Raw genomic sequence first — 115,343 nt, forward strand, 5'->3', positions numbered from 1 at the left:
TTTTTGCGTTTAGTGCAGCAGCTAATGCGACAGCAGTTGTATCAGAACCGCCTCGTCCAAGCGTTGTAATTTCAAAATCTTCACTGACTCCTTGGAAACCAGCTACAATAACAATGGTGCCTTTAGTAAGATAAGACTGAATTCGATCTGTATTAATTTTAGTAATCCGTGCACTACTATGTACAGATTCTGTCGTAATACCAGCTTGCCATCCTGTTAATGAAATCGCGTTATACCCTTTTGCTTGTAGTGCCATCGTTAATAATGAAATAGTTACTTGCTCTCCTGTCGATAGAAGCATATCCATTTCGCGTTTACTTGGATTTTCTGTAATTGCGTTAGCGAGTGCGACAAGTTCATCCGTGCTTTTTCCCATTGCTGAAACGACAGAGACAACGCTATGACCTCGTTCATATTCTTCAATAATTAAATTTGCTACATGTTGAATGCGCTCGACGCTTCCGACAGAAGTGCCACCAAATTTTTGAACAATTGTTTCCATTACAAATTCCTTCTTTCGTCTATTTTTAAGAATAGATTAGGAAATATATAAATCCCAATACTCCTGTAGTTACCAGAAAGACAAACAAAAAACACCATCTCAAATAAGTGAGGATGGTGCTGTTACAGGAAAAGGGAAACAGAAAACGGAGCTAATAAAAAAACCGCCAAAAAAGGAATATCATAAAAAATGATATCTCTTTTTTGTAGATAGCTCTTCATACGTACACGTCTGTACATATGACAGTTCTGTTTCTATTCGAAAACAGCCCCAATTGATAAATGCAGAGAAACTTATCAATTTCGGCAATACTTCCTTTCATCTAAGTTCATAGACATCTCTGTGTCTCCATTAGAATACTCATAAGTATCGCAACCTCTATCTCACGTTTTAGGCGAGAGTGTTTGATTTATGAAGTTGTTGGTAACATTTGTTTTATAATAATTTAAATTTTTCGGGGAATCAAGTGTTTTATATATATTTTAAAAATTCTTTCTTTTTTCTGAGGAAGTTTGTGAAAAATGTAGCAAAATAAATTCATTGCATGTACATTAAACTTATAGTGCATAGGAGGTGGGAGAATGAAAAGGAAACAGCCTATTTATGTTGCGACAAAAATGAACACGACGATGGGAAAATTATGGGAATATACGCAAGAACCAGATATACATACAGAGTGGGATGCTCGCTTTACTGAAATTTCGTATTTAGAGAAAAAAGAAGGAGAACCACAGAAGTTTTTGTATAAAACAAAGATTGGATTTGGGCTTGAAATAGCTGGAGAAGGGGAATCAATAGGTGAAATAAGAAAAGAAACTGGTGAAAGAATTTCTTCTTTAAAATTTTGGACGGATAATACATTATCTCTTATTCAAATAGGACGTGGTTATTGGAAGTATAAGCCGAATAAAGAATACATCCATTTTGAGACACAATATGATTATGATACAAGATTTGGTCGTATAGGAAATGTGATAGATTCCTATATTTTTCGTCCGTTATTAGGTTGGGCGACTGCTTGGAGTTTTGATGCCTTAAAATTATGGTTAGAAAAGGGGCTTCATCCTAGGTTACTAATTAGAAGAACAATGACGTATTGGCTCGTATGTTTTTTATTTGCTTTTGTATGGATATATCAAGGGATAGTGCCAAAACTACTTTTTACTCATTTAGAAGAAGTAAAGATGCTTTCTATATTAATCGGTTCAAATGAAAATAGTGTATATATACTTAAAATAATTGGGGTGTTAGAAATAATTTTCGGTGTTGTATGGCTGTTGCCAATAACAAAACGAAAATTATTTATACTGCATATTATTGTATTACTAGTTTTAACATTAGCGGCAGGATTTACGAATATTGCAAGCTTTACAGGGCCGTTTAATCCGATTACATTAAATGTTCTTCTAATGGGGTTATCAATTGTCGGTTATATAAATAGTTTCGATTTATCAAGAGCGAAAAATTGCAATAGGGCGAGAAAGGGATAAGTGTATGGCTAATATATATGAACGATTATTAGGGGATACCTATAAAAATCTTCATCCTGAATTGCAGAAGCGTTATGCGATTACAGAAGAGAATAGTTTTACAGGTGAAGGAAAGATGGATGAAATTTACGGTGGCTCTTTTTTCGTGAAATTTATATTAAAAATTGCATCGAAGTTTCGAATGTTTTTCTCGGAACGAGGAGAGGAAATTCCCTTTACGATACAAAACATAGCTGAGCGAGATGAATATGGACAAGAATTAGTAAGGTGGAACCGTACTTTTTATTTTCATAATAAGAAAAGATATTTTAACGCAGTTATGCAATTGGATGGAAACGAAAATGAAATTGTAGATTATTTTGGCGAACCACATTTACTCGTTTCTACACTGCATTTTCATATCGATGAGTTAGGGGCAATGCATATTTCTTCAAAGAAACAATGGTTTTATATGTTTGGAAGAAAAATGCCGTTACCAAAATTTTTGTATGGTGAAGCAAAAATTGTTGAAAGTTATGATGCAACACTACAGTGTTTTCGAATTCATGTACAAGTACGAAACCCGTTAATTGGCTCGCTTTTTTCATATAAGGGAACATTTGTGGAAAGGAAATAAACGATATGAAAAATATAATATTTGGGCTTGCTTGTTATGTTGTTTTTCTAATATATGAGTGGTCGAATATAAATCCTGTTGAAGCAATTATATTATTATCTGTTTTATTATTTATACCAATGTCACTTTGTATTAGTGATAAAAGAAAAAGAGATGGATCGTATTTATTATTTTATAAATTCGTATCGTTTTTATATCCAATCGCAGCAATTTGTGCAATGCTAGCTTTCGTCACAAATTACAATGTATTTGCGCTAGTTTGGTTTGTATATACAGGAATTGTTGCGTTATTTGGTGTAAGTAGATTGCTAGAAAGAGGATGGAAGCCGTTAGAAGAGATCGCCATAGATAGTGCGTTTATTTATTTGTTTTTAGGTGGTTTTTGGTTTTTTGCTTCAGTAGCAAAACTTTCAATTATGCATTTTAGCTCTGACATTGTTTTACTCACAGCAGCGCATTTTCATTATTCGGCGTTTCTATTGCCATTATCAGCTGGTTTAATAGGGAGAAAAAGAGAAAAGAGAAGTAAAGTATATGATGCTATTATGTTTATCATCATGATTTCACCTATGACAGTTGCAATAGGAATTACATACTCGAGAATATTTGAATTTTTTGCAGTGCTCCTATATTTATGTGCGATTTATGGATATGGATTTTACGTTTGGAGAGCAAAATTTAATGCTATCAGTGCAAAGATTCTTTTAATCGTTTCGTCTAGTACACTCATGGTTACAATTATGTTCTCACTTATATACTCATACGGGAATTTGAAGCATGTAATGACGATTACAATTGCTCAAATGGTTTGGATTCACGGTGTTGTCAACGGAATTGGAGTAGCGTTACCGGCATTTGTCGGCTGGATGATCGAAAAGAGTGTTCCGAATTATAAATACTATGGGAAACCAATGAGTAAATTAAGAGGAAATGTGGCAATTGGTGAGGCTTTTTTATATAGCGGCAATTTAGTAGGCAGTAAGGAATACAACGGTTTAGTTGATCAAATAACTGATTTTCATAGTGAGTCATTTGACGTGACGAAGGTACCTTTAAGTATTATTCGTTTTTATGAAAATACAACAGAGTATGAGTTGCAATCAAATATTAAATGGGCTCGTTGGTTCCGCCTATTTGCATTTTGTTATGAGAAAATGAGCAAGCATGTAGGACAAATACATTTAGGAATGGGCGACAAGTGGGAAACGATGCATGGCTCTATCATTGGTGTAATGGATGAGGAAGATGGAAGAGAGAATGTAAGGGCTTGGCTAAGGAAAAATGAAGCAGGTGAATCTATTTTTGTAGCTCTTTATTCAAAGCATACAGATAAGGATGAGACATATATGAATATCGCCTTGCCTTTACCTTATTCGAATATGACTGGTATTTTGAGGCTATGTAATGATAATCATGATTTAATCATTACTAGTAAGTTAAGAGAAAATGGCCAGGGAGATGAGGGGATTTATTTACATACTCGGTTCTTAACAATCCGTTTACCGTTAGCAGAGACTTTCATCATTACAGAGGGTAAGGATAAAATGTTAACAGCTCATCATAGCATGTGGCTATTTGGACTTGAATTTTTACATATTCATTATAAGATTGAAAAAATTGCACAGAAGTAAGAAAGGCTTGGATGGGTTTCCAAGCTTTTTTATGTATGGGTAATTGTCATAGAAATTTGTTTATTTAGCTCATTATCCCAAACACGTTGAATTTCAAAAGTGCCTGTTTCAAAAAATAATGGGAATCTTTCTTTAAACCAAGTTTGCATAGGTAGCTTTAGTGCTGTATCGATTGGTATCCATAAGAAAGAATAAGCCCTAAAGAAATTAGGACTTATTCTTCATTAAATACAAATGTTTGTTTCATTTTTTTACCTTCATTTACCGGATGGCCGTTATAAGAGAAATTCTTTTCTTCCCAAGTGATCACAACTTTAAAATTATGACTATTAAAGTCTAATGGGAATACCATGTAGTCAAAGCTTGTATGACTTTTAGAAATATTTTCATTAGGTGTAGTAGGTTTAAAGGTAGCCTTAGAGGTAGGATTGTTATCAAGTATTTCCACGGATACGTTTGATACATCATGACCGATGTTTTTTACGAGTAAACTATACGTATCAAATACACCTTGTTTCGGCTGGATTGCTTGCTTGTTTGAGTTATGAGATTTATCAATTTCGACATACCATTGTTTAGACTTTGATGCAATCGGTAGTGATTGAAATGTGTAAGCACTAGCTTGCATTGGTAGTGCTAAACATATAAGCGTAAAGAGAGTTAATATTTTTCGTTTCATTTTTTGAGAGCTCCCATTCTTTAATGGATTTACTTGTTATTATCTTCTTTTTACGAGTGAATATACCATATAATGTAAAGTGGTTATTGTGAGTAGTGAATTAATATCTTATTCACTATTCTTATAGCTGGCATAATTACGTATGTAGTAAGAAAGAATAAATTTATTTTTTCTATACTTAGATTGCCGCCCTTTTTAAAAGGGCTATTTTTACGTTTTAATAAAAAGAATATCCTAAGAGTTCCGTATAAATTATTTATTTTAATGTAGTTAAATGTGCTTATATATGTGAAATTAGAGAAGGAAGCTGTGTAGAGATGTTTCTACACAGCTTTTTAGGATATGAAAAAATTTCCAAAATATGTTAAAATAATATTGTCATACAACAAGGGGGATTTGTTTTATGGAAAATGGACATCTTGCTAAAGTAGACTTAACGAAAAAAATTGAATCAAAATCTAAGTACAACAAGAAACTCGAAAAATATCAAAGGCGCTTATTAGCATTACAACAAATTTTGAAAGAAGAAAAAATCGCGGTTATGCTTGTTATGGAAGGATGGGATGCGGCTGGTAAAGGTGGGGCAATTAAGCGGGTGACGGAACATCTTGATCCACGTGGGTTCCAAGTAAATCCAATTGGAGCACCTGCACCTCATGAAAAACGTTACCATTATTTGCAACGTTTCTGGCGCAAAATTCCACAGTACGGGCAAATCACCATTTTTGATCGCTCATGGTACGGTCGTGTGTTAGTTGAGCGTGTTGAAGGATTTGCTACAAAGGAAGAGTGGATGAGAGCATATGATGAGATTAATGATTTTGAAAAACTACTAACAGATGACCATTACATAATAGGGAAGTTCTTCTACCATATAAGTAAAGAGGAACAGTTAAAGAGATTTAAAGATAGAGAGAAAAATCCTTTGAAAAGATGGAAAATTACAGACGAAGATTGGCGTAATCGTGAAAAATGGGATGAATATGTTGAAGCAATGGAAGACATGTTTGAAAAAACAAGTAAGCCAAATGCGAAGTGGCATATTATTGAAAGTAACGATAAATTGTATGCCCGTGTGAAAACGTTAAAAATCATTATTTCATTCATTGAGGATTATTTCTTAGAACATGGTATAGAATTGCCTTCTTATTATTATGAAATGAAAGAGGATATTGAAGTTTTGCAAGATGTAGGTGTTAAAGAGTAAAAAAGAAAATGGTCCTGTGAATTGGTGAAACCAAATTATGGGGCTTTTTTATTTAGAAACATTTTACAATTAACAGAATAAGGTATATAATCAATAATCATATTAACATTGTTAATATAATTATTGATTATATACTATGTGGGGGTTTTACTTTGAAGGGAAGAGATGTTGTTTTAGGTTTACTAATGGAAAAGGAATTGTCTGGTTACGATATTAAAATTGTGTTTGAAGACGTATTTACTCATTTTTTTGATGGAAGTTTTGGAATGATTTATCCAACGTTACGACAATTGGAGAATGAAGGGAAAATAAAAAAAGAGGTTGTCATGCAAGAGGGAAAACCGAATAAGAAAATGTACTTTATTACAGATGAGGGGCGTGAAGAATTTTATCAATACATGCAGACACCTGTAGAGAAGGATGTTTTACGTTCGGATTTTTTAATGAGAATGTATTTTGGTAACTATAGTGATGATGTAACAATAAAAAAATGGATTAAAGATGAAATTGAAAGAAAAGAAGCGTACATTGCAGATCTTCGATTGAAATATGAAAAGTGGAGAGTAGGTATTACTTTCGTCGAAGAAATTTCACTAGATGTAGGTATTGCATCGTATAGTGCACAAGTGGAGACTTTGAAGAAAAAATTAGAAGAGTTAGAGGCGAAAGAAAACAATAAAACAGAAGAATGAAAAACGCGTTCACAATAAATAAAGGGGTATATAAAGATGGAGCAATCAAAGGGTATTAAGATTGTCTTTTTAATGTGTCTAGGTATCTTTCTTTGTATGATTGATACGACAATTATGAATATAGCTTTACCGGCAATACAATCGAGTGTAAATACTTCGTTAGAAAAGATGTCTTGGGTATTAAATGTTTATACAATGACGATTGCAGTACTTGCCATTCCGTTAGGGCGGATAGCTGATATCTTTGGAAAAGCAAAGATGTATATTCTTGGTCTGGTGATTTTTGGTGCTGGATTGGTACTTTGCGCTTTTGCTAATACAGGTGATTTTCTTATTTTTTCTCGTTTTATACAAAGTATTGGGGCAGCGATTTTATTTCCAACAAGTATGGTAATTGGTGTATCAGCTATGCCATTAGCTAAGAGGCATGTTGCGCTTGCGATTTTAGGAGTAACACAAGGATTGTCAGCTGCTATGGGACCAGTAATAGGTGGAATTATTACGCAAAATTTAGGATGGAGATGGGTGTTCTTCGTTAATGTTCCGGTTTGTATAATAGGAATCGTGTTATGTTGCATCATGCTACAAATAAAAAATGAAGAACGTATTATTTCAAAAATAGATTGGATAGGACTACTATTAAGTAGCACAGCAATTTTTTCATTTACTCTCATATTAGTAAAAGGTAATACATGGGGATGGCAAAGTAATATTGCTTTGTCTTGTTATGCAATTAGCACTATTTCTCTTATTCTATTTGTTTTAGTAGAACGAAAGATTCATAATCCAATGGTGAATTTAAAGTTATTTCAAGATCGAATGTTTGTCGGAGCGTCTATCGTTGTTATATTAAGTAATTTATTTTTAATTGGAGTTACTGTATTGCTTCCAACGTTCTTGACGAAACTACAAGGTCGAACGGAAATTGAAGCGGCTTTTTTAGTGACACCTATTTCAGCAATGATATTTTTTGTCTCACCAGTTGCAGCAACTTTAATTAAAAAACTCGGAAAAGTAACTATTATTTTGTCAGGATTTCTTATTATGGGGCTTTCCTACTATTGGTTGCAAATGATTGATGTTCATTCAACAAATATAGAAATTATTATTCCATGTATGATATTAGGTGTTGGATATGGTTTAGTAGTGGGGCCAATTACAGTTTTAAGTGCGTCTTCGTTTGAAGGAGAATTGTTAACTGCTTCTCAAAGTGTTGTATCAATGTTACGACAAGTCGGAATTGTATTGGCAGTCGCAATATTTGTCTCTAACTTAACTCACAATTTAACTGTAAATAAAGAAAAAGTATATCGTTATGCAGAAGAAAAGGTGCGTACTATTCATGTGAATAGTACTGAGCAAACTGAAATTTTACAAATGACTAAAGAGAAAATAGAGAATCAAAGTTTAGAGTCGAATATAAATAAGAAACAAAATGCAATGACAATGGGATTAAGTAAAGAGAAAAAGGAAGAATTGATTCGCGACAAGACGGATGAAATATTAAGAAAAGTTCCAGTAGAATATAGAGATGTAAAAAGAGAAGAAGTTATGAGGCAAGTGACAAAAGAAGTTGAAAAACAAGAGGAAAGTATAAAGAAAGAGGTACTCACATTTTCAAATGATGTGAATCATTATGCCAAGAATCAGATGGCTATGAGTTTTACAGATTTATATAAAGCAAGTGTGCCAATTATTTTAATTTGTGCTTTCGTAAGTTTGTTGTTTTGGGAAGGGAAAGCTTTGAGTAAAAAGAGAAGGGGAAGATTAGTAGAAGAAGCGTAAAGAAAAACAGGCTATAGCAGCCTGTTTTTTTCATTGTTTTCTCCTTGCATATTGTGAATAGTAGTATTTTTAATATAGCATGGGATAAGTCGAGTATGATTAGAAAGTTTTTTAGAATGAAAGGGATGAATGGAAAATGCCATTGAATATGTAACGTTATACATAGTACATTAACAAGAGGGATTAATTTTAAAAGGAGGATGGGGAATTGCTAGATAAGGCAGGGGCTTTAATAGATAATCATGTGTACACAGAAGAAGAGCAACAAAAACTATACAAACGAACGTTAATAATCGTCAGCATTTCACAAATGTTTGGCGGTGCAGGACTAGCTGCTGGTATTACAGTGGGAGCACTTCTTGCGCAGCAAATGCTTGGAACAGATGCATTTGCAGGATTACCAACTGCTATGTTTACATTAGGATCGGCATTAGCAGCTTTCATAGTAGGGAAGCTTTCGCAACGATATGGACGCCGGATAGGTCTTGCAACAGGGTTTATAGTAGGCGGATTTGGAGCAATTGGTGTTGTAATGGCAGCTTTAACGAACAGCATTATTCTTTTACTTATTTCTTTACTCATATATGGTGCCGGTACAGCCACGAATCTACAAGCTCGTTATGCAGGTACAGATTTAGCAGATAAGAAGCAGAGAGCAACGGCTGTTAGTATTACGATGGTAATGACGACTTTCGGTGCAGTTGCAGGACCAAATTTAGTAGGGGTAATGGGAAGTTTTGCTCATTCAATTGGAGTTCCTAAACTTGCAGGTCCGTTCATACTATCGGCAGCAGCATTTATACTGGCGGGTCTAGTTCTTTTTGTTATGCTTCGTCCAGATCCTTTGATTATTGCTAACATAATAGAAAGATATAAACAGGAACATACATATAAAGGACAACCAATAACAGAAGAAGCGAAAGAAAATAAACGAGGTATTACAGTTGGAGCAATCGTAATGATACTTACGCAAATAGTGATGGTTGCGATTATGACGATGACGCCAGTTCATATGGGACACCACGGTCACGGTTTAAGTGCAGTAGGACTTGTGATAGGTTTTCATGTAGGTGCAATGTATCTTCCATCTCTCGTTACAGGAATGTTAATTGATAAAATTGGCCGAACTACAATGAGCATAGCTGGTGGAGTGATTTTACTTGCAGCGGGTGTCATAGCTGCGATAGCGCCAAGTGATTCTTTATTATTATTAATCGTTGCTCTGTCTTTACTTGGGCTAGGATGGAACCTCGGATTGATAAGTGGTACAGCACAAATCGTTGATTCCACAACACCGTCTACACGTGCTAAAACACAAGGGAAAATAGATGTTTTTATTGCGCTAGCTGGAGCTTCTGGTGGAGCAATGTCAGGTATGGTAGTAGCGAATTCAAGTTATGCGGCATTGTCATTGGCTGGAGGCGTGTTAGCGTTATTACTTATTCCTGTTGTGATATGGTCTCGAAAAGGGGCAAGAAATTAAATGAAAAAGAGGTTCTAGTTACTGACTAGAGCCTCTTTTTATACACTTAAATTAAATTCCACTCTACAATAAGCCCTAAATGCGTAAGCCCGCCACCAAATCCGTATAGTAAAAGTGTGTCTCCGTTATTTAATTTCCCTTCTTTTATAGCTAAATTTAAAGCGAGTGGAATGGTGACTGAAGAGGTATTCCCCATATATTCCACGCTCGTTAATGTTTTTTGTATTGGAATTTGAGATTTTTCGCAAATAGATTCGATCATTCGTAAGTTAGCGCTGTGGGGTATGAACCAGTCTATATCATCTACTTGCATATTTACGGTATGTAATAAATTTTTTATGCCTTTTGGTACTGTGCGTGTTGCCCATTTATATACTTCTCTTCCATTTTGAACGATTTTTTCATTTGTTTGCAGTGGTGTGCCATTCATAGTAGTAGATAAGTTTGTTCTATATAGATGAATGCCGCCATCACCGTTTGTTCCCATGTGAGCAGCGATAAAGCTTTGGGTGTTTTCATCTCTTTCTAATAAAATAGCTCCAGCACCATCACCGAATAAAATACAGGTCGTTCTATCGGTATAATCAGTAACTTTAGATAATGTCTCTGTCGCTACGACAAGTACTTTTTCATGTGATCCAGAAGTGATTAAGCTATTACCGACGTGTAGTCCATATGTAAAACCAGCACAAGTTGCATTTAAATCAAAAGCTAGTGTATGAGGTATGTTGAAGTATTGTTGTATTTGGCAAGCAACACTAGGGAAAACGTAATCAGCAGTAGTAGTAGCGACAATGATACAGTCGACATCTTCTAAGTTTTTCTTATATGTTGTACATAAATTTTCAATTGCTTTAATGGCTAAGTTTGAGGAGTATTCTTCGTCGCTAGCGATTCTTCTTTCCTTCATTCCTGTTCTTTGTACAATCCATTCATCATTCGTATGGACCATCTTTTCTAAATCGTTATTAGACAATATTTGATCTGGAACATAAGTACCAATTGCAGTAATACGAGATTTAGAATGCATAGGAACATCTCCTAACTTTTATTTTTATAACCTGATACTAATATTAGGTTATAAAAATGTCAATAAAGATTTTTGTTGTATTAAAACGATAATACTTAACTTACTATGAAGGAATTTGGCGAGTGCTGTAAAAATAATATACGAGAAGTTTCTAAAATTGATAATGAAGGGAGTTAAGCTCCTTGAAAAGGATTTTACACATGTTTCCTGTTGTCATCATTTGTAGCTTTATTCTTATTATTTTTCCTGAGAAATCTTATGCTTGTGATTGTATTAAAGTATCAACAGAAGCTGCATTTCAAAAAAACGATGTAGTGTTTGAGGGAAAAGTAATTGAGGTTGGAAGGAAAGAAGAGGTTGGAACTGAAGTGTTATTTGAAGTGAAGAAAATTTGGAAAGGGACAACTTCTTCGCAAATTATCGTATATACAAAGGGTGGTGATTGTATGTTTCGCTTTGTAGAAGGAGGAGAGTACTTAGTATTTTCTACTCAAAGAGGATCAGAAAAACAATTACACACAAATAGTTGTAGTGGAACGAAGAGATTGGATGAGGCAGGGGCAGACAAAGCGGCTTTAAGTCAAATTGCAAAAGAGTCTGTTCCGACGAAGAAAGTGGATTTAAAAGGTGAGATGGTGAGCGGTTTAAATTGGCGGCAAGTTGCTATTATTTCCATTGGTTTGTTATTGATGATTGTTTTTGTTATTTTTATTGTGAGAAAAACTCGCAAAAAATGACGATTAAAGTAAAAATATAAAGATTTTCTTTAGTGTGATATAGGTTGTTAAACCTTGTGAAAGCGAATTACTTATGCTACACTTTATGTAACTTAAAATGAACGGAGGGGCTTCCTTTGATCTTAATCAGATTACGTCTCAATACTTTGTGCCAATAATTGAATAGCGCTCAAAGGCTCTGTCTGTGTACAGAGTGAACGGGATTGGTCTGCCTATTTTAAAGGAACCCTTTATTAAACTTATATGTGAAAAAGAGGGAGGGACGAATACGCCCTCTTTTTGTTTTGCCTTTATAAATAGAATGGGATTGTATAAGTGAACACTTACTGTGGATACGTATACAATCTTGGGACTTTTTGACTATAAAATAGGATGAAAGCATAGCTTTCTTCTATTTCTTTGGTGAACCCTTATCCGTTTACGAAAACACAGGCAGCGACCTGTGTTTTTTATTTTACGTAATCGAAATGGAGGAATAAATATATGGAAGAAGTATTACAAAGAGCAGTTTTAGTTGGAGTAAATGTAGGTAATGAAGATGATTTTGCATATTCGATGGAAGAGTTAACAAATCTTGCGGAAGCTTGTGATGTAGAGGTAATTGGGCAAGTAACGCAAAATTTACAACGAGTAAATCCATCGCATTATATCGGAAAAGGAAAGATTGAAGAAGTTGCAGCGTATGTACAAGAAATAGATGCGAATATGGTTATCTTTAATGATGAGTTATCTCCTTCACAAATTCGAAATTTAGAAGAGGATTTAGATTGTAAGGTAATTGATCGTACCATTTTAATTTTAGATATTTTTGCGCAACGTGCGAAAACGAAAGAAGCACAGCTACAAGTAGAAGTAGCACACCTTCAGTATATGATGCCTCGTTTAATCGGTCTTCGTGAATCGTTAGGGAGACAGAGCGGCGGCGTTGGTACGAAAAATAAAGGTGTCGGTGAAAAGAAGTTAGAGTTAGACCGTCGTAAAATTGAAGAACAAATTTCAGTTTTGAATAAAGATTTAGAAGCGCTCGTTGCCCAGCGTCAAACGCAGCGAAAGCAGCGTAAGAAAAATGAAATACCTGTTGTAGCATTAGTAGGTTATACGAATGCAGGAAAGTCAACGACGATGAATGCAATGCTTGAAATTTATAATGGTACAGAAGAAAAACAAGTATTTGAAAAAGATATGTTATTCGCGACGTTAGAAACATCTGTACGAAATATTGATTTGCCAGATAATAAATCATTTTTATTAACAGATACAGTTGGATTTGTAAGTAAATTACCACATCATCTTGTGAAGGCGTTCCGTTCAACATTAGAAGAAGTAGCGGAAGCAGACCTACTTATTCACGTTGTAGATTACGCAAATCCAAATTATGAACAATTAATTGATATTACAAATGAAACGTTAAAGAAAATTGGAGTAGAAAATATTCCAACGATTTATGCTTATAATAAATCAGATATGGTAGATGTTGAAATTCCGAAAGTGCAAGAAGATCGCGTTTATTTATCAGCGAAAAAACATGTTGGAATTGAAGAACTTGTAGAAATGATTCGCTCACACATCTATAAAGAATATACGAAGTGTGAAATGTTAATTCCATATGATCAAGGACAGGTAGTTTCGTATTTCAATAATCATGCACACGTTTTATCTACGAGTTACGAAAACGAAGGTACCAAATTACAAATAGAATGTAAGACGAGTGATTACGAGAAGTATAAGCATTTTGCAATTTAATGTAAGAGGCAACCCAGTATGTGATTGGGTTGTCTTTTTTTGTACTGTTTTACCGCTGAAAGTTACAAGGATGCAAGCCAATGACGGGAGTTAAGTTATATTTCTGGAAAAAGAAATGAAAGCAGTATAGAATAGAAATGTTTCAAAAGTCAGAATTTATTACACCTACTGTAATAAATATATATTTTGTACAGAAAGGGGAGATTCACATATGCAGGCAGTTTCACACAAAAAAACTGTAGAAACACCGACAATATATCGAATTTTATTTGCGATTAGCTTTGGGCATTTTTTAAATGATTCGATGCAAGCAGTTGTGCCGGCGTTGTTTCCTATTTTGGAAAAAACGATGAATTTATCCTATATGCAAGTAGGGTGGATTGCGTTTGCATTAAATATGACGTCATCGATTATGCAACCGGTGTTTGGTATGTATTCAGATAAGAAGCCGTCACCATTTTTATTACCACTCGGCATGTTTTCAAGTATGCTTGGAATGATTGGACTCGCGTTTGCACCAAACTTTATTATTGTTATTATTTCTGTTTTATTTATTGGTTTAGGTTCCGCGGTCTTTCATCCAGAAGGCGCTCGTGTTGCGTATATGGCGGCAGGTGCAAAACGAGGGTTAGCGCAAGCAATTTATCAAGTTGGGGGAAACACGGGGAATTCTTTAGCTCCTATTTTTACAGCACTAATTTTCGTTCCACTCGGTCAAATTGGTTCATTAGGTTTTACAGCATTTGCAGCAGTAGGAATTGTATTATTAATTTTCGTATCGAATTGGTACAAAAATGAATTAGCAACCGGTGCTGTAAGAAGGAAGAAGAGGGCTGCACTTGAGGCGGAAAATGCAATTGTAAGTACACACATTAAATTCGTTATTATACTTCTTGTTTTTCTTACTTTTGTACGCTCTTGGTATGGTGCTGGTATCGGGAATTTCTATCAATTTTACTTAATAGAGCATTATGGTTTATCTATAAAAAATGCCCAGTATTTCGTATTCGCATTTATGATTGCTGGTGTGTTAGGAACTTTCTTCGGAGGACCATTAGCAGATCGATTTGGTAAGAAAAATATCATTGTATTTTCAATGTTAGGTTCAGCGCCACTTGCACTGTTATTACCACATGTCTCACTTGTGTGGGTCGTACCGTTATTTTTATGTATCGGTTTTATTAGTTCAAGTAGTTTTAGTGTAATTGTTGTATATGCACAAGAGCTTGTACCTGGAAAAGTGGGAATGGTGTCAGGATTAATCGTAGGTCTTGCGTTTGGACTTGGAGCATTAGGTGCTGTAGTTCTTGGGAAATTAGCAGATATATATAGCCTGCAATTTATTATGCTATTATGTAGTTGTCTACCATTAATTGGACTCACTTCATGGTTACTGCCAAGTGATAAGAAAACGATAGAATAGGAGATGCGCTATGAAATTGTGTGAAAACGTTACGGAATTAATAGGAGATACACCTGTCGTCCGATTATCTAAATTTATTCCGGAAGACGCAGCAGATGTGTATGTGAAACTAGAAATGTTTAATCCATCGCGCAGTGTGAAAGACCGTGCTGCTTATAATTTACTTCATGTTGCAGAAGAAAATGGTCTCATCAAACCAGGAGATACAATTATTGAACCGACAAGCGGGAATACAGGGATTGGTTTAGCGATGAATGCAGCAGCTAAAGGGTATAAAGCGATTTTAATTATGCCAGATAATATGTCAAAAGAGCGTATTAATTTATTGAAAGTATACGGAGCAGAAGTAGTTTTAACACCAGCAGAACAAAGAATGCCAGGAGCAATTGCGAAGGCGTTAGAACTGCAAAAACAAATACCGAATAGTTTTATCCCGCAACAATTTGAAAATCCAGCTAATCCGAATATTCACCGTTATACGACTGCACTTGAAATTTACGAACAAATGGATGGAGAGCTTGATGTTTTTGTTGCAACGGCAGGAACAGGCGGAACGATTACAGGGACTGGTGAAACGTTAAAAGAGAAATTGCCAAACTTATATATTGCAGTAGTGGAACCGAAAGGATCTCCCGTTTTATCCGGTGGTGTACCAGGTCCTCATAAACTAGTAGGAACAAGCCCAGGATTTATTCCGAAAAACTTAAATACAGAAGTGTATAACGAAATTATTCAAATTGCAGATGAAGAGGCTTTAACGACAATGAGAAACTTAGCTAGACAAGAAGGATTATTAGTTGGGCCATCTTCTGGAGCATCTGTTTACGCTGCAATCATGATAGCGAAACGCCTAGGCGTTGGTAAAAAAGTTTTATGTATTGCGCCTGATACAGGTGAACGTTATTTGAGCATGGGGTTATTTGAATAAAAAGGATAGAAACACCTTAATAGTGAATAGCTGCTATTAAGGTGTTTGTTTTATGGAATGAAGAGGGGGAGAAGAACAATGAAACTATTAAAACCAATCCATGAATATAGTGAGCATATTACGGCGTATAGACAAGCGTTTTTACACTCAGGGGAACAACCACATGGAAGTAGTTCTTTACAAAACTTTGATTCTCTTGATGAATGGTTTGAAAAAGTTAGTAAACAAGAACTAGGAGAAAATTTACTAGCTAATCGAGTGCCATCTAGTCAGTTTTTAAGTTTTGAAAAAGGGAAACTTATAGGTTTTGTGAATATTAGACATAGATTAAATCCAGAATTATTACGGGAAAGCGGTCATATTGGATATAGTGTCCATCCGAATAAACGTCGCCACGGTTACGCTACGAAACAACTACAACTTGCATTAGCTGAAGCGCAAAAATTAGGATTGCAGAAAGTATTAATAACTTGCGATAAATCCAATATCGGTTCTGCTAAAACGATTCAAAAGGTTGGAGGTGTGTTAGAAAATGAAGTAGTTTCTTCTCGTACTGGTGAAGTTATTCAGCGCTATTGGATAGAAATATGATTAAGTAGGAATTTGAAAAGGTAATGCAAGCTGTAATATCGAAATAGATAAATGAAATATAGGGGATTATTGCAATTTTAGGGGGAAATGAAATGGGATTAAAAGAGAAAGCGATAGAGATGTCAGAGATTTATAGGAAAAATCCGAAAGTAGAAGCTATTATTTTAGCGGGTTCAGTAGCTAGAAAGCTTGAAGATGAACATTCAGATATAGAATTACATATTTTATGGTCAACACCGCCGGAAGATGAGGATCGTAGGGCCCCTATTTATCATATTGATGGGAAAATATTATCGTATCATCCGTATGAGGAAGAAGAATGGTCGGAAACGTATTTAACGAAAGAGGGAATTAAATTAGAGATTAGTAACTTTTTAACAGAGACAGTAGAGAAAGTGATTTCGGATGTGGTGGATCAATATGATATAAGTTATGAAAAACAATGTGTTGTATCATCCATTCATGATGGTGTTAGTTTGTATGGAGAAGGGAAAGTGAATGAATTAAAAGAAAAAGTAGCGGCATATCCAGATGAACTAGCAAAACGGATGATTTCAGAAAATCTATGGTTAAGTAATCGTTGGCACAATCGAAAGGCGCTTTTAAAACGGAAAGATTGGCTTATGCTTTATGACGTTATTTGCGAAGTACAAAGGAACGTATTCGGTGTTTTATTTGGTTTGAATAAAATGTACGTACATCATCCAGCGTTTAAATGGATGCCTAATAATGTGGAACGAATGACTATTAAACCTGAAAAATTATATGAACGTATGGCGGACACATTAATAGGGAATCCAGAAAAAAGTGTGCAGGAGTTAGAGTTGCTAATAGAAGAAGTGTTGCAACAAGTTCATACATACGCGCCAGGAGTAAATGTGGATGAGCAAGAAAAATCTATTTTTTATTTTGTGAAATAGAAAATAGTAATAAGGGGGGAAGTTATGGGTTTTTTTAATAGGTTTTTTAAAAAAGTTGAAAAAGTAAATGAGCAAGAAGCTACTCTTCATGAATTAAGTGAAGAATTGTATGTTGAATCACCGGTAGAGGAAGCGACTAGTTACTGGGTATCAATGGCACAAAATATAATTGTTAATGCTGTAAAAGCGGCTGACAATGATGTGGAACGTGCCTTCGTGTTATTGAATTTGAAGAAAGGTGAGGCTTCATTTGATATTTTTTATCAAATAAATGGGCAATTGTATTTCTGGGATCAGCTAGAAAATGAGACGATAAGAAATAGAATTCAGAACGAGTTGTTACCGCAAGCTCCAGAAGTTTCAAATGCAGTAAATGAGCAATTTCGTGGAGCTGATCACCCTATAATTTCGTTCGCACAATTGCAGTTTGAATGGGAAACGAAAGCCTGGTTCTCACATATAATTTGGGAAGATAGCCTTGCTGCTCAATTGCCCAAAACTCAAATTCTAAATGAATGGTTTCGTGTAATTAAAGAAGAAACGAAAAATAGACCACTGGATAGTGATGCGAAATTTTCTTGGTATCCATCAAACTCTTAAAAAATGAATACAGAGAGACAGGTTATGTTTCTAGATGATTTGTATTATTGAATAAGTATCAATAATACGTAATTCTTTTTCTATTGCCTGTTAGAATTCGTTATGTACTAAGCTACTTGTTTTCTAAACTAAAACTTATATTTTGAATTTTTAAATAGATTGTAATACATAAAAATTCAAAATATAAGTTGACACTATTTTTAATGTGTGATAAAAATGATAGTAATCAATTCGGAAAATAATATTTGGGCAATGAAAGGGTATAGTAGTGAATATCTCCCTATTTCAGAGAGCTGATGGTTGGTGTGAATCAGTATATAGATTATTCATGAAGTTCGTCCTGGAGCATCTTTCATAAATCTCGCATTATGAGGAAATGAAAGACGGTAGTTTATACCGTTATCAAATAAAGTGGTGAAGATTTTTTCACAACTAGGGTGGTACCGCGATATTTATCGTCCCTACGTATTTACGTAGGGACGTTTTTTATTTAGGTCCTAACTTTGGTGTGTCTTCATAACTAGGGTGGTACCGCGATATTTTATCGTCCCTACGTTTTTGCGTAGGGGCGTTTTTATTTAGGTGGTTTCTTAGTGTTCTTCACAACTAGGGTGGTACCGCGATATTTTTGTCGTCCCTACGTATTTACGTAGGGACGTTTTTTTATTAGGGAGGAAGTGAACGTATTAGAAAAGAGTATTGATAGAACAATATAAATACCGAATTGTAACAAAGAAAAAGAGATAGAGAGGAGATTAACAAATGAATTCACAGCAATGGACATCGAAATTAGGTTTCGTATTAGCTGCAGCAGGTTCGGCAATTGGTCTTGGGGCGATTTGGAAATTCCCATATATGGCCGGCATTGGAGGAGGCGGAGCGTTCTTCCTAATTTTCATCGGTTTCACATTATTAATTGGTTTACCGCTATTATTAGCTGAATTTGTTATTGGAAGAAGTACACAAAAAGAGGCTGTCGATGCATATAGAGAGATTGCTCCTAAAACGTTATGGCCTTGGTTAGGTAAATTAGGAATTGTAACATGTTTCATATTACTTTCTTTCTACAGTGTTGTAGGAGGCTGGATTTTATTATATTTATGGAATGCAATTACAGGTAGACTATGGGAAGGAAATGGAGCATACGAAGCTACGTTTGGTGAAATCATTTCCAATCCATATTTAGCAGTTGGATCACAGCTATTATTCATCCTTATTACTATTTTCATCGTAAGTAAAGGTGTACAAAATGGTGTTGAAAAAGTAAATAAATATTTCATGCCAGCATTATTCGTTTTATTCTTTGTATTAATCGTTCGTGCACTTACATTAGATGGTGCTGGAGAAGGCGTTCGTTTCTTCTTACAACCTGATTTCTCACATGTAACATCAGAAGTTATATTATACGCAATGGGGCAATCGTTCTTCTCATTATCTGTCGGGGTAGCCGTTATGGTAACGTATAGCTCATACTTACCGAAAGAAGAAAGCTTACCACATTCAGCATTTTCTATCGTAGCCTTAACTCTTGTTATTACATTACTTGCAGGACTTGCAATTTTCCCAGTTGTGTTCGCATTTGGAATGGAACCATCTCAAGGGCCGGGACTATTATTTATCGTTTTGCCAGCTATTTTCAGTAAAATGGCGTTCGGAAAATTATTCTTCATTGTTTTCTTATTACTATTCTTCTTCGCTACGATTACATCAGCAATTTCGATGTTAGAAATTAGTGTTGCATCGTTAACATCAAAAGGTAAAGGGAAACGTGAAAAAATGGCCTTAATCGTAGGGTTATTAATCTTCGTTGTTGGGGTACCATCAGCATTATCATTCGGTATATTAAGTGATCTGAAGATTTTCGGAAAGACAGTCTTTGATTTAGCGGACTATGCAGTAAGTAACGTTTTAATGCCACTTGGTGTATTATTAGTTTCTATCTTTGTTCCTTTAAAAATGAAGAAAGATGTATTAATGAAAGAGCTAGGTGTAAGTAAAAATAAAGGTTATAAACTATTCGTATTATGGTTATTCTTACTTCGTTATATCGCACCAATTGCGATTATTATCGTATTCTTAAATGTACTTGGCATTATATAAAAAGAAAGATAGCGTATCATACATAGATACGCTACCTTTTTATTTTGCTCTTTTTTGCAATTCATTTACTGTTACGAACTGATAGCCCTTCTTAGATAAAGAATCTAAAATACCTTCAATCGTTTTAAAATTTTCATTAGACTCATCATACATAGAATGCAGTAAAATGATAGAACCTGGTTTTACATTTTTATTAACATATTCAATTTTATCAGCTGCAGATTTATAAAAAGTATCGGGCTCAAGATCCCATATAATCGTTTCGATATTATTTTTATTTAAATAATAGGGTAGTCCAATTAATTTTTTTCCGTTAGGGGGCCTAAAATTAATTTCGTCTGTAAATCCTGTTTGGCGGATTAATGAATTCGTTTTTTCTATTTCATCTTTAATAAAAGAAGGTGTTTTGAAAACCATTCTATTATGAGAATATGTATGGTTTCCAAGTTGGTGCCCAGATTGCGCGATAGCTTCTCCTAACGATAAATTTTGCTCTAATTCATTTCCAATTAAAAAGAAAGTAGCTTTAGCGTTGTATTTATCTAGTAGCGGTAATATTTGTTTTACATTGTTAGTAGGGCCATCATCAAAAGTTAAAGCAATCACTTTTTCATTTGTTTCTACGCGCTGTGTTAAATCTCCAAATAATTGAAAGCTTCTTGCGTTCATCAATTTGTATGTTCCGAATAATGCCGTGATAATAAAGAATAGTGTAACGATTGTAATGATAATTTTTTTCTTCATAATGTAACCTCACAATGATTTTTAATTCAGTTAAAAAGTATTATATCAAACTAAGTAATTTCGTGCTTTAAGAAGGGTGTGGATGCAAGGAGAAGGAATTTATCATATAATAAAATGCAAAAGGTATATTAGGAGGTGTTTATATGGCGATTATAATTCAATTGCCAGACACTGCAACGTCTCATGCAAAGCCAAGTATGGAAATGGCGATACTTTGCGTGAGGTAGACAAGTAATATACAATCGCCTATATGAGCTCGTATCATTTTTTATATTTGGCTTTGCACCTTATTGAAATGGACCATAAAAAATAAGGGGCGAGCAGAAATGAAATACGTAAAAGCTAATGCTGTTTTACCAGAGAGTTTAATTACTGAAATTCAAAAGTATATACAAGGTGAAACAATTTACATTCCGAAACAAGAAACGAAACATTATAAATGGGGTACACGATCTGGCGGAAGAAAACAACTAGATGAAAGAAATAAAGCAATTAAAGAAGCGTTTAAAAGTGGGATTGCTATTCATCAACTTGCAGAAGAATATTTTCTTTCTGGGGAAACGATTAAAAAGATTGTGTATTCTAAATAAGAAGAAAAGAGTCTGATTCATATATTACTTTGAATCAGACTCTTTTTGTTTTATATGTATTGGATATATGAGGTGTGAACGGGCATGATAATAGAAAAAATGTGCCGTTTTTTTATTAAATGGTATACAGAGCACTTGAAAAGTAGAAAGGTGAACATATATGAATCATATTGGACAAATAACGATAGAGCTTTTAGTTGGTTTTTTTGTTCTATTAATTGCTACAAAAATATTAGGGAAAACACAAATATCTCAGCTAACGCCATTTGATTTTATTTCTGCAATCGTCCTAGGTGAGCTCGTTGGAAATTCAATATATGATCCTAAAATTAAAGTATGGTCTATTTTATATTCAGTATTTGTTTGGGTAATTTTAATTTATACTATAGAAGTGATAACACAAAAAGTAAGAGGAACAAGAAGGTTTTTTGAAGGGTATCCTTCAATTATTATTCGTAACGGAAAGATTGATCGTGAACAATTAAGTGTAAATCATTTGGATATAAACCAATTACAACAAATGCTTAGGCAACAAAAAGATATATTTTCAATCCGAGAAGTTGAATATATGATATTGGAACCGAACGGAAACATAAGCGTTCTGAAAAAAAGTAAATACGAATCTCCTACTATAAATGATTTAAGTTTAAAACATAAGCCTGTATACTTACCAATTTCATTAATTAGTGATGGAAAAGTAGTTAAGGATAATTTGAGGGAAGCGGGATTTGATGAAGGATGGCTTTATAAACAAATAAAGCAAAAAGGAATTACTAAATTTGAAGACGTATTATATGCGGAATGGAAAACAGATGATGGCTTCTTTTGTCAGGAAATGCAGCGGTAGAGAATAAGTGATATATGTAATGTTTGTTTCTAAGTTATCTTTTACATATCAAAAAACGTAATCATTGTATACAATAAAACTAGATCAACAATTTGTATGGAGTGATAAAGATGGAAGCGTTTATTAGAAGTGATCAATATAATTTTATAAAATCACAAGCTTATATTTTAGCAAACGGGCATGCAACGGCAAATGATAGAGGTGTAATTCAAGCGTTAAAATCGCTTGCGATTGAAAAGATAATACATGTATTTGAGAATTTAACGGATGAACAGAAAGAGTTAATTGATACGGTATTAACAGTTCAAAATAGAGAAGATGCAGAATCATTTTTAATGAAAATAAATCCGTATGTAATTCCGTTTCAAGAAGTTACAGCACAAACATTAAAAAAATTATTTCCTAAAGCGAAAAAGTTAAAACTTCCTGATATGGAAGAAATGGATATGAAAGAAATATCTTATTTAAGCTGGATTGATAAGGGGTCAAGCAGGAAATTTATTATAGCGAAAAATGATAAAAATAAATTTGTTGGTCTGCAAGGAACGTTCCAAAGTTTAAATAAAAAAAGCATTTGTTCGTTATGTCATGGACATGAAGAAGTAGGAATGTTTTTAGTTGAAATTAAAGGCGATGTACCAGGAACTTTCGTTAAAAAGGGAAACTACATTTGCAAAGATGGTGTAGCTTGCAATCAGAATATGAAATCGCTAGATAAATTGAACGATTTTATTGAACGCTTGAAGAAATAACGAGAAAACCTCTAGTATTTAAACTGGAGGTTTTTATTTTTTGAAGAAGTAAAATAAGCTTTCTTTGTAAATGTAGATTTATAATGAAATTTGATAAAAATATCTATTATGATACAGTTGCTTATATGCAAGGAGGTAAAACATGGATTACCTTTTATCGAAAGAAAAAGTGAAGCGATGGCCCAAAGATATGATAGCGGCGGGGCGTTGTCATACAGTTGGCCTGAAATCGGATGGCACGGTAGTAGCGGTGGGCCGGAATAAAGAAGGGGAATGTAATGTAAGTGGCTGGCGAGATATTGAAGCAGTCGCAGTGGGCAATGTTCATATGGCAACGAACACGGGTAATGCTCATACAATCGGTCTTACATGTGACAGTACTGCGGTAGCAGTGGGTTGGAATAAGCATGAACAATGTGATGTAAACGATTGGCATAATATTGTAGCGGTTGCGGCAGGGTGGCGTCGTACTATTGGCCTGAAATCGGATGGCACGGTAGTAGCGGTGGGCCGAAATAAAGAAGGAGAATGCAATGTAAGCAGTTGGCAAGGTATTGTGGCAGTCACAGCAGGTGACTGGCACACAGTCGGTCTTAAATTGGACGGCACATTGACGACTGTGGGGAATAATCGATATGGTCAATGCAATGTAAGTAGCTGGCGAGGTATTGTAGCGGTCAAGGCTGGGTATCTTCATACTGTTGGTCTTAAACGAGACGGTACGGTGACAGCAGTGGGGAATGATAAACATAACCAGTGTGATGTAAGTGGCTGGCGAGATATTGTAGCAATAGCGGCTGGTACGAATCATACAATCGGACTTAAATCAAACGGTACCGTGGTGGCAGTGGGTTGGAATGAGTATGGTCAATGTAACGTAAGTGATTGGAGAGATATTGTAGCGATAGCGGCTGGTTGTGCACATACAGTCGGACTAAAATCAGACGGCACGGTGATCGCGGTAGGTAATAATGAATTTGGCCAATGCGATGTAGGTAGCTGGCGCGACATTCGGTTGCCTGGCAAATAGTCAATTTACAATAAATCATTAGTAATATTATTCTATTTTAGGAGTAATTATGGAATAGGATATGTAGAAAATAATTAAACTTAAATCTGCTGAATAAGAATCTCTTTTGAAAAGGGATTCTTATTATTTTTCATAAAATGAGGGTATAAATGGAATTTTTGAACAAATTTTATTTCAAAATTACAGTAGAAGATATAAATTAAAAAGTATAGAGGAGATAAAGGAATGCTTAAAAGGTTTTTACTTTCTTTACCGGATGTTTTACTTATATGTATCGTTCTCTACATAATGTACACAAATTCTTTTAGTTTTGGACAGATGCTAGTAATTTCCATTGCAATCGGAATTATTGGTGGTCTTGCTATTAGAATTTGTAAGGATGTATTCACGTATATAAGATGGACAATTAAACAAAGAAAAAATTGAATATGTTTAATAGTTATTAGGAGGGAATGAAATGACTAAGAAAAAGAATAGAGTGAAAAACGAGATAGTACTTTGGTCACTAACAGCAATTGTTCTATTAATTGTATGGTACTTTTATCAAAAATAAAAACGCATCGTACTCAAAAAGCACGATGCGTTTTTATTATTTTTTTTGCCAATTTTCTTTTATAAAGTCTTCACGACCAGATTCCTTTTGCTCAGTAGCATATTTCTCTGGATTCTTTTTATAGAAATGTTGGTGGTATTCCTCTGCTTCGTAAAAAGGTGCAGCAGGACGAATTTCAGTCACGATTGGATCTTTAAACATACCGCTTTCTGCAAGAGCTTGTTTTGATTTTTCAGCAAGCCCTTTTTGTGTTTCGTTATGATAAAAAATAGCGGTACGATAAGATGGACCACGGTCAAAAAATTGTCCGCCATCATCAGTTGGATCGATTTGTGGCCAATATAAGTCTAGTAATTTCTGATAAGGAAAAATAGAAGGATCGAATGTAATTTGAACAACTTCTAAATGTCCAGATGTTCCAGCTTTTACTTGTTCATATGTTGGGTTTTCTACATGACCTCCTGCATAGCCAGAAAGTACTTTATGAATACCAGGAAGTTCATCAAATGGTTTTACCATGCACCAAAAGCAACCGCCTGCGAAGGTTGCGAGTTCGTATGTTTTTTCGGACATTGCTGTAATCCTCCTAAATGTATATGTTTTATATAGTATTATATAAATTGTTTTATTGCGCAATAAAAAAGATTTGAAAATATATGTTTTTTATAAACAAGATCCTCCGCTCACATCAATTAATTGTCCAGTAACCCAGCGGCTGTCTGGAGAAGCAAGGAATGCAGCAGTATCGGCAATGTCTTCTACTTCACCTAAGTGATTGAAAGCGGAAATAGTAGTAGCGTACTGCTTCATCATCGGGTCGCTCAAGAGTTCTGCATTCATATCTGTTTTAATAAATCCTGGAAGTATTGCATTCACCGTTATTCCTCGTGCTCCAAGCTGTTTTGCTAGCGTAAAAGTCATTGTATTAATAGCGCCTTTCGTCATACTATATGCAACAAAATCAGGTAAAGAAATGCGGGTGGCAGCGGATGAAATATTAATAATTCGGCTATTGTCACGTAAACGTGGCAGTGCTTGTTGAATGATAAAGAATGGTGCTTTTGCATTTACTGAAAACATTCTATCAAAAAATTGTTCAGTCGTTTCTTCAATAAAAGCACCAGGACCAATGCCAGCATTGTTTATTAAAATATCAAATTGTGTTTCACCAGTGCGCATTTGTAATTCAGTATCTAAAGCGTTATAAAGGTTTTCTACACCGTGTAAGGATTCTAAATTTGCGCCGATAGAAAAAGCTTGGCCACCATCTGATCGAATTTCATGAACAGTTTCTTCAGCGTCATCTTTTCGATTACCGTAATGAACAGCAACCAATGCACCGTCATTTGCTAAACGTTTAGCGATTGCTCGTCCAATTCCTCGGCTTGCTCCTGTAACTAACGCTACTTTCCCTTTTAACATAGTTTCCTCATCTCCTCATAAACTTTATAAGTTTTTCTTTATGTAGTAATGCAAACATACTTAAGTAATATATGAGTGTATGTAAGTAATGCATTCCAATTTTGATTTGAGAAAAAATAAATAGAATGAATTTTGATTTTTTTGAAAAAACATGTTGACAAGGAAAAGAACAACGTCCTATAATACGTGTAACAAATAAAAGTCAATTAAGAATTTTCTAACTTTATATGTTGTATATGCAAAGAAGAGGAAAGTAGATGATTATGATCGTTTCAGAGAGCTACTCCAAGGCTGTGAGGGTAGTAACAATCGAATCATTGAAGATCACCTCGGAGCATCGCTTGCGAAAGGGAAACTGAGTAGAGGGCGGCGGCATCGTCTCCGGTAAAAGGACGGAGGTCTGATTGGACCTACAAAGCTTATATTTCGTGAGAAGTATAAGGAAGCTGAGTGGTAACGCGAAACTCTCGCCTCAGCAATCAAAGCTACTAAATTGTAGTAGTTGATTGCTGAGGCGAGAGTTTTTATTTTTAAAAATAGAAGAAGAGAATGCGTAGAAGAGGAGAGTAAATGATAAAGATTGTTTCAGAGAGCTGCCCCGAGGCTGTGAGGGTGGTAACAATTCACTCATTGAAAATCACCTTGGAGCACTACTTTTGAAAACTAGTAAAAAGTAGCGGGGTTGTTCCCGATAGAAAAACAAAAGTCTAATTGGACTTGCAGAGCTTATATTTCGTGAGAAGTATAAGGAAGCTGAGTGGTACCACGATTCCCTCGTCTCAGCAATGGATTGCTACAAGTATGTAAGTAATCGATTGTTGAGACGAGTATATTTTTAAGGTTTATATACTGAATATTCTGTTAAAAATACTCATCTCAGCAATCGATGTAGAAATAGATTGCAAAAAATAGAGAAAAAAAGAGGAGCGATGTGAGATGGGAAACCAGTACATTTACATGAATGGGGAATTTGTAGAAAAAGAAAAGGCAGTTGTTTCAGTATATGATCACGGTTTTTTATACGGAGACGGTGTATTTGAAGGGATTCGTAGTTACGGAGGAAATGTATTTTGTTTAAAAGAACATGTGAAACGATTGTATGAATCAGCGAAATCTATTTTACTAACAATTCCAATGACGGTAGAAGAAATGGAAGAAGCAGTTTTACATACACTCCAAAAAAACGAATATACTGATGCTTACATTCGCTTAATTGTCTCAAGAGGAAAAGGTGACTTAGGGCTCGATCCGAGAAGTTGTGTGAAGCCGAGCCTAATTATCATTGCAGAACAATTAAAGTTATTCCCACAAGAATTTTATGATAATGGGCTAAGCGTTGTATCGGTTGCATCAAGACGTAATACGCCAGATGCGTTAGATCCACGTATTAAGTCAATGAATTATTTAAATAACGTACTTGTAAAAATTGAAGCAGCACAAGCAGGAGTGTTAGAGGCTTTTATGTTAAATCAACAAGGATATGTTTGTGAAGGTTCTGGTGATAATGTTTTCGTTGTGAAAGATGGAAAAGTATTAACCCCGCCATCCTATTTAGGAGCATTAGAAGGTATTACGAGAAATAGTGTTATCGAGCTATGTGAGCGACTGAGTATTCCGTGTGAGGAAAGACCATTCACTCGCCATGATGTATATGTAGCGGATGAAGTATTTTTAACAGGAACAGCAGCGGAGTTAATTCCAGTTGTAAAAGTTGATTCCAGAGAAATTGGAGATGGGAAACCAGGAAGTGTAACGAAACAATTGACCGAAGAATTTAAAAAATTAACGAGAGAAAGAGGAGTACGTGTTCCCGGGCTGACGGAAAGCTTAGCGTAAATAAGGAGATGAGTTAATGGAAATGAAGCAGCAGTATACAGCGTATGAGAAATTACAGTATGAAGAAATGACAGGCGCTGGGCACGTGATTCAATGTTTGAAGAAATTGGGTGTAACGACCGTTTTCGGCTATCCAGGCGGAGCGATTTTACCAGTATACGATGCGTTATACGAAAGTGGTTTGAAACATGTTTTAACTCGTCATGAACAAGCTGCCATTCATGCGGCTGAAGGATATGCGAGAGCTTCTGGAAAGGTTGGGGTAGTCTTTGCTACCTCTGGCCCAGGGGCGACAAATTTAGTTACGGGTTTAGCAGACGCTTATATGGATTCGATTCCTTTAGTTGTCATTACCGGGCAAGTTGCAACGCCTTTAATTGGTAAAGATGGATTTCAAGAAGCGGATGTTGTCGGAATTACAGTACCTGTTACGAAGCATAATTACCAGGTTCGTGATGTGAATCATGTATCACGAATTGTGCAAGAAGCTTTTTATATCGCCAAAAGCGGGCGCCCGGGACCAGTATTAATTGATATTCCAAAAGATGTTCAAAATGCAAAAGTCACCAGTTTCTTTAATGAAGAAGTTGATATTCCGGGGTACAAACCAGAACTTGTACCAGACAGCATGAAACTTAGAGAGGTGGCTAAAGCAATTTCAAAATCTAAGCGTCCACTTCTTTATATTGGAGGAGGTGTCATTCATTCAGGTGGATCCGATGAACTCTTCGAATTCGCAAGGGAGAACCGTATTCCAGTCGTTTCAACTTTAATGGGACTTGGTGCATATCCACCGGATGATCCATTGTTTCTAGGGATGCTTGGTATGCATGGGACATACGCTGCTAATATGGCGGTAACAGAATGTGATTTACTACTTGCATTAGGTGTTCGCTTCGATGATCGTGTAACAGGAAAATTAGAACTTTTTTCTCCGCACTCGAAAAAAGTACATATTGATATTGATTCTTCTGAGTTTCATAAAAATGTAACTGTAGAACATCCGATTGTTGGTGATGTAAAAAAAGCGTTACACATGCTGTTACATATGTCTATTTATACACAAACAGACGAATGGCTTCAGAAAGTAAAGACATGGAAAGAAGAATATCCACTTTCTTATAAGCAAAAAGAATCTGAGTTAAAACCACAGCATGTGATCAACTTAGTAAGTGAATTAACGAATGGTGAAGCGATTGTCACAACAGAAGTAGGTCAGCATCAAATGTGGGCTGCTCACTTCTATAAAGCAAGAAAACCTCGGACGTTCCTTACCTCTGGAGGATTAGGAACAATGGGGTTTGGTTTTCCAGCGGCAATTGGTGCTCAGCTAGCTAAAAAAGAAGAACTTGTCATTTGTATTGCAGGTGACGCTTCTTTTCAAATGAACATTCAAGAACTACAAACAATTGCTGAAAATAACATCCCTGTAAAAGTATTTATCATAAATAACAAATTTTTAGGGATGGTAAGGCAATGGCAAGAAATGTTTTATGAAAATCGTTTATCAGAATCAAAAATTGGATCACCAGATTTTGTGAAAGTAGCAGAAGCTTATGGAGTAAAGGGATTAAGAGCAACAAATTCAACCGAGGCAAAACAAGTGATGTTAGAAGCATTTGCTCATGAAGGTCCTGTCGTAGTTGATTTTTGTGTAGAAGAAGGTGAAAACGTATTTCCGATGGTTCCGCCAAACAAAGGGAATAACGAAATGATTATGAAGAGGTGGGAAGAATGAGTCATACTTTTTCACTCGTTATTCATAACGAGCCAAGCGTCTTATTACGTATAAGTGGGATTTTTGCTCGGCGTGGTTATTATATTTCTTCTTTACATTTAAAAGAAAGAGATACTAGTGGTGTTTCTGAAATGAAACTCACAGCAGTTTGTACTGAAAATGAAGCGACATTACTTGTTAGTCAGTTGAAAAAATTAATTGATGTTCTGCAAGTAAATAAATTATAAGGAGTGTATGGAATATGAAAACATATTATGAAAAAGATGCAAATGTAGAGTTATTACAAGGAAAAACTGTTGCAGTAGTTGGTTATGGATCACAAGGTCATGCGCAAGCACAAAATTTACGTGATTCTGGTGTAGAGGTTGTAGTTGGTGTTCGTCCTGGTAAGTCGTATGAAGTAGCGAAAGCGGATGGATTTGAAGTAATGTCTGTTTCAGAAGCGGTTCGAACCGCACAAGTTGTACAAATGTTATTGCCAGATGAACAGCAAGCTCATGTGTATAAAGCAGAGGTAGAAGAGAATCTTCGTGAAGGACAAATGTTACTTTTCTCACATGGATTTAACATTCACTTCGGACAAATTAATCCGCCAAGTTACGTAGATGTAGCGATGGTCGCACCAAAAAGTCCAGGACATCTCGTTCGCCGTGTATTCCAAGAAGGAAATGGTGTTCCGGCATTAGTCGCAGTACATCAAGATGCTACGGGCACGGCATTAAGCGTAGCACTTGCGTATGCAAAAGGTGTAGGTTGTACACGTGCAGGTGTAATTGAAACGACATTCCAAGAAGAAACAGAAACAGATTTATTCGGAGAGCAAGCTGTACTTTGTGGCGGGGTAACTGCACTTGTGAAAGCTGGTTTTGAAACATTAACAGAAGGCGGATATCGTCCTGAAATTGCATACTTTGAATGTTTGCATGAATTAAAGCTAATTGTTGACTTAATGTACGAAGGTGGATTAACGACTATGCGCCATTCTATTTCAGATACGGCAGAGTTTGGAGATTATGTAACAGGATCGAGAATTGTTACAGATGAAACGAAGAAGGAAATGAAGCGTGTTCTTACAGAAATTCAGCAAGGTGAATTTGCGAAGAAATGGATTTTAGAAAATCAAGCAGGGCGTCCGACGTATAATGCAATGAAAAAAGCAGAGCAAAATCATCAATTAGAAAAAGTAGGAGCAGAGCTTCGTGAAATGATGAGCTGGATTCATGCACCGAAAGAATTAGTAAAGAAATAGAGTAAGAGAGTATAAATGAAAAATATGTAAGAGGGGATTTGACAAGATGAGAAGTGACATGATTAAAAAAGGTTTTGATAAAGCGCCGCACCGTAGTTTATTAAAAGCAACTGGTTTGAAAGATGAAGATTTTGATAAACCTTTCATAGCAATTTGTAATTCTTTTATTGAAATTATTCCAGGGCATAAACACTTGAACGAGTTTGGGAAACTTGTAAAAGAAGCCGTTCGCGCGGCAGGTATGGTACCATTCGAATTCAATACAATTGGAGTTGACGATGGTATTGCGATGGGACATATCGGTATGCGTTATTCTCTGCCGAGTCGTGAAATTATTGCAGATTCAGTAGAAACGGTTGTAAATGCACACTGGTTTGACGGCATGATTTGTATCCCAAACTGTGACAAAATTACACCAGGTATGATGATGGCTGCACTTCGTATTAACATTCCGACTGTGTTTGTTTCAGGCGGTCCGATGGCGGCTGGAAAAACGTCAAAAGGAGAAGTTGTTGATTTAAGCTCTGTTTTTGAAGGGGTAGGAGCTTATCAATCTGGGAAAATTTCAGAAGAAGAATTAAAAGATATTGAAGATCATGGCTGTCCATCTTGTGGCTCTTGTTCGGGTATGTTTACCGCGAACTCTATGAATTGTTTATGTGAAGTGTTAGGTTTAGCTCTTCCTGGTAACGGGAGTATTTTAGCAATTGATCCAAGACGCGAAGAGTTAATTAAACAAGCAGCAGAGAAATTGAAAATTTTAATTGAAAGAGATATTAAGCCGCGTGATATTGTAACAGAAGAAGCAATTGACGATGCTTTTGCACTTGATATGGCGATGGGTGGATCAACGAATACAGTATTACATACGCTAGCACTCGCACAAGAGGCAGGACTAGATTATGATATGAATCGTATTGATGCAGTTTCAAGACGTGTACCCCATTTATGTAAAGTAAGTCCAGCCTCAAATTGGCATATGGAAGATATTGATCGTGCGGGCGGGATTAGTGCAATTTTGAAAGAGATGAGCCGGAAAGAAGGAGTACTTCATCTTGATCGAATAACTGCTACTGGGCAAACATTAAGAGAAAATATTGCTGAGGCAGAGATTAAAGATAAGGAAGTTATTCACTCTCTCGAAAACCCTCATAGTGAGGAAGGAGGATTGCGTATATTAAAAGGCAACCTTGCGAAAGATGGAGCAGTTATTAAAAGCGGTGCAACAGAGGTAAAGCGTTTTGAAGGACCTTGTGTTATTTTTAATTCACAAGATGAGGCACTTGCTGGCATTATGCTTGGGAAAGTGAAAAAAGGAGATGTAGTTGTCATTCGTTATGAAGGACCAAGAGGTGGCCCTGGTATGCCAGAAATGTTAGCACCAACATCAGCAATTGCTGGAATGGGATTAGGTGCTGAGGTTGCATTATTAACGGATGGACGTTTTTCTGGAGCTTCACGTGGAATTTCAGTAGGACATATTTCACCAGAAGCAGCAGCGGGCGGGATGATTGCACTTCTTGAACAAGGGGATATTGTATGTATTGATGTTGAAGAACGCTTGCTAGAAGTAAGGGTGAGTGATGAGGAATTAGAAAAGCGTAAAAAAGAATGGAAACGACCAGAACCGAAAGTGAAAACTGGCTGGCTTGGACGTTATGCACAAATGGTAACATCGGCGAATACAGGGGCTGTTCTGAAAATCCCGAATTTTGATTGAGCCAATTTAAAAGAGATAAGGATGATATATAATGGTGCAAAAGATAAAGGAGAGAGTGAAAATTGAAGATATCTTAATGGCCCATAATTGCATGAAAGATATCGTTATTAAAACACCGTTACAACGTGATACAGTTTTATCTGAGAAATATGATTGTGACGTTTATGTAAAACGAGAAGACTTACAATTAATTCGCTCTTTCAAAATTCGTGGTGCGTACAATTTAATTCAAAGCTTACCGAAAGAAAAATTACAAAACGGTGTTGTTTGCGCAAGTGCTGGTAATCATGCGCAAGGAGTTGCTTATACGTGTAATTTATTGAAGATTACGTCAAAAATATTTATGCCCACAACAACACCGAAACAAAAAGTATCACAAGTACAATTTTTCGGTGGTGATTTCGCAGAGATTGTATTAGTTGGTGATACATTCGATAGCTCTTTCCAAGAAGCACAGCGCTATTGTGAAGAAAATAAGATGACATTTGTTCATCCGTTTGATGATCCGTATGTCGTTGCAGGTCAAGGGACAGTGGCAGTTGAAATTATGCATGATATGGAGAAACCGGTTGATTATATCTTTACAGCAATCGGCGGTGGTGGATTAGCATCAGGTGTTGGTACATATGTAAAAGGTGTTAGTCCTACTACAAAGGTTATTGGTGTAGAACCGATGGGAGCTGCATCTATGAAAGAGGCTTTTCTTCAAAATGATAATGTCGCATTAGAGAAAATAGATAGTTTTGTTGATGGGGCAGCGGTTAAAAAGGTAGGAAAGTTAACTTTTGAAACTTGTAGAGATGTAATTGATGACATTGTTTTAGTACCAGAGGGGAAAGTTTGTACGACGATTTTAGAACTGTATAAGAAAAATGCGATTGTAGCTGAACCGGCTGGTGCACTCTCTATTGCAGCACTTGATCTATACAAGGATGAAATAAAGGGTAAAACAGTTGTATGTACGCTAAGTGGTGGAAATAATGATATTGATAGAATGCAAGAAATGAAAGAACGTTCTCTCATTTACGAAGGGTTAAAGCATTATTTCATCATTGAATTTCCACAGCGTTCAGGTGCGCTAAGAGAATTTCTTGATAAAGGATTAGGACCAGAAGATGACATTACGCGCTTTGAGTATATTAAGAAACATAATAAAGAAAATGGTCCAGCATTAGTCGGCGTAGAATTAAAACATAAAGAAGATTATGAGCAATTAATTACTCGCTTTAAAGAAAATAATATTCAATTTATGGAGCTTAATAAAAAACCTGTTTTGTTTGATTTGCTTATTTAATAGAAGGAAAGAGTTAGAATGTAAATAAAAAAGATAGATACAAGCGAGGGAATATAGTGCTTGTTCTATCTTTTTTATAGTTAAACTAGGTACTCATTAAATTCAAGAAGAATAAAGCTAGCTAACCAAAAAAATATCGCAATGCGAATAATTACATACATTGTAAATTCAAAGGGAGTAAGATTTCTCTCTCGCTTTATTTTTTTAAATAGTCTCACAGAATAAAAGGAACATAAAAGTAGGATTGCTATAGACATTTTATAAACGTTCTCTAACAAACTTACATTTTCTAATAAGTCTTTCAGCATGTTTATCACCTATTCTGTAAAGTATATTACAGAGAAATAGATCTTGAGCTGTCTAGTTTCGTTTGTTTTTTATTTTCCCTGTATCATCAATTTCTACATCAGTTGAAATTGTTTGTAAATATTGAAGAGCTTTTTTCTTTTCTCCCTCATTTACAGGGGAAACTTGGTTGTTGCGAATGATATAAGGATTGAATGACATTTGGACATCCTTTCCTTTAAAAGTTAAAGTTAATACGCCAGTTTCAGCGCTTTTCCCATTCACATAACTCGGGAATAAAAAGTTACCTAATGAGTAAGCGATAGGAACTTTATTATAATACTCAAACCCTTGTAACCAATGTGGATGGCTTCCGACAATTGCGTTAGCTCCTGCTTCAACCATTTTAGGTACATATTGCTTTTGGTATTCTACCGGACGATTTGATTTTTCAACGCCCCAATGCATATAGACGATTAAATAGTCTGCATCTTTCTTTTGTTCTTTAATTGTTTTTGTTACAAGATTTAAATCATAGCCATTCGCAACGCCAGGTTTATTCTCATCAGCTACCCAATTAGAATCAGGCATAAATCGAACGAAGGAAAGAAATTTGAACTTTTTCCCTTTTACGGTCATTTCTCGTGCTGTATATGCATCTTTCGCATTTTTTCCGGCTCCAATGTAAGGGAACTTTAATTTTTCTACGTGAGAAATCGTATCTAATAATCCATCTTGCCCATAATCAAGTGTGTGGTTATTTCCAATATTTACGATGTCATATCCAGTATTTTTAATAGCTTGTAGTGTAGATGGATCACTTTTAATCCAAAACAGTTGCCCAGGGCTTTCTTTTCTTTCGTTGTAAATGCCGACTCTAAATTCACAAAAGAAATATCAGCTTTTTTTATTTCTTCTTTTACATGTTGGAATGGGTAATCAGCCCCGTTTTTTTCGATTATAGGACGCAATTGCCAATCAAACATTGTATCACCAGAGAAGGTGAGTGTGATTTCTTGGTCTTCTATTTTCTTTTCGCTTTTTGAAGCGGTTTTACTAGATTTGTTTTGTAAATCGGGTTTGTCTTTTGCTTTTGAAATAAAAGAGTAATTGATTAATAAAACAATCGGTGTAATGAAAAAGGCTATTAACAAAAATCGTTTTAGTAAAGTTTTCATATATACCTTCCCTTTTAATATTATCCCGCAATTAAATTAACACTGAATCTATTAAAGGTAATTAAAGTTACAAAAAATAGCGGGTTATGTAGTGGAAAACATTTGTTAATATTCTCAATATTAAGTTAACATATAGATAACCTGTAAATCAATGTATAAACCAAAATATAGAAATAAAGAATTCGAAGGGTGAAGAATGAGAAATGGTTATATTAGGAGCAGTTGTAAATGGGATTTGTATTATATTTGGTACTTTACTTGGTAAATTATTTAGTAGGATTCCAGAAAGTATGAAAGGGACGATAATGCACGCAATCGGTTTAGCGGTTACTGTGCTTGGGCTTCAAATGGCATTAAAAAGTGAAAACTTTCTTGTTGTCATACTGAGTTTAGTGATTGGTACGGTAATTGGAGAATGGTTACAATTAGAAGAAAAGTTAAAACATTTAGGGGATTGGCTAGAAAATAAAGTTGGATCGAAAGGAAAAGGTAGCATATCAGAAGGTTTTGTAACAGCTACTTTAATTTTTGCAATTGGCGCGATGGGGATACTTGGTGCACTTGACAGTGGGATTCGCGGAAATCATGATATTTTATTTACAAAGGCGATTATCGATGGATTTATTTCTATTATATTAACGACAACTCTAGGAATTGGCGTAGTATTTTCGGCGATTCCAGTTGTTTTATATGAAGGTGGTATTGCAGTTTTTGCAACACAAATTAATAGTTTTGTCCCAAAAGAATTAATGAACCAATTTATAGTGGAGATGACGGCTACGGGCGGCATTATGATATCTGCTATTGGATTGAACTTGCTTAGTATTATTAAAATCAAGGTGGCAAATTTACTTCCAGGTATATTGGTAGTGGGTGTAATTGTTTCAATTATTTATGGTTACGGTTTAATGGATTATTAACCAACTTCATTTAGTGGGAGTTGGTTTTATTATGAAAAAAATGTGGGATTGTAGTGATTTTCACTAGAAAATAGCGGGTTTTGTAGTAAATCTTACATATAAAGCAAATTACTAAACTTTTTACAAGAAAGGGTGTAGAATGGGTATCTAAAGAAAGAAGGTGTGAAAATGGCCAGCTGGAAACGGAATTTAATGATTTGTTGGCTAGGTTGTTTTACCACTGCAGCCGGTATGAGTTTAGTAATTCCTTTCTTATCTTTTTATATTGAGGAATTAGGAGTAACTGGCACTTCAAGCATTGCACAGTGGTCGGGACTTGCATTTGGTGTAACATTTTTAATGGGTGCGATCGTATCACCAATATGGGGGAAGCTTGGTGATATACATGGACGGAAATTGATGCTTATTCGTGCTAGCCTTGGTATGGCGATTATTATGACGCTTATGGGATTTGTAACGGATGTGTATCAACTAGTCGCACTAAGATTTTTAATGGGAGCAGTATCTGGTTTCCTTTCAACAGCGATGACATTTATTGCAGCAGAAACTCCGAAAGAACATTCAGGTTGGGCGATTTCCACAATTTCAACTGGTGGTGTGAGCGGTTCGTTACTTGGGCCGTTACTTGGAGGTTATTTGTCTGAGTTAATTGGAATGCGTCATGTCTTTCTTGTTACAGGAGCTTTTTTATTCCTTTCCTTTCTCATCGTTTTTTTCTTCCTGCATGAAGAAAATCACTCTGCTCAAGCAAAAAAAACACAGCCGAAAAAAGTATGGACGATGGTCCCAGCGAAGCATTTAATTATTAGTTTATTTGTAACAACATTTATTATTCAACTTGCTAATATGTCAGTTCAACCCATTGTTACATTGTACGTGAAAAATTTAGTAGGTCCTCATACTGCACATATTGAAACAATTGCGGGAGCAGTTATGTCAGCGACAGGATTAGCAGTTATTTTGGCAGCACCAAGACTAGGAAGATTATCAGATCATATCGGTCCTCAAAAAACGTTAGTTGTAGCGTTATTTGCAGCAGGAATTATTTTTATCCCGCAAGCATTTGTAACCTCAGCTTGGCAACTATTAATTCTTCGATTTTTATTAGGTATCGCCCAAGCAGGATTATTGCCTTCCGTACAAACTCTACTAAAACAACATACACCAACCCATGTTACGGGACGAATATTTGGATATAATCAGTCGTTTCAGTTTTTAGGAAATATGATTGGTCCAGTGCTCGGGGGACAAATTGCAGCGCATGCAGGCTTCCAATATGTTTTCCTCTCTACATCATCACTATTATTTATTGCGTGTATTTGGGTTTATTTTCATAATAAGAACGAAGAAGTATCAGAGAAACAACGTTTGGAAGTTAGTTAACTAAGTGAATGAAAAAGAAAAAGGATGAAGCAACATGTGCTTCATCCTTTTTCTTTAAAATCGAAGACAGAGATAACTTAATGTACCAAGCTCATAACTACGGTGAATGACTTCACCGCTATTCTCGCCACTTCCCATTGCAATAAACAAAGGAACAAAATGCTCTGCTCTTGGTACTGCTAATTGTGCATGAGGAGCATTATTCTCCCAATTAAACAATGCATCTTTATCGTTATTCTGCATATGTTTAATAATCCAATCATCAAATTCAATTGCCCATTTTTCAGGAGTAGTTTGATTCCATTTCAGTGCTCGTAAATTATGAACGGTAACGCCACTACCGATTACTAAAATATCTTCTTGTCCGAGTCCTTTAAGTGCTTCTCCAATTTCAAATTGTTCTTTTGCAGAAAGGAATGGATTTACTGATATTTGCACGACAGGAATATTTGCTTCTGGATACATGCGGTCCAGGAGTGTCCATGAACCATGATCTAAACCTCTCGTCATATTATGATTGACTGGAATACCTTTGTTTCTAAATTTTGTTTCTAACATAGATGCAATGCTAGAAGAGCCTTTCGCACGATATTTGATTTCGTATAACTCAGGGGGGAAACCTCCAAAATCATAAATTGTTTCATACTCGTTATCTGATGAGGAAATCGTTAATACTTCACTTTCCCAGTGAGCAGTGAAAATAACAATTGCTTTCGGTTTATATGTTTCTCCAAGTGTTTTTAAAAATCGTGTATAGTCTGTATCTTGAATAGCGAGCATAGGCGAACCATGTGCTAAAAATAGTGATGGCATCATAATAGTAGAAACCTCCTAAAAATTATATAATTACTTTATGTAAGTAACTATATAATTTTATTTTTGATTCGTCAAGAGATTAGTTTGAAAGCAAGTCTGAAAAATACATCATTTGTCATAATGAAAGCAATTACATATAATATAAAATAAGAAAAGTGAATGGATATTCATTTTTCTTAAAGGTATACATAATAAATTTGGGGGCTGACGAAATGAATGTACAGGAAAGTTTCGTTACGGCATTGGATGGATCGGAAATTTATTTGCGTAAATGGTTACCAGAAGGAGATCCGAAAGGAATTATTCAGATTGCACATGGCATGACAGAGCATGCAGGGGTGTATACAGAATTTGTAGATGCTTTATTGGAAGCAGGTTATGGTGTTTATGCGCATGATCATAAAGGACATGGGAAAACAGTAAAAAAAGAAGAAGATTATGGTCATTTTGAACCGAATATAGGGTGGAATCAAGTTGTATCGGATGTTATCTTTGTTTCAGAAAGGATAAAAGAAGAGCAGTCAAGTCCTTTGTTTTTACTTGGACATAGTATGGGTTCTTTTTTATCAAGACGTGCTGTACAACTTAGAGGCGAATTATATGATGGATTTCTGATTTCAGGAACAGGTGGAAATCCAGGGCTTTTGGGAGCTATTGGTCATAAAGTAGCAACAATCGAAATGAAATTGCGCGGGGCAAAAACGAAAAGTCCAATGTTAAACTTTTTATCTTTCGGAAACTTCAATTCGAACTTTAAGCCAAATCGTACAAAATTTGATTGGTTATCTTCAGATAATAATCAAGTTGATAAATATATTGCGGATCCGTTATGTGGTTTCATTTGTACGACGAGTTTTTACCGAGAATTATTTTCTGGTGTATTAGAAGTAAATAAACTAGAAGAATACAAGAAGACGCCAAAGAATCTTCCAATATATATATTCTCTGGTGATCGTGATCCTGTTGGCGATATGGGGAAAGGTGTAAAAGAAGTATATGAAAACTATAAAAAATGTGGTGTGAAAGACGTGACACTACGTTTATATGAAAATGGTAGACATGAAATGTTTCATGAAGTAAATAAGGATGAAGTATTTAAAGATTTAATTTCGTGGTTAGATGCGCATAATAAATGAGAAAGATAATCCCAAACTGTTTGTAGTTTGGGATTATCTATTATACAGAAATAGGGGCAATAAATTCTTAAATTCACTTTACTTAATAAAAAATAAATCTTATTCTATATAATTAAACAGATAGCAAGCTCTGTGTAAGTAAGGAGATGAATGTATGAGATTTGGAATTATCGGTCCATCAGAAGATGAAATTACGCCTTTTATTGAAGAAATGTCTAATAAGGAAATAACGAATCTTGCGATGTTAACATTTCACAGTGGGAAATATGAGAATGTAGAAGTTGTTGCCTTATATTGTGGTGTATGTAAAGTTAATGCAGCTATTGCAACTCAAATATTAATCGATAAATTCAATGTAACGCATATTATTGTCACAGGTGTTGCAGGAGCAATCGACAAAGTATTGAAAATTGGAGATACAGTAATTTCAACAGAAATAGCATATCATGATGTTGATGAAGGGATATTAACTGAATATCATCCTTGGATGGAAAGTGTATATTTTAGAACGGATAGAAACCTGCTTGAATTAAGCAGAGAAGTGGTTGAGAACAATCAATTCGCTCAAAATGTTTATTTTGGAAAAGTTGTTACTGGAGAAGCGTTTATTAGTGAGAGTGGTCGTACAGAAATAATCTCTAAATACAATCCACTTTGTGTAGATATGGAAACTGCAAGTATAGCCCACGTCTGCTATGCAAATACGATTCCGTTTTTAGCAGTGAGATCAATAACAGATACAGAAGAAGCTTCTGGCATAGAAGTGTTCGAAGATAATTGTGTATCTGCTTCGCATAATTCAATTTATTTTGTTAAAAAGTTACTAGAGTCGTTAAAAAAATAAAGAAATATTGTATGAGAGGAAACCTCACTTTTCTGAAGTGAGGTTTTTTGTAGTAACGAAGTAATAGTGAATAAAACTAATTTTAAAAGTAACTTAAAATCAAACTTTTTATAAAGCAACAGATGCCTGTTCATAATAGTAGTATAATAGTGAATGAGGTGTTAATAGAATGGAAGATAGAACGTTAGGTTTATTACTAGATGTTGTTGGGGAATTATTTTCAGATGAAATTTCAATTGCTGTTTCGAATACGAAAGAATATATTTATTATCGGCCAAGTAAACGAATTGATTTAAAGATTAGTGTCGGGGATCCTATAAAGGAAGGAACGATTGCTCACAAAGCGATGGTGATGAATCAAAAAACATCTGAGTTTATGAATCGGGATGTTTTTGGTATTCCTTATCATGGAATGGCTGTACCATTTTCAAACAATGGAAAGCTTGAAGGGTGCGTAACGGCAATTTATCCAGCTTTAACGGATGGAAAGTCAGTCGTTACTTTAAAAACAACAGATGGCTGGATTCCAGTTCCTTTTTCAAAGGTTATGTATTTAGAAGCTAAAGATAAAAAGACGTATGTGAATTCAGAAGAGTTATCAGGAACACATAAATACTCTCTGCAAGAATTCGAATACTTGCTTCCTAAAGATTCATTTATTAGATGTCACCGTTCGTTTATTGTAAATGTTAATCATATTAAAGCGATTTATCCTGATACCCATTCTACTTTTGTACTTTCGATGGATAATGGTGAGAGAGTACCAGTTAGTCAATCATACGCTAGTTATTTCCGTAAGCTTCTAGGATTCTAAATTTTTCTGCTTTAGAACCTAAATTTGCTGTTCTGTCTGAATTTTCGGCATTGTATACTAAAATCCCTATTTTGATAGTGTTAATGTGTAAAATAATTATGAATATTCAATAAGAGAGGGATTACATATGGAGAATAATTTAGATAGAATCAGAGATCAGCGTCTAAAAAATCGGGTAGTTACACCTGAAGAAGCAGCTTCCTGGATTCAAAGTGGAATGACTTTAGGCTTAAGTGGGTTTACACGTGCAGGTGATGTAAAAGCAGTCCCATTTGCGCTTGTAAACCGAGTTAAGAATGATGAATCTTTTAAAGTAAATGTTTATACTGGGGCTTCTTTAGGCTCGGATGTAGACAAATTATTTGCTGAGGCAGGAATTTTAGGGAAAAGATTACCTTTCCAAGCTGACGCGACTATGCGAAAAGGAATTAATAATGGAGACTTTTTATTTGTGGATCAACACTTGTCTCATACAGCAGAGTTACTCCGTGCTGACGTTTTGGATATAGATTTCGCTATTTTGGAAGCGGTTGCGATTACAGAGGACGGAATGATTATTCCAACCACTTCAATTGGAAATTCCTTAGCGTTTTCCTTAAATGCTAAGTCTATTATTATTGAAATGAATATGGCTCAATCCGCGCAATTAGAGGGGCTACATGATCTATATGAACCAGGTAAACAAGGGGAGAGGCTTCCAATTCCGCTTGTGAAAACAGATGACCGAATTGGAACAATCGGTATTCCAATTGATCCTGAAAAAGTAAAGGGAATTGTGTTTACGAATCAATTGGATTCGCCATCGACAATTGTTCCTCCGGATGAAGAAACTGTTATTATGGCACAGCATTTAATAGAATTCCTTCGAGAAGAAGTCAAAGTAGGCCGATTAACAAATCGTTTAGCGCCGTTACAATCAGGAATTGGTTCAGTGGCTAACGCCGTATTGCATGGAATGTTAGATTCAGAATTTGAAGATTTAGAAGTATATTCCGAGGTTTTACAAGATGCAGTTTTTGATCTTATGGATGCTGGAAAAGTCAATTTTGCTTCTTGTTGTTCTATCACGCTTTCTGAAGAGAAAATGCAACAAGTATTTTCTAACTTTGAAAAATATCGTGACAAATTAATGATGCGTCCACAAGAGATTTCCAATCATCCTGAAATTATTCGTCGCCTTGGATTAATCTCAATTAATACTGCATTAGAATTAGATATATACGGAAATGTTAACTCTACTCACGTTTTAGGTACAAAAATGATGAATGGTATTGGTGGGTCTGGCGATTTTGCAAGAAATGCCCGCCTAGCTATCTTTGTTACTAAATCGATTGCGAAAGGTGGTAACATTTCAAGTATCGTTCCTTTCGTTTCTCATGTAGACCATACTGAACATGATGTAGATGTTATCGTCACTGAACAGAGATATGCCGACTTAAGGGGACTTGCGCCAAGAGAAAGAGTGGAACTTATTATTGAGAATTGCGCACATCCAATGTATCGTGAACAGCTACGAGCTTATTACGAAGAAGCAAAAATAAGAGGTGGACAAACTCCTCATATTTTAGAAAAAGCTTTTTCTTGGCATACGAACTATGCTAAAAATGGAACAATGCTTGAAGCGGTAGTAGAAACTGTATAGGTTTGTATCGTACGAAATAGTAAAACGAATGAGTGAGCTTGAAGATTAAATTTTAGAAAAAGAGAACGCCAACTTTTATGGATGGCGTTCTTTTTCTTTAAAAAAATTGTTGAAAATCGTATTGATTATAATAAAGATTTATAAAATTAATTTCTAATTTATGGAAATTAAAGGTTTTTTTGAAGTGCTTTCCGAATCAGTTTAGTAGTGTACATATTGAAAGTGAGGAAAAAGAATCATGAAGATAAGAGAAGCATTATTAAGTGAAGCAAATGAATTAAGCGAACTCGCACTACATTCAAAAGCAACGTGGAATTATAGTGAAGAATTCATACTTGCTTGTAAGGAAGATTTAACAATTACGGAAGAGTACATAAAAAATAATTTTGTATATGTTTTAGAAAACGATAATGCGAAGATTGGTTTTTTCTCATTTTTACGTAATGATAAAGCTCTCGATTTCTTGTATATTCATCCTCATTACAAAGGAAAAGGTTACGGGAAAATACTTTGGGAGTATGTAATAGAAAAAGCCAATGAATTAGAATTAAAAAGTTTTACAATTGATAGTGATCCGAATGCAAAAGGATATTACTTGAAAATGGGAGCACAGTTAATAGGAGAGACACCATCAACTGTCTTTAAGGGTCGTGTACTGCCTCTTTTGAAATATGATGTGTAAAACTATTAATAGTAGGGGAAGATTAGAATGGATGATGTAAAGGAAAAAAGAATATATGAAGCACTAATAAAATCGTGGACAATTGAAAACCCAGCAAAGGGACAATGTGGTGTTACAGCTCTTGTCGTTCAAGACATATACGGAGGAGAAATTAAAAAGACAAAAGTAAGAGAGGTATGGCACTTTTATAACTTTATAGATGGGCAGAGATTTGATTTTACAGAGACTCAATTCAATGGGAAATTGAATTATATGGATGAAAAGTCAAATCGGGAAGAAGCATTTGCAGATACAAATGAAAAGCAATATAGCATTTTGAAGGAAAAAATAACAAAAGAATTAAAATTATCTTTTGACTCTTAATCTTCAATAAGTTACTATAATGGTGGTAACTTATTAAAGGGAACTTCATAGAGTTGAAAGGGGAAATATTTTTGAAAACAACTTATGTAAACGCTACAATTGTAACGATGAATGAACAAAACGAAGTGATAGAAAATGGATATATCATTGTAGAAAATGATCAAATTATAGATGTAAAGAGCGGAGAATTCGCTAATGATTTTGAAGTAGATGAAGTAATTGACATGAAAGGAAAGTGGGTTTTACCAGGGCTTGTAAATACACATACACACGTTGTAATGAGTCTCCTAAGAGGTATTGGAGATGATATGTTATTACAGCCATGGCTTGAGACGAGAATTTGGCCACTGGAAAGTCAATTTACTCCAGAGCTTGCGGTAGCTAGTACGGAATTAGGATTGCTCGAGATGGTAAAAAGTGGTACAACATCATTCTCTGACATGTTTAATCCAATTGGAGTAGATCAAGACGCAATTATGGAAACGGTATCAAGGAGCGGGATGCGAGCTGCTGTTTCAAGGACTTTATTTAGCTTCGGAACGAAAGACGATGAAAAGAAAGCGATTGAAGAAGCTGAGAAATATGTGAAACGTTATTATAAAGAAAGTGGCATGTTAACTACGATGGTTGCACCACATAGTCCATATACATGTAGTACAGAATTGTTAGAAGAGTGCGCACGGATTGCAGTAGAGAATCAAACGATGGTTCATATCCACCTTTCTGAAACAGAGCGTGAAGTACGTGATATTGAAGCACAGTACGGAAAACGTCCAGTAGAATATGCAGCGAGCTGCGGATTGTTTAAACGCCCAACAGTTATTGCACACGGTGTAGTATTAAATGATGATGAGCGTGCATTTTTAGCAGAACATGACGTTCGAGTAGCTCATAATCCGAATAGTAATTTAAAACTAGGTTCTGGTATAGCGAATGTAAAAGCGATGCTAGAAGCCGGAATAAAAGTAGGGATTGCAACAGATAGTGTTGCGTCTAACAATAATTTAGACATGTTTGAAGAACTGCGTATAGCAACTTTATTGCAAAAAGGTATACACCATGATGCAACAGCATTACCAGTTGAAACAGCTCTTTCTCTTGCGACAAAAGGAGCTGCGGAAGTAATAGGCATGAAACAAACGGGATCACTTGAAGTTGGTAAGTGTGCCGATTTTATTACGATTGACCCGTCTAATAAGCCGCATCTACAACCAGCAGATGAAGTGTTATCACACCTTGTATATGCTGCGAGTGGTAAAGATATAAGCGATGTAATTATTAACGGAAAACGTGTCGTTTGGAATGGCGAATGTAAAACGTTAGATGAAGAGCGTATTATATTTGAAGCAAGTCGTTATAAACGAGGTTTACAAAGATAGGTATTTTCAGGATGTGGAGAAAGTCTTCTCCACATCCTGTTTTTGTGTCTGAACCTTTTTTGTGCCAACATTGATAAAAAGAGGGAACGGATATTTTTAAATGATAACCATTCATGAAATAATGATATGTTATAATTTTCATAATATATATGCAAAGAAGGGATGGAATGAGCACACAAATTAAGGTGACACCGGAACAATTAGAACAAGCTGCTAAAACCGTAAGAAATGCGAGATCATCATTAGAATACATACATAAAGATTTATACTCTTAAACTGAATTTATAGCTTCTCGGTGGAGCGGAGCAAGCAGTGATCGTTTCTATCAGATGTTTAATGAAGCAAAGCCAATGATGTTTAACATTTTGCAAGAATTAGATAAAATCGCAGTAGAATTAGAACGTGCAGCTGTTAAATTTCGAGAAGCGGATGAATTGTATGGTGGGAATTTAGTTGACTCTGATATTCAAGAAGGAGCCATGTGTGGAAAACTCCCTCCAAAATCAGAAGAGTCATTTTTGAATAAAAAGGATTTAAATGCTGCGTGGACTGGTATTTCTACTGGTTTTATAGATGGTGCTGTAGATGCATGGGAAGGATTTGTAGCTTTAGGAGATGAAGAAACCTGGTTAAATATGCGAGATGCGATTGTAAACTATAGGGAGACTCTTCCTGCTGCATGGAACACTGTATCAGATACATTTATGAATAATTTTTGGAATGGAGATCTTGAAAGCAGAGAACATTATGCAGCTTACGCAGTCACTACACTACTAACAGGCTTTGCTGGTAGCAAAGGTCTAGATAAAGTAGGACAAGCAGGTAAGGTAGCTGCTATTACAGGTTTTACTAAAGGAAAATCACTTGTAATTAATTCCCCGGCATATAGAAATGCATTACACATATTAAATAACTATGAATTTAAGGGGGGTAATCATCTTTCATATGCGGGAGTCGGAAGTATTCAACAGTACTTGCAGAAAGCAGCCCCATATACTTATGAGGGTCCAAATGGTCCGAAAACAATAAGGTTAAGATTGGGTGAGTTAGCGGGAAATAAACATCCAGTTACAGGAATTCCGTATGATTTAGATGGTTTCCCTATTTTTAAACCTGTTTCTGAAGTTAAATTAAAAGAAGCAGATTTTAAAAAATCTAGACCAACACATGATAGAATATGTAGTAAAGCATTATACGAACAAATAATGAAAGACCCTAAGTTAGCTGCAAAATTCACAGAAGAAGAAATAGAGTTATTTAAGCTAGGCGAGGTACCAGAGAATTATACATGGCATCATCATCAAGAAGCAGGACGAATGCAACTTGTTGATTATGAAACACATAGGAAAACAGGTCACACTGGTGGATATAAAATTTGGGGAAAAGACAGCGATAAGTAAGGAGGAGTATATATGAGCAACGTTACTTGGATTGGAGTAAATAAAAAAGAAATTACAGATGAAAACATTCAGAAAGTAGAACAATATTTCAATATTAAATTCCCTATGGATTTTATAGAATGTGTAAAAAAATATGATAGTGGCTATCCAAGACCCAAAATATTTGATGTACCCGGACAGGATGAGAATGTATTTAGCAAGCTTTTAACTTTTGATTTAGAAAGTAGAAATTCAATCATCCAAGTTTATGATGATATAAAAGATAGATTAGCAAATAAAGTATATCCCTTTGGTAAGGATTCATTTGGGAATCATCTGTGTTTTGATTACCGTAGCAATCCCGAATCACCAACAGTAGTATTTTGGGATCATGAAGAAGAAAACATAGAGGAAGCAATATATCCTGTTTGCTCAACATTTACAGAATTGCTTGCTAGTCTACGTGATTTCGAAGAAGATTGAGGAAACTAAAAAACGGCCTAGAATTCTAGACCGTTTTTTTATGATTTACTAATTTTCCAACCATCATCCGTTTTCTCTAGTTCAATTACGATTACTTTTTTAGGATTACCTTTATATACAGCATTAACAGTTACTGTAGCAATTTCATTTTTCTCTTCACTTTTTTGGATTTTATAGTTTTTAAGATCTTTGCTAACTGATTTCATTAGATCTGTATTTCCCCCCACAAAAGCAACGGTTTTCTTCGCTTCAGGAGTGAATAACTCTCTGAAATCTTTTGCGTTTCTTTCGTTTTCATCTTCTTCAGGATCATGATTATTTTCACATGCTGTAAATACGCTGTGAGAAGATACACGAGTAATTAAAATTAAAGATGAATGGCCAGTTGGATATTTGGGGATTATAACCAAAAAATTCACCTTATTATTTTATATGTGTTTTTTGTTGAAAATCAAAAAGATTCCAAGATAGTCCGTACCCTTTTAAAAAAAACTTTTTTCTTGAACGAATAAATATTCAAAAGAATGTCGCATCTTTCTGTTAGTATTTCTGCTATAATATATTACGCTTTATAATATTTTATATTTAAGGAGAACAACTCATGAAGCGAAAAAAGAGCCATTTAATGGTAATGGCACTTGTTACATCTTTATTATTAACAGCTTGTAATAATAAAGCGGATAAAAGTGACATAGAGGTTAAAAAACAAGTGTTAAATGTAACAGTGTTAGAAGAAATTCCTTCTCTGGACACTGTGAAAACAACAGATGGTACATCAGCACACATTATGCAGAATATATTTGAAGGGTTATATGTATTAAACGATCAAGATCAGCCTACTCCAGCCATAGCAAAATCGTTTAAAAGAAGTGAAGATGGTAAGAAATATACATTTGACTTGCGTAAAGATGCAAAATGGTCAAATGGGGATAATGTAACAGCAAATGATTTTATATTTGCTTGGAAACGTGCAATTAACCCTGAAACAGCCTCTCAATATGCGTCCATGCTCTTTTATGTAAAAAATGCGAAAGAGATCAATAAGGGAACAATGCCTCTTGATGCACTTGGGGTTAAAGCGATAAATAATTATACGTTAGAAGTTGAACTCGAACAGCCAGTTCCGTATTTTTTACAGTTGTTAGCACTACCTATATACTTACCACAGCATGAATCATTTTTGAAAGAACAAGGAAACAATTATGCATTGGAACCTAGTAATCTCATATATAACGGTCCATTTGTATTAGAAAAATGGAAGCATGAACAAGAGTTTCAATTAAAGAAAAATACTACATATTGGGATCGAAAGAAAGTGAAATTAGATGAAATAAACTTTCATATCCTAAAGGATACAATGACAGCTGTAAATTTATATGAAGCCGGAGATTTGGATCGAGTACCTATTAATTCGCAAGTTGTAGACAAGTATAAAGGGAATAAGGAATTACATATGTCGAGTGATCCTGGAATTGCTATGCTTCGTTTTAATGAAAAAAATAACGCGTTAGCAAATAAAAAGGTGCGTCAATCTATTTCATTAGCGTTAAATAAAGATGATTTCGTTGCTCACTTTATTAATAACGGAGCAAAACCTGCAAGTGGACTTGTACCAGTTGGTCATGTAAATGAAGTGACTGGTAAAGATTTTAGAAAAGAAAATGGAGATATTTCCTCATATGATTTGCAAAATGCGAAAAAACTTTGGGAAGAAGCGAAAAAAGAGCTTGGGGTAGAACAAGTAAACCTAGAGTTCTTAACGTTCGAACAAGATAATGCAATACGTATGGCAGAATATATAAAAGGTGATTTAGAGAAGAATTTGCAAGGGTTAACGATACAAATTAAACAACAGCCATTTAAGCAAAAATTACAGTTAGAACAAATAGGTGATTACGATATAACTATGGCAAATTGGGGACCTGACTATAAAGACCCAATTAGTTATTTAGAGTTATTTACGACAGGGAATCCGAATAATAAAATGAATTATTCTAATGTTCGTTACGATGAATTAATAAAGAAAGCGAAAACGGATTTTATACTAGATACGGAAAAACGATGGGAAGCGTTGCGAGAAGCCGAGCAGGTATTATTAGAAGATGCAGCTGTGGCACCGCTTTATCATATTGGCTCAGCGTATGTACAAAAGGATTATGTAAAAGGGATTGAAAAACATCAATTTGGTGGTATTTATACTTATAAGAATGCTTATATTGCTAATGAATAAATAAAAAAAACCTTACTTTTTAAAAGTAAGGTTTTTTTTACAGGGGGCAGGGAAATCCTTTGGTGGTGTTCCCTGCATATAAAGACGATAAATGCAAAATTGTAGGTACACATTCATAAGAAGTTGCAACAAATAAGATTGAGCAGTTTGTTTAAGTAAAAAGAAGAATAGAAATATAGCATACAAGGAATAAGGAAATGTAGTACAGATCAGCATACAAACATTCTCTTTCTGTAACTATGTTTGTTTTTAATTATATAAAAAAAATATTAGATTATATATTTTGTCCTTGGTATACTTAAAAGGTAATTTGGGGTATTAAGATGATTTGATAGAGGTGTTTGTGTGGAATTATTTGAGTATTATAAAAAAAGGGGACGGTTTAAGTGTTTAATTGGGACAGGGATTTTTCTCTTTGGATTATATTGTCTGTATAATAGTTGGAGTGATGTTAATTGGGGAGAAATAATATTTATGGTTATAGCTTCGTTTGTTTTTGGGGGAATTGGATTTTGGCAATTAAGAAAAGGGAATTTATTAAAAGAGAATATAGCTAAAAATGATTTGAAGTTTTGGGATATTGATACTTATGTTTTACTAGAATTACCTCAAAATAATAAACATTACGGTTTATATACTCCCGATGGCGCCTATATAGTAGGAACGACTATGGTTCCAACTGATATAATTTCTTCAAAATTACCTTTTTTAAAAAATAAGCAAGTTGTTGGATTGGAAGCAAAGGATGGGGAAATTCTTGCATATTTTCATAGTGAAGTTGAAAACTATGATTGGGCTATTTATGACTCAAATTATAATTGTGTAGGGATGTTTAAAGAAAATATGATACAAGGATTTGGAATGGTACGTGGTTCTTTAATGAATGAAAAAGAGATGAAAATTTCTGAAGTAGAAGTTGAATTTGATTTTTTCGAAACTTCTTTTCGGACAATGGATAACCGGATATTAATAAACTGTAAAAGAGGATATATGCCTTTGGAATGGAGCGAAAGATTCGGATTAAATGTACCTATTATTAAATTAGGTAATAATATTTCTAATGCTGAAAAGATATTTGGTTTAGGGATTCTTTTCTACATTTTAGAAACAATTAAAGTAAGAAAAAGTAGGGTTTTTAATGATTAGGATTAAAAATTTGTGTGATGAAATTTTTTGAATGCGTTATTGGGATAGGAGGATATCCATGGGGAATATACAAGTTAGACCGGAAGAATTGAGAAGAATTGCAAAGAATTTTAAATATGCTAGTAATATAGAATCAGATCGTCATTTTAAAATTCAAGGGGAATTATTAAAGCTTCAAATGAGATGGGTTGGTGCTTCCAGTTTAAGTTTTTATAATGATCTACCTAGAATGAATAAAGCACATGAATCTTTTCTTAATATTATAAAGCAAATAGAAGATGAATTACTTCGTATAGCAGAGAAATTTGAAAAAGCTGATATGGAATACTCGTCTAAAAACTCTAAAAATGATTCACTTTTGATGAATTCAAAGTCAGCAGTTGAAGCGGGAGCTGGAGTAGTTGTAAAAGGAATTGGTTATGTAATTAATGGTGAAAAATATGAAAAATCACTTGTAGATGAAAAGGGAACTGGTGGTCTATTTATTAAGGGGCTTACAGTTGAAGCTGAGCCATTTGTAAGTTCTCGTACTTATGATAAATTTGATGTGAAAGATAAAAACAAGAGGGAACAAACTTTTGGACCAATGGCTGGTTTTACGGTAGCTCAAGCTGGAATAGAACTAGAGAATATTAAAGGATCTAATGTGGGAGCTGAAGCTAAAGTAGCACTTGCTACTGCAGAGTTAGGTGCTCATGTAGAAAATGGGAATTTACATATAGGAGCTGAAGCTACTCTGGTAAAATATGAGAGTGCCATAAAAATCCCACTTCCATTTTCTGGTAAAAAATTACAAATTGGAGGATCGGCGTCACTTGGGACAGTCGGGGGATCTTTAGAAGCTGGAAAAAGTGGAGTGAAATTCCATGTACCATTTGGTCCTGGTGTAGGTTTATGGGGATTTGGTGGAGAATTTGCTATTAAAGAATAAAGGGGAAAATTAGTATGAATAAGAAAGTGAAAATTTTAAAATATTTTATGGTTATATTAGCTTGCATTGCAATTTTTGGGACAGTTTTACCTAATGCATTAGATCCAAATGAATCATTAGCAGGGAAAATTTCAATTGCAACTTTCGGTACAATTGGAGCTTGTTTACTATTCTCTATTATGTATTTTATTGTAAAAAAAGCTATTTTAAGAGGTGGGAAATAAGATGGGACAAAATTTAGAGTTAGAATTACTTCCAATAGGTTCTGTTGTAATGTTTAAAGATTGGGAACATCCATTAATGGTTTATGGAAGAAGACAAATGGATTCTGAAACAAAAACAACATGGGATTATGTATGTTGTTATTTCCCTCATGGTAATATTTCTTCAGAGTACAATTTCTTCTTGAATCATGAAGATATTTCTAGTGTGTTACATCTTGGTTTTATTAATGAAACAGAATTAGAGTTTCAAAAATTATTTAAAAAAGAAATTGAAGAAAAGCAGTGATTCTTTTTAGGTGTTGGTGTTTTTGAAATAGTTAAAGAATGAATTTTAATTCTCATATACATAAAAAAAAGGGGGATTTCTATGAAATCATTACGTTTATTTATGATTCTCACTCTTGTTGTATTGTTAAGTGCGTGCAATACAGCAACACAAGTTACAAAGGTTCAAAAAAATGGCGAAACGACTTTGAAAATTGGTTCTCTGCAAGGGTATTACGATGTACAAACGCTTAAAGCTGAAAAAGGAAATGTGGAAATCCCTTATGAAGCAGCTGTTGAAGAAGGTACAATTTTATTACAAGTTACAAAAGATGATAAGGTTATTTATGAAGAAGAAATCACTTCTCAAAAAGAAGGTTTGCTTTCTTTTGAAGCTCCAAAATCCGGATCATATGATTTAATTGTACGCGTGAAGGGTGAAAAAGAGAAAGCAAAAGAAATTCAAATACATACTAAGCTATGAAAAAAAGGCAAGTGGAGTGCACCCGCTTGCCTTTTCCATTTTCAGTTGATTCTGTTAAAACAAATGAAGTTAAAATAAGAGATGAACACAAGAATATGTTACAACCTTGGCATGTTAGTAACGAAATTGATACCTCTCTTTTACATGATAAAAAGACTGGGTTTGATGCATTTTTATTCGAAAGAGATGTAGATGGTAAAAAGCAAGTAGTAGTATTTAGGGGGAGGGACATAAGGTGATGCTCTTTTTGGAGAAGGTGTCCCAGACTTTACTACAGATATTGATTATATATGGAGGGAAATAAGTTGAAAAGCATTGAAGTTCTAAATACATACATTGAAGGGATTTCTGTTGCAATCCCTACGTGGTTAAAACATCTAATTGAGGCAGAGGAGATACATCAAAACTATGAGAATGTACAAGCACTTGGTGCATTAAAAACAGATGCAGTGTTGTACTATGTACACCGTACGCTGCAAGTGCTAGATGGATTGCCTTTAGCTGAAGAAGCGTATCATATTATTGAAAAGGTACTAACGTATAGTGAACTTGCAAAGGTAGGATCTTTAAAACAGCGGGAGCAATGGAAGAAAAAAGGGATTAATCTATTGGTACATAATGAGGGTTCTGCTGATATCTTTAGTGACATTCAGTTTATTGAACGTGTAGAGACAAACTTAAACGCTATTGAATATTTGTTTATTCGAGATTTAATTAGAACACATGGATTAATCGGGCAGTATATCCGCGGAGAGGCTCGTTTGGACTCCCATATTGATTTAATTAACACATATAAAGAAGAATACGGAGACGTTAGGTTAAAGGAGATTCTATACTATCTTAACCAATGCATTATTGAGGGCGTATCAAAAGCTTTGTGGAGTGAAGTGAAGAACGATGTGAAGATTACAATTGATGGTTTGTTTGATGGTTATATGGAGCCATTTACTTCTCGCATACATAGACTCACGCCAAAACATAAGGAGTCAGCATTTGAAAAAGATATAATTATGGGGAGCGAGAAGAGTGACGTTCAAACATTCTTATTTGATAAGGATTTATGGTATGTAGAACCGTCTATGCATGCTCTTAGCTTTGAGGATATTTGGACAGTTTTTGTTATGTTAAAGAATGAGATAGGCACTAGAAAAGTTCAGCATATACATTTCGAGAAATTGATGCAACAGCTGCATTATGATTTCAAAGGCGAAAAAAAGGACAACGTGTATCGTAAGCGGGTTATTGAGAAGTATCTACGGGAGTACCGTGAGAACGAGAAACCGAATACAACGCATGTTTCTTTTAAGGTTAAAGTCGATGAAGATATGAAGACTGTGTATGTGTCGTTTCAGTTTTCTGCTGTAGGTGAGGCGTTAATTACCTTCTGTGTAGAGGCAGAAAAGATAGATATGATGCATGCTCGGGCAAATGTGCTGCTGTTTGATTTCTTCGGGTTACGAAAGGATGCATATGATAGATTCCATAACGAAGAAGTGTATTTGGAGCATATGAATAGCTCGGCTGATGATAAACGAATTATTCTTGATTATATAAAGGGAGATACGATTGTAGATGTCGGAGCTGGTGGTGGTGTCATGCTAGACATGATTGAAGAAGAGACCGAGAATAAACGAATCTACGGTATCGATATTTCTGAAAACGTGATTGATACGTTGAAAAAGAAGAAGCAGAACGAAGGGCGTTCTTGGGACGTCATTAAAGGAGATGCAATCAACTTAAGCAGCTCGTTTGAACAAGAATCGGTTGATACGATTGTATATTCTTCTATCCTTCATGAGCTGTTCTCTTATATCGAGTATGAAGGTAAGAAATTCAATCATGAAGTTATTAAAAAGGGGCTGCAGAGTGCCTATAAGGTGTTAAAGCGAGGAGGTCGTATTATCATTCGTGATGGCATCATGACCGAAGATAAAAAGTTAATGCGGTTGATTCGTTTTAAAGATGCAGATGGAATGAAGTTCTTAGAGCAGTATGCCCATGAATTTAAGGGGCGTACAATCCAGTATGAAGTAATTGCAGAAAATACAGTCAAAATGCCTGTTAACGATGCAATGGAGTTCTTATATACATATACTTGGGGCGAGGACTCCTTCGTTCATGAAGTGCAGGAGCAGTTTGGAATCTTTACGCCAAACGATTATAAGGATTTTGTAAAGAGTATCTTTGGAGATAAAGTAAACATCGTTCAAGCTATGAACTATTTGCAGGATGGATATACAAACCATCTTAGCGAGAAAATCGAGTTTACAGATGAGTCTGGGAATGCGGTTGCGCTACCAGATAGTACTTTCTTTATGGTTTTAGAAAAGAGGCAATGATGTTGAAAACCTTTAAAAATATAATTTTAAAAAACTTAATTTAATAATCTTCAGTTAAAGAGCGTGTTTTTAGAGTAATGAAAAATTCCTAATTTCTTAATTTTATACTGAGAAACATATCCAAATAAGGTATTGGTAATTAAAACCGGGAACATTAGAACAACATCGCTAGCTGAAATTTATCGAAACTCCCCTGTGTTTCAAAACCTTCGTAATCCAGATAAGGATAAGGGGAAGTGTGGTATTTTTGAGTTTCGGTATGTTTGTGGGGAATCTCATTCTAGAGCATATGCGATGACGGGGGATTAAATGGAAAGTGAGCCTTTTGCGTACATATTCCAAAAGCATTGCGAAAACAGAAAAAGAACATAAAAAGGGGCATGAGTAAAAGTTTACTCATAGCCCTTTTTTAATGTTTTATAATGTATAGTACTTAGCATCCTTCATTAAAAATTCACTACCTATATCTATTGTACTAAAACAAGTTTTTTACACATGAATTCTATTAAACCGATTTTAATAAAGCGTAAAAATTCGTATCATATGGGATATCATCTTGATACATATAATTTTTTAGAACGCCTTCTTTTTCAAAGCCTAATTTTAATAGTACTTTATTGGAAGCTTCATTTTCAAGAAATACAATTGCTCCAATCCGCTTTAAATGAATCGTATGGAAACCGTATGATATAACCTCAGAAACAGCTTCAGTCGCATATCCTTTTCCCCAGTGTTCAGGCAAAAAGGCATAACTTATATTGGCTCGTTTATGCTCAGAAGACCAATCGTGAAAACCAATGGTACCGATGAGTTCTTTCTTGTCTTTTAATTCGATTCCCCATTTTATACCGCTTCTTGCATTGTAACTCAACTTAAAGTTATGAATGATTTGTTTCACTTGATCAACATCTTGTAACGGTTTTTGGCCATAATAGCGCAGTACATTAGTATTAGAAAAGCATTGTAGTATACGTGGTGCATCTTTTTCGGTAAGTTCTCTTAAAATGAGTCTTTCAGTTTTTAATAAAGGAAACATATTTTCGCTCCTTTTCACATGAAAATAGAATGTATTTGTTATTATATAATTTAATCTGAAAATAAAGATTATTCAAGGTGTAAGGGTAGATTTGATTTATGATAAACTTAGATGTGGAATATATTTCAAAAAAGAGGTTTGGAAATGGAAAAAAATTCGATATTAATTGTAGATGACGATAAAGATATTATTCAATTTATTAATGTGAATTTAAAACAAGAAGGTTTTAAAGTTTTTAGTGCTCATAACGGAGAAGAGGCTTTAGAAATAATAAATAATAACAGTATTCAACTTGCTATTTTGGATATTATGATGCCTCAAATGGATGGTATAGAACTTTGTAGAAGGATTAGAGAGAAACATAGTTTACCAATTATGTTTTTAAGCGCGAAATCATCGGATGTAGATAAGGTAATTGGATTTAGTACTGGGGCAGATGATTATATTGTGAAGCCGTTCAGTACAATTGAATTTATAGCAAGAGTGAAAGCCCAATTAAGAAGGTATACATATTTCAATCAAAATGCTCCCCAAGTAATGGAAAAGAAAATAAACATTAGAGGTTTAGAAATAGATGAAGTGTCGAGAACAGTAATGTTATATGGAGAAACAATGAATCTTACGAAAACTGAATATGAAATTTTACACTTAATGGCAGTTGCAAGGAACCGTGTGTTCACGATTGAAGAAATATATGAGAGCGTTTGGAACGGAAGAGCCTATGAAAGTAATAATACAGTAATGGTTCATATTGCAAGATTGAGAAATAAAATTGAAGAGAATCCAAAAGAACCGAAGTTTATACAAAATGTTTGGGGAGTCGGATATAAAATTGAAGATTAGATTTTTACAGGGTATTAGGGCGAAATTTTTTATAGCTTTCATATGTAGCATCTTGTTAGCGACTGTAAGTATAATAGTGTTTCAAATGTTGGTTGGAAATATATATAGTCAGGTTAATGTTTTAGAGGAAAAATATTCATTTTTATATTTTATAGTTTATAGTTTTTTTGATTTTTACTACAACATACTTTGCATTAATGACAAAAACGCTGATGAAAAGGTTGTCTCAAATTAACAAGAACGTGAAGGAAATAAGTGACGGTAATTTTGAAATACATATACCTATTTCGAAAAGCGATGAGATTGGTGAACTAGCGGCAAATGTTAATAGAATGGCGAAAAGCTTAAAAGAGTCTATTGAGAATGAAAAAAAATCACAGGAAATGAAAAATGAAATGATTAGTAATATTTCTCATGACTTACGAACGCCAGTAACATCTTTAATCGGTTATGTGGACCTGTTAGGAAATAAACTCCATTCGAATGGAGAAGAATGTGAACAGTATGTAAGTATATTAAAGCGAAAAAGTTATGAATTAAAACATCAAGTAGATGATTTATTAGAATACTGTCAAATAAATTATAGAGAGATTGAATTATATAAAGATATAGTAGATATGAAAGCATTAATTGAACAAATCATGATTGACTTTGTACCACAATTAGATGATGCCAATATGAGCTTTTATATTAAAAGTGATGAAGCGCTGCATGTAGAAGTTGATGTAGCACTTATAGTGAGACTATTTGAAAATGTAATAGGTAATAGTATTATGTATGGAAAAGATGGAAAGGAAATTGCAATTGAAATTTCCAATAAAACAATGAATGTTGAAGTAGAAATTAAAAATTTTGGACAATGCATTCCGAAAGAGGACCTTCCTTACATTTTTGAGAAGTTTTATCGTAGTGAAAAATCACGTAGTTCTCATACGGGCGGTAAAGGAATAGGACTTGCAATTTCAAAAAGTATAGCCGAGCTCCATCAAGGGGATATCACTGTACGTAGTAATGATAAAGAAACAGTTTTTACTGTGAAATTACCGCAGTATAAAAAGTAAGAAAGTCGTAAGTATTTCTTTTATATGTCGTAATTTTTACTTTGTATCATTGAGAAAAAAGATATGAGAGTAGGGATGCGACATGTGGAAGAAATTTTTATTAGTAATTATAGTTTCTTTTTTAATTATAAGTTGGATCTTAGTTTATGCAGCTAATGGTGTTACATCAGTTTTTGTTTGGTGGAGTATTCAGGCTTTTAGTTTTATTTCAGTTTTCCTCTTGATAGGATCAGTAATAATATTTTTTTGGAAAGGCATTTTTAGAAAGCGGATAGATAGAACGCTATTTTTAATCATTCTGTTTTCTATCATTGGAGCTTGGCCTGTCGGTTGGTTTGCTAATATAGGTAGAATTCCTTATCCAGCAGATATACAATCTATGAGTCCTAAAGCAGTAGTTCGTTTTCCTTTGAATGAACGAGCATTAATAGGTTGGGGTGGTGATCGGTTAGAAACGAACTATCACGTTATAAAACCAAATGAAAGGTGGGCATATGATATTCTCATTCCACCTGCTGAAGTGAAAAGTAGTAAGTTAGAGGATTACGGAATATATGGAGCGAAAGTAATGGCACCAGCTTCTGGGACGGTTGTATCAATTAATAATAATGAACAAGATTTAGTTCCGGGATCGGATAATTTTCAGTCAATGGCTGGGAATCATATTTATTTACGACTAGATGAAACAGGCACATTTTTAATTCTTGCCCATTTAAAGAAAGGATCAATTAATGTGAGAGAAGGACAACGTGTAAATGAAGGAGAGTTTCTTGCTCAAGTCGGTAACTCAGGAAGTTCAAGTGAGCCGCATTTACATATTCATCATCAAAGGCAAAATCCGTCCAAGGTAAGTATGTTTTTTGCGGAAGGATTGCCACTTTACTTTCGAACTGAAAATGGTTTCATGATGCCGGAAAAAGGAGAATATATAAAAGGGAATTAGGGGGGAAGCGCTAATGTGGGAGAAGTATTATGTTGAAACTGATAGAGGGAGATTTGAGTATTTTCAAAAGGGTGAAGGAAAACCACTGTGTGTAACGCATTTATACAGTGAGTTTAATGGCAAGGGTAACTTATTTGCTTCGGCATTTACGAATCATTACACAGTGTATCTTATAAACTTAAGAGGGTGCGGAAACTCTACACATGACACCACTAAATATAATCTAGGAATGGTAGATGCAGTACGTGATTTAGAGGCGATACGTAAAGCATTAAATATTGAAGATTGGACGTATGCAGGTCATTCGACTGGTGGAATGCTTGCTTTACAGTATGCGATAATGTGTCCGGAGAAGCTTGTGAAAATTATAGCTGGCGGATTATGTGCATCAGCTGAGTATATAAATCACAAAAATAGTATTTATTGTAGAGATAATAATCAAAATGCTCGTTTAAGAGAAATATTTGCAGTACTTAGGGACACGGCTTCTACAATTGATGAGAGGCGTGCCGTAAACAAAGAATGGACAATGATGTCTTTATATAATGAATCAGCTTATGATCAAATGATTACTAGACCGAACAGCGGTAAAACAGTTTCAAAACGTCTTGATTATTTTTCTTATAAGGAGTTACCTACATTTGATGTGCGTTTACAATTAGAGAATGTAAATATACAAGCCCGTATTTATGCTGGAATTTATGATGCACAGTGTCCTCATGAATTTGCAGTAGAAGTAGCCGAACTTATGCCAAATGCAATAATGTCGACATTTGAATACAGTAATCATTTTCCATTTATTGAGGAGGAAGAAGAGTTTGAAAAATTTGTTGAAAGCACGGTGTGACATGTGAATAGATGATGAAAATTTATAATTCAAAAGAAGAAGGCTGTCTCCAAATAATCTTGGGACAGCCTTCTTCTTTCATTACCCTACAAATGTTTGATACAGTAAGAAGATATTTAAAACGATAACGAGAGCAGCAATTATCCAAGCGATAAATGTTGTTATGCGGTGGTTAACGAGTGCACCCATAATCTTTTTATTACTTGTAAACATAATAAGTGGCACTAATGCAAATGCAATACCGAATGATAAGACGACTTGGCTCATGACTAGAGCGTATGTTGGATTTACACCTAAAGCGATAATTACTAGTGGTGGAATCATTGTAATAAATCGGCGTAAATATAACGGAATATGCATGCGAATGAAACCTTGCATAATAATATCACCCGACATTGTACCGACAGAAGAGCTAGATAGTCCTGCTGATAAAAGTCCAATCCCAAATAATGCAGCCGATACAGGACCTACTAAATTGGTAAATTGAGTGTAAGCAACATCTAAATCTTCAACGTGCAAGCCATTTTTAAAAAATAGTGCAGCTGCAACAATTAACATACTCGCATTAATTGCTCCAGCAATAACCATTGCAATAATAATATCGATAAATTCGAAACGAAAAATCTTTTTCTTTTGTTCGTCAGTTGTTCCGACCACACGGCGTTGTGTTAATGCAGAATGCAAGTATATTGCATGCGGCATAACTGTCGCACCTAAAATCCCTGCTGCAAGTAATATACTGTCTACACCTTGGAATTTTGGAATAAATAGTCCTGAAAGAAGGGGACTTAATTCTGGTTTTGCATAAAAAACTTGAATCCCAAAAGCAATTACTACAATGAAAATCATTCCTGTAATAATAGCTTCTAGTGGACGAAATCCTCTACGTTGAAATTCAAGGATAATAAATGATCCGGCTGCTGTAATTAAAGCGGCAGGTAGCATCGGGATTCCAAATAGTAAGTAAAGCCCCAATGCAGCTCCAATAAATTCCGCTAAATCTGTAGCCATAATAACTAGTTCACCTTGTATCCATAAGCCGATAGACACAGGCTTTGGAAAGTTTTCACGAGCTATTTCGGGTAAATTGTTTCCTGTAGCAATTCCTAATTTAGCCGATAAAGTTTGGATTAATACAGCCATTAAGTTAGAAGCGAGTATAACCCATAATAGTAAATATCCATATTGTGAACCAGCTGCGATATTTGTAGCAAAGTTGCCAGGATCAATATAAGCAACGGACGCGATAAAAGCGGGTCCTAAAAATGGTAACAGTCTTTTCCAGCCTTTTGTTTCTCCACTTAAAGCTAAGTGAGCTGATTGTACAGTTGTACTTTCAGAAGGGAGATGTTTATCTTTTGTTATATCTTTATTCATAGTAGTTTTCCCCTTTAAAATGTTAACTTGATGAAATTATTGTATTTATTCTTACTCATTATTTCAATACATTTAAATATGTTATGTGATAATTTCATTTGAACACGAAAGTTTCCTTAATGCAAATTATATGCCTTTATGCAATGGATGGTGTGATAATGTAAAATGAATTGGGAGTTTATGGTGTGGTGACATGGGGAAACATAGTGAATTAAAGGGCTGTTTTTGAAATTTATGTGAACATAAAGCTGATAATACAGCATATTAATTGATGGAATTGCAATTGTATGATATATAATATATTGGGATTACAACATAACCATAGTGTTATGATGTGTAATCTTGTTTTTTATTTTTGTTAACTGATAGAAAATAGTATAAAGAAAAGAAAATGGGATTCATTTTCTTATTATATATGTTTTGATATGAACGTTAACTTATACATGATTTTAAAAATTAGATAGGTGGTAGAAATACATTGGCAACTACAAAACCATACAGAGTATTACTATATTACATGTACACAACAATTGAAAACCCAGAAGAATTTGCTGCAGAGCATTTAGAATTTTGTAATTCACTTGAATTAAAAGGAAGAATTCTTGTAGCAAAAGAAGGTATTAACGGAACTTGTTCAGGAACTGTAGAGCAAACAGAGAAATACATGGAAGCAATGAATAATGATCCACGTTTTGATGGTATCGTATTTAAAATAGATGAAGAAGAAGGGCATGCATTCAAGAAAATGCACGTACGTCCTCGTCCGGAATTAGTTACACTTCGTCTAGAAGATGACATTAACCCACACGAAATAACTGGGAAGTATTTAGAGCCAAAAGATTTTTATGAGGCAATGAAACAAGAAGATACAGTTATCATTGATGCACGAAATGATTATGAGTTTGATTTAGGACACTTCAAAGGTGCGATTAAACCTGATATCGAATCATTCCGTGAATTACCAGATTGGATTAGAGAAAACAAAGAAACACTTGAAGGTAAAAAGATTTTAACTTACTGTACAGGTGGAATTCGTTGTGAGAAATTCTCTGGTTGGTTAGTTCGTGAAGGTTTTGAAGATGTAAGTCAGCTTCACGGCGGAATTGTAACGTACGGAAAAGATCCAGAAGTACAAGGTGAGCTTTGGGATGGACAATGTTACGTGTTTGATGAACGTATCGCTGTTCCAGTAAACCAAAAAGAACATGTTATCGTTGGTAAAGATCACTTTACAGGTGAACCATGTGAGCGCTATGTAAACTGTTCAAATCCAGAATGTAATAAGAAAATTTTATGTTCTGAAGAAAACGAAGCGAAATATTTACGTGCATGTTCTCATGAATGTCGTGTAAGCCCACGTAACCGCTATGTAATACAACATGAATTAACTGAAGAACAAGTAGCTGCTGCATTAGAGAAAATCGAAGCAGGGAAGTAAGCTGAATTCGTATAATAAAAAGGGTACTCCAAGTTTTATTTTGGAGTACCCTTTTTTTATTATCCAGTCCTGTCATTTGTCGTTTTTTGTCGGTAAGTCGATATATTTAAAAAATCGCTGATATATATTGAGTTGCGCCGATATAATCGGAAAATCGCTAATAAAAATTTCATTTACTGCAGCACACCAAGAATTTGAAAATAACCTTCTTTAGTTTTTATCCTCTTTCTCTTGAACGGCAGAAAGTACCGTTTGTTTTACCCAAGCTTTTCTTTGTTTATGCTGTAGACCCCATTGATATAAACTTTGGGCTCCTAAAATAAGTGAAATGACAATGCCGCTAATCGCAATTAATAGAGCGAAAAATTCAAGAGGGGACGATATTTTGTTTGAATCGGTGTTTCTTAAAAGGTCAATCATAGTAAACCCTAACATTTGGCCCACTACAGAGTAGAGCGTTAAAATTAATAATAAAAGGCTATCTTTTTTAGAGGCGACATTTTCTTGATATTTAAACAAACTATCAAGATTTTGTTTCGCGTTCGAGTATAGAACCTCAATATTAAAAAGTTTTCTTAAGCGGAAGAAAATATCTTCACTTTGTGATTGGGATACTAATTCTAAAGAAAAATAATTAGCAGTGAACGAATTGATCGAATAAATTAATTTCTCTATTTCATTAGTATCTTGTTCAATGTTTAGCTCAGCATAGGCGTTTGACATTTTTAATAAAACAATTTTATGGAATAGGTTTAATAATAAAGCGTAATAAAATTCTCCGTACATTTGACTAGCAAGTTTAGAGATTTCGCGTTCGCCTTCATTTGTTACACATGTAAAAATATGTTCTTCCATAATGAAATAACGATTTGGAGCCCATCTCTGGTAAGCGTGTTTTTTTAAATAGTCATGAATGTAAGGAATGTTATTTGCACTTACATATGGTTTACCATCACTTGTTAATCCGGAAAGACTGGAAGTACGATAAACATCCACTTCATTAAGTTCCATACCTTCTTTTAGTGACAATAAAGTTTGAACGTACATTCTTTGGTCTTCAAAGAAAGGGAAGGTTTGAAAGTATGAACTTCTTAATCTCTTCTTTTCAAAGAAATCAGTTACGCCATGAAATAAATAACCAAAAATGAATTTTTCAACTTGGGAATACTTTTTTCCGTTACATTCAATACAAATAGACTCATTTGTATCAGTTTTAGTTTCAAGTACACGGAAGCGAGCAGCGAATTCGATTGCTTCAGATAAAGTCATGTTTGGAGCAGTGTTTACTTCTGTTCGAATTGTTAAGAAGCCAAGTTCATAAGGACAAAGTGTTACATCAATAGAGTGTATCTTGAATGGGATTGAAATAAGGTTTGTTGTTAAATGTCCAGTTAAGTTAAGGTCCTTTGAATAACGTTGCAAGCCCTTTTGATGCTCTGAATGAGGAAAGAGAATTTTATTTGTAAATGAAAGATAGTATGCTTCCATATTTTGATGTGAAACTTTAAACTCCCCATAATATGTATTTTCATCATCGAGATGATCGAGCCGAAAAGGACGAAAATCGTTTTTTTGTAAGAAAGGGAACATATCTTGTTCATATCCAGCTTTAAACGAAAACGGGAACAAAAATTGAAATATAGCTGTTGCTACACCTTTTTCCTCAATTGCTTGTATTGCCTCCATCTACATTGTTTCCTTTCCATATATGCTATAGAAACAACATGCCCAAATTTATTTGAAAATAACCACTCTTTTATACTCAATTGAGAGTGAAAATTCAGCTTATTTAGTAGAGGACATGTATAATGTTATGTATACTAAAAGTTATAAAATTGTATTTTGAAAAGGGGGATGCTGTATGAGGATTTTAGTATTAGGCGCTGGTGGAGTCGGAGGATTTTTTGGTGGCAGATTAGTCGAGAAGGGAGAAGATGTCACGTTTCTTGTTCGTAGTAAACGGAAAAAACAATTAGAGGAAAGAGGACTTGTAATCCGAAGTGTTAACGGGGATTTTTCCTTCCAACCGAAATTAATAACGAAAGAAGAGAGAACTTCTCAATGTGATGTTATTTTATTTTCAACAAAAGCGTATCACTTAAACGAGGCTATTCAAGATTTGAAGCCGTTTGTTGGCGATAATACTGTAATCATTCCATTGTTAAATGGTATCGCTCATTTATCACTACTACAAAAAGAATTCGGCGAAGAAAAAGTAATTGGCGGTTTATGCTTTATCGAGACGACGTTAAACGATCAAGGAGAAATTGTACAAACTAGCGCTGCCAACAGACTTGTGTTTGGAGAAATTAAGTCTCAAAATTCAGAGAGAGTAAAGCATATTTCTAAAGCATTTTCAGGTACGAAGTCTAGTTTTGTTTTAAGTGAAAATATTACGCAAGATATGTGGCATAAATATTTATTTATTACTGTAATGTCAGGTGTGACAACGTTAATGCGTGCACCAATTGGACCAATCCGTGAAAGTGAAGGCGGCCGTGATTTTATCCGTAATGTGTTTGAGGAATCTGTACAAATCATGAGAGTATTAGGAGCTCCAGTAAAGGCTAATATTGCCCAGGAACATATGAAAACGATTGATAAAATTTCGTATGATATGAAGTCATCAATGCAACGTGATATGGAAAAGGGTTCGTTTATTGAAGGGAAGCACTTGCAAGGATATTTACTGGATGTAGCAGAGAAATTTTCTATAGCGGCACCATTATTAGAATCTATATATCAAAATTTAAAGGTGTATGAAGAGATGACCTTTAACAAATCTGTAATAGAATTAGATGTATGAAAAAATAAAAAAGATAGCAATATATAAGTGTATTGCTATCTTTTTTATTTTTTTGTATGACAAATTATTTATTTCTTTTCGTTCTATCTGTCAAATTTATTTCCTGTTCACGTTTACCATATAACTGATTAATTTCATTTGCTACTGCATCTAAATATGAATCGGAAAAAATAGGCTTCTTTTCTTTAGACATATGGGTCTCCTTTGCGGATTTTTAATATTCATTATGTATATTTCTCAGCGGATTATGCGCAATCATTTTAATTTTTTTCTTATTAAAAATTTTTGTTTACTTTTTGAAAATAAAGGAGTATTATAATCCACAGTTTCAATTTTCTAAATCGCTGAAACCGCATGGTACGGGGGACCCGTTTTTACGGATTAGTACATAATCCGATGGGGTGAATCCTTGAAAAAGGTAGGGCTACTCATAGGCCCGAATCCGACAGCTAACCTCGTAAGCGTTATATTGAGAAGGAAGGTGGAGCTTGTGCGACAAAAAAAATAATGTCTACAAGTCTATTTCGCTATGGCTTGTAGACATTTTTTGTTTTCTGAAGAAATAGTTTACTGGCTGTAACAAGCAGAAAAGTTCGTACAAAATTATTGGAGAGTGGACAGCATTGGTTTCATCTATTAAAAGATTTTTAATTGGAAGACCGTTAAAATCAACAGAGCTTGGAGAACAAAAGCTTAATAAAACGAAAGCTTTAGCTATTTTATCTTCTGACGCATTGTCATCAGTTGCTTACGGTCCAGAACAAATTTTAATTGCTTTAGCAGGTGTGGGAGCGATCGCTTATTGGTATTCCATTCCGATCGCTGTTGGGGTATTAGTATTATTGACAGCCCTTATTTTATCTTATCGTCAAATTATTTTTGCTTATCCGCATGGCGGGGGAGCGTATGTTGTATCAAAAGAAAATTTAGGGATGAATCCAGGCTTAATTGCTGGAGGATCTTTATTAGTCGACTATATTTTAACTGTTGCGGTAAGTGTATCTGCAGGTACAGATGCGCTAACATCTGCTTTTCCTAGTTTACATGCACATAATGTAATCATTGCGATTATATTTGTTATATTTATTACGATCTTAAATTTAAGAGGAGTAACGGAATCAGCTTCTGTTTTAGCATATCCTGTTTATTTATTTGTTTTAGCCCTATTTATATTAATTGGTGTAGGCATATATAATATTTTGACTGGTCACGTTTCACCAACTTTACACACGCCGATCGGAACGCCGGTTGCGGGTATTAGTTTGTTTTTACTGTTAAGAGCATTTGCATCAGGTAGTTCTGCTTTAACAGGTGTTGAAGCAATTTCAAATGCAATTCCGAACTTTAAAGATCCTGCGCCAAACAATGCTGCAAAAACATTGCTTGCAATGGGTGCATTACTTGCTGTGTTATTTTCAGGAATTGTATTTTTAGCTTATTATTACGGAGTAACGCCGAGTAAAGAAGTAACAGTTGTTTCTCAAATTGCTGAACAAACATTTGGACGTAATTTCATGTACTATTTCATACAAGGTACAACAGCTTTAATATTAATTCTCGCAGCTAATACAGGCTATTCTGCATTTCCTTTATTAGCGGTTAACCTCGCAAAAGATAAATTCATACCGAGAATGTTTACGATTAGAGGAGACCGTCTAGGTTACTCAAACGGTATTATAATACTTGGAGTTGCTTCGATTATTTTAATTGTAGCTTTCCAAGGACAAACAGAACATTTAATTCCGTTATATGCAGTAGGTGTATTTATTCCATTTACACTTTCTCAAACAGGGATGGTATTAAAGTGGCTTCGTGAAAAACCTGAAGGATGGGCTTTAAAATTAACGGTTAATTTAATTGGTGCAGTTATTAGTTTTATCGTAATGAGCATGTTCTTTTTAACTAAATTTGCACAAGTTTGGTCGATTCTTATTTTCTTACCAGTTATTATCTTCTTATTCCATCGAATTAAGAAGCATTATGATGCAGTGGGTGATCAATTAAGTTTAAAAACTTGCGAGCCTCTTATTCCAATTGAGGGGAATGTAATTGTCGTTCCTGTAGCAGGTATGACGCATGTAGTAGAAAATTCATTGAACTATGCGAAATCTCTTTCTGCAGATCAAGTTATCGCTGTATATGTTGCTTTTGACAGAGAAGAGGAAAAGAAATTTGAAGAGAAATGGAAGGTGTGGCAACCTGAAGTAAGGCTTGTTACATTACATTCTCATTATAGAAGTATTATTCAGCCACTAACGAAGTTCATTGATACAGTGCAATATAAGGCAAGTGAATCGAATTACCGCGTTACGGTCGTGATACCACAGTTCATTCCGAAAAAAGGTTGGCATAACATTCTTCATAATCAATCCAGTTTACTCATACGTGCGTATTTACTTTATAAAAGAAATGTTGTTATTACGACAGTTCCATATCATTTAAAAAAATAAGAAGATTTTTGAAGGATAGCTTCGTGAAAATGAAGCTATCCTTTTTGTGTATATGCTATGCATAATTGCATATGGGTTTAAAAAGTTATATGGATATAATTTTATTAGTTATTTATAAGTAGTGTTTTCTGTTGTGATATATAGATATTTCAATCGATAAAGTGAATCGGATTATATTTTGAAATAAGGACATGAAAGCTTGGAAATAAAGGGAATGAAAATACTTCTTTACGTTATATAAACAGCTGTGTTTAAATGACCTTACAGTACAAAACATATATGAAAACAAAACGGAATTTCATATTTACTTACGTTATTAAGTTTAAAATGAATAATATTTTTATGTAGTATATTCACTGTATCGATGTGGAAAATGAGGGTCGATAGAAAATTTATGCAATGTTATTCATACTAAGCACATATGAAAAATTTTATAACAATAAGTAAGTACTGTAGCAATAACAGTTGGGAGAGATGGTTCGTACGTCAATCAAGGTGAGTACGTCCTCTATTTTAACCATCTTAAATTATATGCAAGAAAATAGAATAATAAAATGCGATAGTAATAGTTGCTAATACATAGGAGGAGTTAAAGTGAAAAAGACTTTAATTACAGGGTTATTGGTTACAGCAGTATCTACGAGTTGCTTCATTCCTGTAAGCGCTTACGCTAAGGAGGGGCAAACAGAAGTGAAAACAGTATATGCGCAAAATGTAATTGCTCCAAATACATTATCCAATTCAATTAGAATGTTAGGATCACAATCACCGCTTATTCAAGCATACGGATTAATTATCTTGCAACAGCCAGACATTAAGGTAAATGCGATGAGTAGCTTAACGAATCATCAAAAGTTTGCAAAGGCGAATGTACGAGAATGGATTGATGAATATAATCCGAAGCTAATTGACTTAAATCAAGAGATGATGAGATACAGCACTAGATTTAATAGCTATTATAGTAAGCTCTATGAACTAGCAGGAAACGTAAATGAAGATCAGCAAGCAAAAGCAGATTTTATGAGTGCATATGGAAAATTACAATTGCAAGTACAAAGCATCCAAGAGAGTATGGAGCAAGATTTATTAGAGTTAAATCGATTTAAAACAGTATTAGACAAAGATAGTAACAACTTATCAATTAAAGCCGATGAAGCAATAAAAACACTGCAAGGATCCAGTGGAGATATTGTGAAATTAAGAGAAGATATTAAAAGAATTCAAGGGGAAATTCAAGCTGAACTAACTACTATTTTGAATAGACCTCAAGAAATCATTAAAGGTTCTATTAATATCGGTAAACAAGTATTTACAATCACAAATCAAACTGCACAAACGAAAACAATCGATTTTGTTTCTATCGGTACTTTAAGTAATGAAATTGTAAATGCTGCAGATAGTCAAACGAGAGAAGCAGCTCTTCGCATTCAACAAAAGCAAAAAGAGTTATTGCCACTTATTCAAAAGTTATCACAAACTGAAGCAGAGGCGACTCAAATTACATTCGTTGAAGATCAAGTAAATAGCTTTACAGAATTAATTGATCGTCAAATTATAACTTTAGAAACGTTATTAACGGATTGGAAAGTTTTAAATAATAATATGATTCAAATTCAAAAGAATGTTGAAGAAGGCACGTATACAGACAGTAGTTTACTTCAAAAACATTTCAATCAAATTAAAAAAGTAAGTGATGAAATGAATAAGCAAACAAATCAATTTGAAGATTACGTTACAAACGTTGAAGTACATTAAACAGAAAAATAATTAGCGATATAGGGAGAGAAGAAAAATGACAAAAAAACCTTATAAAGTAATGGCTCTATCAGCACTTATGGCAGTATTTGCAGCAGGAAATATTATGCCGGCTCATACGTATGCAGCTGAAAGTACAGTGAAACAAGCTCCAGTTCATGCGGTAGCAAAAGCTTATAATGACTATGAAGAATACTCATTAGGACCAGAAGGCTTGAAAGATGCAATGGAAAGAACAGGTTCAAATGCTTTAGTAATGGATCTGTACGCTTTAACAATTATTAAACAAGGTAATGTTAACTTTGGAAATGTATCGTCTGTTGATGCGGCTTTAAAAGGGAAAGTAATTCAGCACCAAGATACAGCTAGAGGAAATGCGAAGCAATGGTTAGATGTATTAAAACCACAGCTTATTTCAACAAATCAAAATATCATTAACTACAATACGAAATTCCAAAACTATTATGATACTTTAGTTGCTGCAGTTGATGCAAAGGATAAAGCGACTCTTACGAAAGGCTTAACTAGATTATCAAGTAGTATTAATGAAAATAAAGCACAAGTGGATCAGTTAGTAGAAGACTTGAAGAAATTCCGAAATAAAATGACTTCGGATACGCAAAACTTCAAGGGTGATGCAAATCAAATTACATCTATATTAGCTAGTCAAGATGCAGGAATTCCGCTTCTGCAAAATCAAATTACAACGTACAATGAAGCAATTAGTAAATATAATGCAATTATTATCGGTTCATCTGTTGCGACAGCTCTAGGACCAATTGCAATTATCGGTGGTGCAGTAGTTATTGCTACGGGCGCAGGAACACCGCTAGGAGTAGCATTAATTGCAGGTGGTGCAGCAGCTGTAGGCGGTGGTACAGCTGGAATCGTATTAGCGAAGAAAGAGCTTGATAATGCACAAGCAGAAATTCAAAAGATAACAGGACAAGTTACAACTGCGCAATTAGAAGTAGCAGGATTAACGAACATTAAAACACAAACAGAGTATTTAACAAATACAATTGATACTGCAATTACAGCGTTACAAAATATTTCAAACCAATGGTACACAATGGGATCAAAATACAATTCTTTACTTCAAAATGTAGATTCTATTAGTCCAAACGACCTAGTTTTCATTAAAGAAGATTTAAACATTGCGAAAGATAGCTGGAAAAACATTAAAGACTATGCAGAAAAGATTTATGCTGAAGATATTAAAGTAGTAGATACGAAAAAAGCATAATTGAATACGAATCGTTAGAGCGTTAAGTGTTGATGAATGATTTGAAGCTCCTGTTCAGTTGTGAGCAGGAGCTTTTAATATCCTTATAAGGAGAATAGGTGAAAAATATGCAGAAAAGTTTTTATAAAAAATGTCTTTTAGCGGTAATGATTGCTGGGGTGGCAACAAGTAACGCATTTCCTTTACATCCTTTTGCAGCAGAACAAAATGTAAAGGTGCTACAAGAAAATGTGAAAAACTATTCTCTTGGACCAGCTGGATTCCAAGATGTAATGGCACAAACGACATCAAGTATATTTGCAATGGATTCATATGCAAAATTAATTCAAAATCAACAAGAGACGGATTTAAGTAAAATAAGTTCGATTAATAGTGAATTTAAAGGGAATATGATTCAGCATCAAAGAGATGCAAAAGTTAATGCAGCATATTGGTTAAATAATATGAAGCCTCAAATTATGAAAACGGATCAAAATATTATTAATTACAATAATACTTTTCAATCGTATTATAATGACATATTAATAGCGATTGATCAAAAGGATAGCGGAAAATTAAAAGCGGATTTAGAAAAGTTGTATGCGGATATTGTAAAGAATCAAAATGAGGTAGATGGATTATTAGGAAATTTGAAAGCTTTTCGCGATAGAATGGCGAAAGATACAAATAGTTTTAAAGAGGATACAAATCAGTTAACATCAATATTGGCAAGTACGAATGCTGGTATTCCAGCTCTAGAGCAACAAATAAATACATATAACGATTCGATTAAAAAGAGTAATGATATGGTCATTGCTGGTGGCGTACTTTGCGTAGCGCTAATAACATGTCTTGCTGGCGGGCCGATGATTGCGGTTGCGAAAAAAGATATCGCAAATGCAGAAAGAGAAATAGTTAATTTAAAAGATAGAATTTCAGGAGCACAAGCAGAAGTCGTAATTTTGACTGATATAAAAAATAAAACAACAAACATGACAGAAACAATTGATGCAGCAATTGCAGCACTGCAAAATATATCAAATCAATGGTATACAGTAGGTGCAAAATATAATAATTTACTACAAAACGTAAAAGGAATTAGTCCGGAAGAGTTTACGTTTATAAAAGAAGATTTACATACAGCGAAAGATAGCTGGAAAGATGTAAAGGATTATACAGAAAAATTACATGAAGGTGTGGCAAAGTAAACAGTGGACTAGTTCTGCTGTTTATTTTTTTATCCTGTTTTTTTGAGAAATAAATTTTTAAAGAATCATTATAGACTTTTACTTTATTAGTATTAAGTGAAACTTATTCACTTAATTTCCTATCAGAAATTATAAAGTGAAAACAGAACATGAAATACGCAAAAAATATCACAGGGCAGATTCTCAAAATATTTCAAAATCCACCCTGTGATCATATACTCATTTACAAGTGAAAATAATTAATACCCTAAAATATCTACTTCAGCTGCTGAAGCAAATCCATTCTGTCCTTTCGTTACTTCCACTTTTACATACTTTGCAGTAACTGGGGTAAATGTTGCCGTTTTCTTATCACTATTATTTTCCCATGTTCCTGATGATATTTTGTCATACGTAATGCCATCTACACTCGTATAAATATTGTAAGTTAAAATACGGCCATTTTCTGACCAATCTTGCCTTGGAAGATATGCCAATTGTGAAATGGTACGTGTATCACCAAGTTCTAGTGTCAAATTGTAAGGATATTGATTTGGTGTCCAAGTACTATGCCAAAATGTATCTGTTTTTCCATCTATTGCCTTACTAGCTGAGCCCGTTGATTCCTCACTATTTGCACTTGCCTTCATTATTTTTTTTGACAATACAGCAAGTGGTTTAACAGGTTTAGCATCCGTCGCTTCCCATATAGGTGCAATTAATGTTGGGTTGTTTAAAGCTTCTACTTTTTGTCTCGTTTCTTGTGTTGCTTTTAATCCCCATTTATCAAAGAATGGCAGTACATTTTGTTTTGCTATTTTCGATGTATTGTAAATAAATGCCTGTATTTTATCCTCGTCTGTTTTGGGAAGTTGATCCTCTGGTATCTCACGATATAATTTGTGGAGATTTGGATAAAAATCATCCCCATATGCCAAATGAAGTTGCCAAAGCATAACAAGTTTTACAAACAGGTCGTCAATATTTTTATATTCCTTATTTGTTTGTTTTAAATACGCAAAAGCTCTATTATAATCTCCCTCTGTATCTAAACGTGTTGGTATATTTGGGTATATTTTCTTGAATGCAGCTAAAGAATATAGATTATTAGTTACTTCACCCATACCTCTTAAATCATTCCACGTCCATGGATATTGTTGTCGTGCATGTCCCGCTTCATGCATTTGTCCCCACCCAAACTCATTGACATTTAAAGTGCTTTTGATAGCTTCACCAGCAGTCGTAAAGACGGCTCCATCCCAACTTGCATACATGCCCCAACTTTGTGCGTTAGGATTTTCTACAAAGGCCCAAATACGACGAGTTGAACGATGTAAAGGATTAGGATCTGTTTCAGATAGCCCTGCTAACTTGTCTTGCGCTCGAATCATTTCATCATATTTATTTAATAGGGGCACAGGATCTTGATTTACAATATATTTATTGGCACTATCACGAGTTACAGTTAGCACCGCTCGTTCTGATTTCAATTGTACTGCATGTGCATTTGGATAGTTGTTCATCATGGCAATCCAGTCTGCTTTTGTGTGTTTCCCTAATACAAAGAAAGGAATAGGGCTACCGCCTTGCGTTACTTGCACCTTAACTGTTCCTGTGCTTTGAAAATTATCTAACCCTAATACGCCGCCGTTTGGTGAAGAGATAGTATTAGAGCCCGGAGAAAGATCAATTTCTTTTCCCCATTCTTTATCATATTGATGTGTCCCAATAATGGCTCTAATCTTTTGCGTTCCTGATACTGTAATTGTAACCTGTTCATTAGGTTTCACATATATGCCTGTTGGCATATAATTTTTTTGCTCACTTCTTTTTTCTCTTTTTGCTTCATCCCAAAAACTTCCTGTACCTGGAAGGTCAAACTCTCTTTGTTCAAATTGAGTTGCAGTTTGTGCAGTTTCAGCATGTACATCTAAATTGTTTGACATAATAGGTGTAAATAACGTGGTTGCTAAAATAGCAGATGTTGCAAACACCTTTATAGTTTTTTGTAATCTACAATTCTTTCTTCTGTTCATATAGATCAGTCCCTTCGTTAAAATTCATTATTACTTACATACGAAATATCAGTTTTTTCACTAATGCCGAAAGTGGATTTTTTAAATTCACACTTATAAAAAAATGTTGATGATATTTTTAGATGAGTAAAAAAAGCATAGTAACACTTCAAGTTCCCTTCCTGATTAATTTAGAAACACATTACCTTCATTGATTTTTTTAATCACTCCTCTAAGTAAACAATTAAGATAAATGTCCTATCTCAAAGCTCCTTTCCTAATTTTGGGATTACGAATTAAGTATAGTTCAAAAATAAAGTTATACAATTGAGAAAAATTAAAATGTTAAAAAATTACATTCTCGTAAAAATTTTAACATTTACTAAAAAATATTTGTTATAGAGAGGAGATTCACATACCCATCAAGCTAAACTTTTGAAATATCTCCAAAACGAAAATTCTATCTCTTCATAATTATTCATACAATCCGATTCAGTTTTCCTTTCTATGGGGGCAATTTAACTCTTAACTTGATGGGCATGTGGCGTTACCTCTAGGAGATAGCTTCATCTAGATAGGATAATGTAAACATGAAAAAATGGGTAAAGTGGAAACACGTTTGTTTATTTGCAAAATGAATAAAAAGAAAACCCCCTTGCAGATAAATGTAAGGGGGTTTTTTTGAGTAGTAATTTCGTATCCATGTGTGCGTAAAAATTTTTCCGTTATCGCTCCCTTTGATAGAATCCATTTTCATATAGGTTTTTTACTGAATTTTTTTAAAAATTAAATTTTACGGCTTGATAATTCGTTCAAAATGATTTAATCTTATTTCAAATGATATGTTTATCTATCAAAAATGCTTTTGTAAAGATAAAGGAGTGATTGAGAATGTTAAACGTCCCATTGATGGTAAGCCTTTAGGTGCAGCAGCATTGAAAAGGTTGGGAAGAAATGAGTGAGCTTTCACAATAAAGAACTCTATAACTTTATGTAATGTTTGATACCTTCGATTAGATTTTTTGAAAAACAAACTAATATTAATTGAATCAAAGTTTAGAAAGTAAATATATGAGTAGTAGAAAAAATCCATTAGTTGTTATCATGTCTTGATGAAAAACGTAAAAAATAGGCAAGAGAAATTCTGAGAAAGCCTGTTCAGAAAGTATGGTATAAAAGCAGGTTAGTGAGAGGAATTCAAAACCAATTTGATAAAAGCGAGGTAAATAATATGACTTTTGAAGAAAAATTACAAGCATATGCAGAACTTACGGTGAAAATCGGTGTTAATATTCAACCAGGGCAATACTTATTAGTCAATACATCAGTAGATGCATTGGATTTCGCCCGTATAGTTGTCAAAGAGGCTTATAAGGCTGGGGCAGGGCGTGTTCATGTTAATTTTTCGGATGAAGAAATGGAACGTGCTTACTTTGATTATGCCTCAGATGAAGAATTTAATCGCTTCCCAGAGTGGATAGTCAAAATGAATGATGAGCTGATCGAACGTAAAGGAGCACTATTAATGATAGATGCTACAGATCCTGATAAATTTACAGGTATTTCATCTGAGCGTCTAGCTACCTATCAAAAGGTAGCAGGAGCTGCTCTGAGAAACAATCGCAACGCCGTAATGAAGGATTCAATAGCTTGGTCGATGGTAGCAGTTCCTTCACCAAAGTGGGCATCGAAGGTGTTCCCGGATTTAGCAGCTGAGGATCAAGTACCAGCATTATGGGAGGCTATTTTTAAAGCTGTTCGTATTGGTGAAGGCAGTGCTATTGAAAAATGGCGTGAACATGTAACAAATTTAGAATCTCGTGCGGTCCTACTGAACAATAAAAAATATATGAAGCTTCACTATACAGCGCCAGGTACTGATTTAACAATTGCATTAGCACCACAGTATAAATGGATTACTGGAGGTGGTAAAACTCCTGATGATACTATCTTCATGGCTAATATGCCGACAGAAGAGGTTTATACGTTACCGATGAAACAAGGTGTAAATGGCTATGTAAGCAATACAAAACCACTAGTTTATCAAGGGAATATTATCGATGGCTTTAAACTGACATTTGAAGAAGGAAAAATTGTTAAAGCTGAAGCACAGGTAGGACATGATTTATTACAAGAGCTTATTAATGTGGATGAAGGCTCTTGCTATTTAGGTGAAGTAGCACTTGTACCACATGAATCACCAATTTCAGCATCGGGAATTTTATATTTTAATACATTGTTTGATGAAAATGCATCGAACCATTTAGCGATTGGTAAAGCTTATCCAACTTGCTTAGAGGGTGGAAGAGATTTAGAAAACGATCAGCTTGAAACGTTAGGTGCAAATATTTCAGTAACACATGAGGACTTTATGATTGGCAGCAGTGAGATGGACATCGACGGTATTCTATCAGATGGAACTGTAGAACCAATTTTCCGTAAAGGTAGCTGGGCATTTTAAGTTTTTAATTTGAAGAAAGGAGTAGAGTGGATGAAGCGATTAGCATAATCGGTGCAACTATATAGGTGTTTCATCTGCTTTTGCTCAGGCTGAAAACTAGCTCTTTAATTAGAAGTAAAATGCATGCAAAGGAGATAGGCCAATGAATTTCTGGGAAGTTGTTTTGATAATTGTAAATTTTAGTCTATTGAGTTGGGTACTGTTAGTAGGCGGGGAAACGAAAAAGTGGTCTAAATTAGCTACTTTGGTTGCCGTTGTAATGGTTACAGTTCAGTTATTGGCAGAAGGTTTTAGGTGGCAGATGATTCCGGCATATGTATCCCCAGTTATCTTAATTTTATGCTATTTATTAACTGGGCGGAAAAAGGGTTTTAGAAGTTCGGGTATATTCATAGTTAAGACTTCGTTGCTATGTATCTATTTGTCTGTAGCAGTTGCGCTACCCTTACTTATGCCAGTATTTTCATTTGAAGAACCAACTGGACCGCATAGGGTCGGTACGAAGGTATATCATTGGATTGATCATCAGAGAAATGAACCATATTCGAAAAATCCAACCGATTGGCGCGAACTGATGGTGCAAATTTGGTATCCTGCAGCTGAAAAAAGCAAGGGGGATCGAGAACCTTATATTCGTAACATAAATGAGCTCTCCAAGGGATTGGAAAAAAAATTGTCCATTCCTGCATTTGCATTCAGCCACATGGAATTGGTAAAGTCTCATTCGTTTATGGATTTACAACTCTCAGACTCAGAGAATCACTATCCCATATTACTTTTCTCTCATGGTTTTAATGGTTTTCGTAATCAAAACACGTTTCAAGTTGAGGAGTTGGCTAGTCAAGGGTACATTGTTCTAAGTATCGATCATACCTTTGATGCTGCAGCTACCGTCTTTCCAGATGGTCGAACTGCTTACGTACAGCCCATCAATTTAACTGATGAAGGGGATAGCCACATAAAATTATGGGAGGAAGATGTCAGCTTTGTCCTTAATCAGATAGAGAAACTTAACCAAAACGATGAGACCGGCTTCTTTACAGGAAGACTGGATACATCGCGAATTGGAATGTTTGGCCACTCTTACGGTGGAGCTACCGCAGCACAAATACTTGCAAAAGATTCTCGTGTCAAAGCAGCTATCAATATGGATGGTACATTCTATGGGGAAACTTTTCCTGAAAATGGAATTGGAAAACCGTTTCTGCTCATGAGTGCAGAAGAGCCTGATGAAGCAGATCCCTATGAAGTGAGGGAGCGATACGGACGTGGGTTAGCTGGTGGTGGTATGTCAATGCTCATTCCTCATACGGATCATACAAGCTTCACTGATTTACATTTGTTCTCCCCTGTGTTGCAGAGCACAGGTGAAAATCCAAAGGAAGTTCATCGTATTATCAACGAATTCAGTCTGGCATTTTTTGACCAGTATGTAAAACAGAAGGATGACGGCCCCATCCTTAAAAGGCTGATGACCAAATACCCGGAAGTGAATTTTAAAATAAACCGATAACTTTATGCAGAAAGTAACTCGTACCATTTCCTTTGGCTCTTGTATTTATTACATTAAAGAATTTAATTTCTTCATCGTTATCTAAATAATGAAATGCTAAAAATGAAACATTCAAAGTGCTATCAGTTTCAGTAATATAATTCTTTTTGAAAAGCTACATTCAGCAGCTGGACACTTTATTTGAGATTGTTTATTATAATATCAAATGATATATTTATCTATCAAAAATGACGACTTTATACAGAAAAAGGGAGAGATTGACGATGAAGAAAGACTTGTCAGCGTTGAAGGAAGCGAGATTTAATGCAATTCTTGATTCAGCTACTATATTGCTTGTTGAAAATCCTACTGCTTCGATGAATGAAATTGCGGAATATGCGGGAATTGGAATTGCTACACTCCATCGCTACGTCGAAAGCAGGGAGAAATTGATGCTGTTCTTGGGCCATCGGGCTATACAACTGGTAAGTGATACTGTAAACCAGATTCCACTGGATGAGGAAAGAAGCGAAAACTATATCCCGGAACTCATTGAAGCGTTAATCCCTTTAGGTGACAAAATCTATTTTCTCGGTCATGATGCATCTGTATTTAACAACAAAGAATTAGGTGAAGCAGAAGAGAAGCTGAGGGAACCCTTAAGACGCGTTATTGAATTGCTACAACAAAGAGGTTACTTTCAGCAAACAGTTAGCAGTGAATGGATTTTGAATACGCTTTATGCTCTGCTTTTCCATACCTGGGAACAGGTACATGAAGGAAATGTGGCTAAAAAATCTGCTGCAGAGCTTGTTTTAAATACATTTTATTATGGTTTCAAAGCTAAGGATGAATTGAGAGGGAAGTGAACTGATTCAAATCCATGATAATTAATATTAATAATATAGAAAGTGAAAAGGAGCAATAGGATAATGAATAAAATCTCTATTGTAAAGGCTGTTCATCAATCCATGGTCGGCGCCCAGCTAAATGTAATGGCATTGGAATACATGGCGTTTCCACTTGCAGGATCTGAGGAGAAGAACACAGTCGATTGGACATTTTGTAAGCTATGGCGGCAGGAGAACAACCGTTTCAGTCATCAATACGCTTATGAAGCTCAAATGGACGGGAAAACTTTAGGGATGATTACTTGCTATCCCATACCCGTTTTAAATCGTCTTGCCTGGCCCACTTTTAAACAGCTGCTTTCGTTCCGAAAGCTGGGTTTTGTTGTTTATAACATTCTGAATATCAAAATGCTTTATTCCATGTTTACCTTGAAGGAGGGAGAAGATGATGAGTTTCACATCGGAACAATTGCCTTACTGCCCGAAAGTCGAGGACTAGGGATAGGTACCAGACTAATTGAATTTGCTGAGGAACAAGCTTCGCTGCAAGGCTTTGCCAAATGCTCTCTGACGGTAAAGAAAGAGAACCAACTTGCCATTAAATTGTATCAGAGGATAGGCTACCAGATTACAGGTGAAATCAATAAACCAAAGTTATCGTTGTACAGAATGGTCAAAAACGTAGAACCTTACAACCATTTATAAAAAATTTGTACAGTATTAGGGTACCGCCACATTGCTCATCAACTTAAGAATTTAGAATTACCCCAAAACGAAAAAATGGACTTTTTGTACAAGTTGACACAAAATTTCGTTTTGGAGGTACTAAAAAATTTTAGCTTGATAGTGATGGGGGCCTCTATATAAAAAAACACAGTTTACACTCAAACTGTGTTTTTTCGACGTACAATGATTTATTAATATCTCTTTTTATTTACTTATATACGTACAGCTGTACCACTTACAGCAACCATTAACATTCCATCACGAACAACTTCGTAATCTACATCAATACCAACGATAGCGTTCGCACCTTTTTGTTTTGCAAGTTCTTTCATTTCGTCCATCGCAATATCACGGGCTTCTTTTAGCTTACTTTCATAAGCACCAGCACGGCCACCAACAACATCACGAACTGAAGCGAATAAATCGCGTACAATGTTTGCACCCATAATAGCTTCCCCATTTACAATATCAATATACTCAATAATCTCTTTACCTTGAATTCCAGAAGTCGTTGTTACAATCATGACTGACACTCTCCTAATATATTATAATTTTTGATTAGCTTTCTTATGGCTTTCTTATGCCGTAGAAAAAGTGGTTCTGTTGCCAAGAATACTCGATAGAAACATAGAGCATTTTTGCATTAAAACTTGCAATTGTCTAACATATGTTTTCCTATGACATATGCAATTGAATAAAAGTAATAGAATTATTTAGCATATGTATCGCCATAACATATGCAAGGGATCTGTTAGAAATAAGATAAGCCGCAGTAAGTATCACCGCGCCAGGTAGATATATAGCATAATCCGAAAGCTGGTTCGTATGAAGGAATGTAAAAATTAGAATCGAAATGATAGATGCAATAGCAGTACCAATATAATGTGAAAAACGATTTAATATTATATAACGAAATATAATTTCTTCAAGTATTGGACCGAGAATACCAAATACAAGTAATGTAAATATAAGAGGTATCTCCGCGCCCGTTTCAAGGAGCTGTTCTTGATTCTCTGGCTGACCAAGTGCGAGAAAACGCATAACAGTCTGTTCTACAATTACCGTAAATAAAACCACCAGAGGAACACTTACTATTTTCAAAATTGTCTTCTCTTTAAAATAAGCAAAACTCTCAATAATTTCTTTCTTAAATAAAATTATTCCTATAATAGCAGGTACAGTAAAAGCAATGGCACTAATAATAAATTCTGAGTCAGCTAAATTGCTGTTAGTTAAAAGTGATAGGCCAAATAATATGAACCAGCCAAATTGAAGTAGTGTAAAGATTGTAAAAACTAGTAGCATATTAATTTCTTTTTTATTGGTTTGTATAAAGTTCACTTTGTTACCTCCATAATTAAATTACTTAGAATCTTTGATTTTTCTTTCTGCATTATGTTCTCCTTCTAAAATATATTTATATAAATATCGAACCGGACCGTTCGGTTCGGAAACTAATGATACTATAAGTTTCTAGTTTTTTAAACCCCTTTTATAAATTATTAATAAAATAAAAATGGTAAACAACAAATATATTTATATCTCAGTTGCTTATTTACAAGCAAATTTCAGTACTCATTAATTTTTGACAATTAGCTTTTTATAGAATGAAGTGATAAGGCTTTTAACTGCAAGGACTGCGGGAGATATCCTAATATACGAAGTGAAAGTGGGAGTAGTTCAAACACTTTAGCTAAACATATTAATAAAAATTATATATAATAATCATATGTCTATACGTTAAAATTAACTATATATTTTTACACCTCTACGATTTTAGGTAAAATTAGTTGTATAATATGACTGAATTAAACAATCGGTCATGTTATTTTAACAGAAAATTCGCTTAAGTTATATGGATAATATAATTTGATTAACTTCTTTTCAAATTGTATTGTTTGAGGTTTCCATAAGATAGGGATTGATAAGATATTTCTGTTCCGAACTTATTTATACTTACAAAAAAATTAAGAAAATAGAGGGTAAACATTACCTAGAATATTAGGATCGTTTTCATTAGGAGGATTACAAAGCATGACTAAAGTTGATAAGGTAAAAGAAAAAATTATTGAAACATCATTATATTTATTTAATACTAATGGGATAACTCGCACATCCATTCAGGATATAATGACAGCTACTGAGTTACCTAAAGGATCTATTTATCGTAGATTTAAAAGTAAAGAAGAAATTGTCCTTGCTGCCTACGACAAAAGTGGTGAGATTATGTGGAGTCATTTTCATAAAGCAATGGAAAATAAAAAGAATGCAATTGATAAAATCCTTGCAATATTCCTTGTATATCAAGATGCAGCTAATAATCCTCCTATTGCTGGAGGCTGTCCATTACTTAATAGCGCAATTGAAAGTACTGGAGTATTTCCAGAATTACAAAAAGCAGCAGCAAAAGGCTATGATGATACAGTAATGTTAATGGCTTCTCTCATAAAAGAAGGAATAAAGAAACAAGAACTTAAAGAAGATATAGACATTATATCACTCGCTTCTTTTCTTGCCTCTTCAATGGAGGGAGCTATTATGGCAAGTCGAGTATCTAACGATAATATACACCATCATTACTTTATTGAACAAATAAAACATCATCTTTTCACTTATTCTAAATAAGTGGGAACTTGCTTGTTTTCATCCGATTTTTATAAAGTTAAATTGAATACATACCCCTTATGGACAGTATCTTTTGTTTATGAGGGATATTTGAATAGATTTTAACAAAGGTAGTCTTTAGATGATGTTTCATGTTTCTTATTGAACGATTTCATTATATATAATAAGCGTAATAGAAGTTCAGTTAAATAAAATTCGGTAGTCGAATTTTTTTGCATAAAGCTGTATAATGCTTGTAACGAAAGGGAAATACAGGAAGGGATTTGTAATGAGTTACTATGGAAAAAGATAAACAACAATTAAGCGTTGAAGTTGCAAGATTATATTATCAATCAGATTATAGTCAGCAAGAAATTGCTAACAAATTAAATATTTCAAGACCGACGATTTCTAGATTGTTAAAGTACGCGAAAGAAAAAGGGTTTGTTCAAATTAGCATCGCCGATCCATTTGCGGATTTAGATAACGTTGGGAATTTACTGAAAGAAAAGTACAACTTGTTAGAGGCACATGTTGTGTTTTCTCCAGTACCGGAATATGCAACGATTACAGAGTATATAAGTAAATATGCTGCTGAGTATATGGAAAAGACGGTTAAAAACGGTGATATTGTTGGTGTAAGCTGGGGAATGACGATGTATGAAATCGCTAGAAAAATCGTACCGCAACATGTAAAAGGGGTAGAGGTTGTCCAGTTAAAAGGCGGTATTAGTCATTCGAGTGTAAATACATATGCGAATGAGACGATAGCTTTATTTGCAGATGCTTTTCAAACGACGCCAAGAAATCTACCTCTTCCAGTTATATTTGATAATGCAGTGACAAAAGAATTAGTAGAGCAGGATCGACATATTCATCACATTATTGAAATGGGGAAACAAGCGAATATTGCAGTTTTCACTGTAGGAACAGTGCGAGACGAAGCGCTATTATTCCGATTAGGTTATTTCGATAAGGATGAAACAAGTTTACTCAAAAAACAATCGGTCGGTGACATTTGTTCACGTTTCTTTGATGGAGACGGAAATATTAGTAGCGAAGAGATTAATCAGCGTACAATTGGAATTGAGTTAGAGGAACTGAAATTAAAGAAACGCTCTATTTTAGTTGCAGGTGGTAATAGAAAAATAAAAGCAATTGATGGTGCGTTACGTGGCGGGTATGCAAATGTATTAATTATCGATCAGCATACAGCAAAAGAACTGTTACATTATCAAAAAGGTTAGAAATAAAAGGAGTTCTCAAAATGTTAATTTTGAGAACTCCTTTTATTTTGTTATGTATGAATGATAGGAGTCTTTTTTGAACACAAATTGCCTTTTTAAAAATAATTATGGATATGGAGATACATACTACCATTGTTAACATAGAAAATTTGATTATATATGAAGTGTTCTTTGTTAGAATGCGCTTTATTTACTACAAGAAAATGCCTTTTAAAAAATAATGAACAAAATTTCAAAAGTGTATTTACATTTGTTCAACTAAGAGTTAGAATGAAGTTGTTAAAAGATATGAGGAGTGAAGATAATGAACATTGCAAAGTTAATTGACCATACAATTTTAAAAGCTAATACTACTAAAGAAGATGTTATGAAAGTAATCGAAGAAGCAAAGGAATATAAATTCGCTTCTGTTTGTATTAACCCAACATGGGTAAAATTAGCGGCTGATGAACTAGCTGGACATGATGTAGACGTTTGTACTGTAATCGGTTTCCCATTAGGAGCAAGCACTACTGAAACAAAAGCATTTGAAACAAAAGATGCTATCGCAAAAGGTGCAACTGAAGTTGATATGGTAATCAACGTAGGCGCTTTAAAAGATGGCGACAACGAGTTCGTTGAAAAAGATATTTATGAAGTAGTACAAGCAGCAAAAGGAAAAGCGCTTGTAAAAGTAATCATTGAAACTTGCCTATTAACAGATGAAGAGAAAGTACGCGCTTGTGAATTATCAGTAAAAGCTGGTGCTGACTTCGTAAAAACTTCAACTGGATTCTCAACTGGCGGAGCAACTGCTGAAGACATCGCATTAATGCGCAAAACAGTTGGACCAAACGTTGGTGTAAAAGCATCTGGTGGCGTTCGTACACGTGAAGATGCAGACAAAATGGTAGCTGCTGGAGCTTCTCGCGTTGGAGCAAGTGCTAGTGTTGCAATCGTATTAAATGATGCAAAAGGTGCTACAGATAACTACTAATCGATAAAAGCTTAAAGCAATAGATATACGTTTAAAGTATATCTATTGCTTTAATAATTGAAAAAAATGTAAGCGGATACGAATGGGAGGAAACGGCTTATGAAATACTTAATCGGTGTTTTTGGCCTCGTATTGATTTTAGGTATCGCTTGGCTTGCTAGTAATGATAGAAAGAAAGTCAAATATCGTCCAATCATAACGATGGTTATATTACAATTCATTTTGGGGTTTCTATTATTAAATACAAGTGTAGGGAATATATTAATTAGCGGGATAGCAGATGGTTTTGGAGAGCTATTAAAATATGCCGCTGACGGTGTGAATTTCGTATTTGGTGGATTAGTAAATCAAAAAGAGTTTTCGTTCTTTTTAAGTGTATTAATGCCAATCGTATTTATATCAGCCTTAATAGGTATTTTGCAACACATTAAAGTATTACCTATTATTGTGAAATCTATCGGTCTAGCATTAAGTAAAGTAAATGGAATGGGGAAACTAGAATCATATAACGCTGTTGCTTCTGCGATTTTAGGACAATCTGAAGTGTTTATTTCAGTTAAGAAACAACTAGGATTATTGCCAGAGAAAAGAATGTATACATTATGTGCATCTGCAATGTCTACCGTTTCAATGTCTATCGTTGGATCGTATATGGTGTTATTAAAACCACAATATGTTGTAACCGCTTTAGTGCTTAACTTATTCGGTGGCTTCATCATTGCTTCTATCATTAACCCGTATGAAGTTACTGAGGAAGAAGATATGTTAGAAGTACAAGAAGAAGAGAAAAAGACTTTCTTTGAAGTATTAGGGGAATACATTATTGATGGATTTAAAGTTGCGATTACAGTAGCAGCTATGTTAGTCGGTTTCGTTGCTCTTATCGCATTCATTAATGCAGTATTTAAAGGTGTAATCGGTATTTCATTCCAAGAAATTCTTGGTTATGCATTTGCACCATTTGCATTTATTATGGGTGTACCTTGGCATGAAGCAGTTAATGCCGGAAATATTATGGCAACAAAATTAGTATCAAATGAATTTGTCGCTATGACAGATTTAGCACAAGGAAACTTTAATTTCTCAGATAGAACGACAGCGATTATCTCTGTATTCTTAGTTTCATTTGCAAACTTCTCTTCAATTGGAATTATTGCAGGGGCAGTTAAGAGCTTAAATGAAAAGCAAGGGAATGTAGTCGCAAGATTTGGTTTGAAATTACTTTTCGGTGCAACATTAGTAAGTTTCTTATCAGCAACGATCGTTGGCTTATTATTTTAATAGATTCATATCATATAAAAAGGAATGGTGATTGTAATGAGAATGGTAGATATTATTGCAAAAAAACGTGACGGCAAAGAATTAACGACTGAAGAAATCAAATTCTTTATTAATGGATATACAGACGGAAGTATTCCTGATTATCAAGTGAGTGCACTTGCAATGGCAATCTTTTTTAAAGATATGACAGATCGCGAACGTGCAGATTTAACGATGGCGATGGTTGAGTCTGGAGAAACGATCGACTTATCAGCAATTGAAGGAATTAAAGTAGACAAACATTCAACTGGCGGTGTTGGTGATACAACAACATTAGTATTAGGACCATTAGTAGCTGCTTTAGATGTACCAGTAGCAAAAATGTCTGGTCGTGGATTAGGACATACAGGCGGAACAATTGATAAATTAGAAGCGGTAGAAGGATTCCATGTTGAAATTACGAAAGAGCAGTTCATTGATATTGTAAACCGTGACAAAGTAGCTGTTATTGGACAAACTGGAAACTTAACACCTGCAGATAAAAAGATTTATGCATTACGTGATGTAACAGGAACAGTAAACTCAATTCCATTAATCGCGAGTTCAATTATGAGTAAAAAAATTGCAGCTGGTGCTGACGCAATCGTACTTGATGTAAAAACAGGTGCTGGCGCATTTATGAAAACAGAAGAAGATGCAAAAGAATTAGCTCATGCAATGGTGCGTATCGGAAATAATGTAGGACGTCAAACTATGGCTGTTATTTCAGACATGTCACAACCTCTTGGATTTGCAATTGGTAACGCTCTAGAAGTGAAAGAAGCGATTGATACGTTAAAAGGTGAAGGCCCAGAAGATTTAACGGAATTAGTACTTGTATTAGGAAGTCAAATGGTCGTACTTGCGAAAAAAGCAAATACGTTAGAAGAAGCTCGTGAAATGCTAATTGAAGTGATGAAAAACGGAAAAGCAACTGAGAAGTTTAAAGAGTTCTTAAGCAATCAAGGCGGAGATAGTTCAATTGTAGACAATCCAGAAAAAATGCCACAGGCGAAGTATGTAATTGATGTACCTGCAAAAACTTCAGGTGTTATTTCTAACATTGTTGCAGATGAAATTGGTATCGCAGCTATGCTACTTGGTGCTGGCCGTGCGACAAAAGAAGATGAAATCGATTTAGCAGTAGGATTAATGTTACGTAAAAAAGTTGGCGATGCAGTAAAAGAAGGCGAGCCATTCGTAACAATCTATGCAAATCGTGAAAATGTAGAAGATGTAAAAGCAAAAATTTACGAAAATATTTCTATCGCTGAAACAGCAGTGGCTCCTAAATTAGTTCATACAGTTATTACTGACTAATCATAATTACACATACTTTAAGGGGGAAATAATATGGATAAGAAAAAATATATCGAAGAAGCAAATAAGATGTTAGCAAAAGCATATATTCCGTATTCGAAATTTCCTGTTGGCGCAGCATTAGTTACGAAAGAAGGTAAAATCTATACTGGTTGTAATATAGAAAATGCTTCTTACGGTTTATGTAACTGTGCAGAAAGAACAGCGATCTTTAAAGCAGTATCAGAAGGAGAGCGCGACTTTAGTTACTTAGTTATTACAGGAGAAACTGATGGACCGATTTCACCATGTGGTGCGTGTAGACAAGTAATTGCTGAATTCTGTGATCCGAAAATGCCTGTATTACTAACGAATGTAAAAGGTGATGAAAAAGAAGTGACTGTTGAGCAATTACTTCCAGGTGCTTTCACAATTGACGATTTAAAATAAGTTAAAAAGCCATTTTGCAATTATTAATTGCAGAATGGCTTTTTTGTTCATATTCCGTTCATAAACTTTGCGTAAAATGATTGCAGCGAATATGGAAAGTTTACAGCAGGAGGAATATAATGAAGAAATTCTATAATGCGGCATGTAGTTACTTATTGGTTTATGATTTTGCTAAAAAAGTCATTTAAATAGATAGGAGTGGAAAGTATGATAGCACTTTTATCAAGTGTCATAGCGGTTTGTATGGCTGTTGGGGTAATGTTTCTACGTTTTAAAGCAGCGAAAAAGCCGGTAACGAAAAAGAAAATTATATTACCACCAATTTTTATGAGTACAGGCACGATGATGTACTTTTTACCAGATTTTCGATTAACATCGTTAGAAATAGTCGAGGCAATTAGTATAGGGATTATTTTCTCTATTTTTCTTATTAAAACAACTAAGTTCGAAATAAAAGGCGAACATATATTTATGAAACCGTCAAAAGCATTCATATTCATTTTAGTAGGCTTATTAGCTGTACGCGTGGCATTAAAGTCATATTTAAGCCAATCAATTGATTTGGCAGAGTTAAGCGGCATGTTTTTCTTACTAGCATTTGCGATGATTGTGTCGTGGAGAATTGCGATGTATCGCTCGTTTACTAAATTAGAAAAGACAATAAACAGAGCTGGAATTTCTATATAGGAAATCCAGCTCTGTTTATGTTTTATTGAAATTCTTTAGCGCGGAACTCATTTGCTTAATTTTAAACGTATTTGAGCATCTTGTAATGCAACTGGTGTAACGTTAAGACCATTCGAATCAACAATTTTTGTATTTAATAAAATGGAATCTAGGCTTCCACGAAATGTTTCTGTATAGTTTTGACGTAACATTTGTTGTTCTTGTTTTTCATCAACTGTTAATCCAGATGTTCTTTCTTTTTTTGATAATTCATTAATACGGAATAAAATGTTTTGCATTTGTTTTCACCTCTAGTTAGAATTAATTACATTAGTTACTTACTAATGTATAGTTATTTTAACCTATCTTTCATTAAGTGTCAACGTCTATAAAAATTTCTTTTTTGTAAGGGTATGGAGTGAAAAAGGATGTGAATAACTTAATGATACTTGAAATAGAAAAGATGTTAATATACAATACCATAGTAGGGTATAAAATTTGTTGTTTTACATTATGAAAGAAATGAGCACAAAGGAGTATGTAATAATGAATGCAGTAATTTCAAAGAAAGAAACAATCATCTCATATACGATTGCTATTTTATTTATTTTAGCCATGGTAACAGCGGGTGTGTTATTAAATGATCCGGAAGTTATTCTGCCGGAAATAGCAGCGATGGCAATTGCTTTATGGGCGTATCGTGAGCCAGGATGGTTAAGGCAACCAGAAAAAATCTTCATTGCACCTTCAATAACAGCTGTGATTGGTTTTATGGTGAATCAAATGGATATTGCTTATTTAGGGAAAGTAAGTTTAACGCTTGTATTCATGATGCTTTTTTTACGTGTAATTCAATCCAATTTAGCACCATCTATTGCGACAGGTTTATTACCATTAGTAACAAATGCGACGGAATGGTCATTTGTTATCGCGGTATTCGCTTTAACATTTATTTTAATGGTTGGTGTTCTTATATTTAAATTGAATAACGGTATTAAGCGAAAAGTGCAAATACAGTATAAATATATGACTGTATTTCTCATACTAAATTTCGTATGGATTAGTTTATGTTGGATAACTGGTTATGAACAATTAGCAGTTATTCCACCAATATTAGTTGTTGTATATGAATCACTTCAAAAGCCGATGTACAATGAAAAAATGGCTTTTAAACAAATAGTAGTATTAACTACATCTGCAACTGTTGGAACAATATTGTACTTTGCGATTGATTCATGGATTGTAGTCACTTTATTAAATATGATATTAATGCTTATTTTATTAAAAATTGTTGGTGTACGTATTCCAGCAGTGTATGCATTTCCATTATTGCCGCTCGTATTTCCAGATGGAATGATAAAGATGTTACCAGTAGCTTCATTTGTCGCGGGAGTATTTTTATTTGGTGCAGTACTACTGTATAAAAAGTGGGAGATGAAGCAAAAAGGCATGGCAATGTAGATAGAGTAAAGATAGCTTTTAATTAGTAAAATAAATAGACACCTGTGAGTGTCTATTTATTTTATGGAAAATTTAGTTTAATTCATTTAAGTAATGAACAAGTTCTGATGCTTTAGAGAAAAATGGGGAATGATCAGCTTCTAAAGTAATAATTTTCTTGCAAGCTGTTTCTGTATTCATTCGGCGCTGAAAATCAATTGGAATCGCCCTATCTAGAGTCGTTTCAATATAAATGCGATCTATGGCTCCAAAGTTTTCTTCAGATATTTTCAGCTCTTGTTGGAAGGGTCCTAGTGGTTGAGGACGCATTTGATTAAATGATGCTTCTTTAATAGAACCGTCTTCTGTAGCATTTAAAAATGTTTGTTCAATTAGATTAGGTATAAGTTCAGCAGTCAAGTCATTTTCATTTATAGTGAATTGCGGGCCATCTTCTCCGTCTAATTTACTACCAAGACTTTCTCCATTTCGTGGTAAGAAAGCACAAAGATATACTAATTTATCGATTTTATTTGGTATAAGTTCAGCAGTTTGAGTAATAACGATTCCACCCATACTATGTCCAACAAGAATAACCTTTTCATTTTGTTGATTTATATTAGCTGTTACTGCATCAACATAGGAATCTAACGTTATATTTTGTGAAGGAGTTGTATCTTTCCCACTTCCAGGTAAGTCTAGTGTAATAACAGTGTGACCTAAAGCCTCTAGTTGAGGTTTTACTAATTCCCATGCCCATTCACCTTGCCATGCTCCATGTACTAAAATGTAAGTACTCATTTAATCAACACTCCTCTAGGGTATATAAGTTTCATCTATTTGTAATATTGATGATGTATACTCAGTGTAAATGAAGTGGTTTCATAAATATAATGAAGGTTATTTATAGATGATATAAATATATTTTATATAAGGAGAACAGAATGAATGTTTTTGATTTTAAAGTCTTTACATATGTGGCTCGTTTAAATAGTATTAGTCTGGCAGCAAAGGAATTACATATGACACAGCCAGCAATAACACATATTATTAACAAATTAGAGAAACGATATGCTATAACGTTATTTGATCGCTCTAGACAAGGAACGATTCTAACTGAAAATGGCAAAGAATTTTTAGTTGGTGTGAATCGACTTCTAATGGAGTATGAAAAACTTGAGGAAACAGCTTTCCAGTTGAAGAATAAAAGCTTGTATAAAATTGTACTAGCTACGTATCCTTCCGTTACTGTATATTGTTTGGCGGAGTGTATTCAACTAGGGAATATTGATCATAGTCAATATGTACTTGCAGTTCGAGAAGGAAGCTATCAAGAAGTGTTAGATTGGCTATCATCAGGTAGTGCAGATTTTTCTATTTCTATAAAAGAAAATTTAATACAAGGATTTCATTATGATGTCATTGGTGAAGATCCGTATGTTATGGTTTCTTCAAAAAAAGTTCCGCCTAACCTTACTATTAATGATATAAAAAATTATCCTTTTATTATGCCGCTTTCTGGTTGCAAAGAAGTGCTCGAACCGTATTTGATGAAAAATGAAATAACAGTTAATAAAGTGATGGAGTCAGAATCAATTAGTTCAGCATTAGCACTTACTATACAAGTTAATGGTATAACAATCGTTCCGTTATCAGGACTACATAAGCAAATTATTCATGACTTCATTGTACAGCCGATAGAAATTACAATTCCACGACAACTTATTATGCAATGGTCACCTAAAAAAGAGAATGACCCGCTGTTTCTCGCGTTTGTTAAGAATTTATTAGCTCAACTACAGCAAAAGAAAAAATGAATATAATATTACAAAAGATAAGCTCATTTCACTAGAGCTTATCTTTTGTATGTATTACCAATAAAGAGCAGTATCATAAAATCCGATTAAAATAAGGAGAAAACCAGCTATACGCTGAATGCTATTTCCTATTTTCCTGCTCTTCTTCAGTAATGCCCCGTTTAATCCCAGATAGGAGATGAAGGACATTAATACGACGATAGGAAGAGCAGTTCCTATCGAAAAGAACGTTGGAAACAAGTAACCATAATTATATGATAAAGATAAAGGGATTAACGTTCCAAAAAATAGAACGAACATAGTCGGACAAAAAGCTAAGGAAAAGAAGAATCCAAGTAAAAATGAGCCAACTTCATTTTGTTCTCGTATAAATTTGATTGAGAAGAAGTTTCTTGCTTTTATAATACCTGCCAACATTAACCCCATTAAAATTAATAGGGGTCCCATCATTTTTCGTAACCATGGGAAATACAAAGTTAATATTTGCTGAATCTCTTTTCCTAAAAACCATACTAATAGTCCAAGTATCGTAAAAGCCATTATTTTTCCTAAAATGAATAACAGTAGATGTTTCCATACATGTCCCTTTTGTAAAGATTGAGTGCTATAAAGTGTAATAGCACTAATGTTTCCTGTTAATTGGCAAGGAGCAAGGGTACCTACTATGCCTAATAAAAACGAAAATAAAAGAGGTACAGATTTCGTAGTATTCGCGGCATCCATTAAAGGAGACATGAGTTGATAGCTCCATTCACTTATTGTTGAAAACACGTTATATTCACCCTTCTACTTAAATTGGAATGTTCCTTCATTAGCAATCTGCTTCCACGTATTACCCTCATCTGTAGAGATGAACACATTTGATTTCATTGTAGCAAATACGATTTCAGCTGAATTTTGAGGGTTTTGTGAAATATACATAATTGCATCTTTAGAATCTAAAGGTGGAATTTGTATGTTTGTTTCTTCATTTGTAGCAATTGATTTCTTCGTTACGATTTGCTTATTAATAGGGGCGTAAATAACATCTTCATTACTTAATGTAATTGCGGTCGATTCAAGTGATTTAGAGAATAGTTCAAATGTATTTCCGTAATCTGTAGATAAGTAAACACCGTCTTTAGCACTTACCGCGACTACACTAGATTGATTCGGATGTACTGAAAAGGAATGAATCGTACTTGAAAGACCTTTTAACTTACTATTTTTCCATTCTTGTCCGTTGTTCGTACTGAAATAAAAACCTTGTTGTAATTCAGAATTAGGACGTTCGTTGTATAAATAAATTGCTTCCGTATTATATCCGACAGCAAGGTTATGAAAATCGGATTCTCCATAAAACGCTAGCTTTTCAAGGGTATTACCGCCATCAGAACTTTTCAATAATCCTAAAGGATTTTTTAAATTTGCACCTGGTTCAGGATGACCGCTGGCAAAGAACCCGTTCTTCGTTGCCTGAAAGCCCATATAATCATGTAGTCCAGTTTTAGTTTCAAGCCATTTTCCATTTTGATAAACTTTTATCCCGCTATGAGTGGCGATAGAAATCCCAGACATATTTCCTGCATAGCCAATTCCGTGAATGTGCTCGATTTTTCCAGATGTAATTTCTTTATAGAAGTCTTGCGGACTCGTATTTGCTGTTTCTATATTTTTTGGCTGAGATTGCACCGTTTCTTTTTTCACTGGTGCTGTTTCGACGTTGCTAGAACATCCTGAAATTATTAATAAAGAAGTAATTGCTAACCCTGTTGCTACATAATGTTTCAAAGTTATGGCTCCTTTCCTATATATGAGATTTTAAGTATATGGAATAAATATCAAGAAATTGTGGAGTGGTATGCATAATTTAGCGTGGAAGAGGCCCGAGTAATGAAAATTCTCCTTTCGCTATGAGTATAATTAATTGACGAAAAATTATAACAATAATAGAATAAATTGTATTGATGATTAGTTTCACAAGCATACATAGAACACTAGGGGGATTATTATGAAATCAACATTTTTTGCTCAAAATAGAGAAAGACTAACGAAAACATTACCTGATGAATCCGTTACGATTTTATTTGCGGGACAAGCACCGCATATGTCAGCTGATGCACATTATAAATTTGTACCGAATCGTAATTTTTACTACTTAACGGGAATCGATGAACCAAATGTTATTTTTATGCTGAAAAAGTTTGGGAATAGTGTAGAAGAGACACTTTTCATTGAAAAATCAGATCCAGTAATGGAAAAATGGGTTGGGAAGACAGTTTCTAGCGAAGAAGCAGAGGGAATTTCAGGTATAAAGAAAGTTTTATATTTAGATAGCTTTGAAAAAGCAGTATCAAATATACTCTTTACAGAAAATGCGAAGCATCTATATTTAGATATAGAACGTCGCGAGTGGAATGGTACGGAGACAAAAACATTAGCATTTGCTAAACATGTAAGAGAAAAATATCCACACGTAACAATTGGTAATGTATATCCGAACATTTGTGAATTACGAGTTTTTAAAACCGAGGAAGAAATTGAAATTATTAAAGAAGCGATTGCTATAACGAAAGACGGTATTTACAACGTACTTAAGCATGCAAAAGCAGACATGATGGAGTATGAATTAGAAGCTCAATTTGATTTTACACTGAAATCATCTGGCATTAAGCATCATGCGTTCAATACAATTTTGGCAAGTGGTAAAAATGCTACAGTTCTTCATTATGAAGATAATGATGCACAAATTCAAAATGGTGATTTAGTATTGCTAGATTTAGGTGCTCAAAAAGACTACTATAACGCTGATATTAGTTATACATTCCCGGCAAATGGAATATTCTCTAGTCGTCAAAAACAAATTTATAATATTGTATTAAAAGCATTAAAAGAAACAACAGAGATTATTAAGCCGGGATTAAAGTTCGCTGCATTAAATGAGCATACAAAAAAGGTACTGGCAGAAGAGTGTAAAGCAATTGGTTTAATTCAAGAAGATGAAGAGTTATCAAAATACTATTATCATGGTGTCAGCCATTTCCTTGGTTTAGATACACATGATGTAGGAACATATAAAGATAGAATGTTAGAAGAAGGTATGGTTATAACAATTGAACCTGGTCTTTATATTGAAGAAGAATCAATTGGAATTCGTATTGAAGATGACATTCTTGTAACGAAAGACGGGTATGAAAACTTGTCAAAAGATATCATTAGAGAAGTTGAAGAAATTGAAGAATTTATGAGTGTAAATAATGAACATGTAAAAGGAAACCAAGCTGTAGTTAAATAATAAAAGAGTCATCACTAATTTATTTGAACTTTATCTCGAATCGTGGACAATTAAAAAATCCATGATTCGGGATAGGGTTCTTTTCTTCGAAATACTAATCTTTAATTATTAATCCTAATAAAGTAGCAAACTGAACAGCTTGATATGTTGATACTTTACATCCTCTTAAATCGTTCACTGAAACTGTAAGTGTATCAAAGGTAGAAGAACTAATATCTATCCCCTTCAGTGATGTCTGATCAAAATTAGCTTCATCAAGACTACATAATTGGAATTCAACTTTTTTAAGTTTACAGTCAAAAAAATCTGCATTATTTAATGAAGTTTCATTAAATATAATTTTTTCTAGTTTAGAATTTCCAAATGCCGCTAAATTCAAAATTGAATTCTCAAATTTAACATTTCCTAAGCTAGATTCTGCAAAATTAACCCCGATTAATTTACTGTTTTTAAATTCGACTCTATGAACAGAAGAATTGCTTAAATTAACATTTGATAAATCGCAGTTTTCAAAACAAACATCTGTAATATCAATATTGCTAAAGTCTGTATTAGTGAATTTACAATTCTTTATCACTGCATCATACAATCGCACTCTATCTACAGATTCATTTTCGAAAGTGGAGTCTATAATTTCACACACTTCTAATGTTGGATCTTCTTCATAAAAAATATCTTGAAAATTCTTTGAAGATAACTCTGGTGAAATTTTTGGTCTATCAATTTTCATCGTATATCAATCCTCTTCTATTTGATATATTTGTGTAATTTGAGTCCATTGTCTGTAAAGAACATTAGTTCTTATTATACAAAAATCTAAGTTCTTTTGTGAAGAGCATTTTAGCTACATTTTTCTTATTTAATAATAGCAGTGTTATTGTTTCTTAAGAAATAACGTCAAAACAAATACGAGAACGGCTAATATAGTCGCTACAAGGAAAGCATTTTGTATTTCTAAAATATTCGCCTCTTGTAATGTCTCCGCTTTTAGTAATCTTCCAATTAGCTTACGTAAGATCTAATTACATCTCCTTATTTTCTTGAAAATCAACTTCTATAATGATTTTGAAAAAGAAAAAGGGGTGATTTTCCATGAAGCGATTTGTATTAGCAGCCATTACAGTCTCTGTAATATTTTTAATTGCTGCCTGTTCTGTGACGACAAATACAACAAATGATCATAAAAATATGAATGATAAAAAAACACTACAGACTGAAACAGCTACAACACCATTGAAGGTTGAAAAAGGACCAGAAGTTACTTTAATAGCGAAAGAAGAAAAGCAAAAATTAAGTAACGGTGTTATTGTTCCAGTCTGGACATTTAATGGCTCATCTCCTGGTTCAGAAATTCGGGTGAAAAAAGGTGAAAAGGTGAAAGTGACATTAAAAAATGAATTATCTGCACCAGTATCTATTCATTGGCATGGATATCCTGTCCCAAATAACATGGATGGAATTCCAGGCGTGACACAAGATGCAGTTGAACCAGGAAAAAGTTTCACTTACGAATTTGAAGCGAACGTACCAGGAACGTACTGGTATCACTCGCATCAAGATTCTGTAAATCAATTAGATAGAGGTTTGTATGGAGCGCTCATTGTAGAAGATACAAAGGAAAAATATGATAAAGATTACACATTAATGTTGGATGAATGGGTTACAGATAAAGAAGAAATTAATAAGCAGTTAAAAGAAATGACAAAAGGGCAAATAGGTAATAAATCTAAAGGTAATGAAAATCGGGAAAAGAATGATGATAAGAACGGCATGGATCATTCTGATATGAACATGGGCAGTGATAAAAAAGACTCTAGTAAAATGGAAGGAATGGACCATGGAAATATGAAGATGGAAGGTCATGATATGAGTATGTACGATTTATTCACAATCAATGGAAAAAGCGGTGATTTAGTAGCGCCATTAAAAGTGAATAAGGGAGATAACGTTCGTCTTAGACTCGTCAATGCTGGTTATCTATCACATGATATACATGTTCATGGCCATGATATAAAAGTAATTGCGACAGATGGTCAACCAATAAACGATCCAAAAGTTATAAAGGATAAAGTAATTTCAATCGCACCGGGTGAACGTTATGATATTGAATTTACTGCTAATAATCCTGGGAAATGGTATGTTGAAGACCATTCAAAAAATAAAGGTGCAAAAGGAATGAAAGCTGTTATTGAGTATGATGGCAGCAAAGAGATGAAAGATAAAGCAGACGAAAAAGAAAAATTACCGAAAGTAGATATAATGAAATCTGGTACTAAAAAATTAGGTAGTTTCACATTAAATCAAGAGTATACTGCCACATATAATATGGACTTAAATACGCAAATGAATGGAAATGAAATGGTATATACAATTAACGGAAAGGTATTTCCGGATATTGACCCAATTCAAGTGAAAAAGGGTGATTTAGTAAAAGTGAAGTTGGTAAATCGTTCTAAAATGGATGATCACCCAATGCATTTACACGGACACTTTTTCCAGGTGTTGAGTAAAGATGGAAAACCGATAGAAGGTTCTCCAATTGTAAAAGATACATTGAACTTAAAACCGGGTGAAGAATATGAAGTAGCCTTTGTAGCAGACAATCCGGGTAAGTGGATGTTCCATTGTCACGATTTACACCATGCTTCAGCAGGGATGGTAACGGAAGTGAACTATACAGATTATAAATCTGACTATGTTCCAAACCAAAACATTCCTAATAAGCCAGAATAATAGGAAGCAGTTATCCTTTGGATAGCTGCTTATTCATTTTTGTTGCAAGTACTAATGTATGTGTTGATCATGCCCGGATGAAGGTGAGGGAGTATGATCTGGGAATGTCGCGAATACGGCAACGATAATTACTACACTAATTGAAAGTAATAACAAAAAACGCTGTTGGATAAAAGTAGAAAAGTTCTCCGATAATAATTGAATCACACAGGACATAGTAATCGTTATAGTAAGTAAGAGGCTAATGAACAATATATTATGAGCTTGTTGAGCGTTTAACATTTCTGTAATCATTGCTCCCATCATACTTGCCATTAATCCAGAGAACATTCCTTCTAAAGCAGTATATAGGTGAAAACGTAGACCGATTAAGAAACCGATAAAACCACTAATTAAAATAGCAAGCAAAGTAGAATATAGTAATTCCCCCTTAAAGAGAATGCCTAAGTAAAAACCAATACTTAAACCGATACTCATACTAAAAGACATAATAAATACCATATACTCCATTAGGGTACCCTTACGTTTAGAAATATAGGATGTAATAAGAATCGAGGTACAGCAAAGTGTTAAGGTAGTTAACGTATAAGCAAACATTATGATACCTCCTTGTCCTATCGTTCATTTCATCATATGTTTATATGGAGGGTACTTATGCTTATTAATATCTGCATATTATCTGCACAATTTCATAGATGTAAGCAAAGGAACGCTTGATTTTTTAGGGCGTCTTTTTTAATTATAAGCATGTGAAAGAAATTGTTATATTATGAGTTTCTATTGTGAAGCCATAAAGAATAAGCGTATAATATTATAGGTCTCCCATTTGCGAGACAAACCGCGAATGATAAATAAGATTGTTGTTTTATCATCGCTTCTAAACATATAGACAATGAAAGTAACACTGGAATACAGATAGGGAGTTATAAAATGAAATTAATTATTGCCGAGAAACCAGATCAAGGGTTGGCTCTTGTTTCACAGTTTAAATATCGCCGGAAAGATGGATATTTAGAGGTAGAAGCGAATGAGTTATTTCCAAATGGAGCGTACTGTACATGGGCAATTGGTCATTTGACGCAGTTATGTAATCCAGAGCATTATCACGCAGAGTGGAAAAAATGGTCACTTAATACATTACCGATGATTCCAGAACGTTTTCAATTTGAAGTAACAAAGTCAAAGTATAAGCAATTTAACGTTGTGAAACAGCTGTTACATAATCCACAGGTAACAGAAATCATTCACGCAGGAGATGCTGGTCGTGAAGGGGAACTGATCGTACGAAATATTATTAATCTTTGTAACGTGCAAAAGCCGATGAAACGTCTATGGATTTCATCTTTAACGAAGCAAGCTATTTACCAAGGATTTAAAAATCTACTTGATGAATCAGATACAATTAATACGTATTACGAAGCATACACAAGATCTTGCGCTGACTGGGTTGTTGGTATGAATGCATCACGTGTCTTTAGTATTTTGTTAAAGAAAAAAGGAATGAATGATGTATTTTCTGCTGGTCGTGTCCAAACACCAACGTTAGCATTGATTGTAAAGCGAGAGAAAGAAATTGAAAACTTTAAGTCAGAGCCTTTCTGGGAAGTGTTTGCAACCTTTAATATAGAAGGAAAGAAATATGACGGAAAATGGGAAAAGGATAATGAATCCCGCTTAAAAGATCCTGATATGGCGAATAAAATTGCGGCATTTTGCCAAGGGAAACCGGCTGTTGTGAAGGAAATGAAAACGGAGCGTAAAGAGTTTCAGCCGCCGCTTTTATTTAACTTATCATCACTGCAAGCAACGGCAAATAAAGCCTTTAAGTTTTCACCGAAAAAGACGCTTGATATAACGCAAGCACTATATCAAAAAGGGATTGTTTCTTATCCACGTTCAGATTCTAACTATGTTACACAAGGAGAAGCAGCGACGTTCCCTGATATTTTACAGAAGTTAAGTCAGTTTGATGAATATAAAGGCTTATTACCGGCTCCGGTTGAATCCATTATGAATAACAAGCGTTATGTAAATGAAAAGAAAGTAACAGATCACTACGCAATTATTCCGACAGAGCAAGTTACAAACCCAAGCAGACTATCAGGTGATGAAAAGAAAATATACGATATGATCGTAAGAAGGCTTATTGCAGCTCATTATGAAGTTGCAATCTTTGACTATACAACGATTGTAACGCTTGTAGATGAACGTGCTGAATTCATTTCAAAAGGAAAACAGCAAATTCAAGAAGGTTGGCGTAAAGTTATTTTCCAAGACGATAAAGATGACGAAACCATTCTTCCAATTGTAGCTGAAGGCGAAGAAGGAAAAGTTGTAAAGGTGAAAGTGAAAGAAGGAAAAACACAGCCACCGAAGCGCTATACAGAAGGACAACTTATTACGTTAATGAAAACAGCTGGTAAGTATTTAGAGAATGAAGAGCTGGAGAAAGTATTAAAGAAAACAGAAGGTTTAGGTACGGAAGCGACTCGCGCAGGTATTATTACGATGCTGAAAGACCGTAAGTATATAGATGTAAAGAAAAACCAAGTGTATGCGACTGATAAAGGAAAAGTATTAATTACCGCAATTGGTGATAAAATACTAGCTTCACCGGAAATGACTGCGAAATGGGAACAACGTCTTGCGGAAATTGGTGAAGGTACAGCTTCACCAGCTACATTTATGGAACAGACGAAAAAGCTATCAGCTAAAATTATTGAAGACGCAGTGGAAATGTCTGAGAAGTGGGATTTCACGGGACTACATGTTGAATCGATTGAACGGAAAGGATCGAAATTTACAACGGGTAAAAAGGTTGGTAGCTGTAAAAAATGTGATGGTGATGTAATTGATAAGTCAACGTTTTACGGTTGTTCTAACTATAATACAACGCAATGTGATTTCACCATTTCAAAGAAGATATTAAGTAAAACAATTTCGCAAAAGAATATGACAAAGCTCTTAAAAGGTGAAAAGACTGATTTAATTAAAGGCTTTAAAAAGGGCGAGAAAACGTTTGATGCGAAATTAGAGTGGAAAGATAATAAGATTAATTTTGTATTTGAGAATTAATTTGTTAAAAGAGCATGACATAAAACTGTCATGCTCTTTTGTTATTCTTTTATTTAAAATTTAACGATAAAAAAAATCCTTTAAATAATAATTTTTTATTGTAAAACGATAAATTTTGTATTAAAATCAAAATCATAATAAATGAGTGAGGTGCTTTTGTTAAAAGGTAACAACCTTATTTTTAAAATTAGAGGAGGTATAACTATGAACATTAACAATTTGATTGTTAAAAATATGGATAACCCCCATGAGTTGGAGAAGATGTATAGAAAAGATCCGAAAGCTTTTAAAAAAGCATTCTCACAAGCATGGGACCAAAACCCTGATTCTCAGGTTCTAGGTGCTTGGTATGAAAGGTTGCATTTCAAGGAGAAAGTAAATAAAGAAAAAACATCTTTGTTTCAAAAAGGTTTCTTATTCATGGGCCTTTTAGCTATTCTGGCCGGCATAAGCACCAGGGTCATTTTCCACTTTGTCGAACAGGAAGCAATTGCTCCAATTAACTTGGCTTTTGGTGTAATTCCCTTTATTGCTGCTTATTTTGTTTACAATAATACTCCCAAAAAAAGTATTATTTATTCCCTTGCAGCGTTGTTCCTAATTTCCGGGATGTATCTTAATACGTTGCCATTAAATTATAAAGACAGTACCATTCTTGCTTATTTACATCTTCCTATATTTTTATGGGTCTTAGTAGGGCTTGCGTTTACAGGAAATGAATATTCAAAAGGCAGTACAAGATTAGCCTATATAAAATTTAATTTAGAATATTGTCTTCTCTACGCCAGCATGGCAGTGAGCGGAATGATACTAGCAGTATTCACCATGCGTTTATTTAGCTTTGTTGACTTAGATATAGGAGAATTCTATTTTAGTAATGTTGTTTTATTTGGAGCAGCGGCTCTCGCTATTGTGGCTGCATACTTAGTATCAATGAATCTTAAGCTTGCTAAAAATATTACACCATACATATCTAAAATTTTTAGTCCTCTCGTCCTGATCACGTTGCTTATCTATCTTATAACGGTAATTTGGGTCGGGAAAAATCCGTTCTTGGATCGCAATTTCCTAATGGCCTTCAACGGAATCCTCCTGGGTGTATTGGCTGTTACTATATTTTCTATCGTTGAAAGTGACTCGGACGAGAAAAAGAATATTTCAGATTATATAAATTTTCCCTTAATTGTTCTGGCGCTTATTATTGACACTGTCGCATTGTCAGCCATAGTATTTAGACTTTCTTCTTACGGGATTACACCTAATAGACTTGCTGTTTTAGGAGTAAACATAGTGATTTGGGCAAATCTCATTTGGATTATGTTTGCCTATATGCGTTTCTTGCAAAATAAATCAGGACCAAAAGCTATCCAAGATGCCGTTACGAAGTATTTGCCAATATACGGACTTTGGGCAGCTTTCGTTATATTTACGTTTCCTATCATTTTTAATTAGAAAGGATCTGTTAATGTAACGAAAAGTTAATTCTCTATAACATATAAAATTTTTAGAGCCGATCATTTTATAATTGGTATTATTAAGTTTGTAGTTTCGGTAATTTCATTTGTATTGATAAATAAGAAATAAGTGTTGTATGTAATCTTTCCATAATAAAAAACGTCCCAAAATGGGACGTTTTTTATTATGCGTACTGCCGTTTTTTCTTAATAAGCAACAAAACTTGTGAAACAAAAGCTAGTACCGGTAACTCAATCAACGGTCCAATAACGAGTGCAAGTGCGATAAGAGGCTCGTCTGGAAAAGCTGTTACAGCGATAGCGAGTGCAACAGGTGAGTTTCTTGCTAACGTTGTTAAGCTTAGACTTACTGTATCTTTGTAAGATAAATGCATGATGCGCCCGATAAATTGTCCTAGTAAGAAATTAATGATGAAGAACAATAGAACAGGAACGAGTAATAATAAAACGACATTCATATTTTGAAGTAAATATTTACCTTGTGATGCAAACATCGCTACTATTGCTAAACTTAAAAATACAATTTGAGCAGAGCTGAAAAACGGAATGAGTTTATTCTCGAGAGTTTCAGCTTTTTTCATTTTATTCATAATGAATTTTGTAGCGTGTGCAAGTATAAATGGTAAGACGATTACGATAACAATACTTTCTACTAAAACAGAAACCGCTACAGTTTTCATGACACCAGCAAATAAAAATAAATAAATTGGAAGGAGTAGTACTTGCAAAATTAAATTTACAGGTAAAATTGCAGTAGAAAGTGCTACATTTCCTTTCGCTATTTCAGTAAAGATTAAGTACCAATCTGTGCATGGAGTAACCATTAACATTATAAATCCAACCCAAAGTGCTGGATGATCTGAAAGAAATAGTGCTCCTAATCCCCAAGCGAGTATAGGTGTCCATAAGAAGTTAATAGTAAGACTTGTTCCAGCAAATTTTAAATTACGAAATCCGTTTTTTATTTCTTTTAATGGGATGCTGAGGAATAATCCATATAGCATGAAAAATAAGAAGGGGACAATAAACTGGTCTGAATACGTATGTATCATATTAAATTGTCCGAGTACGATGCCGCATGTAACAGCAAAAAGAATAATAAAAGTTTGAATCTTTTCTATAGTGCTCATGAATAAATCCTTTCTATATATGAATTTTCCTCTCTAAGTTTATTATACAAGTAATAAAGATGTATTTGGTGTTCAATTGTATTTTAGTTAATATTTTTAAATTGAGATTTTATTTTTTATTAAAAGTTACTTGAATAAAGTAAGTGACTATATTACAATCACTTACATAAGGTAATTAAATAACAAAAAGTTTTGATAGCTTAACTTAAGGTATCTATTGGAACTTTTTCTTAGAATAAGAATTTTTATGATGATGAATAATGAATATGAAAAGAAAGATTAGGTGAAGAAAATGGGACTATTTAGCTCATTATTTGGTAAAAAAGAAGAAAATACGAATGTAGAGGGGAATAAAAAAATGTCAAAAGTATTATTTGTAAAAGCAAACGATCGTCCAGCGGAGCAAGCAGTTAGTTCAAAAATGTATGAAACATTTGTAAGTACTTATAAAGAAGCAAATCCAAATACAGAAATTACGGAATTAGATTTATTTGCATTAGATCTTCCTTATTACGGAAATATCGCGATTTCAGGTGGATATAAACGTAGCCAAGGCATGGAGTTAACAGCTGAAGAAGAGAAGGCAGTTGCTACAGTAGATCAATATTTAAATCAGTTTTTAGAAGCTGATAAGGTTGTATTTGCATTCCCATTATGGAACTTTACAGTACCAGCACCATTAATCACATATATTTCATACTTATCTCAAGCTGGAAAAACGTTTAAATATACAGCAAATGGCCCAGAAGGTTTAGTTGGTGGTAAAAAAGTAGTTGTGTTAGGTGCTCGTGGTTCAGATTACTCTTCAGAGCAAATGGCTCCTATGGAAATGGCAGTTAATTACGTAACAACTGTACTTGGATTCTGGGGAATTACAAATCCAGAGACAGTTGTAATTGAAGGGCACAATCAATATCCAGATCGTTCACAACAAATTGTTGAAGAAGGTCTAGAAAACGTTAAAAAAGTAGCAGCGAAATTTTAATTTATGATAGTAAATCGAAAAACCAACATGGATGACCGTGTTGGTTTTTCAGTCTATTTTTCATGTTAAAAAATGTATATTTATAAAATAAAAGAAAAGTTCGAAAATAGTATTGCAAAATATTATATAGCAAACTATAATGAGTTCAAGAATAGTTGATACTTAAATTAAATATTCAGAAAATTCAATTAGTTAAAATTGGAAAATGAGATAAGGAAATTTGAATGGGGGTTATATTATGGCGAATAAAGTACCGTTTTCGTTCATAGTAGTTATTGGATTAATGTTATTTGCACTATTTTTTGGAGCAGGAAATTTAATTTTCCCAGCGATGCTTGGTCAATCAGCAGGAGAGAATGTATGGATTGCTAACGCTGGATTTTTAGTAACTGGTGTTGGATTACCATTACTAGGTGTACTAGCATTTGGTTTTTCAGGTAAAGATGATTTACAGTCATTAGCAAGTCGCGCTCACCCAGTGTTCGGGATTGTGTTTACAACAGTTTTATACTTAGCAATCGGTCCGTTATTTGCAATACCTAGAACAGGAAATGTTTCTTATGAAATTGGTCTTAAGCCGTTTATGCCAGAAGGAGTAGGTTCTACACCTTTAATTCTTTTCACAATTATATTCTTTAGTATCACTTGTTTTTTTTCGCTAAATCCCGCGAAAATTGTCGATATTGTTGGAAAAATCTTAACGCCAATTAAGTTGACTTTCATCGGTATTTTAGTAATCGTTGCCTTTATACATCCGATTGGAGATATGCAAGCACCAGTGGAAGCTTATACATCACATGCATTCTTTAAAGGATTCCAAGAAGGATACTTAACGATGGATACGCTTGCATCATTCGTATTCGGGATTATCATTATCAATGCTATTAAAGAAAAAGGTGCGAAAACGAAAACACAAATTATGGTCGTTTGTGCAAAAGCGACAATAATTGCAGCATCTATTTTAGCAATTATCTATACAGCTCTTTCTTATATGGGTGCTTCAAGTGTTGCAAAGCTTGGACATTTAGAAAACGGCGGAGAAGTATTAGCGAAAGTTTCTAACTACTATTTCGGATCATATGGCGGAGTATTATTAGGATTAATGATTACAGTAGCTTGTTTAACAACTAGTGTGGGACTTGTATCAGCATGTTCTTCATTCTTCCATAAGTTATTCCCAAATGTTCCTTACAAAGCAATTGCAATCACACTATGTGTATTTAGTGCAATTGTTGCAAACATAGGATTAACACAGTTAATCGCAGTTTCTGTTCCAGTATTAACAGCAATTTATCCACTAGCAATCGTATTGATTTTCTTAACATTCTTCCATTCATTATTCAAAGGAAGAGCTGAAGTTTATCAAGTGAGCTTAATCGTAACATTTATCATCAGCTTATTCGATGGATTAAGTGCAGCTGGAGTTAACATTGAAGTAGTAAGCCAAGTGTTCACTAAATTCCTTCCGATGCAGGAAGTAGGATTAGGCTGGATCTTCCCAGCGATTATCGGTGGATTTATCGGATATGGCATTAGCGTTGTAAAAGCAAAAAATCAAGTTCAACCAGCTAGTGCGAATAAGAAAATAGGTTAAATAAAAAAGTTATAGAACTTGTTTCTATAACTTTTTTTGTTACTATTGATAAGGATAGAAAAAATAAAGTAGTAGGGGAAATAAAATGAAAAAAACAATTGATCATATCGGCATCGCAGTTCGAGATATAGATAGTACGATACGTTTTTATGAAAATGTGTTACTAGGAACTTTAATAGATCGTTACGTAAGTGAAGCTCCTGGTGTGGAAAGCGAAGTGGCCATTCTTGAAGTGGATGGAGATAGAATTGAATTACTTGCACCGACGAATAATACGACATCTCCAATTGCCCGTTTTATTAAACAAAAAGGTAAAGGTGTTCATCACGTTGCGTATCGTGTCGATGATTTAGATGTGGCTCTAGAAGAGTTAAAAGAACAAGGCATTCGAACGTTAGAGCATACACTTCGAATTAATAAACACGGCAGAAGATTAATTTATCTTAACCCAGCGGATACTGAAGGAACGATTATCGAGTATTGTGATTATCCGGAAGAGAAATAGAAGAGGGATATTTTTTAAAAGGTGTTACGTAATAACGTAATACCTTTTTATTTATGTATTTCACATTTTCTTCACAAATGATTCACGATAACTTTTCTTCTTTGATAACTTACATAAATATATTTTATGATATAATAACAATCTACTTTAAAAATGTAAGTTGTATCTATCGTTATAGTTACTATTATATTGAAAGTTTGGAGGTGGAAGAGAAATAAAGAGTTATACTTTATAGAAATTTATATTTAACCAGGTTAATATTTCTACGGAGAATCAAACTTCGGAAGTTAAAGTAATGAAAATAGAGCGATGAGGAAGAAAGAAGTGAAATGAGCGTGAAAGTAATGAGAAGATTAGGGACATGGTTATTACTTGCGTGTGTGCTTATCATATTGATACCGAAAAGTGCATCTGCTCATGCGTACGTTGTGAAATCAAATCCTACTGAAAATGAAACATTGAAGAAAGCACCATCTGTTGTAAAAATCGAATTCGATGAGGACATACAAGTTTCAAGTTTTAATACATTGTACGTGAGAGATACATCAGGTAAAAGAGTCGATTTAAAAGATGCTCATATTGATAAAAAAAATAAAAAGCTATTAGAAGCTGGATTAAAAGACAATCTCAAAAATGGTCTTTACTCCATTCAGTGGAAAGTGATTTCAGCTGATGGACATCCAATTCAAGGAGTTATCCCGTTTCGGATTGGATTAGCGGAAGCGGAAACAGACGATATACAAGTGGAAGAGATGGGGTATGTCCCGCAAATCGATATGATTATGGAACGTGGGATTCTATATACGAGTTTCTCGCTATTTTTAGGAGTTCTCCTCTTTAATCTTATTATGTATAAAGGGAATGCAACCTCGGTTCGATCAAGGAGTAAGAACATAATATGGATCTCCTTATTTGGGATATTTATTAGCTTGTTATTCAACCTACCATTGCAAGCGAAAATAAATGCCGATGTTTCGTGGCTAGAAGCATTCAACCCTTTACTATTAAAAGAAACATTACAGCTTTCTGTTTTTGGTTATATATGGATCACTCAAATGGTTCTCATTAGTACGCTTATAATTGTTACGTATTTTGCGGTGAAGCATGAGAAGTTTTCGTCGTTTAAAGTATGGAGTATTCCAATACTATTATTTATAGGGTTACTTGTTATGAAAGCATTTAATAGTCACGCATATGGTTTAAAGTTTAAAGACATTGCTGTCGTTATGGATTTTCTACATTTATTCGCAGCTTCATTATGGGCTGGTGGTTTATCATCTATTATTCTTCTTTTACGTAATGAGGATAACAAGTGGCATATGTATTGGGATATAATTAAGCGTTTTTCACCGTGGGCAACAGGTGCTGTCATCGTGATTTTAATAACAGGCCTTTTTAACAGTACATTTTTTATTCCAACAATCCACTCGTTATTTGATACGAAGTATGGATTGGCTTTATTAACAAAGATACTTTTATTCATTTTCATGGGGATATTGGGAATTATTCATTATATGAAAGGTAGAATGCGAGCGCAGCAAGGATTAGGAGCTACGGTGAAAGTAGAGTTTATCATTGGAATTATCATTTTCGTCATCGTAGCTTTTATGACAAACGTACAAACACCACCGATGCCTCCTACTGGACCTTTTACAGAGAGTAAGCAATTAGATAATGGATATGAACTTACGCTAAATGTAAGTCCGAATAAGGTAGGACAAAATAAATTCCATATTACACTAAAGGATGAAAAGGGACAGCCTATTACTGATATGGAACAAATGATATTGACGACTCAATCATTAGATATGAACATGGGAAAAGGTTCATTTAAAGTTTCAGTAGTTTCACCGGGAGAATATGAAGCAGAAGGTATGTATATTAACATGACAGGAAACTGGAATATACATGTTCATGGATTAACAAAATCTCTTGATAGTTTCGATACAGATTTTAAATTTATTGTCGGTGGCAGATAAAAAGAAGCTATGTATGAAAAGGAGCTAATAGAAAATGAAACGTATAAAAAAATTAGGAACAACAATGATCGCAACAATTATTGCAATGGGAATTTTTTCGTTACCTGTTAGTGCGCACGTCACTGTAAAACCAGCAACTTCTGATATTGGTTCTTGGGAGACTTATACGATAAAAGTACCAGTTGAAAAAAATGAAGCAACGACGAAAGTTACACTGAAAATACCGTCTGGAGTAGAGTTCCAACAGTATGAACCAGTCCCAGGATGGAAAGTTGAGGAGCAAAAAGATACAGCCGGAAAAGTTAAAACTGTAGTATGGGAAGCGACAGGAGAAGGGATTTTAACCGGCCAGTTCCAGCGATTTACTTTCGTCGCTAAAAATCCGGATAAAGAGCAAAAAATAGCTTGGGACGCATATCAACAATATAAAGACGGAGAAATTGTTGAATGGACAGGTGATGAAAAAGCTGAAAAACCGCATTCACTTACTACAATTGCAAAAGGTACGTCATTAACAGGAGAACATGGTGAAGTGTCTAGTATTGAAAAAAATGAGAGTACAAGTAATATGACAACGATAGCAATTGTCTTATCTATCTTAGCGATTGTATCGTCGGTAAGTGCGTGTGTTCTTGTAGTACGTCGTAAAAAGTAAGACGTAAGAAAGAGCCTACAAACAGTAGGCTCTTTCTTACGTTTATTTCATTTCAACTTGCTGCCTTACAGCAAGTGTTTTCGGTTTCATATTTACAAAACAAATACTCACAACAATAAATAATAGTCCGATGAATAAGCTAATGGTAATAGCCTCATGTAAGAAAATTGAACTTACAATAATAGCTATTAGTGGAATGAGGAAGGTATAAGCCCCAACTTTACTTGCTTCACCAGCTCCAACAAGTGTGAAGTATGCAAGCCACCCCATTGCAATAACAAAGAATGAAATAAAGAGAAGTACGCTAACAAATGGCATACTCCAAGCGATACTAGACCAGCTTTCAAACTCTGAACCAAATCCAATTAAGCAAAGGCCACCAATAATAAGCTGAAGTGTTACCATCCAAATGGCATTAACACGGTGACCAGTCTTCTTAATGAATACTGTGCCAAGTGCCCAGCCAATAGCGCATCCTAACGCGAGAAGGATTCCAATAACAGAAATATGTCCTGTTAAACTGCTTGAGCTAATAACGCCTACACCAATAAATCCGAGAACAAGCCCGAAAATTTTCAAGCCGTACATTGATTCTTCAAGCCATATCCACGAGAAAATACCGAGTAAAACTGGTTGTAGAAATACAATGGCGGAAAATAAACCAGCAGGCATATATTGAAGGCCGACAGTTTGTAATCCGTAAAATATAATGATGTTAAGTAAAGAAGAAATAACGTATAAATGCCACGTTTCTTTTAAATGTAACTCTTTGTATTTCGGTAATGCGAACAGGAGTAAAATAAATCCTCCAATTAAAGTTCGAACGCCTGCGAATAAAACAGGTGGTGTATAATGCAGGGCAAACTTTGATAAAGGCCAATTGATTCCCCACATGAAAACGAGAAAGGTAAGGATTATGGCCGTCTTAGTTCGAGAAAGCTGTGTCACTGAAAGACCTCCTTGTTGTTATTCATTTCACTATGATATGATATCGACTGTAATAAATAAAATGAATCTTTTTTATGAGGAGTATAAGTGATTAGTTATGACCATTACACAACTGCAAGTATTAATAAAAACTGTTGAGTTAGGTAGTTTTACGAAAGCTGCCAGGGTATTAAATATGACGCAGCCAGCTGTTAGTCATGCGATTTCAAGTATTGAGTCAGAGTTAGGAGTTACTATTCTTATACGTGATAAACGAAAAGGCCTCCTCGTTACGGATGTAGGAAACAGGATTCTTGTACATATTAGAGAGATTTTGAACGGTGTAGAGAAGATTGAACAAGAAGTTGCGATGGAGAAAGGACACGAAGTTGGGACGATTCGAATTGGTAGTTTTCCGAGTGCTTCTGCACATTTCTTACCCAAAATGATAAACCTTTTTAAGGAGAAGTATCCGAACTTAGAAGTAGTTCTTTGTGAAGGAACGATTAAAGAAGTTGAAGATTGGTTAGTATCGAGGGTTATTGATATAGGAATTGTTATTTTGCCTAATAAAGATATGGAGATTGTTCCATTAACGAAGGGGAAAATGGTTGCTATCTTAAGAGAGGATCATTCTCTCTGTAAGAAGGACTCTATTACAATTAGTGATTTAGAGAATGAACCAATCATATTATGTAAGGGCGGATACGAACCACCTATTATTGATATGTTTAAACAAGTAAATGTACCACTTCGGGCTGAGTATGTAATTTCGACAGTTACTACAGCTTTAAATATGATTCAAGAAGGATTAGGCATTGCAATATTAGCTGAATTATCTTTAACGAATTTACCAAAAAATGTGCAAACGAGAGAATTGGAACCACAAGTATGGAGAGAAATTGCTTTAGCTGTTCCTTCATTAAAGGATTCTTCAATCGCTGTGCAGCTATTTATTGAAGAATTTCAATCGCTATTTGCAGAATAAAAAGAGGTGTCTCATATGTCATAATGGGACACTTTTTAATTTACTTATAAAAAATCTATGAAAAGGATTGACTTATTTTTTAGTTGTAACTATAATGATTACATCTAGGTGGTGATTACGATGAAAATTAGTAGCCGCTTTTCCATAGCTGTTCATATTTTATCTATTTTGAAAAACAATCCATCTTCACTTTGTACTTCAGACTATATGGCTGAGAGTGTCAATACAAATCCAGTAGTCATTCGTAAAATCATGTCGTACTTGAAACAAGCTGGCTTTGTTTACGTAAATCGTGGACCGGGTGGCGCGGGATTACTAAAGGATTTACATCAAATCACATTGTTAGATGTGTATCATGCAGTGAACGTAGTCGAAGAAGACAAGCTATTTCATATTCACGAGCAACCGAATCCAGATTGTCCAATTGGGGCGAATATTCAAGCGGTGTTAGAAATTATTTTAATTCAAGCACAATCCGCGATGGAAGAAGTTTTGAGAAATATTACGATGGGGCAGTTGTTTGAAACTTTGCAAGAAAAAATGAATGCTTAAATAATATTTATATTTTTTTATCATTAATGTAACTGATTTGATTACAACGATAAGGTAAGGTGTAAAAGTTATGACTGTAAAAATGAAAGTATACTCAGATTTTATATGTCCGTTTTGTTTTTTAGCAAAAGGTTCATTAGATGAGGTAGCGAAAGAGAAAGATGTAGAGATTGAATGGATGCCATTTGAATTACGTCCAAGTCCATATTCAAAAATAGATCCATGGAATGAACCAGAAAAATTAGGTTCATGGGATGCTTTCATTCTTCCGACAGCGAAGAAGTTAGGAATTGATATGCGCTTGCCACGTGTTTCACCACATCCATATACACATTTAGCTTTCGAAGGATGTCAATTTGCGAAAGAACGTGGACTAGGTAATGAGTATCATCACCGCGTATTCACAGCATTTTTCCAAGAAGAGCAAAACATTGAAGATATTGATGTGTTAACAAAATTAGCGGTAGAAGTAGGACTTCCTGAGGCGGAATTTAAAGATGCTTTAGTAACTCGTAAATATAAAGAAAAGCATCAAGAAGCAATTCAACACGCATATGATGAAGCGAATATTATGGCTGTTCCAACTGTCATGATTGGAGATGAAGTCATTCAAGGGCTTGCTAGTAAAGAAACACTAGAAAGGGTCATTGATAAAGAAATTGAAAAGGATAAAACAAATTCATTTGAAGGTATGCAATGTAATACCGATGGATATTGCTAATTCGCTTGTTATGAAATAACAAAATAAATTATAAAACAAACATTTGGAGGAATTAAAATGTCAGCAACTACAACAAACTTAAAAGAAGCAATCGTGAACCGCCGTTCAATTCGTAAAGTAACAAAAAACGATGCAATTACGAAAGAAAGAATTGAAGAAGTGTTAAAAACAGCTTTACACGCACCAACATCTTTCAATATGCAAAGTGGTCGTATGGTTGTATTAATGGATGGAGAGCATGAAAAGTTTTGGGATATCGTTAAAGAAACACTAAGAGCCCGTGTACCAGCAGAAAACTTTGAAGCGACTGTAGAAAGACTAAAAGGTTTTCATGCAGGTGTAGGAACAGTTCTATTCTTTGAAGATCAAGCAACTGTAGAAAAAATGCAAGAAAATGCACCATTATATAAAGATCAGTTCCCATTCTGGTCTCATCAAGGAAATGCGATGTTACAACATACTGTGTGGATGCTATTATCTGCTGAAGGAATTGGGGCGTCATTACAACATTACAACCCAATCGTAGATGCTGAAGTGAAAGAAACTTGGAACATTCCGGCAGAGTGGAGCTTAGTAGGTCAAATGCCATTTGGTGAACCAAACGAACAACCAGCAGAAAGAACGTTCTTGCCTACTGAAGATGTAGTGAAATTTTATTAAGAAATACAATATGTAACGAGAAGGAAGCTGTGTTTAAAAACAGCTTCCTTTTTTGTAGTGGTGTTAATTTATGCGCATTTAGGGAAGAAATATAAGAAATAATACGGTGAGAAGGGAATTAGAAAAATGAATGATGAGAAAAAATATACAGTGGTAGGTACTGATGTTGAGGAAGTAAAGCGTTTAAATAAAAATTCAGGATTAACGTATAATCAAGTGAAAGAAATGTTAGCAAAGCAAATGCAAAAAAAGAAGTAATTAGATTGAAATCTTTCATTTTTTTATTTAGCATTTTGATTGGAGAGAGTTAAGTAAAAGGTAACTCTCTTTTTTGTATAGCTAAGCATCTTATAGAGTGGAGGAAGAAACATGAAGAAATGGGTAAAGGTAACGCTGTCTATCACTGGAGGCATTGTCTTATTAGCGTGTGCCGGCGGATATTACGTGTATAAAAATTATTTTCCAAAGGAACCTGAGCGTATTGTATATGATAAAGAAAGAGTGCTACAACCGATACATAATCAGCTTAAAGGAATCAATATAGAAAATGTAAAGATAAAAGAAAAAGAAGTCGTAAATGCGACTGTAGATGAGCTTCAAAAAATGATTGATGATGGAAAGTTGTCATATGAAGAATTAACGAGCATTTATCTCTTTAGAATACAAGAACATGATCAAAATGGAATAACATTAAATTCTATTACAGAGATAAATCCTAATGCGATGGAAGAAGCAAGAAAGTTAGATCAGGAGCGGGGTAGAAACAAAAATTCGAATTTATATGGTATTCCTGTCGTTGTAAAAGATAATGTACAGACGGAAAAAGTGATGCCGACTAGTGCAGGAACTTATGTATTAAAAGATTGGATTGCAGATCAAGACGCAACAATTGTGAAGCAGTTGAAAGAAGAAGGAGCATTTGTTTTAGGAAAAGCGAATATGTCTGAGTGGGCGAACTATTTATCTTTTACAATGCCAAGCGGGTATAGTGGGAAGAAAGGACAAAATTTAAACCCGTACGGTCCGATTACATTCGATACTTCAGGATCAAGTTCAGGATCTGCTACAGTAGTTGCGGCAGATTTTGCGCCGCTTGCAATTGGAACAGAAACGACGGGATCGATTGTTGCACCAGCGGCGCAGCAATCAGTAGTTGGGTTACGTCCATCTTTAGGTATGGTAAGTAGAACAGGAATTATTCCATTAGCTGAAACTCTTGATACAGCAGGACCTATGGCAAGAACAGTAAAAGATGCAGCAACGTTATTTAATGCAATGATAGGTTATGACGAAAAAGATGTTATGACAGAAAAAATGAAAGATAAAGAAAGAATTGATTATACAAAGGATTTATCAATAGATGGATTAAAAGGGAAAAAGATAGGGCTTCTTTTTTCTGTAGACCAACAAGATGAAAATAGAAAAACAGTAGCAGAAAAAATTAGAAAAGACCTTCAAGAGGCAGGTGCGATATTAGCTGATAATATCCAGTTAAGTGCTGAGGGTGTAGATAATTTGCAAACATTAGAATATGAGTTCAAGCATAATGTAAACGACTATTTTTCGCAGCAAAAAAATATACCGGTAAAATCGTTAGAAGAGATTATAGCGTTTAATAAAAAGGATAGTAAAAGACGAATAAAATACGGACAAACATTAATTGAGGGGTCTGAAAAATCTGCTATAACGAAAGAAGAGTTCGAAAACGTAGTACAAACGAGTCAAGCAAATGCAAAAAAAGAGCTAGATAGGTATTTAGTAGAAAAAAGTTTGGATGCTCTAGTTATGATTAATAACGATGAAGTTCTTCTATCAGCTGTAGCTGGTTATCCGGAATTAGCGGTTCCTGCTGGATATGATAAAAATGGAGAACCAATCGGTGTAGTGTTTGTAGGGAAACAGTTTGGTGAAAGAGAGCTTTTCAATATGGGATATGCGTATGAACAGCAGTCTAAAAATAGAAAATCACCTAGTATATAAAAAGATTATATGAAAAATAACTGGAGTCCACCGAAATATGTTGGTGGATTCCAGTTAAACGAATCTAACAATATGAAAAGAAAAAAAGGATTCTTCTCAATTAGTAAGAAAGATTGTCTATAGAAGTTCATAAAATGTAATATATTCAATTTCCATCCATTGAAGGGGGAGGTTAATTCTTAATGAATGAAGTAAAGAGTTTTTTTCGAAGTAGAGGGTTTCAACGGTTTCTCGTTTTAATAATAGTAGCGCTTGTATTATATGCATTAAAAAGTATGATCAATTTAATATTAATTACGTTTATACTGACGTTTTTAATGGATCGATTTCAACGTTTTATTTCAAGAAAATTGAAAGTAAACCGGAAAATTGTTATTGCATGTTTGTATATAATACTAGTTTCCTTTATAGGCACAACGTTATATAAATATTTACCTGTGCTGACGATACAAATTTCACAATTAATTTATCAATTTAAACTATTTTTTCAAAATCCACCTGATAATGAAATCGTTAAATATGTACTTTCGACAATTAATGGGATGGAAGTATCAAAATATATAGAACAAGGTGTAGATGTTATATATCAATCAATAGCAAATATAGGGAAGGTAAGTTTACAAATATTATTATCTCTAATTTTAAGCTTATTTTTCTTATTAGAAAAAGAGCGTATTATTACATTCACATCTAAGTTTAAAGATAGTAAGTTAAAAATCTTTTATGAGGAAATTGCATATTTTGGTGAAAGATTTGCAAGATCGTTCGGAAAAGTAATTGAAGCTCAGTTTTTAATTGCCGTTGTAAATTGTATTCTTACTGTCATTGCATTAATTGTTTTAGGATTTCCACAGCTACTTGTATTAGCTGTTATGGTTTTCTTACTAGGGTTGATTCCTGTTGCAGGTGTGATTATTTCTTTGTTTCCACTTTGTATCATTGCTT

Annotated in this window: 106 protein-coding genes, 5 pseudogenes, 2 riboswitches and 2 other annotated features (2 of these 115 cut by a window edge); of the genes and pseudogenes, 85 read left to right on the top strand and 26 right to left on the bottom strand. The window is 34.4% G+C overall.

The annotated features are described in order from the left end of the window. A protein-coding gene (locus ACQRBL_RS08580) for an aspartate kinase (protein ID WP_000448069.1) crosses the window boundary here: on the bottom strand, positions 1-502 show its start. 728 nt of this gene lie to the left of the window's left edge; 502 of the gene's 1,230 nt are visible here — the first part of the coding sequence; it begins with the start codon at positions 500-502; its stop codon lies beyond the left edge, outside the window. Positions 503-704: 202 nt separating this feature from the next. Beyond that, positions 705-891: riboswitch (Lysine riboswitch) on the bottom strand. A gap of 192 nt (positions 892-1,083) precedes the next feature. Here ACQRBL_RS08580 and ACQRBL_RS08585 point away from each other — a divergent pair. The 3 genes from ACQRBL_RS08585 to ACQRBL_RS08595 are packed head-to-tail and all read left to right on the top strand — an operon-like array spanning position 1,084 to position 4,239. Next, positions 1,084-1,992 carry a DoxX-like family protein gene (locus ACQRBL_RS08585; protein ID WP_411995711.1) on the top strand — a complete coding sequence of 303 codons (909 nt, stop codon included), beginning with the start codon at positions 1,084-1,086 and terminating at the stop codon, positions 1,990-1,992. Between the two features lie 4 nt (positions 1,993-1,996). After that, entirely contained in the window at positions 1,997-2,608 is a 612-nt protein-coding gene (locus ACQRBL_RS08590; RefSeq protein ID WP_001284321.1) for a DUF4166 domain-containing protein, read from the top strand. Between the two features lie 5 nt (positions 2,609-2,613). Continuing rightward, the gene (locus tag ACQRBL_RS08595) at positions 2,614-4,239 is read left to right on the top strand and encodes a YndJ family protein (protein ID WP_000789389.1); all 1,626 of its coding nucleotides are present in this window, start codon (positions 2,614-2,616) and stop codon (positions 4,237-4,239) included. A gap of 29 nt (positions 4,240-4,268) precedes the next feature. Here the strand turns inward: ACQRBL_RS08595 and ACQRBL_RS08600 are convergent. Together ACQRBL_RS08600 and ACQRBL_RS08605 are read right to left on the bottom strand one after the other, a co-directional pair. After that, positions 4,269-4,424: pseudogene (locus ACQRBL_RS08600) on the bottom strand (DNA mismatch repair protein MutT); the annotation flags it as partial. Between the two features lie 29 nt (positions 4,425-4,453). Further along, complete coding sequence (locus ACQRBL_RS08605) at positions 4,454-4,918, bottom strand: hypothetical protein (protein WP_000823337.1); 465 nt, start codon at positions 4,916-4,918, stop codon at positions 4,454-4,456. 403 nt (positions 4,919-5,321) lie between these two features. On the opposite strand from ACQRBL_RS08605, the gene ACQRBL_RS08610 reads away from it, so the two are divergent. The 4 genes from ACQRBL_RS08610 (at position 5,322) to ACQRBL_RS08625 (ending at position 10,085) form a co-directional block, all read left to right on the top strand. Further along, positions 5,322-6,125, top strand: a complete 804-nt coding sequence (locus ACQRBL_RS08610; RefSeq protein WP_000427319.1) for a polyphosphate kinase 2 family protein — start codon at positions 5,322-5,324, stop codon at positions 6,123-6,125. A 152-nt stretch (positions 6,126-6,277) separates the two neighbouring features. Then, positions 6,278-6,817: a PadR family transcriptional regulator gene (locus ACQRBL_RS08615; RefSeq protein ID WP_000678333.1), complete on the top strand. Its 540-nt coding sequence runs from the start codon at positions 6,278-6,280 to the stop codon at positions 6,815-6,817. A 36-nt stretch (positions 6,818-6,853) separates the two neighbouring features. Continuing rightward, complete coding sequence (locus tag ACQRBL_RS08620; RefSeq protein ID WP_411995710.1) at positions 6,854-8,602, top strand: MDR family MFS transporter; 1,749 nt, start codon at positions 6,854-6,856, stop codon at positions 8,600-8,602. A 208-nt stretch (positions 8,603-8,810) separates the two neighbouring features. Further along, on the top strand, positions 8,811-10,085 hold the full coding sequence (locus tag ACQRBL_RS08625; RefSeq protein ID WP_000884513.1) for an MFS transporter: 1,275 nt from the start codon (positions 8,811-8,813) through the stop codon (positions 10,083-10,085). A gap of 46 nt (positions 10,086-10,131) precedes the next feature. On the opposite strand, the gene ACQRBL_RS08630 is transcribed toward ACQRBL_RS08625, so the two are convergent. Continuing rightward, positions 10,132-11,115 carry a ketoacyl-ACP synthase III gene (locus tag ACQRBL_RS08630; RefSeq protein ID WP_097984032.1) on the bottom strand — a complete coding sequence of 328 codons (984 nt, stop codon included), beginning with the start codon at positions 11,113-11,115 and terminating at the stop codon, positions 10,132-10,134. 182 nt (positions 11,116-11,297) lie between these two features. Between ACQRBL_RS08630 and ACQRBL_RS08635 the strand changes: the two genes are divergently transcribed. From ACQRBL_RS08635 to ACQRBL_RS08670, 8 genes are all read left to right on the top strand, one after another. Continuing rightward, positions 11,298-11,852 (top strand): cbiN domain protein, encoded by a 555-nt coding sequence (locus ACQRBL_RS08635; RefSeq protein ID WP_023521650.1) that lies wholly within the window; start codon positions 11,298-11,300, stop codon positions 11,850-11,852. 483 nt (positions 11,853-12,335) lie between these two features. Further along, complete coding sequence (gene hflX, locus ACQRBL_RS08640) at positions 12,336-13,595, top strand: GTPase HflX (RefSeq protein WP_000393283.1); 1,260 nt, start codon at positions 12,336-12,338, stop codon at positions 13,593-13,595. 211 nt (positions 13,596-13,806) lie between these two features. Then, complete coding sequence (locus ACQRBL_RS08645) at positions 13,807-15,018, top strand: MFS transporter (RefSeq protein ID WP_001149399.1); 1,212 nt, start codon at positions 13,807-13,809, stop codon at positions 15,016-15,018. Positions 15,019-15,028: 10 nt separating this feature from the next. Next, positions 15,029-15,946, top strand: coding sequence for a cysteine synthase A (cysK, locus tag ACQRBL_RS08650; RefSeq protein ID WP_411995709.1), 918 nt, complete (start codon positions 15,029-15,031; stop codon positions 15,944-15,946). A gap of 78 nt (positions 15,947-16,024) precedes the next feature. After that, the gene (locus tag ACQRBL_RS08655) at positions 16,025-16,537 is read left to right on the top strand and encodes a GNAT family N-acetyltransferase (RefSeq protein WP_000771274.1); all 513 of its coding nucleotides are present in this window, start codon (positions 16,025-16,027) and stop codon (positions 16,535-16,537) included. A 92-nt stretch (positions 16,538-16,629) separates the two neighbouring features. After that, positions 16,630-17,457, top strand: coding sequence for a DUF4037 domain-containing protein (locus ACQRBL_RS08660; RefSeq protein WP_063547033.1), 828 nt, complete (start codon positions 16,630-16,632; stop codon positions 17,455-17,457). A 24-nt stretch (positions 17,458-17,481) separates the two neighbouring features. Beyond that, positions 17,482-18,057: a hypothetical protein gene (locus ACQRBL_RS08665; RefSeq protein ID WP_000505545.1), complete on the top strand. Its 576-nt coding sequence runs from the start codon at positions 17,482-17,484 to the stop codon at positions 18,055-18,057. Between the two features lie 243 nt (positions 18,058-18,300). Further along, positions 18,301-18,523 (top strand) — a binding site (T-box leader). Between the two features lie 296 nt (positions 18,524-18,819). Next, entirely contained in the window at positions 18,820-20,157 is a 1,338-nt protein-coding gene (locus ACQRBL_RS08670; protein WP_411995708.1) for a sodium-dependent transporter, read from the top strand. A 39-nt stretch (positions 20,158-20,196) separates the two neighbouring features. Here ACQRBL_RS08670 and ACQRBL_RS08675 read toward each other — a convergent pair whose 3' ends face one another. Then, a complete protein-coding gene (locus tag ACQRBL_RS08675; RefSeq protein WP_000726859.1) occupies positions 20,197-20,901 on the bottom strand; it encodes a polysaccharide deacetylase family protein in 705 nt (234 codons plus the stop codon). Between the two features lie 326 nt (positions 20,902-21,227). On the opposite strand from ACQRBL_RS08675, the gene ACQRBL_RS08680 reads away from it, so the two are divergent. From ACQRBL_RS08680 to ACQRBL_RS08700, 5 genes are all read left to right on the top strand, one after another. Beyond that, positions 21,228-21,491, top strand: coding sequence for a CD3324 family protein (locus ACQRBL_RS08680; protein WP_000878325.1), 264 nt, complete (start codon positions 21,228-21,230; stop codon positions 21,489-21,491). Between the two features lie 160 nt (positions 21,492-21,651). Continuing rightward, a complete protein-coding gene (locus ACQRBL_RS08685) occupies positions 21,652-22,338 on the top strand; it encodes a DUF421 domain-containing protein (protein WP_001015543.1) in 687 nt (228 codons plus the stop codon). A gap of 110 nt (positions 22,339-22,448) precedes the next feature. Then, positions 22,449-23,090: a FusB/FusC family EF-G-binding protein gene (locus ACQRBL_RS08690; RefSeq protein WP_000387074.1), complete on the top strand. Its 642-nt coding sequence runs from the start codon at positions 22,449-22,451 to the stop codon at positions 23,088-23,090. Positions 23,091-23,232: 142 nt separating this feature from the next. Continuing rightward, complete coding sequence (locus ACQRBL_RS08695) at positions 23,233-24,120, top strand: RCC1 domain-containing protein (RefSeq protein ID WP_044306973.1); 888 nt, start codon at positions 23,233-23,235, stop codon at positions 24,118-24,120. 225 nt (positions 24,121-24,345) lie between these two features. Then, a complete protein-coding gene (locus ACQRBL_RS08700; RefSeq protein WP_000919314.1) occupies positions 24,346-24,546 on the top strand; it encodes a hypothetical protein in 201 nt (66 codons plus the stop codon). A gap of 163 nt (positions 24,547-24,709) precedes the next feature. Here ACQRBL_RS08700 and msrA read toward each other — a convergent pair whose 3' ends face one another. Both msrA and ACQRBL_RS08710 read right to left on the bottom strand, forming a co-directional pair. Continuing rightward, positions 24,710-25,246 carry a peptide-methionine (S)-S-oxide reductase MsrA gene (gene msrA, locus ACQRBL_RS08705; protein WP_001291883.1) on the bottom strand — a complete coding sequence of 179 codons (537 nt, stop codon included), beginning with the start codon at positions 25,244-25,246 and terminating at the stop codon, positions 24,710-24,712. A 90-nt stretch (positions 25,247-25,336) separates the two neighbouring features. After that, the gene (locus ACQRBL_RS08710; RefSeq protein ID WP_411995707.1) at positions 25,337-26,095 is read right to left on the bottom strand and encodes an SDR family oxidoreductase; all 759 of its coding nucleotides are present in this window, start codon (positions 26,093-26,095) and stop codon (positions 25,337-25,339) included. 545 nt (positions 26,096-26,640) lie between these two features. Then, positions 26,641-26,880: a binding site (T-box leader), on the top strand. Positions 26,881-27,031: 151 nt separating this feature from the next. Between ACQRBL_RS08710 and ilvE the strand changes: the two genes are divergently transcribed. Genes ilvE through ilvA form a run of 6 tightly spaced genes read left to right on the top strand, consistent with a single transcriptional unit; the run spans position 27,032 to position 33,932 of the window. Then, positions 27,032-27,931 carry a branched-chain-amino-acid transaminase gene (ilvE, locus tag ACQRBL_RS08715; RefSeq protein ID WP_411995706.1) on the top strand — a complete coding sequence of 300 codons (900 nt, stop codon included), beginning with the start codon at positions 27,032-27,034 and terminating at the stop codon, positions 27,929-27,931. A gap of 22 nt (positions 27,932-27,953) precedes the next feature. Continuing rightward, a complete protein-coding gene (gene ilvB, locus ACQRBL_RS08720) occupies positions 27,954-29,669 on the top strand; it encodes an acetolactate synthase large subunit (RefSeq protein ID WP_033691929.1) in 1,716 nt (571 codons plus the stop codon). Next, positions 29,666-29,896 (top strand): ACT domain-containing protein, encoded by a 231-nt coding sequence (locus tag ACQRBL_RS08725; RefSeq protein WP_000019909.1) that lies wholly within the window; start codon positions 29,666-29,668, stop codon positions 29,894-29,896. Before ilvB ends, ACQRBL_RS08725 begins: the two co-directional genes overlap by 4 nt. A 14-nt stretch (positions 29,897-29,910) precedes the next feature. Beyond that, entirely contained in the window at positions 29,911-30,918 is a 1,008-nt protein-coding gene (gene ilvC / locus ACQRBL_RS08730) for a ketol-acid reductoisomerase (protein ID WP_023521657.1), read from the top strand. 46 nt (positions 30,919-30,964) lie between these two features. Next, entirely contained in the window at positions 30,965-32,638 is a 1,674-nt protein-coding gene (gene ilvD, locus ACQRBL_RS08735) for a dihydroxy-acid dehydratase (protein WP_001255815.1), read from the top strand. Positions 32,639-32,669: 31 nt separating this feature from the next. Then, positions 32,670-33,932, top strand: a complete 1,263-nt coding sequence (ilvA, locus tag ACQRBL_RS08740; protein ID WP_023521659.1) for a threonine ammonia-lyase IlvA — start codon at positions 32,670-32,672, stop codon at positions 33,930-33,932. An 80-nt stretch (positions 33,933-34,012) separates the two neighbouring features. Here ilvA and ACQRBL_RS08745 read toward each other — a convergent pair whose 3' ends face one another. After that, entirely contained in the window at positions 34,013-34,240 is a 228-nt protein-coding gene (locus ACQRBL_RS08745) for a hypothetical protein (RefSeq protein WP_023521660.1), read from the bottom strand. A gap of 52 nt (positions 34,241-34,292) precedes the next feature. After that, a pseudogene (locus ACQRBL_RS08750) lies at positions 34,293-35,395 on the bottom strand (CapA family protein). A gap of 203 nt (positions 35,396-35,598) precedes the next feature. Here ACQRBL_RS08750 and ACQRBL_RS08755 point away from each other — a divergent pair. Together ACQRBL_RS08755 and ACQRBL_RS08760 are read left to right on the top strand one after the other, a co-directional pair. Next, positions 35,599-36,315 (top strand): DUF554 domain-containing protein, encoded by a 717-nt coding sequence (locus ACQRBL_RS08755; protein ID WP_000236031.1) that lies wholly within the window; start codon positions 35,599-35,601, stop codon positions 36,313-36,315. 168 nt (positions 36,316-36,483) lie between these two features. Continuing rightward, positions 36,484-37,698: a multidrug efflux MFS transporter gene (locus ACQRBL_RS08760; RefSeq protein ID WP_000179302.1), complete on the top strand. Its 1,215-nt coding sequence runs from the start codon at positions 36,484-36,486 to the stop codon at positions 37,696-37,698. 54 nt (positions 37,699-37,752) lie between these two features. Here the strand turns inward: ACQRBL_RS08760 and ACQRBL_RS08765 are convergent, their stop codons facing one another. Continuing rightward, positions 37,753-38,514, bottom strand: coding sequence for a DODA-type extradiol aromatic ring-opening family dioxygenase (locus ACQRBL_RS08765; protein WP_411995705.1), 762 nt, complete (start codon positions 38,512-38,514; stop codon positions 37,753-37,755). Positions 38,515-38,726: 212 nt separating this feature from the next. Between ACQRBL_RS08765 and ACQRBL_RS08770 the strand changes: the two genes are divergently transcribed. From ACQRBL_RS08770 to ACQRBL_RS08810, 9 genes and pseudogenes are all read left to right on the top strand, one after another. Continuing rightward, entirely contained in the window at positions 38,727-39,650 is a 924-nt protein-coding gene (locus ACQRBL_RS08770) for an alpha/beta hydrolase (protein WP_097961800.1), read from the top strand. A gap of 154 nt (positions 39,651-39,804) precedes the next feature. Continuing rightward, positions 39,805-40,494, top strand: coding sequence for a 5'-methylthioadenosine/adenosylhomocysteine nucleosidase (locus ACQRBL_RS08775; protein ID WP_016082075.1), 690 nt, complete (start codon positions 39,805-39,807; stop codon positions 40,492-40,494). 169 nt (positions 40,495-40,663) lie between these two features. Beyond that, positions 40,664-41,308, top strand: a complete 645-nt coding sequence (locus tag ACQRBL_RS08780) for a LytTR family DNA-binding domain-containing protein (RefSeq protein WP_000390211.1) — start codon at positions 40,664-40,666, stop codon at positions 41,306-41,308. A 127-nt stretch (positions 41,309-41,435) separates the two neighbouring features. Beyond that, the gene (locus ACQRBL_RS08785; protein WP_411995704.1) at positions 41,436-42,950 is read left to right on the top strand and encodes an acetyl-CoA hydrolase/transferase family protein; all 1,515 of its coding nucleotides are present in this window, start codon (positions 41,436-41,438) and stop codon (positions 42,948-42,950) included. Positions 42,951-43,188: 238 nt separating this feature from the next. Next, a complete protein-coding gene (locus tag ACQRBL_RS08790) occupies positions 43,189-43,632 on the top strand; it encodes a GNAT family N-acetyltransferase (protein WP_000701895.1) in 444 nt (147 codons plus the stop codon). Positions 43,633-43,659: 27 nt separating this feature from the next. Then, the gene (locus tag ACQRBL_RS08795; protein ID WP_023521666.1) at positions 43,660-43,995 is read left to right on the top strand and encodes a YunG family protein; all 336 of its coding nucleotides are present in this window, start codon (positions 43,660-43,662) and stop codon (positions 43,993-43,995) included. A 53-nt stretch (positions 43,996-44,048) separates the two neighbouring features. After that, positions 44,049-45,374: a bifunctional S-methyl-5'-thioadenosine deaminase/S-adenosylhomocysteine deaminase gene (locus ACQRBL_RS08800; RefSeq protein ID WP_141538344.1), complete on the top strand. Its 1,326-nt coding sequence runs from the start codon at positions 44,049-44,051 to the stop codon at positions 45,372-45,374. 167 nt (positions 45,375-45,541) lie between these two features. Beyond that, positions 45,542-46,774 (top strand): annotated as a pseudogene (locus ACQRBL_RS08805) (WXG100 family type VII secretion target). Between the two features lie 12 nt (positions 46,775-46,786). Continuing rightward, positions 46,787-47,236: an SMI1/KNR4 family protein gene (locus ACQRBL_RS08810; RefSeq protein ID WP_411995703.1), complete on the top strand. Its 450-nt coding sequence runs from the start codon at positions 46,787-46,789 to the stop codon at positions 47,234-47,236. Positions 47,237-47,274: 38 nt separating this feature from the next. Here ACQRBL_RS08810 and ACQRBL_RS08815 read toward each other — a convergent pair whose 3' ends face one another. Continuing rightward, the gene (locus tag ACQRBL_RS08815; RefSeq protein WP_043924778.1) at positions 47,275-47,604 is read right to left on the bottom strand and encodes a DUF4878 domain-containing protein; all 330 of its coding nucleotides are present in this window, start codon (positions 47,602-47,604) and stop codon (positions 47,275-47,277) included. Between the two features lie 233 nt (positions 47,605-47,837). On the opposite strand from ACQRBL_RS08815, the gene ACQRBL_RS08820 reads away from it, so the two are divergent. The 9 genes and pseudogenes from ACQRBL_RS08820 to ACQRBL_RS08860 all read left to right on the top strand — a co-directional run. After that, on the top strand, positions 47,838-49,466 hold the full coding sequence (locus tag ACQRBL_RS08820) for a peptide ABC transporter substrate-binding protein (RefSeq protein ID WP_411995702.1): 1,629 nt from the start codon (positions 47,838-47,840) through the stop codon (positions 49,464-49,466). Between the two features lie 345 nt (positions 49,467-49,811). Further along, positions 49,812-50,612, top strand: coding sequence for an ABC transporter ATP-binding protein (locus ACQRBL_RS08825; protein ID WP_140157245.1), 801 nt, complete (start codon positions 49,812-49,814; stop codon positions 50,610-50,612). 58 nt (positions 50,613-50,670) lie between these two features. After that, the gene (locus ACQRBL_RS08830) at positions 50,671-51,543 is read left to right on the top strand and encodes a WXG100 family type VII secretion target (protein ID WP_411995701.1); all 873 of its coding nucleotides are present in this window, start codon (positions 50,671-50,673) and stop codon (positions 51,541-51,543) included. A gap of 14 nt (positions 51,544-51,557) precedes the next feature. After that, positions 51,558-51,767: a hypothetical protein gene (locus ACQRBL_RS08835; RefSeq protein WP_001036914.1), complete on the top strand. Its 210-nt coding sequence runs from the start codon at positions 51,558-51,560 to the stop codon at positions 51,765-51,767. A 1-nt stretch (position 51,768) separates the two neighbouring features. Beyond that, the gene (locus ACQRBL_RS08840; RefSeq protein ID WP_000531359.1) at positions 51,769-52,053 is read left to right on the top strand and encodes a DUF4176 domain-containing protein; all 285 of its coding nucleotides are present in this window, start codon (positions 51,769-51,771) and stop codon (positions 52,051-52,053) included. Positions 52,054-52,134: 81 nt separating this feature from the next. Further along, positions 52,135-52,515, top strand: a complete 381-nt coding sequence (locus ACQRBL_RS08845; RefSeq protein WP_000838921.1) for a hypothetical protein — start codon at positions 52,135-52,137, stop codon at positions 52,513-52,515. A gap of 26 nt (positions 52,516-52,541) precedes the next feature. Then, positions 52,542-52,754 carry a hypothetical protein gene (locus ACQRBL_RS08850; RefSeq protein WP_140158797.1) on the top strand — a complete coding sequence of 71 codons (213 nt, stop codon included), beginning with the start codon at positions 52,542-52,544 and terminating at the stop codon, positions 52,752-52,754. Positions 52,755-52,820: 66 nt separating this feature from the next. Next, positions 52,821-54,854 (top strand): class I SAM-dependent methyltransferase, encoded by a 2,034-nt coding sequence (locus ACQRBL_RS08855; RefSeq protein WP_142419428.1) that lies wholly within the window; start codon positions 52,821-52,823, stop codon positions 54,852-54,854. 117 nt (positions 54,855-54,971) lie between these two features. Beyond that, positions 54,972-55,267, top strand: a pseudogene (locus tag ACQRBL_RS08860) (hypothetical protein); the annotation flags it as partial. Positions 55,268-55,359: 92 nt separating this feature from the next. On the opposite strand, the gene ACQRBL_RS08865 reads toward ACQRBL_RS08860, so the two are convergent. Then, entirely contained in the window at positions 55,360-55,890 is a 531-nt protein-coding gene (locus ACQRBL_RS08865; protein ID WP_000484228.1) for a GNAT family N-acetyltransferase, read from the bottom strand. 144 nt (positions 55,891-56,034) lie between these two features. Here ACQRBL_RS08865 and ACQRBL_RS08870 point away from each other — a divergent pair, with 144 nt between their 5' ends. From ACQRBL_RS08870 to ACQRBL_RS08885, 4 genes and pseudogenes are all read left to right on the top strand, one after another. After that, positions 56,035-56,733: a response regulator transcription factor gene (locus ACQRBL_RS08870; RefSeq protein WP_065483165.1), complete on the top strand. Its 699-nt coding sequence runs from the start codon at positions 56,035-56,037 to the stop codon at positions 56,731-56,733. Further along, positions 56,723-57,794: pseudogene (locus tag ACQRBL_RS08875) on the top strand (sensor histidine kinase). Before ACQRBL_RS08870 ends, ACQRBL_RS08875 begins: the two are co-directional and overlap by 11 nt. Before the next feature lie 82 nt (positions 57,795-57,876). Beyond that, complete coding sequence (locus ACQRBL_RS08880; protein WP_065483170.1) at positions 57,877-58,737, top strand: M23 family metallopeptidase; 861 nt, start codon at positions 57,877-57,879, stop codon at positions 58,735-58,737. Between the two features lie 13 nt (positions 58,738-58,750). Beyond that, positions 58,751-59,584, top strand: coding sequence for an alpha/beta fold hydrolase (locus ACQRBL_RS08885; protein WP_023521680.1), 834 nt, complete (start codon positions 58,751-58,753; stop codon positions 59,582-59,584). Positions 59,585-59,665: 81 nt separating this feature from the next. Here the strand turns inward: ACQRBL_RS08885 and ACQRBL_RS08890 are convergent, their stop codons facing one another. Further along, positions 59,666-60,961 (bottom strand): Nramp family divalent metal transporter, encoded by a 1,296-nt coding sequence (locus ACQRBL_RS08890; RefSeq protein ID WP_023521681.1) that lies wholly within the window; start codon positions 60,959-60,961, stop codon positions 59,666-59,668. Between the two features lie 478 nt (positions 60,962-61,439). Here ACQRBL_RS08890 and ACQRBL_RS08895 point away from each other — a divergent pair, with 478 nt between their 5' ends. Continuing rightward, positions 61,440-62,399 (top strand): rhodanese-related sulfurtransferase, encoded by a 960-nt coding sequence (locus tag ACQRBL_RS08895; protein ID WP_063547058.1) that lies wholly within the window; start codon positions 61,440-61,442, stop codon positions 62,397-62,399. A gap of 210 nt (positions 62,400-62,609) precedes the next feature. On the opposite strand, the gene ACQRBL_RS08900 is transcribed toward ACQRBL_RS08895, so the two are convergent. Further along, positions 62,610-64,085 carry a hypothetical protein gene (locus ACQRBL_RS08900; protein WP_411995700.1) on the bottom strand — a complete coding sequence of 492 codons (1,476 nt, stop codon included), beginning with the start codon at positions 64,083-64,085 and terminating at the stop codon, positions 62,610-62,612. A gap of 175 nt (positions 64,086-64,260) precedes the next feature. On the opposite strand from ACQRBL_RS08900, the gene panE reads away from it, so the two are divergent. Further along, the gene (gene panE, locus ACQRBL_RS08905; RefSeq protein WP_411995699.1) at positions 64,261-65,205 is read left to right on the top strand and encodes a 2-dehydropantoate 2-reductase; all 945 of its coding nucleotides are present in this window, start codon (positions 64,261-64,263) and stop codon (positions 65,203-65,205) included. Positions 65,206-65,269: 64 nt separating this feature from the next. On the opposite strand, the gene ACQRBL_RS08910 is transcribed toward panE, so the two are convergent. Beyond that, entirely contained in the window at positions 65,270-65,398 is a 129-nt protein-coding gene (locus tag ACQRBL_RS08910; protein ID WP_000031873.1) for a hypothetical protein, read from the bottom strand. A gap of 139 nt (positions 65,399-65,537) precedes the next feature. Beyond that, positions 65,538-65,684, top strand: a riboswitch (cyclic di-AMP (ydaO/yuaA leader). A 144-nt stretch (positions 65,685-65,828) separates the two neighbouring features. On the opposite strand from ACQRBL_RS08910, the gene ACQRBL_RS08915 reads away from it, so the two are divergent. From ACQRBL_RS08915 to ACQRBL_RS08930, 4 genes are all read left to right on the top strand, one after another. Then, a complete protein-coding gene (locus ACQRBL_RS08915; RefSeq protein ID WP_088025339.1) occupies positions 65,829-67,655 on the top strand; it encodes an APC family permease in 1,827 nt (608 codons plus the stop codon). 594 nt (positions 67,656-68,249) lie between these two features. After that, positions 68,250-69,410, top strand: coding sequence for a non-hemolytic enterotoxin NHE subunit A (gene nheA, locus ACQRBL_RS08920; RefSeq protein WP_153217679.1), 1,161 nt, complete (start codon positions 68,250-68,252; stop codon positions 69,408-69,410). A gap of 37 nt (positions 69,411-69,447) precedes the next feature. After that, positions 69,448-70,656 (top strand): non-hemolytic enterotoxin NHE subunit B, encoded by a 1,209-nt coding sequence (gene nheB, locus ACQRBL_RS08925; RefSeq protein ID WP_000162968.1) that lies wholly within the window; start codon positions 69,448-69,450, stop codon positions 70,654-70,656. Between the two features lie 107 nt (positions 70,657-70,763). After that, a complete protein-coding gene (locus tag ACQRBL_RS08930) occupies positions 70,764-71,843 on the top strand; it encodes an HBL/NHE enterotoxin family protein (protein ID WP_411995698.1) in 1,080 nt (359 codons plus the stop codon). Positions 71,844-72,082: 239 nt separating this feature from the next. Here the strand turns inward: ACQRBL_RS08930 and ACQRBL_RS08935 are convergent, their stop codons facing one another. Beyond that, positions 72,083-73,858 (bottom strand): M60 family metallopeptidase, encoded by a 1,776-nt coding sequence (locus ACQRBL_RS08935; RefSeq protein WP_001081793.1) that lies wholly within the window; start codon positions 73,856-73,858, stop codon positions 72,083-72,085. A gap of 1,210 nt (positions 73,859-75,068) precedes the next feature. On the opposite strand from ACQRBL_RS08935, the gene ACQRBL_RS08940 reads away from it, so the two are divergent. The 4 genes from ACQRBL_RS08940 to ACQRBL_RS08955 all read left to right on the top strand — a co-directional run bounded on the left by ACQRBL_RS08940 (position 75,069) and on the right by ACQRBL_RS08955 (position 79,346). After that, positions 75,069-76,298 carry an aminopeptidase gene (locus ACQRBL_RS08940; protein ID WP_000141973.1) on the top strand — a complete coding sequence of 410 codons (1,230 nt, stop codon included), beginning with the start codon at positions 75,069-75,071 and terminating at the stop codon, positions 76,296-76,298. Between the two features lie 142 nt (positions 76,299-76,440). After that, positions 76,441-77,811, top strand: coding sequence for an alpha/beta hydrolase family protein (locus ACQRBL_RS08945; protein ID WP_411995697.1), 1,371 nt, complete (start codon positions 76,441-76,443; stop codon positions 77,809-77,811). A 263-nt stretch (positions 77,812-78,074) separates the two neighbouring features. Then, positions 78,075-78,659 (top strand): TetR/AcrR family transcriptional regulator, encoded by a 585-nt coding sequence (locus tag ACQRBL_RS08950; RefSeq protein ID WP_000710981.1) that lies wholly within the window; start codon positions 78,075-78,077, stop codon positions 78,657-78,659. Between the two features lie 63 nt (positions 78,660-78,722). Next, positions 78,723-79,346: a GNAT family N-acetyltransferase gene (locus ACQRBL_RS08955; protein ID WP_001033856.1), complete on the top strand. Its 624-nt coding sequence runs from the start codon at positions 78,723-78,725 to the stop codon at positions 79,344-79,346. Positions 79,347-79,579: 233 nt separating this feature from the next. Here ACQRBL_RS08955 and ACQRBL_RS08960 read toward each other — a convergent pair whose 3' ends face one another. After that, positions 79,580-79,891, bottom strand: a complete 312-nt coding sequence (locus ACQRBL_RS08960) for a YbjQ family protein (RefSeq protein WP_000637507.1) — start codon at positions 79,889-79,891, stop codon at positions 79,580-79,582. A gap of 151 nt (positions 79,892-80,042) precedes the next feature. Next, positions 80,043-80,708, bottom strand: a complete 666-nt coding sequence (locus ACQRBL_RS08965) for a CPBP family intramembrane glutamic endopeptidase (protein WP_242265753.1) — start codon at positions 80,706-80,708, stop codon at positions 80,043-80,045. Between the two features lie 693 nt (positions 80,709-81,401). Between ACQRBL_RS08965 and ACQRBL_RS08970 the strand changes: the two genes are divergently transcribed. From ACQRBL_RS08970 to ACQRBL_RS09000, 7 genes are all read left to right on the top strand, one after another. Further along, positions 81,402-81,992 (top strand): TetR/AcrR family transcriptional regulator, encoded by a 591-nt coding sequence (locus ACQRBL_RS08970; protein ID WP_411995696.1) that lies wholly within the window; start codon positions 81,402-81,404, stop codon positions 81,990-81,992. A 278-nt stretch (positions 81,993-82,270) separates the two neighbouring features. After that, positions 82,271-83,218 (top strand): sugar-binding transcriptional regulator, encoded by a 948-nt coding sequence (locus ACQRBL_RS08975; RefSeq protein WP_000409787.1) that lies wholly within the window; start codon positions 82,271-82,273, stop codon positions 83,216-83,218. A gap of 304 nt (positions 83,219-83,522) precedes the next feature. Continuing rightward, positions 83,523-84,194: a deoxyribose-phosphate aldolase gene (gene deoC, locus ACQRBL_RS08980; protein WP_001017440.1), complete on the top strand. Its 672-nt coding sequence runs from the start codon at positions 83,523-83,525 to the stop codon at positions 84,192-84,194. A gap of 99 nt (positions 84,195-84,293) precedes the next feature. Beyond that, positions 84,294-85,475, top strand: a complete 1,182-nt coding sequence (locus ACQRBL_RS08985) for a NupC/NupG family nucleoside CNT transporter (RefSeq protein WP_000876188.1) — start codon at positions 84,294-84,296, stop codon at positions 85,473-85,475. Between the two features lie 36 nt (positions 85,476-85,511). After that, positions 85,512-86,813 carry a pyrimidine-nucleoside phosphorylase gene (locus ACQRBL_RS08990; RefSeq protein WP_001983022.1) on the top strand — a complete coding sequence of 434 codons (1,302 nt, stop codon included), beginning with the start codon at positions 85,512-85,514 and terminating at the stop codon, positions 86,811-86,813. Positions 86,814-86,846: 33 nt separating this feature from the next. Next, on the top strand, positions 86,847-87,242 hold the full coding sequence (locus tag ACQRBL_RS08995) for a cytidine deaminase (RefSeq protein WP_000358521.1): 396 nt from the start codon (positions 86,847-86,849) through the stop codon (positions 87,240-87,242). 207 nt (positions 87,243-87,449) lie between these two features. After that, positions 87,450-87,929, top strand: a complete 480-nt coding sequence (locus ACQRBL_RS09000; RefSeq protein ID WP_000561070.1) for a CcdC family protein — start codon at positions 87,450-87,452, stop codon at positions 87,927-87,929. A gap of 47 nt (positions 87,930-87,976) precedes the next feature. On the opposite strand, the gene ACQRBL_RS09005 is transcribed toward ACQRBL_RS09000, so the two are convergent. Continuing rightward, positions 87,977-88,207: a DUF896 domain-containing protein gene (locus ACQRBL_RS09005; protein ID WP_001179618.1), complete on the bottom strand. Its 231-nt coding sequence runs from the start codon at positions 88,205-88,207 to the stop codon at positions 87,977-87,979. A 247-nt stretch (positions 88,208-88,454) separates the two neighbouring features. Here ACQRBL_RS09005 and ACQRBL_RS09010 point away from each other — a divergent pair, with 247 nt between their 5' ends. Further along, entirely contained in the window at positions 88,455-89,369 is a 915-nt protein-coding gene (locus ACQRBL_RS09010) for a membrane protein (protein WP_000994724.1), read from the top strand. A gap of 72 nt (positions 89,370-89,441) precedes the next feature. On the opposite strand, the gene ACQRBL_RS09015 is transcribed toward ACQRBL_RS09010, so the two are convergent. Next, positions 89,442-90,149 carry an alpha/beta fold hydrolase gene (locus tag ACQRBL_RS09015; RefSeq protein WP_023521695.1) on the bottom strand — a complete coding sequence of 236 codons (708 nt, stop codon included), beginning with the start codon at positions 90,147-90,149 and terminating at the stop codon, positions 89,442-89,444. A gap of 143 nt (positions 90,150-90,292) precedes the next feature. On the opposite strand from ACQRBL_RS09015, the gene ACQRBL_RS09020 reads away from it, so the two are divergent. Further along, positions 90,293-91,165 (top strand): LysR family transcriptional regulator, encoded by an 873-nt coding sequence (locus tag ACQRBL_RS09020; RefSeq protein WP_001100328.1) that lies wholly within the window; start codon positions 90,293-90,295, stop codon positions 91,163-91,165. Positions 91,166-91,219: 54 nt separating this feature from the next. Here ACQRBL_RS09020 and ACQRBL_RS09025 read toward each other — a convergent pair whose 3' ends face one another. After that, entirely contained in the window at positions 91,220-91,936 is a 717-nt protein-coding gene (locus ACQRBL_RS09025) for a sulfite exporter TauE/SafE family protein (RefSeq protein ID WP_222592260.1), read from the bottom strand. 15 nt (positions 91,937-91,951) lie between these two features. After that, positions 91,952-92,935 carry a F510_1955 family glycosylhydrolase gene (locus ACQRBL_RS09030; RefSeq protein WP_411995695.1) on the bottom strand — a complete coding sequence of 328 codons (984 nt, stop codon included), beginning with the start codon at positions 92,933-92,935 and terminating at the stop codon, positions 91,952-91,954. Between the two features lie 220 nt (positions 92,936-93,155). Between ACQRBL_RS09030 and ACQRBL_RS09035 the strand changes: the two genes are divergently transcribed. Then, positions 93,156-94,439 (top strand): aminopeptidase P family protein, encoded by a 1,284-nt coding sequence (locus ACQRBL_RS09035; RefSeq protein ID WP_000842977.1) that lies wholly within the window; start codon positions 93,156-93,158, stop codon positions 94,437-94,439. Positions 94,440-94,533: 94 nt separating this feature from the next. Here ACQRBL_RS09035 and ACQRBL_RS09040 read toward each other — a convergent pair whose 3' ends face one another. Continuing rightward, positions 94,534-95,169, bottom strand: a complete 636-nt coding sequence (locus ACQRBL_RS09040; RefSeq protein WP_000687268.1) for a pentapeptide repeat-containing protein — start codon at positions 95,167-95,169, stop codon at positions 94,534-94,536. Positions 95,170-95,531: 362 nt separating this feature from the next. Between ACQRBL_RS09040 and ACQRBL_RS09045 the strand changes: the two genes are divergently transcribed. After that, positions 95,532-97,172: a multicopper oxidase family protein gene (locus ACQRBL_RS09045; protein ID WP_411995694.1), complete on the top strand. Its 1,641-nt coding sequence runs from the start codon at positions 95,532-95,534 to the stop codon at positions 97,170-97,172. A gap of 51 nt (positions 97,173-97,223) precedes the next feature. Here the strand turns inward: ACQRBL_RS09045 and ACQRBL_RS09050 are convergent, their stop codons facing one another. Then, positions 97,224-97,769 (bottom strand): hypothetical protein, encoded by a 546-nt coding sequence (locus ACQRBL_RS09050; protein WP_000458538.1) that lies wholly within the window; start codon positions 97,767-97,769, stop codon positions 97,224-97,226. A 333-nt stretch (positions 97,770-98,102) separates the two neighbouring features. On the opposite strand from ACQRBL_RS09050, the gene topB reads away from it, so the two are divergent. Together topB and ACQRBL_RS09060 are read left to right on the top strand one after the other, a co-directional pair. Next, a complete protein-coding gene (gene topB, locus ACQRBL_RS09055) occupies positions 98,103-100,247 on the top strand; it encodes a DNA topoisomerase III (RefSeq protein ID WP_000766771.1) in 2,145 nt (714 codons plus the stop codon). A gap of 204 nt (positions 100,248-100,451) precedes the next feature. After that, the gene (locus tag ACQRBL_RS09060; protein WP_001024723.1) at positions 100,452-101,699 is read left to right on the top strand and encodes a DUF4153 domain-containing protein; all 1,248 of its coding nucleotides are present in this window, start codon (positions 100,452-100,454) and stop codon (positions 101,697-101,699) included. Positions 101,700-101,886: 187 nt separating this feature from the next. Here ACQRBL_RS09060 and ACQRBL_RS09065 read toward each other — a convergent pair whose 3' ends face one another. After that, a complete protein-coding gene (locus tag ACQRBL_RS09065; protein ID WP_411995693.1) occupies positions 101,887-102,852 on the bottom strand; it encodes an arsenic resistance protein in 966 nt (321 codons plus the stop codon). A gap of 292 nt (positions 102,853-103,144) precedes the next feature. Here ACQRBL_RS09065 and ACQRBL_RS09070 point away from each other — a divergent pair, with 292 nt between their 5' ends. The 5 genes from ACQRBL_RS09070 (at position 103,145) to ACQRBL_RS09090 (ending at position 108,570) form a co-directional block, all read left to right on the top strand. Continuing rightward, complete coding sequence (locus ACQRBL_RS09070; RefSeq protein ID WP_000522528.1) at positions 103,145-103,837, top strand: FMN-dependent NADH-azoreductase; 693 nt, start codon at positions 103,145-103,147, stop codon at positions 103,835-103,837. Positions 103,838-104,075: 238 nt separating this feature from the next. Then, on the top strand, positions 104,076-105,431 hold the full coding sequence (gene brnQ / locus ACQRBL_RS09075; RefSeq protein ID WP_411995692.1) for a branched-chain amino acid transport system II carrier protein: 1,356 nt from the start codon (positions 104,076-104,078) through the stop codon (positions 105,429-105,431). 85 nt (positions 105,432-105,516) lie between these two features. Continuing rightward, complete coding sequence (locus tag ACQRBL_RS09080) at positions 105,517-105,936, top strand: VOC family protein (protein ID WP_000750850.1); 420 nt, start codon at positions 105,517-105,519, stop codon at positions 105,934-105,936. A 329-nt stretch (positions 105,937-106,265) separates the two neighbouring features. Further along, entirely contained in the window at positions 106,266-107,915 is a 1,650-nt protein-coding gene (locus tag ACQRBL_RS09085) for a copper resistance CopC/CopD family protein (RefSeq protein ID WP_043924647.1), read from the top strand. Between the two features lie 34 nt (positions 107,916-107,949). Next, entirely contained in the window at positions 107,950-108,570 is a 621-nt protein-coding gene (locus ACQRBL_RS09090; protein WP_000821382.1) for a YcnI family protein, read from the top strand. A gap of 42 nt (positions 108,571-108,612) precedes the next feature. Here ACQRBL_RS09090 and ACQRBL_RS09095 read toward each other — a convergent pair whose 3' ends face one another. Next, the gene (locus ACQRBL_RS09095) at positions 108,613-109,518 is read right to left on the bottom strand and encodes a DMT family transporter (protein WP_023521703.1); all 906 of its coding nucleotides are present in this window, start codon (positions 109,516-109,518) and stop codon (positions 108,613-108,615) included. A 97-nt stretch (positions 109,519-109,615) separates the two neighbouring features. Here ACQRBL_RS09095 and ACQRBL_RS09100 point away from each other — a divergent pair, with 97 nt between their 5' ends. From ACQRBL_RS09100 to ACQRBL_RS09130, 7 genes are all read left to right on the top strand, one after another. Beyond that, positions 109,616-110,485 (top strand): LysR family transcriptional regulator, encoded by an 870-nt coding sequence (locus tag ACQRBL_RS09100; RefSeq protein WP_411995691.1) that lies wholly within the window; start codon positions 109,616-109,618, stop codon positions 110,483-110,485. Positions 110,486-110,605: 120 nt separating this feature from the next. Continuing rightward, positions 110,606-111,037 carry an Rrf2 family transcriptional regulator gene (locus ACQRBL_RS09105; protein WP_065483208.1) on the top strand — a complete coding sequence of 144 codons (432 nt, stop codon included), beginning with the start codon at positions 110,606-110,608 and terminating at the stop codon, positions 111,035-111,037. 70 nt (positions 111,038-111,107) lie between these two features. Beyond that, a complete protein-coding gene (locus ACQRBL_RS09110; RefSeq protein WP_411995690.1) occupies positions 111,108-111,758 on the top strand; it encodes a DsbA family oxidoreductase in 651 nt (216 codons plus the stop codon). Between the two features lie 57 nt (positions 111,759-111,815). Further along, complete coding sequence (locus tag ACQRBL_RS09115; protein WP_001277021.1) at positions 111,816-112,418, top strand: nitroreductase family protein; 603 nt, start codon at positions 111,816-111,818, stop codon at positions 112,416-112,418. Between the two features lie 126 nt (positions 112,419-112,544). Next, a complete protein-coding gene (locus ACQRBL_RS09120) occupies positions 112,545-112,676 on the top strand; it encodes a hypothetical protein (RefSeq protein ID WP_000997344.1) in 132 nt (43 codons plus the stop codon). 111 nt (positions 112,677-112,787) lie between these two features. After that, a complete protein-coding gene (locus tag ACQRBL_RS09125) occupies positions 112,788-114,398 on the top strand; it encodes an amidase family protein (protein WP_023521705.1) in 1,611 nt (536 codons plus the stop codon). Positions 114,399-114,580: 182 nt separating this feature from the next. After that, positions 114,581-115,343, top strand: partial view of an AI-2E family transporter gene (locus ACQRBL_RS09130; RefSeq protein ID WP_001006602.1) — the 5' portion only. It continues 251 nt past the right edge of the window; the window shows 763 of its 1,014 coding nt (coding positions 1-763); the start codon lies at positions 114,581-114,583; the stop codon falls past the right edge of the window.

It is taken from the genome of Bacillus sp. AF62 (assembly GCF_050312695.1).
Classification (GTDB): domain Bacteria; phylum Bacillota; class Bacilli; order Bacillales; family Bacillaceae_G; genus Bacillus_A; species Bacillus_A cereus.

Coding starts and splice junctions, on each gene's coding strand:
- ilvA (WP_023521659.1), top strand. CDS start 32,670: ATGGTGCAAAAGATAAAGGAGAGAGTGAAAATTGAAGATATCTTAATG.
- ACQRBL_RS08595 (WP_000789389.1), top strand. CDS start 2,614: ATGAAAAATATAATATTTGGGCTTGCTTGTTATGTTGTTTTTCTAATA.
- deoC (WP_001017440.1), top strand. CDS start 83,523: ATGAACATTGCAAAGTTAATTGACCATACAATTTTAAAAGCTAATACT.
- ACQRBL_RS08960 (WP_000637507.1), bottom strand. CDS start 79,891: ATGATTGTAACAACGACTTCTGGAATTCAAGGTAAAGAGATTATTGAG.
- ACQRBL_RS08820 (WP_411995702.1), top strand. CDS start 47,838: ATGAAGCGAAAAAAGAGCCATTTAATGGTAATGGCACTTGTTACATCT.
- ACQRBL_RS08745 (WP_023521660.1), bottom strand. CDS start 34,240: ATGCTGAAAGACTTATTAGAAAATGTAAGTTTGTTAGAGAACGTTTAT.
- ACQRBL_RS08830 (WP_411995701.1), top strand. CDS start 50,671: ATGGGGAATATACAAGTTAGACCGGAAGAATTGAGAAGAATTGCAAAG.
- ACQRBL_RS09020 (WP_001100328.1), top strand. CDS start 90,293: ATGAATGTTTTTGATTTTAAAGTCTTTACATATGTGGCTCGTTTAAAT.
- ACQRBL_RS08700 (WP_000919314.1), top strand. CDS start 24,346: ATGCTTAAAAGGTTTTTACTTTCTTTACCGGATGTTTTACTTATATGT.
- ACQRBL_RS08725 (WP_000019909.1), top strand. CDS start 29,666: ATGAGTCATACTTTTTCACTCGTTATTCATAACGAGCCAAGCGTCTTA.
- ACQRBL_RS08765 (WP_411995705.1), bottom strand. CDS start 38,514: ATGATGCCATCACTATTTTTAGCACATGGTTCGCCTATGCTCGCTATT.
- ACQRBL_RS08975 (WP_000409787.1), top strand. CDS start 82,271: ATGGAAAAAGATAAACAACAATTAAGCGTTGAAGTTGCAAGATTATAT.
- ACQRBL_RS09120 (WP_000997344.1), top strand. CDS start 112,545: ATGAATGATGAGAAAAAATATACAGTGGTAGGTACTGATGTTGAGGAA.
- ACQRBL_RS09000 (WP_000561070.1), top strand. CDS start 87,450: ATGATAGCACTTTTATCAAGTGTCATAGCGGTTTGTATGGCTGTTGGG.
- ACQRBL_RS08710 (WP_411995707.1), bottom strand. CDS start 26,095: ATGTTAAAAGGGAAAGTAGCGTTAGTTACAGGAGCAAGCCGAGGAATT.
- hflX (WP_000393283.1), top strand. CDS start 12,336: ATGGAAGAAGTATTACAAAGAGCAGTTTTAGTTGGAGTAAATGTAGGT.
- ACQRBL_RS08940 (WP_000141973.1), top strand. CDS start 75,069: ATGACTTTTGAAGAAAAATTACAAGCATATGCAGAACTTACGGTGAAA.
- ACQRBL_RS08835 (WP_001036914.1), top strand. CDS start 51,558: ATGAATAAGAAAGTGAAAATTTTAAAATATTTTATGGTTATATTAGCT.
- ACQRBL_RS09035 (WP_000842977.1), top strand. CDS start 93,156: ATGAAATCAACATTTTTTGCTCAAAATAGAGAAAGACTAACGAAAACA.
- ACQRBL_RS09040 (WP_000687268.1), bottom strand. CDS start 95,169: ATGAAAATTGATAGACCAAAAATTTCACCAGAGTTATCTTCAAAGAAT.
- ACQRBL_RS09015 (WP_023521695.1), bottom strand. CDS start 90,149: ATGAGTACTTACATTTTAGTACATGGAGCATGGCAAGGTGAATGGGCA.
- ilvB (WP_033691929.1), top strand. CDS start 27,954: ATGAAGCAGCAGTATACAGCGTATGAGAAATTACAGTATGAAGAAATG.
- ACQRBL_RS08950 (WP_000710981.1), top strand. CDS start 78,075: ATGAAGAAAGACTTGTCAGCGTTGAAGGAAGCGAGATTTAATGCAATT.
- msrA (WP_001291883.1), bottom strand. CDS start 25,246: ATGTCCGAAAAAACATACGAACTCGCAACCTTCGCAGGCGGTTGCTTT.
- ACQRBL_RS08775 (WP_016082075.1), top strand. CDS start 39,805: ATGAGATTTGGAATTATCGGTCCATCAGAAGATGAAATTACGCCTTTT.
- ACQRBL_RS08840 (WP_000531359.1), top strand. CDS start 51,769: ATGGGACAAAATTTAGAGTTAGAATTACTTCCAATAGGTTCTGTTGTA.
- ACQRBL_RS08990 (WP_001983022.1), top strand. CDS start 85,512: ATGAGAATGGTAGATATTATTGCAAAAAAACGTGACGGCAAAGAATTA.
- ACQRBL_RS09100 (WP_411995691.1), top strand. CDS start 109,616: ATGACCATTACACAACTGCAAGTATTAATAAAAACTGTTGAGTTAGGT.
- ACQRBL_RS08610 (WP_000427319.1), top strand. CDS start 5,322: ATGGAAAATGGACATCTTGCTAAAGTAGACTTAACGAAAAAAATTGAA.
- ACQRBL_RS08670 (WP_411995708.1), top strand. CDS start 18,820: ATGAATTCACAGCAATGGACATCGAAATTAGGTTTCGTATTAGCTGCA.
- ACQRBL_RS08785 (WP_411995704.1), top strand. CDS start 41,436: ATGGAGAATAATTTAGATAGAATCAGAGATCAGCGTCTAAAAAATCGG.
- ACQRBL_RS09070 (WP_000522528.1), top strand. CDS start 103,145: ATGGGACTATTTAGCTCATTATTTGGTAAAAAAGAAGAAAATACGAAT.
- ACQRBL_RS08760 (WP_000179302.1), top strand. CDS start 36,484: ATGGCCAGCTGGAAACGGAATTTAATGATTTGTTGGCTAGGTTGTTTT.
- ACQRBL_RS08970 (WP_411995696.1), top strand. CDS start 81,402: ATGACTAAAGTTGATAAGGTAAAAGAAAAAATTATTGAAACATCATTA.
- ACQRBL_RS08790 (WP_000701895.1), top strand. CDS start 43,189: ATGAAGATAAGAGAAGCATTATTAAGTGAAGCAAATGAATTAAGCGAA.
- ACQRBL_RS08680 (WP_000878325.1), top strand. CDS start 21,228: ATGAAATACGTAAAAGCTAATGCTGTTTTACCAGAGAGTTTAATTACT.
- ACQRBL_RS09060 (WP_001024723.1), top strand. CDS start 100,452: ATGAACATTAACAATTTGATTGTTAAAAATATGGATAACCCCCATGAG.
- ACQRBL_RS08690 (WP_000387074.1), top strand. CDS start 22,449: ATGGAAGCGTTTATTAGAAGTGATCAATATAATTTTATAAAATCACAA.
- ACQRBL_RS08810 (WP_411995703.1), top strand. CDS start 46,787: ATGAGCAACGTTACTTGGATTGGAGTAAATAAAAAAGAAATTACAGAT.
- ACQRBL_RS08645 (WP_001149399.1), top strand. CDS start 13,807: ATGCAGGCAGTTTCACACAAAAAAACTGTAGAAACACCGACAATATAT.
- ACQRBL_RS09080 (WP_000750850.1), top strand. CDS start 105,517: ATGAAAAAAACAATTGATCATATCGGCATCGCAGTTCGAGATATAGAT.
- ACQRBL_RS08865 (WP_000484228.1), bottom strand. CDS start 55,890: ATGTTTCCTTTATTAAAAACTGAAAGACTCATTTTAAGAGAACTTACC.
- ACQRBL_RS09110 (WP_411995690.1), top strand. CDS start 111,108: ATGACTGTAAAAATGAAAGTATACTCAGATTTTATATGTCCGTTTTGT.
- ACQRBL_RS08665 (WP_000505545.1), top strand. CDS start 17,482: ATGGGTTTTTTTAATAGGTTTTTTAAAAAAGTTGAAAAAGTAAATGAG.
- ACQRBL_RS08675 (WP_000726859.1), bottom strand. CDS start 20,901: ATGAAGAAAAAAATTATCATTACAATCGTTACACTATTCTTTATTATC.
- ACQRBL_RS08870 (WP_065483165.1), top strand. CDS start 56,035: ATGGAAAAAAATTCGATATTAATTGTAGATGACGATAAAGATATTATT.
- ACQRBL_RS09010 (WP_000994724.1), top strand. CDS start 88,455: ATGAATGCAGTAATTTCAAAGAAAGAAACAATCATCTCATATACGATT.
- ACQRBL_RS08930 (WP_411995698.1), top strand. CDS start 70,764: ATGCAGAAAAGTTTTTATAAAAAATGTCTTTTAGCGGTAATGATTGCT.
- ACQRBL_RS08885 (WP_023521680.1), top strand. CDS start 58,751: ATGTGGGAGAAGTATTATGTTGAAACTGATAGAGGGAGATTTGAGTAT.
- ACQRBL_RS08770 (WP_097961800.1), top strand. CDS start 38,727: ATGAATGTACAGGAAAGTTTCGTTACGGCATTGGATGGATCGGAAATT.
- ACQRBL_RS08630 (WP_097984032.1), bottom strand. CDS start 11,115: ATGCATTCTAAATCTCGTATTACTGCAATTGGTACTTATGTTCCAGAT.
- ACQRBL_RS09090 (WP_000821382.1), top strand. CDS start 107,950: ATGAAACGTATAAAAAAATTAGGAACAACAATGATCGCAACAATTATT.
- ACQRBL_RS09085 (WP_043924647.1), top strand. CDS start 106,266: ATGAGCGTGAAAGTAATGAGAAGATTAGGGACATGGTTATTACTTGCG.
- ACQRBL_RS09125 (WP_023521705.1), top strand. CDS start 112,788: ATGAAGAAATGGGTAAAGGTAACGCTGTCTATCACTGGAGGCATTGTC.
- ACQRBL_RS09105 (WP_065483208.1), top strand. CDS start 110,606: ATGAAAATTAGTAGCCGCTTTTCCATAGCTGTTCATATTTTATCTATT.
- panE (WP_411995699.1), top strand. CDS start 64,261: ATGAGGATTTTAGTATTAGGCGCTGGTGGAGTCGGAGGATTTTTTGGT.
- ACQRBL_RS08655 (WP_000771274.1), top strand. CDS start 16,025: ATGAAACTATTAAAACCAATCCATGAATATAGTGAGCATATTACGGCG.
- ACQRBL_RS08755 (WP_000236031.1), top strand. CDS start 35,599: ATGGTTATATTAGGAGCAGTTGTAAATGGGATTTGTATTATATTTGGT.
- ACQRBL_RS08660 (WP_063547033.1), top strand. CDS start 16,630: ATGGGATTAAAAGAGAAAGCGATAGAGATGTCAGAGATTTATAGGAAA.
- ACQRBL_RS08935 (WP_001081793.1), bottom strand. CDS start 73,858: ATGAACAGAAGAAAGAATTGTAGATTACAAAAAACTATAAAGGTGTTT.
- ilvE (WP_411995706.1), top strand. CDS start 27,032: ATGGGAAACCAGTACATTTACATGAATGGGGAATTTGTAGAAAAAGAA.
- ACQRBL_RS08605 (WP_000823337.1), bottom strand. CDS start 4,918: ATGAAACGAAAAATATTAACTCTCTTTACGCTTATATGTTTAGCACTA.
- ACQRBL_RS08620 (WP_411995710.1), top strand. CDS start 6,854: ATGGAGCAATCAAAGGGTATTAAGATTGTCTTTTTAATGTGTCTAGGT.
- cysK (WP_411995709.1), top strand. CDS start 15,029: ATGAAATTGTGTGAAAACGTTACGGAATTAATAGGAGATACACCTGTC.
- ACQRBL_RS09005 (WP_001179618.1), bottom strand. CDS start 88,207: ATGCAAAACATTTTATTCCGTATTAATGAATTATCAAAAAAAGAAAGA.
- ACQRBL_RS08795 (WP_023521666.1), top strand. CDS start 43,660: ATGGATGATGTAAAGGAAAAAAGAATATATGAAGCACTAATAAAATCG.
- ACQRBL_RS08900 (WP_411995700.1), bottom strand. CDS start 64,085: ATGGAGGCAATACAAGCAATTGAGGAAAAAGGTGTAGCAACAGCTATA.
- ACQRBL_RS08955 (WP_001033856.1), top strand. CDS start 78,723: ATGAATAAAATCTCTATTGTAAAGGCTGTTCATCAATCCATGGTCGGC.
- ACQRBL_RS08910 (WP_000031873.1), bottom strand. CDS start 65,398: ATGTCTAAAGAAAAGAAGCCTATTTTTTCCGATTCATATTTAGATGCA.
- ACQRBL_RS09065 (WP_411995693.1), bottom strand. CDS start 102,852: ATGAGCACTATAGAAAAGATTCAAACTTTTATTATTCTTTTTGCTGTT.
- ACQRBL_RS09045 (WP_411995694.1), top strand. CDS start 95,532: ATGAAGCGATTTGTATTAGCAGCCATTACAGTCTCTGTAATATTTTTA.
- ACQRBL_RS08585 (WP_411995711.1), top strand. CDS start 1,084: ATGAAAAGGAAACAGCCTATTTATGTTGCGACAAAAATGAACACGACG.
- ACQRBL_RS08590 (WP_001284321.1), top strand. CDS start 1,997: ATGGCTAATATATATGAACGATTATTAGGGGATACCTATAAAAATCTT.
- ACQRBL_RS08845 (WP_000838921.1), top strand. CDS start 52,135: ATGAAATCATTACGTTTATTTATGATTCTCACTCTTGTTGTATTGTTA.
- ACQRBL_RS09115 (WP_001277021.1), top strand. CDS start 111,816: ATGTCAGCAACTACAACAAACTTAAAAGAAGCAATCGTGAACCGCCGT.
- topB (WP_000766771.1), top strand. CDS start 98,103: ATGAAATTAATTATTGCCGAGAAACCAGATCAAGGGTTGGCTCTTGTT.
- ACQRBL_RS08985 (WP_000876188.1), top strand. CDS start 84,294: ATGAAATACTTAATCGGTGTTTTTGGCCTCGTATTGATTTTAGGTATC.
- ACQRBL_RS08995 (WP_000358521.1), top strand. CDS start 86,847: ATGGATAAGAAAAAATATATCGAAGAAGCAAATAAGATGTTAGCAAAA.
- ACQRBL_RS08780 (WP_000390211.1), top strand. CDS start 40,664: ATGGAAGATAGAACGTTAGGTTTATTACTAGATGTTGTTGGGGAATTA.
- ACQRBL_RS09050 (WP_000458538.1), bottom strand. CDS start 97,769: ATGTTTGCTTATACGTTAACTACCTTAACACTTTGCTGTACCTCGATT.
- ACQRBL_RS08890 (WP_023521681.1), bottom strand. CDS start 60,961: ATGAATAAAGATATAACAAAAGATAAACATCTCCCTTCTGAAAGTACA.
- ilvC (WP_023521657.1), top strand. CDS start 29,911: ATGAAAACATATTATGAAAAAGATGCAAATGTAGAGTTATTACAAGGA.
- nheB (WP_000162968.1), top strand. CDS start 69,448: ATGACAAAAAAACCTTATAAAGTAATGGCTCTATCAGCACTTATGGCA.
- brnQ (WP_411995692.1), top strand. CDS start 104,076: ATGGCGAATAAAGTACCGTTTTCGTTCATAGTAGTTATTGGATTAATG.
- ilvD (WP_001255815.1), top strand. CDS start 30,965: ATGAGAAGTGACATGATTAAAAAAGGTTTTGATAAAGCGCCGCACCGT.
- ACQRBL_RS08945 (WP_411995697.1), top strand. CDS start 76,441: ATGAATTTCTGGGAAGTTGTTTTGATAATTGTAAATTTTAGTCTATTG.
- ACQRBL_RS08880 (WP_065483170.1), top strand. CDS start 57,877: ATGTGGAAGAAATTTTTATTAGTAATTATAGTTTCTTTTTTAATTATA.
- ACQRBL_RS08685 (WP_001015543.1), top strand. CDS start 21,652: ATGAATCATATTGGACAAATAACGATAGAGCTTTTAGTTGGTTTTTTT.
- ACQRBL_RS08695 (WP_044306973.1), top strand. CDS start 23,233: ATGGATTACCTTTTATCGAAAGAAAAAGTGAAGCGATGGCCCAAAGAT.